This is a genomic window from Streptomyces altiplanensis, from assembly GCF_053591575.1.
The window spans coordinates 1-114368 of record NZ_JBSFUB010000014.1 but is presented as its reverse complement, the minus strand read 5'-3'; the positions used below and the strand labels follow the sequence as shown (position 1 = coordinate 114368).

Annotated in this window: 98 protein-coding genes; 54 read left to right on the top strand and 44 right to left on the bottom strand. The window is 71.2% G+C overall.

Features of this window, described 5'->3' with window-relative positions:
- Positions 1-171: 171 nt before the first annotated feature.
- Positions 172-1239: an Lrp/AsnC family transcriptional regulator gene (locus ACWD0Y_RS10075; protein WP_450259899.1), complete on the bottom strand. Its 1068-nt coding sequence runs from the start codon at positions 1237-1239 to the stop codon at positions 172-174.
- A 123-nt stretch (positions 1240-1362) separates the two neighbouring features.
- On the opposite strand from ACWD0Y_RS10075, the gene ACWD0Y_RS10070 reads away from it, so the two are divergent.
- The 5 genes from ACWD0Y_RS10070 to ACWD0Y_RS10050 are packed head-to-tail and all read left to right on the top strand — an operon-like array spanning position 1363 to position 7790.
- Positions 1363-2931 (top strand): ABC transporter substrate-binding protein, encoded by a 1569-nt coding sequence (locus ACWD0Y_RS10070; protein WP_450259898.1) that lies wholly within the window; start codon positions 1363-1365, stop codon positions 2929-2931.
- Positions 2931-3926, top strand: coding sequence for an ABC transporter permease (locus ACWD0Y_RS10065; RefSeq protein ID WP_450259897.1), 996 nt, complete (start codon positions 2931-2933; stop codon positions 3924-3926). Before ACWD0Y_RS10070 ends, ACWD0Y_RS10065 begins: the two co-directional genes overlap by 1 nt.
- Entirely contained in the window at positions 3926-5764 is a 1839-nt protein-coding gene (locus ACWD0Y_RS10060; RefSeq protein ID WP_450259896.1) for a dipeptide/oligopeptide/nickel ABC transporter permease/ATP-binding protein, read from the top strand. Before ACWD0Y_RS10065 ends, ACWD0Y_RS10060 begins: the two co-directional genes overlap by 1 nt.
- On the top strand, positions 5761-6552 hold the full coding sequence (locus ACWD0Y_RS10055) for an ATP-binding cassette domain-containing protein (protein WP_450259895.1): 792 nt from the start codon (positions 5761-5763) through the stop codon (positions 6550-6552). Before ACWD0Y_RS10060 ends, ACWD0Y_RS10055 begins: the two co-directional genes overlap by 4 nt.
- Positions 6549-7790: an amidohydrolase gene (locus ACWD0Y_RS10050; RefSeq protein WP_450259894.1), complete on the top strand. Its 1242-nt coding sequence runs from the start codon at positions 6549-6551 to the stop codon at positions 7788-7790. The genes ACWD0Y_RS10055 and ACWD0Y_RS10050 overlap by 4 nt, the downstream gene beginning before the upstream one ends.
- Before the next feature lie 281 nt (positions 7791-8071).
- On the opposite strand, the gene ACWD0Y_RS10045 is transcribed toward ACWD0Y_RS10050, so the two are convergent.
- The 6 genes from ACWD0Y_RS10045 to ACWD0Y_RS10020 all read right to left on the bottom strand — a co-directional run bounded on the left by ACWD0Y_RS10045 (position 8072) and on the right by ACWD0Y_RS10020 (position 14381).
- Positions 8072-8902 (bottom strand): pectate lyase, encoded by an 831-nt coding sequence (locus ACWD0Y_RS10045; RefSeq protein WP_450259893.1) that lies wholly within the window; start codon positions 8900-8902, stop codon positions 8072-8074.
- A 77-nt stretch (positions 8903-8979) separates the two neighbouring features.
- A complete protein-coding gene (locus ACWD0Y_RS10040; protein WP_450259892.1) occupies positions 8980-9840 on the bottom strand; it encodes a hypothetical protein in 861 nt (286 codons plus the stop codon).
- Positions 9837-10403, bottom strand: a complete 567-nt coding sequence (locus ACWD0Y_RS10035; RefSeq protein ID WP_450259891.1) for a SigE family RNA polymerase sigma factor — start codon at positions 10401-10403, stop codon at positions 9837-9839. The genes ACWD0Y_RS10040 and ACWD0Y_RS10035 overlap by 4 nt, the downstream gene beginning before the upstream one ends.
- A gap of 641 nt (positions 10404-11044) precedes the next feature.
- Positions 11045-13126 carry a pectinesterase family protein gene (locus ACWD0Y_RS10030; protein ID WP_450259890.1) on the bottom strand — a complete coding sequence of 694 codons (2082 nt, stop codon included), beginning with the start codon at positions 13124-13126 and terminating at the stop codon, positions 11045-11047.
- A gap of 256 nt (positions 13127-13382) precedes the next feature.
- Positions 13383-13526, bottom strand: a complete 144-nt coding sequence (locus tag ACWD0Y_RS10025; RefSeq protein ID WP_450259889.1) for a hypothetical protein — start codon at positions 13524-13526, stop codon at positions 13383-13385.
- 282 nt (positions 13527-13808) lie between these two features.
- The gene (locus ACWD0Y_RS10020) at positions 13809-14381 is read right to left on the bottom strand and encodes a rhodanese-like domain-containing protein (RefSeq protein WP_450259888.1); all 573 of its coding nucleotides are present in this window, start codon (positions 14379-14381) and stop codon (positions 13809-13811) included.
- Positions 14382-14449: 68 nt separating this feature from the next.
- Here ACWD0Y_RS10020 and ACWD0Y_RS10015 point away from each other — a divergent pair, with 68 nt between their 5' ends.
- Positions 14450-14728, top strand: a complete 279-nt coding sequence (locus tag ACWD0Y_RS10015; protein ID WP_093803246.1) for a metal-sensitive transcriptional regulator — start codon at positions 14450-14452, stop codon at positions 14726-14728.
- Between the two features lie 73 nt (positions 14729-14801).
- On the opposite strand, the gene ACWD0Y_RS10010 is transcribed toward ACWD0Y_RS10015, so the two are convergent.
- The 3 genes from ACWD0Y_RS10010 to ACWD0Y_RS10000 form a co-directional block, all read right to left on the bottom strand.
- The gene (locus ACWD0Y_RS10010) at positions 14802-15545 is read right to left on the bottom strand and encodes a sulfite exporter TauE/SafE family protein (RefSeq protein ID WP_450259887.1); all 744 of its coding nucleotides are present in this window, start codon (positions 15543-15545) and stop codon (positions 14802-14804) included.
- Positions 15542-15901, bottom strand: coding sequence for a rhodanese-like domain-containing protein (locus ACWD0Y_RS10005; RefSeq protein WP_450259886.1), 360 nt, complete (start codon positions 15899-15901; stop codon positions 15542-15544). The genes ACWD0Y_RS10010 and ACWD0Y_RS10005 overlap by 4 nt, the downstream gene beginning before the upstream one ends.
- A gap of 82 nt (positions 15902-15983) precedes the next feature.
- Positions 15984-17357, bottom strand: coding sequence for an MBL fold metallo-hydrolase (locus ACWD0Y_RS10000; protein WP_450259885.1), 1374 nt, complete (start codon positions 17355-17357; stop codon positions 15984-15986).
- A gap of 547 nt (positions 17358-17904) precedes the next feature.
- Here ACWD0Y_RS10000 and ACWD0Y_RS09995 point away from each other — a divergent pair.
- Entirely contained in the window at positions 17905-18132 is a 228-nt protein-coding gene (locus ACWD0Y_RS09995) for a DUF5133 domain-containing protein (protein WP_450259884.1), read from the top strand.
- 46 nt (positions 18133-18178) lie between these two features.
- Here ACWD0Y_RS09995 and ctaD read toward each other — a convergent pair whose 3' ends face one another.
- Positions 18179-19909 (bottom strand): aa3-type cytochrome oxidase subunit I, encoded by a 1731-nt coding sequence (gene ctaD, locus ACWD0Y_RS09990; RefSeq protein ID WP_450259883.1) that lies wholly within the window; start codon positions 19907-19909, stop codon positions 18179-18181.
- Between the two features lie 364 nt (positions 19910-20273).
- Between ctaD and ACWD0Y_RS09985 the strand changes: the two genes are divergently transcribed.
- From ACWD0Y_RS09985 to ACWD0Y_RS09910, 16 genes are all read left to right on the top strand, one after another.
- Entirely contained in the window at positions 20274-21476 is a 1203-nt protein-coding gene (locus ACWD0Y_RS09985) for a hypothetical protein (RefSeq protein WP_093798565.1), read from the top strand.
- A gap of 13 nt (positions 21477-21489) precedes the next feature.
- Positions 21490-22083, top strand: coding sequence for a hemerythrin domain-containing protein (locus ACWD0Y_RS09980; protein WP_450259882.1), 594 nt, complete (start codon positions 21490-21492; stop codon positions 22081-22083).
- A 204-nt stretch (positions 22084-22287) separates the two neighbouring features.
- A complete protein-coding gene (locus tag ACWD0Y_RS09975; protein WP_450259881.1) occupies positions 22288-23217 on the top strand; it encodes a Rieske 2Fe-2S domain-containing protein in 930 nt (309 codons plus the stop codon).
- 96 nt (positions 23218-23313) lie between these two features.
- The gene (locus ACWD0Y_RS09970; protein WP_450259880.1) at positions 23314-23610 is read left to right on the top strand and encodes a hypothetical protein; all 297 of its coding nucleotides are present in this window, start codon (positions 23314-23316) and stop codon (positions 23608-23610) included.
- Between the two features lie 135 nt (positions 23611-23745).
- Positions 23746-24189: an SPW repeat domain-containing protein gene (locus ACWD0Y_RS09965; protein WP_107081066.1), complete on the top strand. Its 444-nt coding sequence runs from the start codon at positions 23746-23748 to the stop codon at positions 24187-24189.
- Positions 24190-24357: 168 nt separating this feature from the next.
- Positions 24358-24747, top strand: a complete 390-nt coding sequence (locus ACWD0Y_RS09960) for a cell division protein SepF (protein WP_093798562.1) — start codon at positions 24358-24360, stop codon at positions 24745-24747.
- A 56-nt stretch (positions 24748-24803) separates the two neighbouring features.
- A complete protein-coding gene (locus tag ACWD0Y_RS09955) occupies positions 24804-25964 on the top strand; it encodes an AAA family ATPase (protein ID WP_450259879.1) in 1161 nt (386 codons plus the stop codon).
- Complete coding sequence (locus ACWD0Y_RS09950) at positions 25961-26311, top strand: nucleotide pyrophosphohydrolase (RefSeq protein WP_450259878.1); 351 nt, start codon at positions 25961-25963, stop codon at positions 26309-26311. The genes ACWD0Y_RS09955 and ACWD0Y_RS09950 overlap by 4 nt, the downstream gene beginning before the upstream one ends.
- Before the next feature lie 141 nt (positions 26312-26452).
- Positions 26453-26980, top strand: coding sequence for a DUF6099 family protein (locus ACWD0Y_RS09945; protein ID WP_450259877.1), 528 nt, complete (start codon positions 26453-26455; stop codon positions 26978-26980).
- A gap of 112 nt (positions 26981-27092) precedes the next feature.
- Complete coding sequence (locus ACWD0Y_RS09940; RefSeq protein ID WP_450259876.1) at positions 27093-28016, top strand: LLM class F420-dependent oxidoreductase; 924 nt, start codon at positions 27093-27095, stop codon at positions 28014-28016.
- Between the two features lie 32 nt (positions 28017-28048).
- Entirely contained in the window at positions 28049-28966 is a 918-nt protein-coding gene (gene mmuM / locus ACWD0Y_RS09935) for a homocysteine S-methyltransferase (RefSeq protein ID WP_450259875.1), read from the top strand.
- Between the two features lie 41 nt (positions 28967-29007).
- On the top strand, positions 29008-30477 hold the full coding sequence (locus ACWD0Y_RS09930; protein ID WP_450259874.1) for a 3' terminal RNA ribose 2'-O-methyltransferase Hen1: 1470 nt from the start codon (positions 29008-29010) through the stop codon (positions 30475-30477).
- The gene (locus ACWD0Y_RS09925) at positions 30474-33026 is read left to right on the top strand and encodes a polynucleotide kinase-phosphatase (RefSeq protein WP_450259873.1); all 2553 of its coding nucleotides are present in this window, start codon (positions 30474-30476) and stop codon (positions 33024-33026) included. Before ACWD0Y_RS09930 ends, ACWD0Y_RS09925 begins: the two co-directional genes overlap by 4 nt.
- Before the next feature lie 210 nt (positions 33027-33236).
- Positions 33237-34469 (top strand): arginine deiminase, encoded by a 1233-nt coding sequence (locus ACWD0Y_RS09920; RefSeq protein WP_450259872.1) that lies wholly within the window; start codon positions 33237-33239, stop codon positions 34467-34469.
- Positions 34470-34532: 63 nt separating this feature from the next.
- Positions 34533-35540: an ornithine carbamoyltransferase gene (gene argF, locus ACWD0Y_RS09915; RefSeq protein ID WP_450259871.1), complete on the top strand. Its 1008-nt coding sequence runs from the start codon at positions 34533-34535 to the stop codon at positions 35538-35540.
- A 120-nt stretch (positions 35541-35660) separates the two neighbouring features.
- Entirely contained in the window at positions 35661-37076 is a 1416-nt protein-coding gene (locus ACWD0Y_RS09910) for an amino acid permease (protein ID WP_450259870.1), read from the top strand.
- Here ACWD0Y_RS09910 and ACWD0Y_RS09905 read toward each other — a convergent pair.
- The gene (locus ACWD0Y_RS09905; protein ID WP_450259869.1) at positions 37042-37485 is read right to left on the bottom strand and encodes an ATP-binding protein; all 444 of its coding nucleotides are present in this window, start codon (positions 37483-37485) and stop codon (positions 37042-37044) included. The two genes, ACWD0Y_RS09910 and ACWD0Y_RS09905, sit on opposite strands and share 35 nt — an antisense overlap.
- A gap of 256 nt (positions 37486-37741) precedes the next feature.
- Here ACWD0Y_RS09905 and ACWD0Y_RS09900 point away from each other — a divergent pair, with 256 nt between their 5' ends.
- Both ACWD0Y_RS09900 and ACWD0Y_RS09895 read left to right on the top strand, forming a co-directional pair.
- Complete coding sequence (locus ACWD0Y_RS09900) at positions 37742-38569, top strand: enoyl-CoA hydratase family protein (RefSeq protein WP_450259868.1); 828 nt, start codon at positions 37742-37744, stop codon at positions 38567-38569.
- Between the two features lie 2 nt (positions 38570-38571).
- Positions 38572-40851, top strand: a complete 2280-nt coding sequence (locus tag ACWD0Y_RS09895) for a bifunctional salicylyl-CoA 5-hydroxylase/oxidoreductase (protein ID WP_450259911.1) — start codon at positions 38572-38574, stop codon at positions 40849-40851.
- A 91-nt stretch (positions 40852-40942) separates the two neighbouring features.
- Here ACWD0Y_RS09895 and ACWD0Y_RS09890 read toward each other — a convergent pair whose 3' ends face one another.
- The 4 genes from ACWD0Y_RS09890 to ACWD0Y_RS09875 form a co-directional block, all read right to left on the bottom strand.
- Positions 40943-41122, bottom strand: a complete 180-nt coding sequence (locus ACWD0Y_RS09890; RefSeq protein ID WP_450259867.1) for a hypothetical protein — start codon at positions 41120-41122, stop codon at positions 40943-40945.
- 84 nt (positions 41123-41206) lie between these two features.
- Complete coding sequence (locus tag ACWD0Y_RS09885) at positions 41207-42052, bottom strand: GNAT family N-acetyltransferase (protein WP_450259866.1); 846 nt, start codon at positions 42050-42052, stop codon at positions 41207-41209.
- A 60-nt stretch (positions 42053-42112) separates the two neighbouring features.
- A complete protein-coding gene (locus tag ACWD0Y_RS09880; RefSeq protein WP_450259865.1) occupies positions 42113-42958 on the bottom strand; it encodes a PaaX family transcriptional regulator in 846 nt (281 codons plus the stop codon).
- Positions 42959-42962: 4 nt separating this feature from the next.
- Positions 42963-44579 carry an AMP-binding protein gene (locus tag ACWD0Y_RS09875; protein ID WP_450259864.1) on the bottom strand — a complete coding sequence of 539 codons (1617 nt, stop codon included), beginning with the start codon at positions 44577-44579 and terminating at the stop codon, positions 42963-42965.
- An 86-nt stretch (positions 44580-44665) separates the two neighbouring features.
- On the opposite strand from ACWD0Y_RS09875, the gene ACWD0Y_RS09870 reads away from it, so the two are divergent.
- The 5 genes from ACWD0Y_RS09870 (at position 44666) to ACWD0Y_RS09850 (ending at position 49839) form a co-directional block, all read left to right on the top strand.
- On the top strand, positions 44666-45775 hold the full coding sequence (locus tag ACWD0Y_RS09870) for an acyl-CoA dehydrogenase family protein (protein ID WP_450259863.1): 1110 nt from the start codon (positions 44666-44668) through the stop codon (positions 45773-45775).
- Positions 45772-46215: a RidA family protein gene (locus tag ACWD0Y_RS09865; protein ID WP_450259862.1), complete on the top strand. Its 444-nt coding sequence runs from the start codon at positions 45772-45774 to the stop codon at positions 46213-46215. The genes ACWD0Y_RS09870 and ACWD0Y_RS09865 overlap by 4 nt, the downstream gene beginning before the upstream one ends.
- 158 nt (positions 46216-46373) lie before the next feature.
- Entirely contained in the window at positions 46374-46973 is a 600-nt protein-coding gene (locus tag ACWD0Y_RS09860) for a GNAT family N-acetyltransferase (RefSeq protein ID WP_450259861.1), read from the top strand.
- Between the two features lie 99 nt (positions 46974-47072).
- Positions 47073-48623, top strand: coding sequence for an MFS transporter (locus ACWD0Y_RS09855; protein WP_450259860.1), 1551 nt, complete (start codon positions 47073-47075; stop codon positions 48621-48623).
- 154 nt (positions 48624-48777) lie between these two features.
- On the top strand, positions 48778-49839 hold the full coding sequence (locus ACWD0Y_RS09850; protein ID WP_450259859.1) for a glucose 1-dehydrogenase: 1062 nt from the start codon (positions 48778-48780) through the stop codon (positions 49837-49839).
- A 76-nt stretch (positions 49840-49915) separates the two neighbouring features.
- On the opposite strand, the gene ACWD0Y_RS09845 is transcribed toward ACWD0Y_RS09850, so the two are convergent.
- Complete coding sequence (locus ACWD0Y_RS09845) at positions 49916-50245, bottom strand: hypothetical protein (protein ID WP_450259858.1); 330 nt, start codon at positions 50243-50245, stop codon at positions 49916-49918.
- 157 nt (positions 50246-50402) lie between these two features.
- On the opposite strand from ACWD0Y_RS09845, the gene ACWD0Y_RS09840 reads away from it, so the two are divergent.
- A complete protein-coding gene (locus ACWD0Y_RS09840; protein ID WP_450259857.1) occupies positions 50403-50912 on the top strand; it encodes a gluconokinase in 510 nt (169 codons plus the stop codon).
- Positions 50913-51144: 232 nt separating this feature from the next.
- Here ACWD0Y_RS09840 and ACWD0Y_RS09835 read toward each other — a convergent pair whose 3' ends face one another.
- Positions 51145-52368, bottom strand: coding sequence for a phospholipase D-like domain-containing protein (locus ACWD0Y_RS09835; protein ID WP_450259856.1), 1224 nt, complete (start codon positions 52366-52368; stop codon positions 51145-51147).
- Positions 52369-52590: 222 nt separating this feature from the next.
- Here ACWD0Y_RS09835 and ACWD0Y_RS09830 point away from each other — a divergent pair, with 222 nt between their 5' ends.
- Entirely contained in the window at positions 52591-52791 is a 201-nt protein-coding gene (locus ACWD0Y_RS09830; RefSeq protein WP_093798537.1) for a type II toxin-antitoxin system VapB family antitoxin, read from the top strand.
- 186 nt (positions 52792-52977) lie between these two features.
- Here ACWD0Y_RS09830 and ACWD0Y_RS09825 read toward each other — a convergent pair whose 3' ends face one another.
- Positions 52978-54507, bottom strand: a complete 1530-nt coding sequence (locus tag ACWD0Y_RS09825) for a helix-turn-helix domain-containing protein (RefSeq protein WP_450259855.1) — start codon at positions 54505-54507, stop codon at positions 52978-52980.
- Between the two features lie 247 nt (positions 54508-54754).
- Here ACWD0Y_RS09825 and ACWD0Y_RS09820 point away from each other — a divergent pair, with 247 nt between their 5' ends.
- On the top strand, positions 54755-55624 hold the full coding sequence (locus tag ACWD0Y_RS09820; RefSeq protein WP_450259854.1) for an LLM class flavin-dependent oxidoreductase: 870 nt from the start codon (positions 54755-54757) through the stop codon (positions 55622-55624).
- Between the two features lie 459 nt (positions 55625-56083).
- Positions 56084-56974, top strand: a complete 891-nt coding sequence (locus ACWD0Y_RS09815; RefSeq protein ID WP_450259910.1) for an aminoglycoside phosphotransferase family protein — start codon at positions 56084-56086, stop codon at positions 56972-56974.
- A 773-nt stretch (positions 56975-57747) separates the two neighbouring features.
- Here the strand turns inward: ACWD0Y_RS09815 and ACWD0Y_RS09810 are convergent.
- From ACWD0Y_RS09810 to ACWD0Y_RS09800, 3 genes are all read right to left on the bottom strand, one after another.
- Complete coding sequence (locus ACWD0Y_RS09810) at positions 57748-58785, bottom strand: TniB family NTP-binding protein (RefSeq protein WP_450259853.1); 1038 nt, start codon at positions 58783-58785, stop codon at positions 57748-57750.
- On the bottom strand, positions 58782-60299 hold the full coding sequence (locus ACWD0Y_RS09805; protein WP_450259909.1) for a Mu transposase C-terminal domain-containing protein: 1518 nt from the start codon (positions 60297-60299) through the stop codon (positions 58782-58784). The genes ACWD0Y_RS09810 and ACWD0Y_RS09805 overlap by 4 nt, the downstream gene beginning before the upstream one ends.
- Positions 60300-60661: 362 nt before the next feature.
- Positions 60662-61414: a TnsA-like heteromeric transposase endonuclease subunit gene (locus ACWD0Y_RS09800; protein ID WP_450259852.1), complete on the bottom strand. Its 753-nt coding sequence runs from the start codon at positions 61412-61414 to the stop codon at positions 60662-60664.
- A gap of 290 nt (positions 61415-61704) precedes the next feature.
- Here ACWD0Y_RS09800 and ACWD0Y_RS09795 point away from each other — a divergent pair, with 290 nt between their 5' ends.
- Entirely contained in the window at positions 61705-64536 is a 2832-nt protein-coding gene (locus tag ACWD0Y_RS09795; protein ID WP_450259851.1) for an aconitate hydratase, read from the top strand.
- Between the two features lie 70 nt (positions 64537-64606).
- On the opposite strand, the gene ACWD0Y_RS09790 is transcribed toward ACWD0Y_RS09795, so the two are convergent.
- From ACWD0Y_RS09790 to ACWD0Y_RS09780, 3 genes are all read right to left on the bottom strand, one after another.
- Positions 64607-64819, bottom strand: a complete 213-nt coding sequence (locus ACWD0Y_RS09790; protein WP_450259850.1) for a DUF397 domain-containing protein — start codon at positions 64817-64819, stop codon at positions 64607-64609.
- Positions 64803-65654, bottom strand: a complete 852-nt coding sequence (locus ACWD0Y_RS09785) for a helix-turn-helix domain-containing protein (protein WP_450259849.1) — start codon at positions 65652-65654, stop codon at positions 64803-64805. The genes ACWD0Y_RS09790 and ACWD0Y_RS09785 overlap by 17 nt, the downstream gene beginning before the upstream one ends.
- 127 nt (positions 65655-65781) lie before the next feature.
- On the bottom strand, positions 65782-69618 hold the full coding sequence (locus ACWD0Y_RS09780; RefSeq protein ID WP_450259848.1) for a GH92 family glycosyl hydrolase: 3837 nt from the start codon (positions 69616-69618) through the stop codon (positions 65782-65784).
- A 465-nt stretch (positions 69619-70083) separates the two neighbouring features.
- On the opposite strand from ACWD0Y_RS09780, the gene ngcE reads away from it, so the two are divergent.
- The 9 genes from ngcE (at position 70084) to ACWD0Y_RS09735 (ending at position 82167) form a co-directional block, all read left to right on the top strand.
- Entirely contained in the window at positions 70084-71529 is a 1446-nt protein-coding gene (ngcE, locus tag ACWD0Y_RS09775) for an N-acetylglucosamine/diacetylchitobiose ABC transporter substrate-binding protein (RefSeq protein WP_450259847.1), read from the top strand.
- 82 nt (positions 71530-71611) lie between these two features.
- A complete protein-coding gene (locus tag ACWD0Y_RS09770; protein ID WP_450259846.1) occupies positions 71612-72535 on the top strand; it encodes a carbohydrate ABC transporter permease in 924 nt (307 codons plus the stop codon).
- Complete coding sequence (locus tag ACWD0Y_RS09765; protein WP_450259845.1) at positions 72535-73461, top strand: carbohydrate ABC transporter permease; 927 nt, start codon at positions 72535-72537, stop codon at positions 73459-73461. The genes ACWD0Y_RS09770 and ACWD0Y_RS09765 overlap by 1 nt, the downstream gene beginning before the upstream one ends.
- Positions 73462-73624: 163 nt before the next feature.
- Positions 73625-74824: an ROK family transcriptional regulator gene (locus ACWD0Y_RS09760; RefSeq protein WP_450259844.1), complete on the top strand. Its 1200-nt coding sequence runs from the start codon at positions 73625-73627 to the stop codon at positions 74822-74824.
- A gap of 121 nt (positions 74825-74945) precedes the next feature.
- A complete protein-coding gene (locus tag ACWD0Y_RS09755; RefSeq protein ID WP_450259843.1) occupies positions 74946-76070 on the top strand; it encodes a sugar ABC transporter substrate-binding protein in 1125 nt (374 codons plus the stop codon).
- 178 nt (positions 76071-76248) lie between these two features.
- Positions 76249-77037, top strand: a complete 789-nt coding sequence (locus ACWD0Y_RS09750; protein ID WP_093798480.1) for an ATP-binding cassette domain-containing protein — start codon at positions 76249-76251, stop codon at positions 77035-77037.
- On the top strand, positions 77034-78335 hold the full coding sequence (locus ACWD0Y_RS09745) for a sugar ABC transporter permease (RefSeq protein WP_450259841.1): 1302 nt from the start codon (positions 77034-77036) through the stop codon (positions 78333-78335). The genes ACWD0Y_RS09750 and ACWD0Y_RS09745 overlap by 4 nt, the downstream gene beginning before the upstream one ends.
- A 168-nt stretch (positions 78336-78503) precedes the next feature.
- Complete coding sequence (gene dxs / locus ACWD0Y_RS09740) at positions 78504-80417, top strand: 1-deoxy-D-xylulose-5-phosphate synthase (protein WP_450259839.1); 1914 nt, start codon at positions 78504-78506, stop codon at positions 80415-80417.
- 271 nt (positions 80418-80688) lie between these two features.
- A complete protein-coding gene (locus tag ACWD0Y_RS09735; RefSeq protein WP_450259908.1) occupies positions 80689-82167 on the top strand; it encodes an amino acid permease in 1479 nt (492 codons plus the stop codon).
- A gap of 188 nt (positions 82168-82355) precedes the next feature.
- On the opposite strand, the gene ACWD0Y_RS09730 is transcribed toward ACWD0Y_RS09735, so the two are convergent.
- Positions 82356-82754 (bottom strand): NTP pyrophosphohydrolase, encoded by a 399-nt coding sequence (locus ACWD0Y_RS09730; protein ID WP_450259838.1) that lies wholly within the window; start codon positions 82752-82754, stop codon positions 82356-82358.
- A gap of 115 nt (positions 82755-82869) precedes the next feature.
- Between ACWD0Y_RS09730 and ACWD0Y_RS09725 the strand changes: the two genes are divergently transcribed.
- Positions 82870-83961 carry a hypothetical protein gene (locus tag ACWD0Y_RS09725; protein ID WP_450259836.1) on the top strand — a complete coding sequence of 364 codons (1092 nt, stop codon included), beginning with the start codon at positions 82870-82872 and terminating at the stop codon, positions 83959-83961.
- Between the two features lie 75 nt (positions 83962-84036).
- Here the strand turns inward: ACWD0Y_RS09725 and ACWD0Y_RS09720 are convergent, their stop codons facing one another.
- The 5 genes from ACWD0Y_RS09720 to ACWD0Y_RS09700 all read right to left on the bottom strand — a co-directional run bounded on the left by ACWD0Y_RS09720 (position 84037) and on the right by ACWD0Y_RS09700 (position 90607).
- Positions 84037-86169 carry a 3-hydroxyacyl-CoA dehydrogenase NAD-binding domain-containing protein gene (locus ACWD0Y_RS09720; protein WP_450259835.1) on the bottom strand — a complete coding sequence of 711 codons (2133 nt, stop codon included), beginning with the start codon at positions 86167-86169 and terminating at the stop codon, positions 84037-84039.
- Entirely contained in the window at positions 86166-87395 is a 1230-nt protein-coding gene (locus tag ACWD0Y_RS09715) for a thiolase family protein (protein WP_093798474.1), read from the bottom strand. The genes ACWD0Y_RS09720 and ACWD0Y_RS09715 overlap by 4 nt, the downstream gene beginning before the upstream one ends.
- Before the next feature lie 193 nt (positions 87396-87588).
- Positions 87589-88869: an HRDC domain-containing protein gene (locus ACWD0Y_RS09710; RefSeq protein WP_450259833.1), complete on the bottom strand. Its 1281-nt coding sequence runs from the start codon at positions 88867-88869 to the stop codon at positions 87589-87591.
- Between the two features lie 179 nt (positions 88870-89048).
- Positions 89049-89711 carry a LuxR C-terminal-related transcriptional regulator gene (locus ACWD0Y_RS09705; protein WP_450259832.1) on the bottom strand — a complete coding sequence of 221 codons (663 nt, stop codon included), beginning with the start codon at positions 89709-89711 and terminating at the stop codon, positions 89049-89051.
- 230 nt (positions 89712-89941) lie between these two features.
- Entirely contained in the window at positions 89942-90607 is a 666-nt protein-coding gene (locus ACWD0Y_RS09700) for a DUF3000 domain-containing protein (protein WP_450259831.1), read from the bottom strand.
- A 90-nt stretch (positions 90608-90697) separates the two neighbouring features.
- Between ACWD0Y_RS09700 and hemE the strand changes: the two genes are divergently transcribed.
- Positions 90698-91771 carry a uroporphyrinogen decarboxylase gene (hemE, locus tag ACWD0Y_RS09695; protein WP_450259830.1) on the top strand — a complete coding sequence of 358 codons (1074 nt, stop codon included), beginning with the start codon at positions 90698-90700 and terminating at the stop codon, positions 91769-91771.
- Between the two features lie 85 nt (positions 91772-91856).
- Here the strand turns inward: hemE and ACWD0Y_RS09690 are convergent, their stop codons facing one another.
- Together ACWD0Y_RS09690 and ACWD0Y_RS09685 are read right to left on the bottom strand one after the other, a co-directional pair.
- Positions 91857-93269, bottom strand: coding sequence for an FAD-dependent oxidoreductase (locus ACWD0Y_RS09690; RefSeq protein ID WP_450259829.1), 1413 nt, complete (start codon positions 93267-93269; stop codon positions 91857-91859).
- Positions 93270-93305: 36 nt separating this feature from the next.
- Positions 93306-94304, bottom strand: coding sequence for a DUF4349 domain-containing protein (locus ACWD0Y_RS09685; RefSeq protein WP_450259828.1), 999 nt, complete (start codon positions 94302-94304; stop codon positions 93306-93308).
- Positions 94305-94367: 63 nt separating this feature from the next.
- On the opposite strand from ACWD0Y_RS09685, the gene hemG reads away from it, so the two are divergent.
- Together hemG and hemQ are read left to right on the top strand one after the other, a co-directional pair.
- Positions 94368-95861, top strand: coding sequence for a protoporphyrinogen oxidase (gene hemG, locus ACWD0Y_RS09680; RefSeq protein ID WP_450259827.1), 1494 nt, complete (start codon positions 94368-94370; stop codon positions 95859-95861).
- 4 nt (positions 95862-95865) lie between these two features.
- Entirely contained in the window at positions 95866-96597 is a 732-nt protein-coding gene (hemQ, locus tag ACWD0Y_RS09675; protein WP_450259825.1) for a hydrogen peroxide-dependent heme synthase, read from the top strand.
- Positions 96598-96627: 30 nt separating this feature from the next.
- On the opposite strand, the gene ACWD0Y_RS09670 is transcribed toward hemQ, so the two are convergent.
- The 5 genes from ACWD0Y_RS09670 to ACWD0Y_RS09650 form a co-directional block, all read right to left on the bottom strand.
- On the bottom strand, positions 96628-98232 hold the full coding sequence (locus ACWD0Y_RS09670; RefSeq protein WP_450259824.1) for an alpha/beta hydrolase: 1605 nt from the start codon (positions 98230-98232) through the stop codon (positions 96628-96630).
- A 152-nt stretch (positions 98233-98384) separates the two neighbouring features.
- A complete protein-coding gene (locus ACWD0Y_RS09665; RefSeq protein ID WP_450259823.1) occupies positions 98385-99416 on the bottom strand; it encodes a TIGR04222 domain-containing membrane protein in 1032 nt (343 codons plus the stop codon).
- Positions 99417-99423: 7 nt separating this feature from the next.
- Positions 99424-100812: a DUF692 domain-containing protein gene (locus tag ACWD0Y_RS09660; RefSeq protein WP_450259822.1), complete on the bottom strand. Its 1389-nt coding sequence runs from the start codon at positions 100810-100812 to the stop codon at positions 99424-99426.
- Positions 100813-100902: 90 nt separating this feature from the next.
- Complete coding sequence (locus ACWD0Y_RS09655) at positions 100903-101688, bottom strand: DUF4142 domain-containing protein (RefSeq protein WP_450259821.1); 786 nt, start codon at positions 101686-101688, stop codon at positions 100903-100905.
- A gap of 135 nt (positions 101689-101823) precedes the next feature.
- Entirely contained in the window at positions 101824-102636 is an 813-nt protein-coding gene (locus tag ACWD0Y_RS09650; protein ID WP_450259820.1) for a peptidyl-tRNA hydrolase, read from the bottom strand.
- A 53-nt stretch (positions 102637-102689) separates the two neighbouring features.
- Here ACWD0Y_RS09650 and ACWD0Y_RS09645 point away from each other — a divergent pair, with 53 nt between their 5' ends.
- From ACWD0Y_RS09645 to ACWD0Y_RS09625, 5 genes are read left to right on the top strand one after another with little or no spacing between them, the layout of a single operon-like run.
- Entirely contained in the window at positions 102690-103367 is a 678-nt protein-coding gene (locus ACWD0Y_RS09645) for an AIM24 family protein (protein WP_450259819.1), read from the top strand.
- Positions 103368-103372: 5 nt separating this feature from the next.
- Positions 103373-104398, top strand: a complete 1026-nt coding sequence (locus tag ACWD0Y_RS09640) for an ATP-binding cassette domain-containing protein (protein ID WP_450259907.1) — start codon at positions 103373-103375, stop codon at positions 104396-104398.
- Positions 104395-105063 carry an ABC transporter gene (locus tag ACWD0Y_RS09635; protein ID WP_450259818.1) on the top strand — a complete coding sequence of 223 codons (669 nt, stop codon included), beginning with the start codon at positions 104395-104397 and terminating at the stop codon, positions 105061-105063. Before ACWD0Y_RS09640 ends, ACWD0Y_RS09635 begins: the two co-directional genes overlap by 4 nt.
- Positions 105064-105077: 14 nt before the next feature.
- A complete protein-coding gene (locus ACWD0Y_RS09630) occupies positions 105078-105215 on the top strand; it encodes a hypothetical protein (protein WP_176709970.1) in 138 nt (45 codons plus the stop codon).
- A 43-nt stretch (positions 105216-105258) separates the two neighbouring features.
- The gene (locus tag ACWD0Y_RS09625) at positions 105259-105810 is read left to right on the top strand and encodes a GNAT family N-acetyltransferase (protein WP_450259817.1); all 552 of its coding nucleotides are present in this window, start codon (positions 105259-105261) and stop codon (positions 105808-105810) included.
- On the opposite strand, the gene ACWD0Y_RS09620 is transcribed toward ACWD0Y_RS09625, so the two are convergent.
- The 6 genes from ACWD0Y_RS09620 to ACWD0Y_RS09595 are packed head-to-tail and all read right to left on the bottom strand — an operon-like array spanning position 105797 to position 112582.
- Positions 105797-106681: a polysaccharide deacetylase family protein gene (locus ACWD0Y_RS09620; RefSeq protein WP_450259816.1), complete on the bottom strand. Its 885-nt coding sequence runs from the start codon at positions 106679-106681 to the stop codon at positions 105797-105799. The genes ACWD0Y_RS09625 and ACWD0Y_RS09620 overlap by 14 nt on opposite strands.
- A gap of 39 nt (positions 106682-106720) precedes the next feature.
- A complete protein-coding gene (locus ACWD0Y_RS09615; protein WP_450259815.1) occupies positions 106721-108142 on the bottom strand; it encodes an MATE family efflux transporter in 1422 nt (473 codons plus the stop codon).
- A gap of 5 nt (positions 108143-108147) precedes the next feature.
- Positions 108148-109176, bottom strand: a complete 1029-nt coding sequence (locus ACWD0Y_RS09610) for a cysteine synthase family protein (protein ID WP_450259814.1) — start codon at positions 109174-109176, stop codon at positions 108148-108150.
- A 14-nt stretch (positions 109177-109190) separates the two neighbouring features.
- A complete protein-coding gene (locus ACWD0Y_RS09605; RefSeq protein WP_450259813.1) occupies positions 109191-110561 on the bottom strand; it encodes a Y4yA family PLP-dependent enzyme in 1371 nt (456 codons plus the stop codon).
- The gene (locus tag ACWD0Y_RS09600) at positions 110552-111556 is read right to left on the bottom strand and encodes an ornithine cyclodeaminase family protein (RefSeq protein ID WP_450259812.1); all 1005 of its coding nucleotides are present in this window, start codon (positions 111554-111556) and stop codon (positions 110552-110554) included. The genes ACWD0Y_RS09605 and ACWD0Y_RS09600 overlap by 10 nt, the downstream gene beginning before the upstream one ends.
- A gap of 30 nt (positions 111557-111586) precedes the next feature.
- Positions 111587-112582 carry a TauD/TfdA family dioxygenase gene (locus ACWD0Y_RS09595; RefSeq protein WP_450259811.1) on the bottom strand — a complete coding sequence of 332 codons (996 nt, stop codon included), beginning with the start codon at positions 112580-112582 and terminating at the stop codon, positions 111587-111589.
- Positions 112583-112802: 220 nt separating this feature from the next.
- Here ACWD0Y_RS09595 and ACWD0Y_RS09590 point away from each other — a divergent pair, with 220 nt between their 5' ends.
- Entirely contained in the window at positions 112803-114347 is a 1545-nt protein-coding gene (locus ACWD0Y_RS09590; protein WP_450259810.1) for an ABC transporter substrate-binding protein, read from the top strand.
- Positions 114348-114368: the final 21 nt, after the last annotated feature.

The following is a 114368-nucleotide window of genomic DNA, read 5'->3' as shown; positions in this document are numbered from 1 at the left end:
GTCCTTCCCGTGCGGAGGCTGAGGCCGGCCGGTTGGCAGTCCGGCGGTGGTGTCAGCCTCGGGGACCGTCCCCGTCGGACCTGCCGATTGCATGGATTCGCCAGGACCGGGGGCCGTGTGCCGGAAAGCGCAACGTGCTCAGGAAGGAGCGATTCGAGCGGGGGGAGTCTCTCAGGCGATCGGGTGCCATGGGTCGACCGGAACACAACCGGTGCTGCGGCCGTCGTCACCGAGCAGGCGACCCATGCGCTTGATCCAGCGCAGGTTCACGGCCCGGTTGAGCACGCGCACGGAGGTGATCCTGGCGGCGGCCTGGACCTCGTAACGAGCGAGGTCGTCCAAGGCGTGCAGCCACACGACACTCAGCAGGTTCGCCTCGGCGGACACCGACGCAGCCATACGAGTGCTCCGCAGGCGACTCAACTCATCGCCCGCAGCCATGAGTTGGGCGGGTGGCACGGACATCCAGAGCGTCGCCGAGCTGCGCCAGCCCGCATACAGGTGGGCGGCGTCGCAACGCAGCACCGCTCTGCCGCCGTGGAGGAGTGAGTGCAGCAGCCGTCGCACCGTTGACTCCGGGCGGCCCAGTTCGGCGGCGATCGAGGTGACGGAGCGGCGGCCGTCCTCGGCGAGGGCGAGCAGCAGGACGCGGTCCCCGGGTGTGAGTGTGGCCGCGGCGGCGGTAGGGACGCCGCCGTCCTCGGCCTCCGTCAGGTCGCGCCTCTGGTCACGGGAGAGGGAGTCCATGCGCCACTCGCTTCCGTCCCGGTGCACGTGCTGCACCAGGTGGGTGCGAGTCGCGGTCACCGCCTCGATACGGCCGAGGGCGAGAACGTACCCGCTCATCAACGACATGGTCGCCGCGGCCACTGTCAGGAGCAGGTCGCACGATCCCGCCACCAGTTCCACACTCATGGCCTGCGGGTGCCGGGCAAGCTGCTCGGCCAGAGCTCCCCGCGCCTGCGGCAGGCACGACACCTCGATCAGGGCGAGGGCGCCGTAAGTGACCTGGGAGGGAGCGGCGTAGCAGGTGACCCATGCCTCGCCGGAGTCCCGCAGCCGCGCCCAGCGCCGGGAGAGGGTTGCCGCGTCCACGCCGAGCGGGCGGGCCAGCTGCGCCCAGGGGGCGCGGGGCGCCATCTGCAAGGCGTTGACGAGTGCGAGATCGAGTTCATCGAGTGTTCCCCGGGACGGGGTGTCTTTCGCCTTCGGGCCGACGGGCCCTGCGGATTCATGCATGCGATCACCTTCCCGGTGCGGATTCTTGCAATTGCGGGGCCGGGCGGGAAGTGGCCTGTTCTGTATGCCGCAACACACCGCAGCACCGCCCCGCTCTCAGTCCTCAGCCCTGGAGAGTTCTCCATGCCCCGTTCGCGGTTCCTCTCCGGCGCCGTCATGGCCGCCGCCACGTCCCTCCTGGCCTCCGCCTGTACCACCGGCCCGGCCGGCGGCCCTTCCTCGGGCGGCGACAGGAGCGGGGGCACCGTCAAGATCGGTGTCACCTCCGACGTCACCTCGTTCGACCCGGCGAAGGGCGCGGGCGCGACCGACTATGTCATCACGTCGCTGCTGTACCAGCCGCTGATCGGCCAGGACGACGGAGGCACCTTCGTCCCCGGTCTCGCCGAAACCTGGACGTCCACGCCGAGGAAGACAGCTCTGATCCTGAAGAAGGGCCTGACCTGCTCCGACGGATCAGTGCTCACCGCCTCGCAGGTCGTCGCCTCCCTGAAGCGCTACCGGGCGACCTCGGCCAATGCCCTGCTCACCTTCGGCGCCGCGAACGCCGGAGAGAAGACCACGATCACCGGCGACGACGCGGCCGGCACCGTCACCATCACCACCGCCGCCCCGTGGGGCGAGGTCCTCGCCGGTCTGTCCGGCACCAGCGCCGGGATCATCTGCAGGAACGGCCTCGACGCGGGCGCCGCCGCGCTCGCCCGGGGCGCCGTCAAGGGCGCGGCCACCGGTCCGTACGAGATGGTGACGGCGCGGCGCGGGGCCTCGTACGAACTGCGCCTGCGCAAGGGCTTCGAGGCGTATCCGCGGTTCGCCTCGGTCCCCGCGGGGAAACCGGCCGACCGCCTGCGGATCCAGATCTCGAAGAACGAGTCGACCCTCGCCAACCAGCTGCAGACCGGCGCACTCGACCTGGCCCCCATCACCGGCACGGACGCCACGCGCTTTACGCGCAACGACACCTTCACGGTCAGGTCCGCACCGATCATCCGCAACTACATCGGATTCAACCAGCGCTCCGGGCGCCCGGGCGCCGACCCGAAGGTCCGCAAGGCGATCGCGCAGGCGGTCAGCGCGGACGCGTTCAACAACGTCTTCGGCGGCGCCGGACAAACCCTGACCTCGTACGTGGACGGGAAGGCGGCCTGCGTCTCCACCGACGGCTCCCTGCTGACCAGGACGGACAAGGCCGCGGCGCAGCAGGTCCTGAAGGGTGTCTCGATCAAGCTGGAGGGGTCCAACGCGGTTGCCGGCGGCGCGGGCAACTCCTACGTCGCCGAAGCCCTGCGCGCTGTCGGCGCCGAGGTGAAGCTGACCAACGCCGACAACGCCACCTGGGCCACCGACGTCACCGCCAACCAGGGCGACTGGGACGCCACCGTCTTCCCGCTGATCACCGGCGCCCTCGCGCGCGGCGGCACCTACTTCCTGGGTCCTGAACCGGCCAAGGGCGGTCTCAACTACGGCGCGGTGCAGAACGCGGCGTACGCGAAGAACTACGTCGCCGCCACCTCCACCACCGACCGCAACGCCAAGTGCGCCGCCTGGCAGAAGGCCCAGGAGGCGCTGCTCAAGGCCAACGACGTGATCCCGCTGGCCACGGTCGACGTGCGTTACATCGCCCGCAAGGGCGTTTCCTTCGCGACGCCGGGCGGGTCCCTGACCCTCTCCACCCTCCGGATCACCGGCTGATGGCGGCGACACCGGCCGACCGGACGACCACGGGGACCGGGCGCCCGGCGCCGCTCGGCCCCTGGGGCACCTACCTGGTCCGGCGCCTTGCCGGGCTCGCCGCCGTCGCGGTCACGCTCGTCGCCGGTACGTTCCTGATGGTGCAGCTCATACCCGGCGACCCGGCCCGCGTGGTCGCCGGTGCCGACGCGACACCCTCCGACGTGGAGAGGGTCCGCCACGAACTCGGCCTGGACCAGCCGCTGCTCACACAGTTCGGCACCTACACCGGCAAGCTGCTCCGCGGTGACATGGGCAATTCCTTCCAGACGCAGGAGCCCGTCGCCGACATCATCGGCGGCCGCCTGCCGTTCACCGCCGAGATCGCGCTGCTCTCCGTCCTCATCGTGCTGGCGCTCGCCGTGCCGATCGGACTCGCCGCCGCGGCACGCGGCAGCCGCCGCACCGACAGTGCGTTCACCTTCGTCACCGGCACCGTCGGCGCCACCCCCGAGTACATCATCGGCACCCTCCTCGTCCTCGGCTTCGCCATCAAGCTGGGCTGGTTCCCGGCGGCCGGCGCCGAGACCCTCGCGTCGATGGTGCTGCCGGTCGCCGCCCTGGTGCTGCCGGCCACCTGCGTCATGGCCCGCATCGTGCGCAGCGAGGCCGCACACGTCCTCGCCCAGGACTACATGCGTACCGCGCGGGGCCGCCGACTGCCTCCCCTGCGCCTGTACGCCCGGCACGCCCTGCCCAATCTGCTGACCGCCACGCTCACCCTCGGCGGACTGATCCTCGCCGGGCTGCTCGGCGGCACGGTCGTCGTCGAATCGGTCTTCGCCTGGCCCGGCATCGGCCAACGCGTCGTGGAGGCGCTCCTCGTCCGCGACTACCCCGTCATCCAGGGCTGCGTCCTGATCCTGGGGCTGCTCGCCGCCCTGCTCAACCTGCTCGTCGACGTCGTACTCGCCCTGCTCGACCCCCGCACCCTGGCCGGAAAGGGAGGCCACTGATGCGACGCATACGGTGGAACGCACCCCTGGTCGCAGCCCTCGCCGGCCTCGGACTGATCATCCTTCTCGGCATTGCTGCGCCCCTTCTCTGGCAGGAGGAGGCGACCGGACTGAGCGGCGCCGCCCGCGCGCAGACGAGTGCCGAACACTGGCTCGGCACCGACGCCCTCGGCCGCGACGTGCTGGCCCGGACACTGGTCGCCACCCGCCTCACCCTGATGATGACCCTTGCCGCGACCGCGATCGCCGCGCTCACCGGCATCCTGCTCGGCACCGGCGTCTGGGTGTCGGGCAGGCGCGTCCGCGAGCTGGGCCTGCGCCTGATCGACGTGATGATCTCCTACCCGGCGCTGATCCTGGCGCTGGTGATCGCCACGGCCCTCGGGACCGGGCCCACCGCCTCCGTCCTCGCGATCGGCCTGGGCGGTGCTCCCGCCTTCGCCCGGCTCACGGCGAACATGGCGGCCTCCGTGGCGCAGCGCGACTTCGTGGCGCAGGCGCGCCTGATGGGCGTACCGCCGTACCGCGTGCTCGTCCGGCACCTCCTGCCGAACATCTCAGGACCGCTGCTGGTGCTGCTGTCGGTGGCCTTCGCGAACGTGCTCGTCGCGCTGTCCGGTCTGTCCTTCCTGGGGGTCGGCGTGCAGGCACCGGACTACGACTGGGGCGCGCTGCTCAACTCCGGCCTGGAGTCCCTCTACACCAACCCCGCCGAGGCGATCGGCCCGGCGCTGGCCATCACCGTCACCGGAGTCCTCGCGGGCTTCGTCGGCGACGGCCTCGCCGCCGCGCTCGATCCCCGCGGAGGGCGGACCAAGGCCGCAGCGACACCCCTCGACACCGTAACCGTGTCCTCGCACCGGGCCCCCGACGACGCCCTGGTGACGGTGGACGGTCTGGCCGTCGTCCTGCCGGACGGCACCCGCCTCGTCGACGACGTCTCCCTCCACGTGATGCCCGGCGAAATCGTCGGCCTGGTGGGGGAGTCGGGCTCCGGCAAGTCGCTCACGGCGATGAGCGTGGCCCGGCTGCTGCCAGGGGGGATGTCCGCCCATGCCGCCGAACTGACTCTGGACGACCTCGACCTGGCCGCCCCCGAAGCCGACCCCAAGCGTCTGGCGACCGAGATCGGCATCGTCTTCCAGGACCCGTCGTCCTCCTTCAACCCCGCGCTGCGGATGAGCGGTCAGCTCACCGAAACACTCCGCGTGCACCAGGGCGTGCGCCGGGCGGAGGCGGACCGGCGGGCCGTCGAGGCCCTGGAGCAGGTACGGATCAAGGATCCCGCCCGGGTCATGAAGCAGTATCCGCACGAGCTGTCCGGCGGCATGCGGCAACGCGCGATGATCGCCGCCGCTCTCCTGCCCGGTCCGCGGCTGATCGTCGCCGACGAACCGACCACGGCCCTCGACGTGACCGTCCAGGCCGAAGTCCTCGATGTTCTGAAGGACATCAACCACCGGCGTGGCACGAGCGTGCTCTTCATCTCCCACGACATCGGCGTCGTCGGCACGGTATGCCACCGGGTCATGGTGATGTACGCGGGACGAGTCGTCGAGGAGCTGTCCGCGGCCGATCTGCGGGCGGGCCGCGCCCGGCATCCGTACACGCGGGCCCTGCTGGCCGCGAGCCCGCGGCTGCAGGACACCGGCACCGGGGAACGCGCACCGCTCGCCACGATCCCGGGCCGTCCGCCGGCGCCCGCCGCCCGGCCGCCCGGCTGCGCCTTTGCCGACAGGTGCCCCGTGGTGCTCGACACGGTCTGTGCGACCGAACGACCGGGTCTGATCGACGATGTGGCCTGCCATGCCGTACACCAGGAGGTACAGGCCGAATGACCCCGTCCCCTCACAAGCTGGTCGTCGAGGAACTGACCGTCGCCTTCGGCCACGGCAGGCGTGCGAGAACTGTGCTGCACGGCGTGTCCACCGGGGTCCGGGTCGGGCAGACGCTCGGCCTGGTCGGCGAGTCCGGCTCCGGAAAGTCGACGATCGCCAAGGCGATCGTCGGCATCCACCCGGCCCGGGCGGGCCGCATCCTCCTCGACGGAGTGGATCTCACCGGTCTCAAGCGGAGGGAGCTCGTTGCGGTGCGCCGTCGTGTGCAGCTCGTCTCCCAGGACCCGTACGCCTCGCTCAATCCGCGCATGACGGTCGGTGAGGCCATCGCCGAGGCCGTCGACCCCGTGCGGGCCGATGCCAGGAAGCACGCTGCGACGGTCGAGCGGTGGCTGGGGACCGTCGCGCTGGACGGCTCCGCGGCCGGCAGGTACCCGCACGAGTTCTCCGGCGGTCAGCGCCAGCGCATCGCAGTGGCCCGCGCTCTCGCCGTGGAACCCGAAGTGCTGATCGCCGACGAGATCACCTCGGCGCTGGACGCCTCCGTACAGGCCGAGGTACTCAACCTCCTCGAGGAGCTGCGGCGTTCCCTGTCCCTGACGATGATCTTCATCTCCCACGATCTGGCCGTCGTCCGCCATGTCAGCGACGAGGTCGCTGTTCTGTGCCAGGGCGAGCTGGTGGAGCAGGGACCGGTGCGAGACGTGTACCAAGCCCCGCAACATCCCTATACACGCCGTCTCCTGGCGAGCGTTCCGACATTCGAAGAGAAGGAGGAAGCGGCATGAAGGAACCGGCTGCCGTCGCCCGCCTCACACAAGAGATCACCGCCGGCTTGAAGCCCGCCGGCCTGGAGGACTTCTACCAGGACCTCCACCGTCATCCGGAGCTCGCCTTCCAGGAGCACCGCACCGCCGCGAAGCTCGCCTCGCGGCTGCGCGCGGCCGGCTACGTCGTGACAGAAGGTGTCGGCCGCACCGGGGTGGTCGGTGTTCTCGCCAATGGCGACGGCCCGACCGTGTGGCTGCGCGGAGACATGGACGCACTGCCGGTCCAGGAGGCCACCGGTCTGGAGTACGCCTCCACCGTCGACGGCGTGATGCATGCCTGCGGCCATGATCTGCACGTCACGTGGCTCGCCGGAGCCGCCGACACGCTGGCCGCGGCCCGCGGCGCATGGTCGGGCACGCTCGTCGTCGTCGGGCAGCCCGCCGAGGAGTCCGGTGGCGGGGCGGCGGCCATGGTCGCCGACGGGCTGCACACCCGCTTCCCCCTCCCCGACGTCGTGCTCGGCCAGCACGTCACGCCCGGCCTCGCCGGGTTCTACCCGCACACCCCGGGCCTCACCATGTCGGCCTCCGACGACATCGACGTCGTGGTTCACGGCGTCGGCGGTCACGGCTCTCGCCCCGAATCGACGACCGACCCGGTGGTGACGGCCGCCTACATCGTCACGCGCCTGCAGACCGTGGTGTCCCGCGAGGTCGCGGCGGCACACTCGGTGGTCCTGACGGTGGGACAGTTCCATGCCGGTACGAAGCACAACATCATCCCCGCCGAGGCCCGGCTCTCCCTGAACCTGCGCACTCAGGACGCGAAGGTGCGGGACCGCGTCCTCGGAGCCGTCCGCCGCATCGTCGCGGGCGAGTGCCGGACCGCCGGCTGCCCGACCCCGCCGGAGGTCACGGTCCGGCCCGGATACCCGAACACCGTCAACGACGTCGTCCTCGACGACGAGATCGCCACCGTGCACCGCGAACTGTTCGGATCAGCCACGGTGTTCGACTTCGGCCCGGCGATGGGCAGCGAGGACTTCTCTCTCCTCGCGCCCGACGGCGTGCCCTACGACTACTGGTACGTGACGTCGACCCCGCCCATGGTGTGGGAGGCGGCCCCCGGGACGGACCTGGCCGAGAAGTTCGGCAATGTACCGGGAAACCACAGCCCCGTGTTCGCCCCCGACCCGTCGGTGCTCGCCCCCGGTGTCTTGACTCTGGTGTCGGCGGCGCTGAGCCGACTGGCGTGAGCCGACCTGGCCACGCCGGCGTCTCGGTGTCAGGTACTGGGCGTACTGACGGGGCGGCCTTCCGCGCACAGGCGATGACCGGCCGCTTGCGCGTCATCCGCGTTCCAGGCGAGCGCTACGCGTCTGCACATGACGCACGCAACCCACCACGCAAGTGACCAAACTGGTGCTGTACGGCGCCCTGGCCTGCGAATGGTGACGGTCCGGGCGACGGCGCCGCCGCGCGGTGGCGACGGCGCCGACGTACGTCAGCCAGCAGTGGTACGGCTCAGGCGTACGGCTCAGTTGTACGTGATGTCCGACGCCGAGAAGCGGCACGCGGTGCCGTCGGGGCCGCTGCCCAGCTGGGTCGGCTCCTTGCCGGTGTTGTTGCCCTTGAAGCGCACGCAGGTCTTGATCTTCTTCTTCGCGTCACCGTGGACCCGGATCTTCGAGAGCGTCGCGGTGTCGCCGTAGTTCTGGTTGACGCCGACGATCGACTTGCCCGGCGCGGTCACGTCGATGTCGCTCAGCACGATCGTGCGCTTGTGCTGCGTCTTGCAGTTGCCGCACGAGCGGACGAGCTTGCCGAAGCCCTCGACCTGGAAGCCGGTCACGGTGAGCTTGCCGGCCCCGTTGAACTGGAGGACCTTGTCGTCGGCCTTCTTCGCCCCGCCGCCGATGACCTTGTACGTCGCGGAAGCCGACTTGCCCTTGAAGGTGGCGGCGTCCTCGCCGACGTCCAGCCACCACACGTTCTGCAGCGTGCAGCTGCCCTTGCAGTGGACGCCGTCGGCGGCGGGCGTGCCGATGACGACGTTCTTCAGGACGGCGCCGTCGGCCAGCTCGAAGAGGGGGGACTGGCCCTCGTCCTGGCCGCTGCCGCCCAGGGCGCCGGTGCCGTAGAACTTCTTCATCCCGCCGTCGTACTCACCGGAGACCGGGATGGTCTTCGGCACCGGCTTGCTGCCGGTGTCCGAGGGCCAGGACGCGGCGGCCCCGGCGGGGGACAGCATGGTCGTGGTGACGATCGCCGCACCGGTCAGCCCGAGGGCGGCGGCTCCGCTGATCACCGCCCGGCGCATGGTGACCCGGCGACGGTGGCGGACGCGCTGTTCAGCTCGTGCAGTCATGCCCATTCCTTGCGTGAGGGAAGATCTTGCGCCTTCCGGTCGCCGCGGGCGGGGAAAAGGTTGCCGCGTTCTTGGAATCAGTTGTCGTGCCGGGCGAAGCCGCCCGACACGGCGAGCTGTTCGCTCCGGGTCCGGGCGGTGGCCGCGTAGCGGTCCTCCCGGGCGTCCCGGCCGCCGCGGGCGTGGTTGTACTGCCCGGCGAACACCCACTGGCCGGCCGGGACCGTACGGCCCTGCCTGAGCACCCAGGTGTGGACGAGGTAGCCGTCCTTCTCGGCGATCGTCAGTGTGAAGTCGGCCTCGGGCAGCGACCGCCAGGCGCCGGTGGAGGCGACCTCGCCGGTCTGGGCGATCCGCAACTCGACGGTCAGCGCAGTCAGTTCCTCGCGCGTCTTGAGGGTGACGTTGCTCTGCGCCCAGAAGTCGTTGCTGTGCGGGTCCACGGAGCCGTCCGACCACAGCGGCCCGTCCTGCTCACCGGCGGCGGGCGTGCCGGCATCGGGCGTGCGCGACGGGGAGGCGCTCGGCTGGCGGGGCTCGCGGGAGGTGCTCGGCGTGGGGTCCGCGGGCGCCGGATCCACGGGCGTCGGGTCCACCGGCGAGGGCACCCGGCGCGTCGCGTCCGTCGACGGGGCGGGCGTGGAGGTGGGGGCGGGGGTCGGCGGGACCGCGACCGTCTGCTGCGGAGACTCGTCGTCCACCACGGAGGCCACGCCGTAGCCGCCGGCGGCGAGGATCCCCGAGACCGCCGCGGTGACGCCCACCGCGCGCACCCAGCCGAACCGGGGAGGACGGGCCGCACGGGAGCGGGGCAGGTCCTCCTGCGCCATGCCGCGTTCGAGCCGTGCCAGGATCCGCGCGCGGTCGGGCCGGTGCGCCCCGGCCGCCTCGTGCAGCCGGGCGCGCAGCTCGTCGTGCACGTCCCGCCGCATGGTCATCGGTCCCTTCCTCCGGCAGTCCCGGTACGCGCCATCGCCGCGTGCACCTTACGCGGAGCGTCCTGCGTGCCGAGCAGCCGCTGCAGCTCGGCCATCCCCTTCGACGTCTGGCTCTTCACCGTACCGACCGACACGCCCAGGGCCAGCGCGGTGTCCTTCTCGGACAGGTCGAACGCATGGCGCAGCACGACACACGCCCGCTTCCGGAACGGCAGCCTGCGCAGCGCCCCTTGTACGTCGACCACCCCGGCCACGTCCGGATTCTCGGCCTTCTCCTCCCGCTGCGCCCAGAACAGCGCGATACGCCGCCGCTCGCGCACCGCGCTGCGTATCCGCGTCCGGGCCAGATTGGCGACCACGCCCCGGGCGTACGCCACCGGGTGCTCGCTCGCCCGCACCCGGTCCCAGCGGTGCCACAGCGCGAGCAGCGCATCCGCGGCCAGGTCGTCGGCGGCATCCGCCTCGCCGGTCAACAGATGGGCGAACCGGGCCAGTTCGGCGTAGTGCCGCTCGAAGAAGGCATGGAACTCCACGGAGGCGGCGTCGTCGACGACTGTGCCCACGGGCGATGTCTCCTCGCAGTGACCTCGGGGCCCCGGAACCGGGCGCCTGTGCGTGTCATGTGTGCGACATATGAATGTCCGGACGAGATCCGGAAGAGTAGCAGTGAGCAACCGCTTGGTCTGCATCACCTGTTGCCCAACGGCGCTCCCGGCCCCGGTCGGCGCGCAGCGGTCCCGGCACGGACGGGCAGGGAGCGCCCCGCAGCCGTCACGGACGATCGGCTGAATCGATGTGCGGTCGGACCGGCACGGTGGCCATGGACGGCATCTTGGACACGCGTGCAAAGACAGAGGCCAGCTGCCTTCAGTGGCTGATCGCTGACCTGTTTCTCTGGCTGCCGGGGTGGCGGGACGTGAACCCACGGTCTCTTCGTCCCGAACGAGGTCCGGTTGCTGATCCGGCCTGCGGGGATGCTGTTCGGGCAGGTCAGAGGTTTGGTGTCGGTTGGTCTCGGCCCGAGTTGCGCCCGGCTCGGGGTGAAGGGAGAGGTGCGGCCCTTCCCACCCCCTTCGAGGGCGTGGCGCAGGCCGGGCGACGGCCGTTGTCCGTCATGGCCCACGGGCGGGGTGGGTCATGTCTTCCAGGAGCAGGCCGCTCAGGCGGCCCAGCGGGCGCCCCGGCTTACCCCCGGGGCCGGGGATCATACGCCGGTGGGCTCCCAGTCGCCGAACCAGTCCGCCGTCTCCTGGGCGGCGGCCTGGGCGTCCGTCAGGTGCGGGCGGTCACCGCCGGCGGCACCTGCGCCCGGGCCCTCGTTGCTGTACTCGGCGAAACGGTCGTTCTTCCAGGAGAAGCCGCCCATGTCCGTCCAGGGAGCGGCCTTGACGGCCGCGCCGAGGATGCTGTCGCGGATGGTGGTCTGCGGGTCGAGGCTCGCGTCACCGCCGGCGTGCCAGGGGCGGCCGAGGAAGAAGCTCCGGGCGGCCACGTCGCCGTCGATGGTGGTGCGGGTGATGAGGAAGCCCTTGCGGCCGGCGGGGGTGCTGGGCGCGGTGACGTACCCGGCCGAGGTGCCGTTCCAGCGCTTCTTCAGGGTGAGGACGGACTTGTCGATGACCGCGGTGGCGCGGCCGAAGACGAAGTCGGTGTTGCCGATGACGTAGGAGTTGGTCAGGTACACCCGGCCCGTGCGGTCCTTGCCCGCCGTGTCGAGGAGCAGGGTGTCCTGGTCGCCGCTGATGATGAGGGCGTCCAGGCGGATGCGGTCGGCGGCGGTGCGCAGCGCCACCGCCTGCTGGCCGTTCAGGTGCTGGTGCTTCGCCTCGTCGAAGTCGTTGGAGATGGTGAGGTTGCGGGCCCGGAAGTCGTCGGCCTCCACGGCGACGGTCGCGCTGCCGCCGGTGCCGTAGGTGCCCGAGCCGTCCGGCTTGGCCATCCCGGCGGCGTGGCCTTCGACGATGACGGTGTCCTTGCGGCTGCGGCCGGTGCCCTCGAACGTGATGTGCGGCTTGTTCGCCGGGACCTTCACCGTCTCGCGGTACGTGCCGGGCGCGATCCGGATCACGACGCGCGAGGTGTTGCCCGCCGGGACGGCGTCGACGGCCTTCTGCACGCTCTTGTACTGGCCGCTGCCGTCCTTGGCCACGGTCAGGGTGCTCTGCGCGGCGGCGGCGGCCGCCGCATCGGCGCTCACCGGTGTGCCGATCGAACTCTGCGGTCCGGCGCCGGACTTGAGGAGCGCGGGGACGTCGGCCGCCTTGTCGAGACGGTAGTCGTAGTACGCCTTCGGGTCGAACGCGGTGCCGCCGCTCTCGTTGCGGCCGCTGGTGCGGGTGAAGACGTTGCCGCGCTGGACCAGACCGGCCGTGCCGTCCTTGATGACGGGGTTGTTCACGCCCTGGAAGTAGCTGTTCTCCAGGACCATCTTCGTCCTGCCGCGCGCGTAGTTGCCGTAGGACGACGTGATGCCGGTGCCGGGGTCGTCCTGGAGGTAGTTGTTGTAGAGGTGGGCGTGCGCGACGTTGTCGGTCGACGGGTTGCGCTGCTCGGTCTCCCGGAACCAGTTGTGGTGGATCGTCAGGTCGGCGGTCGTGTTCTCGGTCCAGCCGATGCCGAACGTCTTGTTGTTGTCGCTCAGCCTGTTCCAGGACACCGTCACGTAGGTGGTGTCCTTGCGGCTGTCGATCAGACCGTCGGCCATGTGCCGCAGGTTGTTGTGGTCGATCCAGACGTGGTGCGCGCCGTCCATCTGGACGGCGTCCCAGTCGTGCTCCTTGTCGTTCCAGATCCCCTGGTACGCATCCCGGATCGTGAGGTTCCGGATGATCACGTTGTGCACGCCCTGGCCGAGGAAGAAGCCACCGCCCACGATCTGCCCCGAGGTGCCCGCGCCGACGATCGTCTTGTCGGAGGCGACCTTGATCTCCTTGCCCTTGGGGTTCATCGAGATCGTGGCGGCCACCACGATGACGTACGGCTCCCGGGCGGTCGCGTACTTCTCCAGATCGGCGAGGGTGCGCACGGTGACCGTCTTCCCGCCCCTGCCGCCGTACGTCCCCTTCTGCCCGAGCGCGTGGACCGACGCGAAACCGTCAGCGGTGTCGTCGGCCCAGTCCGGCGCGGCGGCCGCCGCGGCCTTCGGCTGCGCGTCCTCCCCGAACACCCCGAAAGCCGTGCCGTAGGCCATGGCCCCTGCGGCGGCCAGCGCCAGCGGGACCCCTGCCAGCAGGGCCGTCTTCCTTCTGCGGTGCCGCGCCTTGCCGTGACCGTGCCGCTCAGTCATGAGTGTTTTCCCCATCTGCAGGTATGTGGGCGCCCGTGAGGAACGGGCTGCTCAACAGTTGCCGCAGAGCCGGGAATGGTTGCCGTCCCGTCGAAATACCTGCGTCCAGCCACTGCCCCGGGCGCAGGTACACCGGTCAGCCCCCGGCTGCCCGGTGCGCACCTCCCGCCGGTTCGAGTGATGCCGGACCAGGCGAGAGCAAAGGAGCATGCCCGCCCTGGCGAGGTCCTCGGGTGCGTCGACCGCTGTTCCTCCGTCATTGCCGGACAGCACCCGTACGCCGTGAACCGTGTTCGAAGAAGCGCCACATCACGACGCCTTCGGTGCGCTCCAGCGGCCCCTGGAGGATGTGCCGGAGCATGCGGAGGGCCGTTCCGGTGACGCCCGCCCTGACGCTCATCTGCCGCTCCGGGTGGCCAAGGCACCGTTCTGGACAGCCGCAAAACTGTGCCTGACCACTCCCCGGGCCCCGCCCCGGCGGGGCAGGACCCGGCATCAAGGCCGGCCTGTGCCCGGACACCCTGCCCGGCGACGTCGAGCCCCACCGCCCGGCCCCGCACGACCGTGCGGACTCGCGCGGTCCACCTGTTCCGGAACGTTCCCCCACCCGTACGCCGGAGCGAATCCTGTGAAGCGCGGCCGGGCGGCTGCCGGAGCGTACCGGGGCGGGGCTCTCAGGCGGTCAGACTGTCAGGCGCAGCAGGGTCTCCTCGAAGGAGACAGCGTTCCTGGGGGGCCGGTTGTGGGGCAGCCTGGCCAGGGCGACGGCCATGCCGCAGGTGTTGGTCACTCCGGAGAAGACGAGTCCGGCGCCGATGGCCCCGGACAGCCAATGGGCGGGAGCCCAGGCGAGACCGGCCAGGAAGCCGGCGAGGACCAGGGTGCCGGCGGCGAGGCGGACCTGGCGGTCCATGGGCCAGGTGGCGCGTGTGCCCGCCGGGCGCTCGATGCCGTGGCCCGCGGCGGCCCAGCCGCTGGTGCCGCCGTTCAGTGTGGCGGCGTCGATGCCCTGGGCGGCCAGTTGCTCGCAGCCCTTGGCGGACCGGGCTCCGGAGGCGCAGACGAGGAGGAGCGGCGTGCGCCGGGCGGCCTGCCGGAGGGCGTCCGTAGCCTCTCCCAGGCGGTCCAGCGGGATGTTGTGAGCGCCGGGCAGGTGCCCGGCGGCGTACTCGCCGGGGGTGCGGACGTCGATCACGGTGAAGTCGCCGAGGCGGGCGACGGCCTGGGCGGGGGTCAGTGCGGTGGCGGTGGCCATGGAGCGGGTGCCTTTCTGGACGGTCCCCCCACGGTAAGATACGGGTGGGGGTATGTGAGGAGGATGGTGTGCAGCTCGACATGAGTGCCGAGGAGCTGAAGTCGGCGTTGAACCGGCTGCGGCGGGCGCAGGGTCAGCTCGCGGGAGTGATCAGGATGATCGAGGAGGGCCGGGACTGCGAGGACGTCGTCACGCAGTTGTCGGCGGTCTCCAAGGCGCTGGACCGGGCTGGGTTCTCGATCATCGCCACGGGTCTGCAGCAGTGCATGACCAGTGAGGACCCGCAGATGCAGGACTCCGCGCAGATGCGGGCCCGGCTGGAGAAGCTGTTCCTTTCGCTGGCTTGAGAGTCAGGCATCCCGTGGGGCCTGCCGCGGACGCCCGGACAGCGGGGCGTCCGCGGCAGGCCCCACGGCTGTTTCACAGCAGGGCTCCGGTCGCCATCACCGCGGCCACGGTCAGCAGCAGACCGCCGAAGGCCCGCTGCAGGACGGCGGGTCGGATCTTCATGGCCAGCCGCTTGCCGTCCCAGGCGCCCAGGACCGCCGTCGCGATGAACGGCATGATCAGGGCCCAGTCCAGGCTGACCTCGGTGGCCGCGCGGGCCGCGAGAGCGACCAGGGCGTTGGCGACGATGACCAGCAGGCTGGTGCCGACGGCCACGCTCATCGGCACCGCCAGCACGGACACCAGCGCGGGGACGGCGAGGAAGCCGCCACCGACCCCGAGGAAACCGGTCACCGCGCCCAGGGCGGCTCCTGCCCCTGCCGCGCGGGGCGCCGACACCGTTCCGTTCTCCTGTGGTGTCCGGCGGCGCAGCATGCGCAGTCCGGCCAGCACGGCGAGAAGGGCGAAGGCCAATGTCAGTACGGCGGCGGGGAGGTGCGCGGACAGCAGGCCCGCCGCCGCGGCGGGCGGCAGGCCGGCCGCGGCGAACAGCAGTCCGGCCCGCCAGTGCACCGCTCCCGCCCGGGCGTGGGCCATCAGCGCGGTGAACGAGGTGACGATCACGATGACGAGGCCGGCGGTGGTGGCCTCGGCCGGACTGAAGCCGAGCAGGTAGATCAGGGCGGGTACGGTCAGGATGCTGCCGCCCGCACCGAGCGAGCCCAGGGCGAGACCGACCAGCGCCCCGGCGAGCAGGGCGAGGACGAGCGCGGTCATATGACGGTGCCCGCAGCCCCGTGCACGTCCTGGACGGGCAGGGCCTCGGCGGCCCAGGCGCACATTCCGCCGGTGACGCCGACCGCCTCCACCCCGCGTTCGGCCGGCAGCCGCGCGGTGTGCTGCGAGCGGCGCCCGGAACGGCACGGCAGCACCGCGGTGCGCCCGCTCCCGCTGCCGGACGCCTCCGCACCGCCGGCCGGCCGCGCCGACGGCACCGGCAGCGCACCGGGCGCGTGGCCGGTTTCGAGTTCATCGATCTCCCGGACATCGAGCAGTACCGCCGTACCGTCCCCGAAGGCGCGGTACGCCTGCACAGGGGTGGCACGGGCGGGGCCGTGTGGTGACAAGGACATGGTGTTTCCTTACGAAGCCCCTGCTCGGCCGGTGGCCCGGTGGCCCGGTGGCCCGGTGGCCCGGTGGAGCAGGGTGGTGCGGTCAGTGCTGGGCGCGCGTGACAACCGGGAGGCCGGCGGCCGCGGCGGCCGGGTAACCGTCGTCGACGGCCACCACATCGCGTCCGGCGGCGTCCAGGACGGAAGCGGCGATCGCCGCACGCATCCCGCCGGCGCAGTGCACCCACACCGTCCCCGCGGGAACTTCGTGAAGGCGCTGGTGCACCTCGTGGACCGGAACGTGCACGCTGCCCTCGATCCAGCCGCCGGCCCGCTCACCGGCGCGGCGCACGTCCAGCACCACCACGTCCTCGCCCCGCTCGCGGGCGGCGGCCAGGTCGGCGAACGCCGCCCGCGGGAACGAGGCGAGCGGCGCCTCGGCGCTGGTCCAGTCGGTCGGAGAGCCGACGGCCGCGGCGGCCGGGCGGTCGATCCCCACCCGGGCCAGCTCGCGCTGCGCACGGGCGACCTCCTCGGCGCTCCGGGCCAGCAGCGTCACCGGCCTGCCCCACGGGATCAGCCACGCCAGATAGGTCGCAAGCTGTCCCTCGGCCTCGAAGTTGAACGAGCCCGCCACATGCCCCTCGGCGAACGCCACGCGGCTGCGCAGGTCCACCACCCACTCACCGGCCGCCAGGCGGCGGGCGATCTCCCCGGCGTCGGCCCGCTCCGGCACGGTCAGGTCCACCGGCGTGGGGCCCGCGGCGTTGGCCGGCCCCATGTGTGCGTAGTAGGCCGGGACGTCGTCCAGCCCGGCCAGCAACTCCTTGACGAACGTCTCCACGTCCTGGGCCAGCACCGGGTTGGACCCCTTCTCCATGCCGATCGTGCTGTGCTCACCGCCGGCCTGCGCGGAGGAGCAGAAACTGCCGAACCCGTGCGTGGGCATCACAGCGACCTCGTCGTCGAGCTCTGCCGCGAGGCGGTGCGCGGAAGCGTGCTGCGCCCGCGCCAGCCCCTCGGTCAGCCGTGGCTCCACAAGGTCCGGACGGCCCACGCTGCCGATCAGCAGCGATCCGCCGGTGAACGCGGCGACCGCGCGCCCTGCCTCCTCCAGCACGTAGGAGGTGTGGTGCGGCGTGTGCCCGGGGGTGGCCACGGCCCGCAGCAGCACACCCTCCTCGATCTCCTCGACATCACCGTCGGCCACCGCGACCCGCGCGTACGCCACCGACGCCCCGGCGGGCACCAGGTAGCGGGCACCGGTCAGCCGGGCCAGTTCCAGACCTCCGGTCACGTAGTCGTTGTGCACGTGCGTCTCCGCGACCGCCACGATCCGCACCTCCCGCCGGGCGGCAGCCGCGATCACCCGGTCGATGTCCCGCGGCGGATCCACCACCACGGCCGCTCGGGCACCCCCCGCCAGATAACTGCGGTTGCCCAGACCCTCGGTCTGAAGGACGTCGACAAAGAACACGGCACTCTCCCGTCACATATTTACCCCCCGGGGTATCGGTTCCCACCGTAACAGATATACCTGGGGGGGTATTCGTGGGCGAGTCTCGACGGGAGGCCGTGAGGCGGCGACGGGCAGGGGCCGGAACGTCGGGGTTCCAGCCGCGCATGCCGCCCCGGCTGCGAGGGCTGCGGCTGACCATCTGCTCGCCTCGGCCGACGACCACCCCGCGGGACCGGCGAACAGTTCCGATGGCGCACCACGTGGAGTGCGTGACGATCCCGGATTCGATCAAGAAGGACGCCTGACCTGCGGTTGGACGCTTTCCGGACGAGGACGCCGTCCTGGGCACCAGGAAGTCCGGCCGGAGGGCGCGTCCCTCTCGGCGGGCTTGCCGTGCGGCTGCGTCGGTGGCAGGGGCATGCGGTGCCGGGAGTTTCGCTCCGCACACCGTCCGCTGCCCGTGCGAAACCGGCACGGGCAGCGGACGATGAATGCGAGACGAGTCGCTGGGAAAGCGCTCGATCAACCGAATGGCGGCGTGTGGGGGAGCGTGAGGAGACCTGTCGTGCTGATGGCTCACCCTGCGGTTCTGCGTGATCTGGTCGAGCAGTACGAGGCGCTTGCGGCGTTGCACGCCGATGCCGGCAGCCCCGAGGTGCGCCAGTGGGTGGAGGACGTCACCTACACGCTGTGCGTCTCCACCGGCACGCGGGACGTGGGCGCCGCTCTTGCGGCCGCCCACGAGCAGCTGGGTGAGGAGCCTTCCGGTGAGGGCGTCCTCCTCTCCGCCTGACGCTCCCGGGACGACGCGGCTTCCCCAAACGTCATCTCTCCCGGCGTCACTTCCCGTTCTTGCGGTCGGACAGCGGGGAGGCCACGCCTTCGCCGGGTTCGGCCACGTCGCGGAGCCCCTCGTTCTCCACCCGGTCGATGGCGGCCACAGCGGGGTGGTGCAGATCGAAGGCGGGGGATTCGGAGCGGATCTTCGGCAGGGTGAGGAAGTTGTGGCGGGGCGGCGGGCAGGAGGTCGCCCATTCCAGGGAACGCCCGTACCCCCAGGGGTCGTCGACTTCGATCCGCTTTCCGTACTTCGCTGTCTTCCAGACGTTGTAGAGGAACGGCAGTGTCGACAGGCCCAGAAGGAAAGCGCCGATCGACGACAGGGTGTTGAGCCCGGTGAACCCGTCGGCGGCCAGGTAGTCGGCGTAACGGCGGGGCATGCCTTCCGCGCCCAGCCAGTGCTGCACGAGGAACGTCATGTGGAATCCGACGAAGAGCGTCCAGAAATGGATCTTCCCCAGGCGCTCGTCGAGCATGGTGCCGGTCATTTTCGGCCACCAGAAATGGAACCCGGCGAACATCGCGAAAACGATCGTGCCGAACAGCACGTAGTGGAAATGGGCGACGACGAAGTACGAGTCGGTGACGTGGAAGTCCATCGGCGGCGAGGCGAGGATGATGCCGGTCAGCCCGCCGAACAGGAACGTCACGAGGAAGCCGACAGCCCACAGCATGGGTGTCTCGAAGGAGATGGACCCTTTCCACATCGTGCCGATCCAGTTGAAGAACTTGACACCGGTCGGAACGGCGATGAGGAACGTCATGAAGGAGAAGAACGGCAGCAGGACCGCGCCGGTGGCGAACATGTGGTGCGCCCATACGGTCAGCGAAAGCCCGGTGATGGCGATGGTGGCGCCGACCAGCCCCACGTAACCGAAGATCGGTTTGCGTGAGAAGACCGGAAAGATTTCGGTCACCACGCCGAAGAACGGCAACGCCAGGACGTAGACCTCCGGATGCCCGAAGAACCAGAACAGATGCTGCCACAGCAGTGATCCGCCGTTCTCGGGGGCGAAGACGAGGGAGCCGAAGCGGCGGTCCGATTCCAGGACCAGCAGCGCGGCCGCGAGGACCGGGAAGGCGAGCAGGACCAGGACGGAGGTGAGCAGCACGTTCCACGTGAACAGCGGCATGCGGAACATCGTCATGCCCGGGGCGCGCATGCAGATGATCGTGGTGATGAAGTTGACCGCGCCGAGGATCGTGCCGAATCCGGAGAGCGCCAGCCCCATGATCCACATGTCGGAGCCGATGGAGGGCGAGCGTTCCGCGCGGCTGAGCGGGGTGTAGGCGGTCCAGCCGAAGTCGGCCGTGCCGTTCGTGGTCAGAAGGCCTGTGACCACGATGAGCCCGCCGAAGAGGAAGAGCCAGTACGACAGCATGTTCAGCCGCGGGAACGCCACGTCGGGCGAGCCGATCTGCAGCGGCATGATGGCGTTGGCGAATCCGGCGAAGGTCGGGGTGGCGAACAGCAGCAGCATCACCGTGCCGTGCATGGTGAATGCCTGGTTGTACTGCTCGTTCGAGAGCATCTGGATACCCGGCCGGGCCAGCTCCGCCCGCATCGCCAGGGCGAGCAGCCCGCCGAAGAGAAAGAACATGAACGATGTGATCAGATAAAGATGCCCGATCTTCTTGTGATCCGTGGTGGTCATCCAGTTCACCACCACGCGGCCCACGCCGCGGCCTGCTACGGGGACAGGGGCGACCGGCTCGGTCGATGTGGCCATACGAATCCTTATGGGCTCATGCGTGGGCAGGTCGCGCGGCGAAGTACCCCCTCGTCGCTATCCCAAACTTTATGCACTGCGCACCGCATTGGCGCGCTGCCGAACCAGGTTTCACAATAGACATCTAATAGCTCAATGCCCTTGAACGGTGCGAAAATTGCATCCGGAACGAACCCCCGCCGAGGGCAGGGATTCACGCGTCGTGACTGGCCCGGACGGGTGAGAGTGCGCCGGCTCCGGCGCGCGGTTCCGCAGCCGCGCCCCATGGCGCCCGGAGCATGGCCAGCGTTCTGTCGTACTCCGTGTGGACAAGGTTCTTCGGGGTACTCCGGCAGTTCGAAACCGGTCCGTCAAGGAGGCGCACATGACGTTCAATCCTTTGGAGCAACGCGGTATCCCGCTGGACCGTCAGCTCAGGAACTGGCGGGAACTGAATGTCGAGCCGATCGACCCCGATCACTGTGATCCGTACACCCGGTGCCGGATCATCACGATGAACGGGATCGAGGTGGAGGCGATCCTGTTCAGCCACCAGCTCGCTCGTCACACCGTCGATCCGGAGATCAAGAGGCAGCTGGCGAGGACCCGCTACATCGAGGCGCAGCAGCAGAAAGCCGTGAACTGGCTTCTGCCCGGAGTGTCTTCGGTGCTGGAGACGACGATCGCCTATGAGCAGGTCGCGGTCGACCTCACCGCGTGGATCGCGCGGATGGAGCCGGACCCGTACCTCAAGCAGGCCTATCAGTTCGGCGTGCTGGAGGACTTCGACCATCTGTACCGGTACGCGAACCTGTACGAGATGATCGAGCACCGCAAGGCGGAGTCGATCGTCGACGGCCTGACGGAGGTCATTCCGGGCCGCCCGACCAAGTACCACCACCGGAACCCGGTGGACAACGTCCGCGACCCGTACGACCGGACCCGGACCGACCCCCTGTCCAAGCTGCACGCGCTGACGGTCCTGTCGGCGGAGCAGCAGACGATGAACTTCTACATGAACACCGGCCCCACCTACATGGAGCCGATCGCCCGTCAGCTCTACCAGGAGATCGGGCTGATCGAGGAGGAGCACGTCACCCACTACGAGTCGCTCGTCGACCCGGGCGAGACGTGGTGGGAGCAGCTCGTCAACCACGAGTACAACGAGTGCTACCTCTACTACTCCTTCATGGAGCAGGAGAGCGACCCCAGGGTGAAGGCGATCTGGGAGCTGCACCTGAACATGGAGCTCGAGCACCTGCACATCGCCTGCGACCTCATGCGACGCCACGACGGCCGTGATCCCGCGGAGATCCTCGCGCCGCAGCTGCCCAACGTCCTGACCTTCGAGCCGAACAAGGCGTACCTGCGCGAGCTGCTCGGCACCCAGATGGACCTGACGACCCTGGGCGCCGGCTACGTCCGCGACGCGCACGAGCGCTTCGAGCAGATGCAGGAGCAGATCCACGGCGGCGAAGAGCCCCCGAGCGAGCAGGTGATCACCCAGCACGACGCCATGTTCGGCCGCGAGTACCGGCTGGAGACCGAGGGCGAGCACCCCGATCCCGCCATGCGAGAGAACAGCTGACGGAAGGTTCGGTATGACTGAGACGCACACTCCGCAGGCCGGTGACGACCACGCGGCCGACACCGATGTGGTGGCGCTGCTCATGCGCCAGCACGGAGACATCCGCAATCTCTTCGACGAAGTCGAGCAGTCGACGGGTGACGCACGCAAGGACGCCTTCCGCCGTCTGGTACGTCTCCTCGCCGTGCACGAGACCGCCGAGGAGGAAGTGGTCCATCCCTTCGCCCGCCGCAATCTCCCGGGCGGTGAGCAGGTCGTCGAGGACCGGCTGAGGGAAGAGCGGGAGGCCAAGGAGACCCTCGCGGCGCTCGACGACATGGACACCGACGACCCGAAGTTCCTGCCCCGGCTGATCGCCCTGCGGGCCGACGTCCAGGAGCACGCGCGCGCCGAGGAACGCTACGAGTTCACCCACATCCGGCGCAGCACCGACGCGGCCAGGCTCGCCTCCATGGCCAAGGGCGTCAAGGCCGCCGAAGCCATGGCCCCCACCCGGCCCCACCCCGGAGTGGAGTCCGGCGCGGCCAACATGGCGCTCGGTCCGGTGGCCGCGCTGATGGACCGCACCAAGGACGCCGTCCGCAAGGCCATGGGCAGCGACGGCTGAATCGCTCCTCGCCGGTCCACCGCCCTCAGGCGGCTCGACGCCGGCGCGGGTTCCTTCCCCTTCCGGGGCCCCGGGATCCGCCACCCGGCGCGAGCTGTCTGAGGGCGTTCCCCCGCCCGTCGCCCCAGGTGTCCCGTGGATCCCCGTAACCCACTCGCCCGCTCGGCCCGTTTCCAGCGGCTTCGCGTGGGTTACATGGGTTCCATGGATACGTCGAGGAAAGGTCCCGGCCGGATTCTGTCCGCCGTGGACCGTCTGGAGCGCCGGCCCGAGGCCGACGGACTGATCGACGCTGTGCGGCGGGCTGTGCGTGCGGTGCCGCTCGGGCGCGGCCGGGACGCCCTGCACGGGCGCTGGCTGGGGCACCCGGTGCATCCTCTGATGGTGCAGGTGCCCATCGGCACCTGGATGTCCGCAGCGGTCCTGGATCTGTTGCCCGGGCAGCGCCGGGCCGCCCGCGCCCTGGTGGGGGTGGGCCTGATGACCGCGCTGCCCGCGGCGGTGGCCGGCTGGACCGACTGGGCGGAACTGCGACGTCCGCAGATGCGCGTGGGCCTGGTCCACGCCGTGGCCAACATCAGCGCGGCCACGCTCTACGCCGGCTCCTTCGTCGCGCGTTCCCGCGGCCGTCACGGCCGCGGGAAAGCCCTGGGGTTCGCCGGGCTGACCCTCATCGGTGTCGGCGGCGCGCTGGGCGGTCACCTGGCCTACCGCCAGGCCTCCGGCGCCAACCACGCCGAACAGGTCCCTCACCTGGTGAAACCCGGCTGGCACGGCCTGGGCGAGGTGGCCGGCCTCCCGGTGGGCCGACCGGTACGGCGCCACATGGACGAGGTGCCGGTCATGGTCGTCCGCGAGGCGGACGGGGCCGTACACGTCCTGGCCGACCAGTGCAGCCACATGGCCGGGCCCCTGTCGGAGGGGGAGATCATCGACGGATGCGTCCGGTGCCCCTGGCACGGCAGTACCTTCCGGCTGTCCGACGGCTGGAACGTGGGCGGCCCGGCGACCGCCCCCCAGCCCGCGTTCGACACGCGCGTCGTGGACGGCCGCGTGGAAGCACGGCTCCGGAACCTGGAGGAAGCGGGCCCGGGGAACGGCCACCGCACGGATCGCGGCATCACAGCGAGCTGACCGGGGACGCGGAGCCGGCGGCGGTACGCCGCACAGGACACGTACCGCCGCCGCCGTCAGTCGCGGATACGGGCCGCCGGTGTGAAGCTGGAGGATATGGACTGGGCTTCATGGACAACGCTCGGGGTGTTGTCGGGCCGCGGTGGGGTGCTCACCGACGAGGCGGGTGTCCTGGCGGGTGACCTCACCGTGCACACCACGTGGGCGGGCGGGGAAGCGCGTATCGCTGTCCAGTACAGCGGAGCGTCCGACTGGTTCACCATGTCGGGCAGCCCCACCCCCTGCCCTTCGGAGGCCGACAGCCGGAACCTGCACGACGCCGTAGTGGCTGCGGTGCGGGCGGGGTCCGCCGCCACCGTCCCCCGCCCGCCGTACCGGACCCCGTCGCGATGACGGCGCCGTCCACGGCGCGGTGTCCGCCACGGCGGCATGGACGAGGAGAGAACGAGACCACAGGCCCCGCCCCGGTGCCGCCCCGCCGGCCGGGGCGGCACGGACGGCCGGCCCGGCCGATATGAGGAGTGGACCATGAATGTCGGGAACCCTTCGTCGCCTTCACGCGCGTCCGTGCCGTCCGGCACCAAGAGCTCCCTCCGGCGGGACCAGCGTGAACAGCTCCTCGGGCTGCTGATGGTGCTGGCCAGCATCGCCCTGTTCGTCGCCCCCTGGGTCGTGGGCTATCCCGACTCGGCCAAGGACATCCACCGCAGCGAGCTGGCTGTGGGGCTGATCGTGTTCTTCGTCGCCCTGATGCGGTTCAAGTGGCACTTCGGAATGTGGTCCGATCTGGTCGTCCTGGTGGCGGGGGCCTGGCTCATCGCGTCGCCTTGGCTGCTGAGCCTGCAGAACACCGTGGTCTTCGACGGCGCACAGGTCTTCGACGTGGCTGCCGGTATCGTCCTGGTGGTGCTGGCCGTCGCGTCGATGCTGCTCCTGCGCGCGTCCAGGAAGGCCGGGGACCGGCAGGAGTGAACCGTCCCGGCCCGCCCGCTCCGGCCACCGCCCGCGCGCTGTCCTCCGTACGGGAGACCGTCATGCCGGTGTGAGTCCCGTCATCCGCGCCGTGTCGTTGTTGGGCCGAACGGGTGAGTCGCGGGAAGATGGCCGGATGCAGACACAGCACGTGAGCGGAGTGGTCCGGTGAGCAGGTACGACGTCACCGATGAACAGTGGGCCGGGCTCGCTCAGGTCGTGCCGCTGCGCAGCAGGAACGAGTGGCCCTCCAGGGTCGATCACCGCACGATGCCGCAGGAGCAGGAGGCCGCCGAGCACCGGCGGATGATCGTGCTGCGCGTGCAGGTGTTCTCCGACGCCCGTGAGGTCGCGGAGTACCTGATCGCGCAGGTACCGGTGCTCCTGGACCTGACCGCGGCGGACGCCGATGTGGCCAAGCGCATTCTCGATTTCAGCAGCGGTGTGGTCTTCGGGCTCGGCAGCGGCATGCACCGGGTCGACCGGAACGTCTTCCTGCTGTCGCCGGCCGGCATGGAGGTCGAGGGGGCCGAGGTGGCCGCAGTCCCTCAAACGTAGGAACGTCCGTCAGAGGTAACGGTTCGTCAGGTAAGGGACTGCGTACCGTCGCGGTCATGACTGTGCTCTCTCCGGGGCAGCGCCCCGGACCTCCGGCCGACGACCGTGGCGTCCCCACGGTCACCGAACTGCGGCTCTCGGCCTTCAGGTCGCACCGCGGCGCGACCTTCCCGCTCGGCCCGGTGACCCTGTTCGCGGGCGCCAGCGGCAGCGGCAAGTCGAGCGTCCTGGAGGTGTACGACGCGCTGGCCCGCCTCGGCGGGGGCGCCGCGCTGGGCGAGGTGTTCCGGGACCCGGCGGGATGCGTGCCGGAGCGGACGGGGCCCGACGCCCAGGGGCGGCGGGGTTTCAGGATCGGCTGCACCGTGGAGGGGCCCGCGGGCCCCGTACGCCTCGATCTCGCCGTACAGGCCGAACCCGAACTGCGCGTCGTCGGCGAGCGGCTGACCTGCGACGGGCAGACGCTGCTGACCACCGCGCTGCGCGATCCGGGGCGCAGCACGGTGCAGGCGGCCTGGTACACGGCGGGCACGGCGCCGGTGACCCGGGCGCCGCTGCCCGGCGACCGGCTGGGTACGGCGCTGCTGCCGCTGCGGGTGGCCGGCAAGACGGCGGGGCAACTGCGGGTGCTGGCCGCCGCGGAGCAGGTGGTCCTCGCGCTGCGGTCGGTGTTCGCGTGCGACCCGCAGCCCGCGCGCATGCGGGAGCCGGTGGCACTGGGCGACGCCCGGCTGCGGCGTGGCTGCGACAACCTCGCGGAGGTGCTGTGGCGCACGCACCGCCAGTGCGCGAAGCGTCACGCGCGGCTGGCCGCGACGGTGCGGGCGGGGTGCCCGGGGCCGGTGGAGGCGCTGGCCGTGGAGGAGCTCGCGGACGGGAAGGTACGGGCGCTGGTGGACCGGGGCGGTCCGTGGGCCACGCCCGTGGGGCGGCTCGGGGACGGTGAGCTGAGGTACCTGGCGCTCGCACTCGTGCTGCTGACCGGGCCGGGGGTGCTGGCCGTGGACACCGTCGCCGAGGTGCCCGCGGCGATGCAGGCGCTGACGGTTCTCGCGGACGGCTTCGACCGTTCGATGGACGGGCGGCAGATGAGGGAACTGGTGGCGCTGGCGGCCTCGGTCTGCGCCGGGGGGCACATCAGGCTGGTGGGGGCGGTCACGGACGCCTCGTACGCGCGCGAAGTGGACGGAGTGACGGTGGTAGACCTGGGGCCGTGACTGAACTCGATGTAGCGGGACTGCAGCGGCGGCTGGCCGAATTCGCGGCGGCTCGGGGGTGGGGGCCGTACCACACGCCGAAGAACCTGGCGGTGGCGCTGAGCGTGGAGGCGTCCGAACTGCTGGAGATCTTCCAGTGGCTGACGCCCGAGGAGTCGGCGCGGGTGATGGAGGATCCGCGGTCCGCGCACCGGGTGACGGACGAGGTCGCCGATGTCCTCGCGTACCTGCTGCAGTTCAGTGAGGTGCTCGGGATCGATGTGCTGGCGGCGCTGGCGGCGAAGATCGACCGGAATGAACTGCGCTTTCCGGTGCCGGAAACCATGGATCGTCACTCTCCGGAGTGATACACCTATCCAAAATCGCATTTGTGTCCACAGATTTCGCCACAGCTCTGGCTTTCCGGGCCCCACACCTTCACTCTGGGTAGTGGACAGGGAAGTGGTACGCGAAAGATGCGGGCCATGGCAGGGACGGGGGGCGGACGCATGGACGCTGTGAGGCTCATCGGGCAGAGCCGGTACGCACTCGCGCAGAGCCGGTCGGCACCGGAGATCCTGGCGGAGGCCTGGCAGGCCCAGGCGCTGACGCAGGCGATCGGCGGCCGGCTGGCGCTGACCGGTCCGGCGGAGCTGAGGGGCGAGGCGCGGGGGCTGAGCGAGACGGGCGGGCGGGGCTGCGGAGTCCTCGACCTCCCCGCGCTGTACGCGGGAGGGGCGGACGACGCCGTCAGACTGGCCCCGGACGCGCGGCCGCGGGCCGCGCAGCTCTCCGAAGTGGGTGACGCGCGGACGGCGTTGGTCCGGCTCGGCGGGCTGCTCGGGGAGGTGGGGATCGCGCTCGTCGGGGTCGCGTGTGCCACCGACGAGGAGGCGCTCTACTGGCAGTGCATCGAGGCCATCGACGCCGCCGACGAGTCGAGCGACCGGGTGCGCGGGATATTGCGCCGGCTCGCGGTACGGGAGGAGGACAGGCTCCGCAGCGCGGCCCGCGGCTCGGCGGCGGAGCCGTTCTGACGGGCCCGGTCGCTCGGCTCGTCGGGGGGAGCTCGCCCGGTGGTGCAGGTGCAGGTGCGGGCCGGGTGCGGCAGGTGGGGTTGGCGGCAGTCCGACGGTGCAGGATGGAGGTATGGATCTTCGAATCTTCACCGAGCCCCAGCAAGGGGCGAGCTACGACACCCTGCTCACCGTCGCCAAGGCCACCGAGGACCTCGGCTTCGACGCCTTCTACCGCTCCGACCACTACTTGCGCATGGGGCCGGGCGACGGCCTCCCCGGGCCGACCGACGCCTGGATCACGCTGGCCGGGCTCGCCCGCGAGACCAAGCGGATCCGGCTCGGCACGCTGATGACCGCGGGTACGTTCCGGCTGCCGGGCGTGCTGGCCATCCAGGTCGCGCAGGTCGACCAGATGTCGGGCGGCCGGGTCGAACTCGGTCTGGGAGCAGGCTGGTTCGAGGAGGAGCACCGGGCGTACGGCATCCCGTTCCCGAAGGAGAAGTTCGGCCGACTGGAGGAGCAGCTGGCCATCGTCACCGGGCTGTGGGCGACGGAGGCCGGCAAGACGTTCAGCTACGACGGGACGTACTACCAGCTGACGGACTCGCCCGCGCTGCCCAAGCCCGCGCAGGCGAAGGTGCCGGTGCTGGTCGGCGGGCACGGCGCGGTCCGTACGCCGCGGCTGGCCGCGCAGTACGCCGACGAGTTCAACATCCCGTTCGCCTCGCTGGAGGACAGCGAGCGGCAGTTCGGACGCGTCAGGGCGGCCGCCGAGAAGGCCGGGCGCAGGGCGGACGACCTGGTGTACTCCAACGCGCTGGTGGCGTGCGTCGGCAAGAACGACGCGGAGGTGGCCCGCCGGGCGGCGGCCATCGGGCGGGACGTGGACGAGCTCAAGGCGAACGGGCTGGCGGGCTCGCCCGCCGAGGTGGTCGACAAGATCGGGCAGTACGCCGCGATCGGAACGTCCCGGGTCTACCTCCAGATGCTGGACCTGGACGACCTCGAACACCTGGAGCTGATCTCCTCGCAGGTGCTGTCCCAGCTGAACTGATCCGTACGGCCGACCGATCCAGGAGTCCCACCGTGAAACCCGTCCGTCCGCTTGCCGCCGCGCTCGGGGCCGCCGGCCGGCGGGCCGTCGTCCTCGACGGCGGCCTGTCCAACCAGCTGGAGGCACAGGGCTGCGACCTGTCCGACGCGCTGTGGTCGGCGCGGCTGCTCGCCGACGGGCCGCAGCAGATCACGGCGGCGCACGCGGCGTATGTGCGGGCGGGCGCACAGGTGCTGATCACCGCCAGCTACCAGGCGACGTTCGAGGGCTTCGCCCGGCGGGGCGTCGGCCCGGCCGGGGCCGCGGAGCTGCTGGCGCGCAGCGTCGAACTGGCGCGGGCGGCGGGGGAGGCCGCGGACCGGGAGGTCTGGGTGGCGGCCTCGGTCGGCCCGTACGGGGCGATGCTCGCCGACGGCAGTGAGTACCGGGGGCGGTACGGGCTCTCGGTGCGGGAGCTGGAGCGCTTCCACCGGCCACGGGTCGAAGCACTCGTCGCGGCGGCCCCCGATGTGCTGGCGCTGGAGACGGTGCCCGACACCGACGAGGCCGAGGCGCTGCTGCGGGCCGTCGAGGGGTCCGGGACGCCGGTCTGGCTGTCGTACAGCATCGCGGGCGGGCAGACCCGGGCCGGCCAGCCGCTGGACGCGGCCTTCTCCCTCGCGGCGGGCAACGACCAGGTGATCGCCGTGGGCGTCAACTGCTGCGAGCCGCGCGACGCGGACGCGGCCGTGGAGCTCGCGGCCTCGGTGACCGGAAAGCCGGTCGTCGTCTACCCGAACAGCGGCGAGCAGTGGGACGCGCGGGACAGGCGCTGGCGCGGCGGGGGCACCTACGACCCGGCGCGGGTGCGCGAGTGGCGGGCGTCCGGGGCCCGGCTGGTCGGCGGCTGCTGCCGGGTCGGTCCCGCGGAGATCGCCGAGCTGGCCGGGGCGGTCGGGCCGGACGCTTAAACCCGTGGTCGGGGCGGGTCCGGCCGACGATACTCGGATGTGTGTTCCTGACGATCAGCACAACCGGCAACCAGGAGCGTCCCGCGACCGACCTCGGTTTTCTGCTGCACAAGCACCCCGACAAGGCGCAGACGTTCTCCACTTCCCACGGCACGGCGCACGTCCTCTATCCCGAGGCGTCCGCCGAGCGGTGCACGGCCGCGCTCCTGCTGGAGGTGGATCCGGTGGCGCTGGTGCGGCGCGGCAGGGGCAAGGGGCGCGGCGGCTCGCCCGACTCCGCGCTCGCGCAGTACGTCAACGACCGGCCGTACGCGGCGTCGTCGCTGCTGGCCGTCGCGCTGAGCACGGTCTTCAAGACCGCCCTGCACGGCGTGTGCAACGCCCGGCCCGAGCGTGCGGCGGCCCCGCTGCCGCTGCGCATCGAGGTGCCCGCGCTGCCCGCGCGGGGCGGCGCCGAGCTGGTGACGAAGCTGTTCGCCCCGCTGGGCTGGACGACGGTGCGGGCCGAGCCGGTGGCGCTGGACGAGCAGTTCCCGCAGTGGGGCGACTCGCGGTACGTACAGCTCGTGCTGGAAGGCGAGCTGCGGCTCGCCGACGCCCTGCGCCAGCTGTACGTCCTGCTGCCGGTGCTGGACGACGCGAAGCACTACTGGGTCGCGCCCGACGAGGTGGACAAGCTGCTGCGGGCGGGTGAGGGCTGGCTGGCCGAGCACCCCGAACAGAAGCTGATCACCAGCCGGTACCTGTCGCGCCGGTGGGGGCTGACCCGGCAGGCCATGGAGCGTCTCGAACTCGTGCGTCTCGCCGAGGCCGACGACCTGGAGGTCGAGGAGATCGACAACGCCGTCGACGAGACGACCGACACGGAGGACAGGCCGGTGCCGCTCGCCGTGCAGCGGCGCGACGCGATCCTCCGGGCGCTGGGCGCGGCCGGGGCGAGCCGGGTGCTCGACCTCGGCTGCGGACAGGGCCAGTTGGTGCAGGCGCTGCTCAAGGACGTGAAGTTCACCGAGATCGTGGGGGCGGACGTGTCGATGCGCGCGCTGACCGTCGCCTCGCGGCGGCTGAAGCTGGACCGCATGGGCGAGCGGCAGGCCGGGCGCGTGAAGCTGATGCAGAGCTCCCTCACGTACACCGACAAGCGGCTCAAGGGGTACGACGCCGCCGTGCTCAGCGAGGTCGTCGAGCACCTCGACCTGGAGCGGCTGCCGGCCCTGGAGTACGCCGTGTTCGGCTCGGCGCGTCCGCGGACCGTGCTCGTGACCACGCCGAACGTCGAGTACAACGTGCGCTGGGAGTCCCTGCCCGCCGGACACGCGCGCCACGGCGACCACCGCTTCGAGTGGACGCGTGAGGAGTTCCGCGCCTGGGCGGAGCAGGTGGCCCAGCGGCACGGATACGGGGTCGAGTTCGTCCCCGTCGGGGCCGAGGACCCCGAGGTCGGACCGCCCACCCAGATGGCCGTGTTCACCATGACCGGACCGGACAAGAAGGAGGCGGAAGCCGCATGAGCACCACCACCCGCACGCTGCCCGTCACCGACCTGTCCCTCGTGGTCCTGGTCGGCGCCACCGGATCCGGCAAGTCCACGTTCGCGCACCGGCACTTCAGGCCCACCGAGGTCATCTCCTCCGACTTCTGCCGCGGCCTGGTCGCCGACGACGAGAACGACCAGAGCGCGAGCCGTGACGCGTTCGACGTCCTGCACTACATCGCGGGCAAGCGTCTGGAGGCCGGCCGGCTGACCGTCGTCGACGCGACCAACGTGCAGCCGGAGAGCCGCAAGCAGCTCGTCCAGCTGGCCAGGAAGTACGACGTACTGCCGATCGCGATCGTCCTCGACCTGCCGGAGGAGGTGTGCGCCGGGCGCAACGCCGTACGCCCCGACCGGGCCGGCATGCCCCGCCACGTCATCCAGCGGCACCGGCGCGAGCTGCGCCGTTCGCTGCGGAGCCTGGAGCGCGAGGGCTTCCGCAAGGTGCACGTCCTGCGCAGCGTGGAGGAGGTCGACGCCGCCGAAGTCGTGCTGGAGCGCCGCTACAACGACCTCACCCACCTCACCGGACCCTTCGACATCATCGGCGACATCCACGGCTGCCGCTCCGAGCTGGAGACCCTGCTGAGCAAGCTCGGTTACGTCGACGGGTCGCACCCCGAAGGGCGTACGGCCGTCTTCGTCGGCGACCTCGTCGACCGCGGTCCCGACAGCCCGGGCGTGCTGCGCCGGGTGATGGGCATGGTCGCCTCCGGCGACGCGCTGTGCGTGCCCGGGAACCACGAGAACAAGCTCGGCCGTTACCTCAAGGGCAGGAACGTCCAGCACACGCACGGACTCGCCGAGACCATCGAGCAGCTGGAGAAGGAGGACGAGGGCTTCAAGGAGCAGGTGCGGGAGTTCATCGACGGGCTCGTCAGCCACTACGTCCTCGACGGCGGCAACCTCGTCGTGTGCCACGCCGGGCTGCCCGAGAAGTACCACGGCCGTACCTCCGGCCGGGTCCGCTCGCACGCGCTGTACGGCGACACGACCGGCGAGACCGACGAGTTCGGCCTGCCCGTGCGCTACCCGTGGGCCGAGGACTACCGCGGCCGCGCCGCCGTCGTCTACGGCCACACACCCGTGCCCGACACCTCCTGGATCAACAACACCATCTGCCTGGACACCGGCGCGGTCTTCGGCGGGAAGATGACGGCGCTGCGCTGGCCCGAGCGCGAGCTCGTCGACGTACCGGCCGAGCGGGTCTGGTACGAGCCGGCCAAGCCGCTCACCACCGAGACGCCCGGCGGAGCCGCATCGAACGGGGCAGAGGGCGGCCGTCCGCTGGACCTCGCCGACGTGCACGGCCGCCGGGTCGTCGAGACGCGGCACATGGGCCGGGTCGCCGTACGCGAGGAGAACGCGGCCGCCGCGCTCGAAGTCATGAGCCGCTTCGCCGTCGACCCGCGTCTGCTCGCCTACCTGCCGCCGACGATGTCCCCGACCGGCACGTCGGCGGTGGACGGCTACCTGGAGCACCCCGCCGAGGCCTTCGCCGGCTACAGGGCGGACGGTGTCGCGCGGGTCGTGTGCGAGGAGAAGCACATGGGCTCCCGGGCGGTGGTGCTGGTCTGCCGGGACGCGGGCACGGCGCGCGAGCGGTTCGGCGTGGACGGCCCGACCGGCGTCGTCCACACCCGTACCGGCCGCCCCTTCTTCGACGGGCAGACCATCACCGAGCTGATCCTCCACCGGCTGCGCACCGCCGTCACCGAGGCCGGTCTCTGGGACGAGCTCCGGACCGACTGGCTGCTGCTCGACGCCGAGCTGATGCCCTGGTCGCTCAAGGCGTCAGGACTGCTGCGCCACCAGTACGCCGCCGTGGGCGCCGCGTCGCGCGCCGTCTTCCCCGGCGTCCTGGCGGCGCTCGAAGGGGCGGCCGCCCGCGGGGTCGACGTCAGCGGCCTGCTGGCGACGCAGCGCGAACGGGCCGCCGACGCGGCCGCGTTCACCGACGCGTACCGGCGCTACTGCTGGCCCACCGAAGGGCTGGAGGGCGTGCGGCTCGCACCGTTCCAGCTGCTCGCCGTCCAGGGCCGTTCGCTCGCGGGCGTACCGCACGACCAGCAGCTGGCCTGGCTGGACCGGCTGGTCGAGCACGACCCGACCGCACTGCTCCAGACCACCCGCAGGCTGATCGTCGACACCGGCGACCCGGAGTCCGTCCGGTCGGGCACCGACTGGTGGCTGGAGATGACCAGCCGGGGCGGCGAGGGCATGGTCGTCAAGCCGGTCGAGGCACTCGCACGGGACGGGAAGAACAGGCTCGTGCAGCCGGGCATCAAGGTGCGCGGCCGCGAGTACCTGCGGATCATCTACGGTCCCGAGTACACCCGCCCGGAACAGCTCGCCAAGCTGCGCAACCGGTTCCTGGGCCACAAGCGCTCGCTCGCTCTGCGCGAGTACGCACTGGGCCTGGAGGCGCTGGACCGGCTGGCCGAGGGGGAGCCGCTGTGGCGGATCCACGAGGCCGTGTTCGCGGTCCTGGCACTGGAGTCGGAGCCGGTCGACCCGCGGCTGTGACCTGAAGTGCGCCCCCCGCGCGATGCGGATCCCTGTCGCGCAGGGGGCGGCCGCCCCTGGCCACACGGGCATGTCCCCGCGAGGCACCCGGTGTTCCCTCATCCGGCGGCCGCGCGGCGTCACCGCGACGGCGCTCCGGACGACCGCACTTCCCCGGCCGCACTTCCCCGTAGGGCCGCGCGCCCGGCCGCGCTCGGCCAGGATGGGGGGATGGGATTCCATGTCGATTCCGAGGCCGGGCGGCTGCGCCGCGTCATTCTCCACCGACCGGATCTGGAGCTGAAGCGTCTCACCCCCAGCAACAAGGACGCGCTGCTCTTCGACGACGTGCTGTGGGTGCGCCGCGCGCGCCAGGAGCACGACGGATTCGCCGACGTCCTGCGCGACCGGGGCGTCGTGGTGCACCTTTTCGGTGATCTGCTGCGCGAGTCGCTGGAGATCCCGGCGGCCAGGAACCTCGTCCTGGACCGGGTCTTCGACGAGAAGGAGTACGGTCCGCTCGCCACCGGCCACCTGCGCGAGGCGTTCGACGACCTGCCCGTGACCGATCTGGTCGAGGCGCTCGTCGGCGGCATGACGAAGCGGGAGTTCCTGGCGCGCCACCCCGAGCCGACCTCGGTCCGCTTCCACGTCATGGACCTGGACGACTTCCTGATCCAGCCGCTGCCGAACCATCTCTTCACCCGGGACACCTCCGCCTGGATATACGACGGCGTGTCCATCAACGCCATGCGCTGGCCGGCCCGGCAGCGCGAGACCGTCCACTTCGAGGCGATCTACAAGCACCACCCGCTCTTCAGGGGTCCGGAGGCGGGGGACTTCCACCACTGGTCGGAGGGGCAGCACGACTACCCCTCCACCATCGAGGGCGGCGACGTCCTGGTCCTCGGCAACGGCGCCGTCCTGATCGGAATGAGCGAGCGCACCACCCCGCAGGCCGTGGAGATGCTCGCCCGCGGGCTCTTCGAGGCGGGCTCCGCCACCACCATCGTGGCGCTCGACATGCCCAAGAGCCGGGCGTTCATGCATCTCGACACGGTGATGACGATGGTCGACGGCGACACCTTCACCCAGTACGCCGGGCTCGGCATGCTCCGCTCGTACACCATCGAACCGGGGGACGGCGAGCGCGAGCTGAAGGTCACCGACCATCCGCCCGAGCACATGCACCGCGCCATAGCGGCCGCCCTCGGCCTGGACTCCGTCCGGGTGCTGACCGCCACCCAGGACGTCCACGCGGCGGAGCGCGAGCAGTGGGACGACGGCTGCAACGTGCTGGCGGTCGAGCCGGGCGTGGTCGTGGCGTACGAGCGCAACGTCACCACCAACACCCATCTGCGCAAGCAGGGCATCGAGGTCATCGAGATCAAGGGGAACGAGCTGGGCAGGGGGCGGGGCGGTCCCCGGTGCATGAGCTGCCCGGTCGAACGCGACGCTGTATAGTGATGCGCTCATTCGTATACACTTCCAATCCCCGTATGGGCGACCGACTCAGGAGCAGCCACCATGGCGACAGACCTCGCAGGCCGCCACCTCCTCAAGGAGCTGGACTTCACCGCGGAGGAGTTCCGCGGCCTGATCGACCTCGCCGCCGAGCTCAAGGCGGCCAAGAAGGCGGGCACCGAGGTGCCGCGGCTGCGCGGCAGGAACATCGCGCTGATCTTCGAGAAGACCTCCACCCGCACCCGCTGCGCGTTCGAGGTGGCCGCCGCCGACCAGGGCGCGTCGACGACGTACCTCGACCCCTCCGGCTCCCAGATCGGGCACAAGGAGTCGGTCAGGGACACGGCGCGCGTGCTGGGCCGGATGTTCGACGGCATCGAGTACCGCGGGGACAGCCAGGCCGCCGTCGAGGAGCTGGCCGCGTACGCCGGCGTCCCCGTCTTCAACGGGCTCACCGACGACTGGCACCCCACCCAGATGCTCGCCGACGTACTCACCATGACCGAGCACTGCGCCAAGCCCCTGGAGCGGATCGCCTTCGCCTACCTGGGGGACGCCCGCTTCAACATGGGCAACTCCTACCTGGCCACCGGCGCCCTGCTCGGCATGGACGTGCGCATCGTCGCGCCCCGGGCCTACTGGCCGGCCGACGACATCGTCGCGCAGGCCCGCAAGGCCGCCGAGCTGAGCGGCGCCCGCGTCACCCTCACCGAGGACGTCGCCGAGGGGGTTCTGGGCGCCGACTTCGTCGCCACCGACGTCTGGGTGTCGATGGGGGAGCCCAAGGAGGTCTGGGGCGAGCGGATCGAGGCCCTCTCCCCGTACGCGGTGACCATGGACGTACTGCGCGCCACCGGCAACCCGGACGTGAAGTTCCTGCACTGCCTGCCGGCCTTCCACAACCTGGGCACCAAGGTCGGCCGCGAGATCCACGAGCAGTACGGCCTGACCGAGCTGGAGGTCACCGACGAGGTCTTCGAGTCGGCGCACTCGGTCGTCTTCGACGAGGCCGAGAACCGTATGCACACGATCAAGGCCGTGCTCGTGGCTACCATGTCCGGTCAGAAATAGCTATACAACCGTTTGGGTGAACATGCGCGGTGGCGGCTAGTATGTCGCCGATTGGTGGGGTCCGAGCTCGCACGCTCGGACCCCATTTCGTTGTGAGCGCAAGAGAAGAGAACCACCCCCATGCAGCGCATCAAGTCCCCCGACCAGCTCGTCGCCGAATCGGGCGCGGACCTTGAGGGTCACGGTCTCAAGCGCACCATGGGGCTCTTCCAGCTCGTGTGCTTCGGCGTCGGCGCCATCGTCGGCACCGGCATCTTCGTCGGCCTCTCCGACAGCGTCGCCGAAGCGGGCCCCGCCGTCGTCGTGTCCTTCGTCCTCGCCGCGATCACCTGCGTCTTCACCGCCTTCTCGTTCGCCGAGCTCGGCGGCGCGATCCCGGTCTCCGGCAGCTCGTACTCCTTCGCCTACGCCGCCCTCGGCGAGCGCGTCGCCTTCCTCACCGGCTGGTGCCTGCTGCTCGAATACGGCGTGTCCGTCTCCGCCGTCGCCGTCGGCTGGGGCCAGTACCTCAACGAGCTCCTCAACAGCCTCGTCGGATGGCAACTGCCCGCCGCGCTCTCCAGCCCGCCCGGCGACGGCGGCGTCGTGAACATCCCCGCCGTCGTCGTGATACTGCTCGCCGCGCTGCTGCTGGTGCGCGGGGTCCGGGAGAGCGCCCGCGCCACCGCCGTCATGGCCGTCGTGAAGATCGCCGTACTGATCCTCTTCTGCGCCATCGCGTTCACGGCCTTCTCCTCGGACAACCTCTCGCCGTTCGCCCCGCACGGCCTGGCGGGCATCACCTCGGGAGCCTCGCTCGCCTTCTTCTCGTACATCGGCTTCGACGCGATCACCACGGCCGGCGAAGAGGTCAAGGACCCGCGCAGGAACGTCCCGCTGGCGATCATGATCTGCCTCGGCATCGTCACGCTGCTGTACTGCCTGGTCGCGATCGCCGCCATCGGCGCGATGTCCGCCGCCGACGTCGCGTCGCAGCCCGCCGCGCTCTCGCTCATCGTCAACCGGGTCACGGACTCGACGCTCGGCGGCGGCGTCATCGCCTTCGGCGCGGTCGTCGCCATCGCGTCCGTCGTCCTCGCCGTGATGTACGGGCAGACCCGCGTCCTGATGTCGATGTCCCGTGACGGCCTCGTCCCGCGCGTCTTCGAGCACGTCTCGCCGAAGACCTCGACGCCCGTCGCCAACACCTGGATCGTCGCCGCGGTCTTCGCGGTACCGGCCGCCGTCGTGCCGCTCGACGTCGTGATCAACCTGACGACCATCGGCACCCTGGCGGTCATGGCCGTGGTGAACGTCGCCGTCGTCGCGCTGCGCCGCCGCAACCCGGACCTGCGGCGCTCCTTCCGGGTCCCCCTCTACCCGGTGAGCCCGGTGCTGGGCGTGGCCTTCTGCCTCTACCTGATGTACGGGACGGGCTGGACGACCTGGGTCCAGTTCGCGGTGTTCCTGGTGGCCGGCGCGCTGGTGTACGCCCTCTACGGCCGCCGCCACTCCCGTCTCGTCAGTACGCGGGAGCAGGCAGCGCGGGAAGCGTGAACCAGACGGCCTTGCCGTACTCGGTGCGGCGGTGCCCGCAGGCCGAGCTGAGCATGCGGATGAGCAGCAGCCCGCGGCCGTGCTCCTGCCAGGGGTCGGGCGGCCGTATGTCCGCCGCCGATTCCAGATGGCCCGGCGGCCCCGGGTCGCGGTCGTGCACCTCGACCTGGCAGCCGGCCGGCGACAGCTCCACCACCAGCTCTATGGGCTGCTCCCCACCGGTGTGCTCCACGGCGTTGGCGACGAGTTCGGCGGTGAGCAGTTCTGCCGTGTCGGTGGTGTCCGCGGAGGCTTCTGGCGCCGAGGTGTCCGAGAGGGCGGTACGGATCAGGGCGCGCGCGATCGGCACTGCGGCAGTGGTGTGCGGCAGTGTGACGCGCCAGGTGGCGGGTCGTGCGGTTTCCAGCACGGCGTAATGCCCCTTCCGGGGTGCAAGCAGTCGTTCGTTAAACCATACGGACTTCGAGGACGTGGTGCGTAGTGCTGCCCGGCCACCGGGCGCGGGACCTCCGCCCCGGCCGGCCGGGACGTCGGTCCCGCAAGGGGTATCGCGTTCTCGTGACGACGGTCACGGACAAGTGATACCTTCGGGTGGCAGGCACAGGCAGCACAGGCGCGAGCGCACGGCACAGACAGCAGGCCGCCGGCCGAAGGAGCCCCGCCCCATGAGCCCCTTTCCCAGCTCAGCTCCCCGCACGAAACAGTGGCACCATCTGCGGCTGACCGTCGAGGACGGCGTCGCCACCGTCACTCTCGCCCGGCCGGAGAAACTCAACGCGCTCACCTTCGGCGCGTACGCCGATCTGCGCGACCTCCTCGCCGAGCTGTCCCGCGAGCGCGCCGTGCGCGCCCTGGTCCTCGGCGGCGAGGGCCGCGGCTTCTGCTCGGGCGGCGACGTCGACGAGATCATCGGTGCCACGCTCTCCATGGACACGGCGCAGCTCCTCGACTTCAACCGGATGACCGGACAGGTCGTACGGGCGCTGCGCGAATGCCCCTTCCCGGTGATCGCCGCCGTGCACGGGGTGGCGGCGGGCGCCGGCGCCGTCCTCGCCCTCGCCGCGGACTTCCGGATCGCCGACCCCTCCGCCCGGTTCGCCTTCCTCTTCACCCGGGTCGGCCTCTCGGGCGGCGACATGGGGGCGGCGTACCTGCTGCCGCGGGTCGTCGGGCTCGGGCACGCCACCAGGCTGCTGATGCTCGGCGAGCCGGTGCGCGCCCCCGAGGCGGAGCGGATCGGCCTGATCAGCGAGATGACGGGCGAGGGGCAGGCGGACACCCGCGCCGCCGAGCTGGCCCGGCGCCTCGCCGACGGCCCGGCCCTGGCGTACGCGCAGACCAAGGCGCTGCTCACCGCCGAGCTGGACATGCCGCTCGCCGCCGCCGTCGAAATGGACGCCGCCACCCAGGCACTGCTGATGAACGGCGACGACTACGCCGAGTTCCACGCGGCCTTCACCGAGAAGCGCCCCCCGAAGTGGCGGGGGCGCTGACGATGCGCCGGCCGCTGCGCGTGGCCGTGGTGGGCGGCGGCCCCGGCGGGCTCTACGCCGCCGCCCTCCTCAAGCGGCTCGGCCCCGCGCGCGAGATCACGGTCTGGGAGCGCGGCGCCCCCGACGACACCTTCGGCTTCGGCGTCGTCCTCTCCGACGAGACGCTGGGCGGCATCCAGCACGCCGATCCCGTGGTCCACCGCGCGCTCCAGGACGAGTTCGTACGGTGGGACGGCATCGACATCGTCCACCGCGGCCGGACCCTGACCTCCGGCGGCCACGGTTTCGCCGCCCTCGGCCGCCGCCGGCTCCTGGAGATCCTGCACGAGCGCTGCCGTTCGCTCGGCGTCGGCCTGCGCGTCCGCGAGGAGGCGCCGCCCGCCGCCGAGCTCTCCGCGGCGTACGACCTGGTGGTCGCCGCGGACGGTGTGCACAGCCTCACCCGTGCGGCGTACGCCGATGTCTTCGCGCCCCGCGTCACCACCCACCGCTGCCGCTACATCTGGCTCGCCGCCGACTTCGCCTTCGACGCCTTCCGCTTCGAGACCGCCGAGACCGGACACGGCGTCATGCAGCTCCACGGTTACCCCTACACGAAGAACACGTCGACCGTCATCGTCGAGATGCGCGAGGAGGTCTGGCGGGCCGCCGGTCTCGACCGCTGCGGCGAGGCCGAATCCACGGAGCGCTGCGCCGCGTTCTTCGCCGGCGCGCTCGGCGGCCGCCCCCTGCGCTCCAACTCCTCCTCCTGGACCGCCTTCCGCACCGTCGTCAACGACCGCTGGAGCCACGGCAACACGGTCCTGCTCGGCGACGCCGCCCACACCGCCCACTTCTCCATCGGCTCGGGCACCAAGCTCGCCGTCGAGGACGCCCTGGCACTGGCCGCGTGCGTCGAGGAGCAGCCCGACCTGCCGTCCGCCCTGGCGGCGTACGAGAGCGAGCGCCGCCCCGTCGTCGCCTCCACGCAGCGCGCGGCCGCCGCCAGCCTGCGCTGGTTCGAGGAACTCGGCACGTATCTCGACCAGCCGCCGCGGCAGTTCGCCTTCGGCCTGCTCACCCGCAGCCGCCGCGTCACCCACGACAACCTGCGGCTGCGCGACCCCGCCTTCACGGAGACCGTCGAGGACGACTTCGGCTGCCCGCCCGGCACACCCCCGATGTTCACCCCCTTCCGGCTGCGCGGTCTGACCCTGCGCAACCGGGTCGTCGTATCGCCCATGGACATGTACGCGGCCCTCGACGGCGTCCCCGGCGACTTCCACCTCGTCCACCTGGGCGCCCGGGCCCTGGGGGGAGCGGGCCTGGTCATGACCGAGATGGTGTGCGTGAGCCCGCAGGGCCGCATCACCCCGGGCTGTACCGGCCTCTACACCCCCGGCCAGGCCGCCGCCTGGCGCCGGATCACCGACTTCGTGCACCGGCAGTCACCGGGCACGGCCGTCGGCGTCCAGCTCGGCCACTCGGGGCGCAAGGGCTCGACGCGGCTGATGTGGGAGGGCATCGACCAGCCGCTGGAGGACGGCAACTGGCCCGTGTCCGCCGCCTCCCCGCTGCCGTACCGCGCGGGCGTCAGCCAGGTCCCGCGCGAACTCGACGCGGACGGACTCGCCGTCATACGCGAACAGTTCGTGTCGGCGGCGCTGCGTGCGGCCGAAGCCGGCTTCGACCTGCTCGAACTCCACTGCGCCCACGGCTACTTGCTCTCCGGCTTCCTTTCCCCTCTCACCAACCGGCGGACCGACGCGTACGGCGGTTCCCTCGCCGGCCGCCTCCGCTTCCCCCTGGAGGTCTTCGACGCCGTACGGGCCGTCTGGCCGGACGACCGGCCGATGACGGTCCGCATCTCCGCCACCGACTGGGCGGACGGCGGCACCACGGACGAGGACGCGGTGGAGATCGCCCGTGCCTTCGCCGCGCACGGCGCCGACGCGATCGACGTCTCGACCGGGCAGGTCGTGCCCGACGAAGCCCCCGAGTACGGCCGCTCGTACCAGACGCCGTACGCCGACCGTATCCGCAACACCCTGGGCGTGCCGGTCGTCGCGGTCGGCGCGATCTCGTCCTGGGACGACGTCAACTCACTGCTGCTGGCGGGCCGTGCGGACCTGTGCGCGCTGGCGCGCCCGCACCTCTACGACCCGCACTGGACGCTCCACGCGGCGGCCGAGCAGGGCTACACGGGTCCGGGCGCGCCGTGGCCCCTGCCGTACCGGGCGGGCAGCCGGACCCCGCCGGCCGGGCGCACGGACGCGCCGAAGCCGAGGCTGAACGGGATCTGAACCGGATGGGCCGGAAACCCGCCGCGGGAGGACCCCGGATCTCTGCCCGCTGCGGATGACGGCGTCAGCCGTGCGGCGGGGAGGCGGCGGGTCACGCGGTGGGCAGACGGGCGCAGTGGCGGCAGGCGCGGGCCGAAGCCGCCACCGCGGCGTGCGAGGCGGCCGCGAGCGCGCCGGCGAACGCGAGCAGCGGCCAGTTCGTGGTCAGGGCGGCGGCGGTGGCGAGCGCGAGCGGCTCCACGGCGGCCCGCCTGACCATGCTCACCGGCATCTTCAACGTCCTTCGGGCGGTCGCCGTCGTCCTGATGATCGTCCGCCCCGATCGCCGCGGTACCGGTGGCGGTGTGCCCGCGCCCTACCCCGCCACCACGATCTCCACCCGGTCCGCCACCGCGCGGTAGCCGATGCGCCGGTACACCCCGTTGCTCGTCGGATTCGCGAGGTCCGTGAAGAGCAGCACCTCACCCGCCCCCGCGTCCCGCGCCGCCCCGCTCACCGCGGCCGTGACCGCCGCCGCGTACCCGCGCCCGCGCCGCTGCGGCGGCGTGTAGACCGGCGCGACACGCACCGCGCCCGCGGCGGGGCGGGAGACGCCCGCCATCGACACCGGGACGCCGTCGTGCTCCCACAGGGTCAGGCCGCCGTAGGCGATGCGGTCGTCGACCGCCCGCTCGGCCCCCGGACCGGTACGGCCGGCGCCGATGTCCTCCTGGAAGGCATCGGCCCACTCCACCAGGAGTTCCCGGTCGGCCGTGGTCGCCACCCGCGCGCGGCCCGGCGGCGCGGGGTCCGGCGGGGTCAGCTCCCCGAGCCGGTACAGCCGCTGCTCCACCACGGTGGTGACCTGCGCGCCGGTACGACGCCATTCGGCCGCCAGCGCCTCGGCCGTGCCCCGCTCCGCGCTGACCGCCGGGCCGCCGAACGTCACGCACGCCCCGGCCAGCGGCGCCACCGCCTCCGTCGGCACGGTCCCCACCAGCATCGCGTGCGGCGGCGTCCACAGCAGCGCACCGTCCACCCGGCCGTCCGCGCCGCGCCACCAGCCGTACCGGGGGGTGCCTTCGCCGTACGCGTCGCTGCCGCGCCGCCTCAGTGTCCCGGCGACTGTGAGCAGCAGCGTGTTCTCCACGGGCCGGGCGGCGACGGCGGCGCCCGCGGCGGCCAGGTACTCGTCGAGGTCTTCACCGAAGGTCCAGGTCATGCCCCATGCTGCCGGGCGGCGCCGGGGTTCGTCACCCGCTTTTCGTCATCCGCTTTCCGGTCAGGCGCCGCCGCCGCGCACGAACTCCGCCCCCGCGTCGCGCAGCCGCGCGTGCAGCCCCGCGAAGACCTCCGCCGAGCGCACCCCCGGCCAGTCCGCCGGCAGCAGCTCGGCCGGAAGACCGGGGTCGGCGTACGGAAGGCGGCGCCAGGAGTCGAGGGCCAGGAGGTAGTCCCGGTAGGCCTCCCGCGGATCCGGCGCCGCGTCGCCCCGCGTCGCCCACGACCGCAGCACCGGCTCGTGCAGATCCAGGAACTGCTCGTGCTGCTTGGCGATCGCCGCCAGGTCCCACCAGCGCGCCACCGCCTCCTCCGTCGCGGTGAAGCCGAGGTGCTCCCCGCGGAACAGATCGACGTACGGGGCGAGCTGGAGGCGCTCCAGCGTGTGCCGGGTCTCCTCGTACAGCCCCGCCGGCGCGATCCACACACCCGGCGCCGCCGCCCCGAAGCCCAGGCGGGCGAGGCGGGAGCGCAGCACGTGCCGCTTGGCGCGCTCGGCCTCGGGGACCGAGAAGACGGCGAGCACCCAGCCGTCGGACAGCCGTGGCGCGGGGCGGTCGTAGATGCGGCGGTCGCCGTCGACGAGGAGCTGACGGGCGTCGCCGGACAGCGCGTAACCGGCGGCGCCCTCCGGCGTACGGGCGGCCACGAGCAGCCCGCGGCGCTTGAGCCGGGAGACCGACGAGCGCACCGACGGCGCGTCGACCCCGACGGCGGCCAGCAGCCGGATCAGCTCGGCCACCGGCAGGGGGTCCCCCGGCACGGACTCCGCGCCCGCGCCGGGAGTGCGTCCGTACGCGCCGTAGAGGGAGACGATCAGGGAACGGGGGGTGTGCTGCTCGGCCACGTGATCACTCTACGGCCGCCCGCAGCCGGAAGCGCTGGAGCTTGCCGGTCGGCGTCCGGGGGAGGGCGTCCAGGAAGACGATGTCGCGCGGGCACTTGTACGGCGCCAGCTCGGCCTTGACGAAGTCGCGCAGCCGCGCCGCCGTCGCCTCCCCGCGCGCCGCCTTGTCGCGCAGCACGGCGTACGCCACCACCACCTGGCCGCGCAGCTCGTCGGCCCGTCCCACCACCGCCGCCTCCACCACATCGGGATGGCGCAGCAGCGCGTCCTCGACCTCCGGTCCCGCGATGTTGTACCCGGCCGAGATGATCATGTCGTCGGCGCGGGCGACGTAGCGGAAGTAGCCGTCGCCGTCGCGCACGTAGGTGTCGCCGGTGAGGTTCCAGCCGTCCCGCGCGTACTGCGTCTGCCGGTCGTCCGCGAGGTAGCGGCAGCCCACGGGCCCGCGCACCGCCAGCAGCCCGGGTTCGCCGTCGGGCACGGGACGGCCCGACCCGTCGACCACCCGCGCCTCCCAGCCCGGCACGGGCACGCCCGTCGTGCCCGGCCTGACCGCCTCGTCCGCCGCCGAGATGAAGATGTGCAGCAGCTCGGTCGCGCCGATGCCGTTGATGATGCGCAGCCCGGTGCGCTCGTACCAGGCCTGCCAGGTGGCGGCGGGCAGGTTCTCGCCGGCCGAGACGCAGCGGCGCAGGGCGCGCAGGTCGTACGCGCCCACGTCGTCCAGCATCGCCCGGTACGCCGTCGGCGCGGTGAACAGCACCGACACCCGGTGCTCGGCGAGGGCGGGCAGCAGCTGCCTGGGTCCCGCCTGTTCGAGCAGCAGCGCCGAGGCGCCCGCCCGCATCGGGAAGATCACCAGACCGCCGAGCCCGAACGTGAAGCCGAGCGGCGGACTGCCCGTGAAGACGTCTTCGGGCACAGGCTGCAGCACATGGCGCGAGAAGGTGTCGGCGACGGCCAGCACATCACGGTGGAAGTGCATGCAGCCCTTGGGCCGCCCGGTGGTCCCCGAGGTGAAGGCGATCAGCGCGACGTCGTCGGCCGACGTCCGGACGGCGTCGTACCGGGGCGGCTTGCCCTCCGCCGCCCGCAGGAGGTCGTCGGGCGCGTCGCCGCCGTACGCCATGACGCGCATCCCGGGCACCTCGGCCTTCACGAGGTCGTCGACGGCCCGTACGTCGCACAGGGCGTGGCTGACCCGCGCGATCTCGCACATGGTCGCCAGCTCGGCCGCCCGCTGCTGCGCCAGCACCGTCACCGCCACCGCGCCCGCCTTCATCACCGCGAGCCAGCAGGCCGCCAGCCACGGTGTGGTGGGTCCGCGCAGCAGGACACGGTTGCCGGGCACGACGCCCAGGTCGGTGGTGAGGACGTGCGCGATCCGGTCGACGCGGCCGAGCAGTTCGCCGTACGTCCAGACCTCGCCCGCGCCGGTGCGGAAGGCGGGCCGGTCCGGGCCGAAGCGCTCGACCGTACGGTCCAGGAGCTCCGCCCCGCAGTTGAGGCGGTCGGGATAGCGCAGCTCAGGACGGTCGAGGAGCAGCCGCGGCCACTGATGGGCCGGCGGCAGCCGGTCGCGGGGAAAGGTGTCGACGTGCGCTGAGGTCTTCAGCTCCATGACGGGATCGCCCCCTTGTCGCCTCCTGAGCGTATCGTTTGGGTGACGACAGTCAACGGTCCGCGATAAAAGTGGGGTGCGAGGACATGCCGGGATTCGCGCTGGAACCTCAGCAGCAGGAGTGGTGCGAGCGACTGCGCGCGCTGGCCGCCGACCATCTGCGTCCTCTCGCGGAGAAAGGCGAACCGGGCAGGGTGAACCGCCCGTTGGTCGCCGCCCTCGGGGAACACGGCCTGCTGCGGCGCCTGTTCGGCTCCGGCGCGCTCGACCTCTGTCTGATGCGTGAATCCCTCGCCCGTGCCTGCACCGAGGCCGAGACCGCCCTCGCCCTGCAAGGGCTCGGCGCGAGCCCGGTGGCCAGGTCCGGCACGGACGAACAACGGGCGCGCTGGCTGCCCGAGGTGACAGCGGGGCGGGCGGTCGCCGCCTTCGCGCTCAGTGAGCCGGGCGCGGGATCGGACGCCGCGGCGCTCTCGCTCACGACCGTACCGGAGGGGGACGGATGGCGCCTGTCCGGTGAGAAGTGCTGGATCTCCAACGCGCCGGAGGCCGACTTCTACACCGTGTTCGCCCTGACCACCGAGGGCGCGGGCGCCCGCGGCGTCACCGCCTTCCTGGTCCCCGCCGACCGGCCCGGACTGACCGGCACCCCGCTGGACATGCTCTCGCCGCACCCCATCGGCGCCCTGGCCTTCGACGGTGTCCCCGTCACCCGCGCCGACGTGATCGGCGAGGTGGACCACGGCTTCCGCGTCGCCATGGACACCCTCAACCTCTTCCGCCCCAGCGTCGGCGCCTTCGCCGTCGGCATGGCCCAGGCCGCCCTCGACGCCGCTCTCGCGCACACCGCGAGCCGTACCGCCTTCGGCGGCCCCCTCAAGGACCTCCAGTCGGTCGCCCACCGGGTCGCCGAGATGGCGACCCGCACGGAGGCCGCGCGCCTGCTCGTGTACGCCGCCGCCTCGGCCTACGACGCGGGCGCACCCGGCGTCCCGCGACGCGCCGCCATGGCCAAGCTGTTCGCCACCGAGACCGCCCAGTACGTCGTCGACGCGGCCGTCCAGCTGCACGGCGCCCGCGCCCTCCAGCGCGGCCACCTCCTCGAACACCTCTACCGCGAGGTCCGCGCCCCCCGTATCTACGAAGGCGCGACCGAGGTCCAGCGCACGATCATCGCGAAGGAGCTGTACCGATGACCCCGCCCTCCCCGCGCTCCTCAGCCCCCTCGGGCCCCCCGCACCACCTGCGCCGCGTCAACCCGGCCGAACTCTCCCCGCCCACCGGCTTCTCGCACGCCGTCACCACCACCGGCTCCCGGCTGGTCTTCCTGGCGGGCCAGACGGCCCTCGGCACGGACGGCAAGCCCGTCGGCGGCCCGCTCCCCGCCCAGTTCGAGAAGGCCCTCGGCAACCTCCTCACCGCCCTGCGCGCCGCCGGGGGCACCCCCGCCGACCTGGCCCGCGTCACCGTCTACGCCACCGATGTCGCCGACTACCGCGCCCACGCCCGCGAACTGGGCCGCATCTGGAGCCGGCTGGCCGGCCGTGACTACCCCGCCATGGCGGTGATCGGCGCGGTCCGCCTCTGGGACGAGCAGTGCCTGGTCGAACTGGACGGGGTGGCGGTACTGCCCTGACGGCGACAGCTCCTCGTACGGCTTCAGCTCCTCGGCCTCCTCGTCCGCCGCCGGAACAGGGCGGACCCCGCCCCGCCCGGGATGGGAGGCTGTGCGCACAAGTGGCCGCGCCCATCCTCCGCGCGCGGCCGCGTCCATGGACGGAAACGAGGACACCCATGAGCAGTGCCTGGTTCGAACGCCCCACCCTGACGGGCCGTTACGTACGTCTTGAGCCGCTGACCGCCGGCCACGCCGAGGGACTCTTCGAGGCGCTCAAGGACCCCGCCGTCTGGACCTGGCTGTCCAAGAAGCAGCCCGCCGACGCCGCGGGGATGCGGAGGATCGTCGAAGGGCTGCTGGACAAGCAGGAGCAGGGCGACAGCGTCGCGCTCGCGCAGATCGACGTCGCGACCGGCGAAGTGGCGGGCTCCACCTCGTACTACGAGATAGAGCCCGCCCACCGCGGCATCGCGATCGGCTCGACCTGGCTCGGCAGCCGCTTCCAGCGCACCGGCATCAACACCGAGGCCAAACTGCTCCTGCTGGGCCGGGCCTTCGACGACCTCGGCGCGCGGCGCGTCACCTGGCACACCGACCACCGCAACGAGCGCTCGCAGCGGGCCATCGAGCGCCTCGGCGCGCGGCGCGAGGGCGTACTGCGCGGCCATCGGACGAGGCCCGACGGAACCGTGCGCGACACCGTCGTCTACTCGATGCTGTGCGACGAGTGGCCGGCCTCGCGCGAGGCGCTGACCGGCCGCCTCGCGCGTCCCTGACGGCAGGGGGCTGATCGACTGGTGACCCGCAGGCTCCGGGCTTACGGTCGAACGGTGGGCAAAGCCGGCCCACCGCCCCCTCTCGTGAGGGCCACACTCATGACGACCTCACAGCCGAAACCGCCGTCGGCACAAGCGGCGTCCACTCCGGGCCAGGGCGACAAGAACGGCCTCGCCCTGCTGGTCATCGCCTCGTGCCAGTTGATGGTGGTGCTCGACATCACCATCGTGAACATCGCTCTGCCGCACATCCAGAGCGATCTCGAATTCTCCACCACGAGCCTTTCGTGGGTGGTCAACGCCTACACGCTGACCTTCGGCGGGCTGCTGCTCCTCGGCGGCCGCGCCGGTGACATCCTCGGACGCCGAAAGGTCTTCGTCTTCGGCGTCCTGCTGTTCGTACTCGCCTCCCTGCTCGGCGGTCTCGCCCAGAACTCCGGTCAACTCCTCGCCGCCCGCGCCCTCCAGGGCGTCGGCGGTGCCATCGCCTCGCCGACGTCACTGGCGCTGATCGCCACCACCTTCACCGAAGGCCCGGCCCGCAACCGGGCGTTCGGTGTCTTCGCCGCGGTCTCCGCGGGCGGTGGCGCGATCGGCCTGCTGGCCGGCGGCATGCTCGTCGAATGGCTCGACTGGCGCTGGGTGCTGTTCGTCAACGTGCCGATCGGGCTGCTCATCGCCCTCGCCACGCCCCGTGTCATCAGGGAGTCCCCGCCCAACCCCGGCCACTTCGACGTCATCGGGGCGCTGACCTCCACCCTCGGCATGGTGTGTCTGGTCTACGGCTTCATCCGGGCCGCCCAGGAGGGCTGGAGCGACGGCCTCACGCTGGCCTCGTTCGCCGTCGCGGTGGCGCTCCTCGCGATTTTCGTCCTGGTGGAGCGGCGCTCGAAGCAGCCGATCACGCCGCTGCGGATGTTCGCCGACCGCAACCGGGCGGGCACGTACGGCATCATGCTCACCCTCGCCGCCGCGATGTTCAGCATGTTCTTCTTCCTCACGCTGTTCGTCCAGAACGTGCTGGACTTCGGCCCGCTCCAGGCCGGTGTGGCCTTCCTGCCGGTCAGCGTGGTCATCGCGGTGGGCGCGGGCCTGGCCTCCCAGCTCCTGCCCAGGTACGGCCCGAAGCCCTTCATGGTGACCGGCTCGATCCTGGCCGCGGCGGGGCTGGCCTGGCTGACCCTGACGGACGTCCACTCGACGTACCTGGGCAGCGTCCTCGGACCGATGCTCGTCTTCAGCCTCGGCATGGGCATGAACTTCGTCTCGCTGACGCTGATGGCGGTCTCCGGTGTGCCCGCGCACGAGTCGGGCGCGGCCTCGGGCCTGCTCAACGTCACACAGCAGGTGGGCGGCTCCCTGGGCCTGTCCATCCTCGTCACGGTGTTCGGTACGGCCAGTGGCAACGAGGCCGAACGCCAGATACCGCGGTTCCTCGCCCGGGCGGACCCCGCCGAACGCGCGGAATTCGAGCGGACCGGGCAGCTCCCGCCGCCGTGGGGCGACGAGGTGCTCACCTCGGGGGTCTCCGCCGCCTTCGTCGTCGCCGCGGTGTTCACCGTGGTGGCCGCGGTCATCGCGCTGTTCGCCGTCCAGGTGCGCCCGTCCGACCTGGAGCGCCTCCAGGGCGGCCACGAGACCGGTTCCTGACCCGGCCCGTGGCGTCGGCCTCCGGGGCGGGGGCCGGCGCCCTACGACGGTGGCCCTCTTCTCCGGTCTCCGGCGCGTCCGGAGTTTTCGACGGCTGCCGCGGGATACCCGTTTCCGGTGGTCCTCTGCTCCTGCCGACGGAAAAGGGAAGCCGATGCGCGCACTGACCGTCCGCCCGCACGCGAAGGATTCGCTGGAAGTCCGCGACCTGCCCGCGCCGGTGCCCCAGGAGGGGCAGCTGCTGGTGGACGGTCTCGCGGTGGGGGTCTGCGGGACGGACAAGGAGATCACCGAGGGCGGTTACGGCTGGGCGCCCCCCGGCCGTGACTGGCTGGTGCTGGGGCACGAGTCGCTCGGACGGGTCCGCCAGGCGCCGCCGGGCAGCGGGTTCTCGGCCGGCGACCTGGTCGTCGGGGTGGTCCGCCGGCCCGATCCGGAGCCGTGCGGCGCCTGCGCGCGCGGTGAGTTCGACATGTGCCGCAACGGCCGGTACACCGAGCGGGGCATCAAGCAGATCGACGGCTACGGCTCGCAGATGTGGTGCGTGGAGGCGGAGTACGCGGTCAAGCTCGACGCGCGCCTCGAACGGGTGGGGACGCTGCTGGAGCCGACGACCGTGGTGGCCAAGGCGTGGGAGCAGGTGGAGCGGGTCGGCGGCAGGTCCTGGTTCGAGCCGCAGCGCGTGCTGGTGACGGGGGCCGGCCCGATCGGGGCACTGGCCGCTCTGCTGGGCGTGCGGCGCGGCCTGGACGTACACGTGCTGGACCGCGTCACCGGAGGGCCCAAGCCGGCGCTGGTGGAAGCCCTGGGCGCGACGTACCACGCGGAGAGCGCCGGGAAGGTGATCTCCGCCCTCCGCCCGGACGTCATCATCGAGGCCACCGGAGCGGCCGAGGTGGTGTTCGAATCGATGTCCGGCACCGCGCCCTACGGCATCGTCTGCCTGACCGGCGTGTCGCCCACCGGCCGCAGCCTGAGCGTGGAGGGCGGCACCATCAACCGGGAGATCGTGCTGGAGAACGACGTGGTGGTGGGCTCGGTCAACGCCAACCTGCGCCACTACCGGCAGGCCGCGGACGCGCTGGCCGGGGCGGACCTTCCGTGGCTGGAGAGGCTCATCACCCGCAGGGTTCCGCTGGACCGTGCGGACGAGGCCTTCACGGCACGGCCCGACGACATCAAGGTCGTCGTGGCCCTCGACCCGGGGGCCGAATGACCCGGAGCGCGGGCGCGGGGGCCCGGGCGAGCGCCGCTGCACGGCCACGACCCGCCCCGGCCCACCCGCCGCGCGGTCAGCGGCGCGTCCTCTGGCGGCGACGGTGCTCCCGCAGCATGGCGCTGTCCGCGAGCGCCAGCAGGGCCAGGACGGCGAAGAGTATCGCGACGGCGCCCAGCGCCCACGGATTCGGAGCACTGCCCCCGTGCGAGCGCGAGGCCCACACCCCGAACAGCACGGCGAGAACCAGGAACAGCGGCGTGTGGATCTTCGCGAGCAGGTGCCTCAGCCTGTACGCACGGCGTGCGGCCACCGTCTCCCCGGCGCTGTGCCGTTCCTGGGGCGGGGGAGGGCCCGCGCCGTCCTCGTGGCGCAGCTCGCCCGGCTCGGGACTGTGGTCGCGCATCGACGCCTCCAGCGGCGAAGGACCCCTGTTCTCAGGGTAGTCCCGTCCCGCGCGGACCCATGCTCCGATCCCGCCGGGCCCGGCGGGTGCGGTGGGTGCGGTCACCGGGTGCGGCAACGCTCCGGAAGAGCCGTCGGAGCTGTACTAGCCTGAACCGATGTCTCACAACGCTGCTCCCCTGATCGTCGTCATGGGTGTCTCGGGGTCGGGAAAGACGACGGTCGGCCGGGCGATCGCCCAGCGTCTCGCCGTGCCCTGTGCCGAAGCCGACGACTTCCACTCGCCGCGGAACGTGGCCAAGATGCGGGCCGGCACCCCCTTGGACGACGAGGACCGCCGCCCGTGGCTCGACGCGATCGCCGCATGGCTCGCCGAGCACGCCGGACGGGGAGGCGTGGTCACCTGCTCAGCCCTCAGGCGGCGTTATCGCGACCGGCTCGCCGCCGTGTCGCCCGAAGTCTTCTTCCTGCACCTCGACGGTTCGGCGGAGCTCATCGCCGGCCGGCTCGCGGAGCGCAAGGGCCACTTCATGCCGGCGAGCCTCCTGCAGTCCCAGATCGACGCCCTGGAGCCGCTGGGGGCCGACGAGTCCGGCGCGGCCGTTCCCATCGACGGCACGCCCGAGCAGACGACCGCTCTGGCGCTCGCCGCGGTCGAGGACCGGTGACCCGGGCGCCGGCCGCGGGGACCCCGGCATGGGCGGCCGGGCAGGACCAGGAGCAGAGCCGGGGGCAGAAGGGCCGACGGCGCCGGCCTCGCCACCCGTACCCGCGTACGCGGACCAGGCCCGGCGGCGGCCCCCAGTCCGTACGAACACGAGGGGGGCACCGGTGAGCGCGACGCTGCGCCCGGAGACCGCGCTCAGGGCCGTTCCGTACGAGCGGGAAGAGTGAGCGAGGTCACAGGTACCGGCGGATCGGGATGACGGCCGCTTCCCGCGCGCGCTGAGCCAGTGAACGCTTCTTCCACCGGGCCGCGCTGATGCGCTCGCTCACAGCGAGGTCCTCGTCGAAGTGGCGGTCCAGGGTGGCGGTGAACTCCTCGTCCAGGACGGCGAGCATGACCTCTTCGTCGTGGTCGAGAGAGCGCCGGTTGAAGTTGGTGGACCCGATCAGGGAGAGCACGTGATCGACGGTGATGGCCTTGGTGTGCATCATCGTCGGCTGGTACTGGAAGATCTTCACGCCGCAGGCGGTGAGGTCCTCGTAGTAGTGCTGGCCGGCCAGCTGGCAGACGCGCTTGTCGGTGTACGGGCCCGGCAGCAGGATCTCCACCTCGACCCCGCGCCGCGCGGTGGCGCAGAGCAGCTCGATGAAGTACGCGTCGGGGGAGAAGTAGGCGGTGGTCAGACGGAACCGTTCCTCGGCGGACTCCAGCCCGACCCGGATCAGGGTCTGCATGTCCTGCCAGCCGAAACTGGCCGATCCGCGTACCACCTGAACGACCGCGTCGCCCTGTGGGCGGTGCTCGACGAACCGGTCGCGGTCGTCGAAGAGGTTGTCGTGACATTCGGCCCAGTTCTGGGCGAAGGCCGCGGCGATGCCGTCCACCGCCGGGCCCCGGACCTGCACGTGGGTGTCGCGCCACTCGTTCTCGTTGCGGGCGTCGCCGCACCATTCCTGGGCGATGCCCACACCGCCGGTGAAGGCCGTGTGCTCGTCGACGACGAGGACCTTGCGGTGGCAGCGGTGGTTCTGCTTGAACGGTGAGAGGTAAAGAGGTCTGCGGAACCACGCGACCTGGACCCCGGCCCGCTCCATCTCCTCCAGCTGGTCCTTCTCGATCAGCCGGCTGCCGAAGCCGTCCAGCAGCAGCCGCACCCGTATCCCCTCACGGGCGCGCTCGGCCAGTGCCTGGGCGAATTCGCGGGCTATGTCGCCCTTCCAGTACACGAACGTCATCATGTCCACGGTGTGCTCCGCGGAGCGGATCCCGGCCAGCATCGCCGCGAAGATCTCGTCCCCGTTACGGAGCGGGACCAGCCTGTTGCCCTCGGTCGCGGCGATGCCGATCAGTCGCTCCAGACGTCGCCGTATCCGCGCGGCGCGGTCCTCGAAGGAGGGGGTGGCCTGCGGGAGGGCGGTGCCGGGAGTCGTTTCCGGCGGGTCCTGTGTGCTGGTCATGGTGTCACCTGGCCGGCGCAGACGAGGGGCGGGAACTGCGGGCCCGGTCCGGCGCGGGTCCGCGCAGCGTGGTGACTGTACCGGGTGGTCCGCGTCCCTCACGACCCGCTCGGCCATGGCCCGGCGCCGTGGGGGCCGGCGGCTTCTCGACGGCGCGGGTACGTGCCGGTCCTGAGCGGCTAGAGTTCCGGCCCGACGGAAGATCCGGCAAAGGGGGGCGCTGTGGCCAAGGTCAACATCAGTCTCGACGCGGAACTGGTGGTGGAAGTGATGGTTCTGGCCGGCGTCGGCTCGCCCCAGGACGCCGTCGAGGCGGTCGTACGCGACTACATCGCCCGCGGCCACCGCACGGAGGCACGGGTCGAGTTCAAAGAGCGGGCCGTGCGCGAGGCCGAGGCCAAGCCGCAGGAACCGCAGGGCTGACCGGCGTACGATCCCCGGACCGCCCGCGGTGCACGACCCCCGGGCCGCGGCCGCGCCCCGGGGCCGCGGCACACCCGGAACGGCCGGAGCCCGTGAGGGCCGGCCCCCACGGGCACACCGCGACGGCCTCTCCGCACGGCAGTCCTGCCCGCCCGGAGAGGCCGAGGGCGCCCCCTCGCTCCCGCGTCAGATGTCGCGGAAGATCTCGATCTGCGCGCCGATCGAGTTCAGGCGCTCGGCGAGGTCCTCGTACCCGCGGTTGATGACGTACACATTGCGCAGCACGGACGTGCCTTCGGCCGCCATCATCGCCAGCAGGACGACCACGGCGGGCCGCAGCGCCGGCGGGCACATCATCTCGGCGGCGCGCCACCGGGTCGGGCCCTCGACCAGGACGCGGTGCGGGTCCAGGAGCTGGAGACGGCCGCCGAGGCGGTTGAGGTCCGTCAGGTAGATCGCGCGGTTGTCGTACACCCAGTCGTGGATCAGGGTCTGGCCCTGGGCGACCGCCGCGATCGCCGCGAAGAACGGCACGTTGTCGATGTTCAGCCCGGGGAACGGCATCGGGTGGATCTTGTCGATCGGCGCCTCCAGCTTGGAGGGCCGTACGGTCAGGTCCACCAGCCGCGTACGCCCGTTGTCGGCCTCGTACTCGCCCGTCCGGTCGTGGTCGAGGCCCATCTCCTCCAGCACCGCGAGCTCGATCTCCAGGAACTCGATCGGGACCCGGCGGATCGTCAGTTCGGAACCCGTCACCACGGCGGCCGCGAGCAGGCTCATCGCCTCGACCGGGTCCTCGGAGGGCGAGTAGTCGACGTCCACGTCGATGTTCGGTACGCCGTGCACGGTCAGCGTGGTCGTGCCGATCCCGTCGACCCGTACGTCCAGCGCCTCCAGGAAGAAGCACAGGTCCTGGACCATGTAGTTGGACGAGGCGTTGCGGATGACGCTCACGCCGTCGTGGCGGGCCGCCGCGAGCAGCGCGTTCTCGGTCACCGTGTCGCCGCGTTCGGTCAGCACGATCGGGCGGTCGGGCCCGGCCGAAGGCTCCACCACCGCGTGGTAGATGCCCTCGGTCGCGGTGATGTCCAGGCCGAAGCGGCGCAGCGCGATCATGTGCGGCTCGATGGTGCGGGTGCCGAGGTCGCAGCCGCCCGCGTACGGGAGTTTGAAGTGGTCCATGCGGTGCAGCAGTGGGCCGAGGAACATGATGATGCTCCGCGTCCGGCGCGCCGCCTCGGCGTCCATGGAGCCCATGTCCAGCTCGGCGGGCGGGACGATCTCCAGGTCCTTCCCGTCGTTGACCCAACGGGCGCGCACACCGATCGAGTTGAGCACCTCCAGCAGGCGGTACACCTCCTCGATGCGCGCGACGCGCCTCAGCACGGTGCGGCCCTTGTTGAGCAGCGAGGCGCAAAGCAGCGCCACGCACGCGTTCTTGCTCGTCTTCACGTCGATCGAACCGGAAAGACGTCGTCCACCGACGACACGTAGATGCATCGGTCCCGCGTACCCCAACGAGACGATTTCACTGTCGAGAGCCTCACCGATGCGCGCGATCATCTCAAGGCTGATGTTCTGGTTGCCGCGCTCGATGCGGTTCACGGCGCTCTGGCTGGTGCCCAGCGCCTCGGCGAGCTGACTCTGTGTCCAGCCCCGGTGCTGACGGGCGTCACGGATGAGCTTGCCGATGCGTACGAGGTAGTCGTCTGCCATAGCGGCAGGTTATCTCAGATATGAGATGCCGCATTCGGAGGGGTGGGTGTGGGCGCGGGGGCCGGAGAGGCGGGGGCAGGGGAAGTGCTGCGGTTGAAGCGGAAGAGGCCGGCGGGGTCCAGACGGGCCTTCAGCTCTCGAGGCGCCGGCCGGCGTACGGCGCCAGGCCGAGCGGTTCCCGAAAGTTCACCGTGGGGCCGCTGTTTTTTTGATTGCCGTGACCGCCGCGGCGGAGCAGTATGCGGGGATGCGCTTTTCGGTCAACATTCCGAACTTCGGGGACTTCGCCGATGCCAGGACGGTCGCGGCGGTGGCCGCGGCGGCCGAACAGGCGGGCTGGGACGGGCTGTTCGTCTGGGATCACGTGGTGCATGACAAGAGCCTGCGCCGGGGCCGGGCCTTCGGGGACCCCTGGATGCTGCTGACCGCTGCGGCGTTGGCGACCTCCCGGATCAGGCTGGGCACGCTGGTCACCCCGGTCGCCCGGCGGCGCCCGGAGCAGCTCGCCCGCCAGGTGGCCACCCTGGACGCCCTCAGCGGCGGAAGGGTGATCTTCGGTACGGGCCTGGGCGGGCCGATCGAGGACGAGTTCGGCAGCTTCGGCGAGCCGACCGACCCCGTCGTGCTCGCCGAGCGCCTGGACGAGGGCCTGGACCTGTTGCGGCGCTACTGGTCGGGGGAGCCGGTGAACCATCACGGGCGGCACTACCGGGTCCGGGACGTGACCCTGCTGCCCGCCTCGGTGCAACGGCCCCGCCCGCCGGTCTGGGTCGCCGGATTCTGGCCGAACCGCCCGCCGATGCGCCGAGCCGCCCGCTGGGACGGCGCGGTCCCGCTGTTCGACTCCGCCAGGCACGGACATGCTCCGCCGGCCGACCAGGTCCGTGACCTCGTCTCCTATGTCCGCCGGCACCGCGACGAACGGCACACCGGCCCCTTCGAGATCGTCCTCGGCGGCGTCAGCCCCGCCGACGCGGCCAAGGCGCACGACCTGATCGGCCCGCTGATCGACGCCGGCGCCACCTGGTGGGACGAACGGCAGCTCCAGAGCAGCGACGAGATCGACCGGCTCGCGCCGGTGCTGCGCCGCGTCGAACAGGGTCCACCGGCCTTCTAGGGCAGGGCCCACCGGCCTTCTGGCGGCCCGGTCTGCTCTCCGCCTCCCGGCAGGGGCGGGGGGACAGCCGCATCCTCATTCGCTCACCGACGGCAGCACGGACCGCCGGGCGCCCCCGCTCCGGCCGCGACACGCAGCCCGCACGCGCGTCCGCGCGCCTGTCCTTTGACAGCGAAGTTAGTCGGTTGCGATGCCCTGACCTTGAGCGACTAGGTTCGATGGCAAACGATCGCTCTCGGTCGGTGCCTCTCGTGTCCCGCCTCAGGTGATCTGGTCCGAAGCCGAAGCCGAAGCCGCAGCTGTGATCTGGGGCGACCGGAACGGTTGAGACACCTGGGTGGCCGAAAAAATCTCAGTTGATCTGGAACCTGGCGTCTGAATACTGGCTGTCGTCTCAGTTGATCTGGACTGCTTCCGTCGTTTCGAACTGGACTAGTGGAAGGGCCTGCGAGATTGACCATGCACGATGACCAAGTGGACGTGACCACCGACATCGTTGCGACCTTGATCCAAGAACAGTTCCCTCAGTGGAGCGGCAAGGCGATCCGACTCCTGTCGTCGACCGGGACGGTCCACGCCATCTTCCGCATCGGGGACGACCTCTCCGCGCGTTTCCCGCTGCGTCTGACCGATGCCGCGGAGGCGCTGGCGGTTCTGGAACGGGAAGCCCAGGCGAGCGCGGAGCTGGCGCAGGTGTCTCGGTTTCCCGTTCCGGAACCCGTCGCCCTGGGAAAGCCTGGAGCGGGTTATCCCATGCCGTGGTCGGTCCAGACGTGGCTGCCGGGAACGGTCGCCTTCGATGCCGACCCGAGTGGGTCGGACGCTTTCGCCGAGGACCTTGCGGCCTTCATCGCGGCCTTGCGGGAAGCCGAGACGCGGGGTCGGCTTTTCAGCGGCGACAATCGCGGCGGCGTTCTCGCTCACCACGACGCCTGGATGGAGAAGTGCTTCGAGGCGAGCCAGGGGCTGCTCGACGTGCCCCGGCTGCGCCGACTGTGGAGACACTACCGAGAGTTGCCGCGCACGAGTGCCGACGTGATGAGCCACGGCGACCTGATTCCCGGCAATGTACTCGTCGCGGGAGACCGGCTCGGCGGCGTCCTCGACACCGGCGGATTCGGCCCGGCCGACCCCGCGCTGGATCTGGTCAGCGCCTGGCACCTGTTGCAGCCGGGCCCACGGGAAGTGCTCCGGCGGACACTGGCCTGCGACGATCTGGAGTGGGAGCGCGGCAAGGCATGGGCCTTCGAACAGGCGATGGGGCTCGTCTGGTACTACGTCGAAAGCAATCCGATGATGAGCAGAACGGGGCGCCGGACACTCGACCGCATTCTGGAGGCGACGAAGTGATGTCGCCCCGGTCGTAGGCCGTGGCAGGGACGATCGCTTGTCGCCCCCACCGACACAGCACCAACATGAACAGATCGGCCGAGGCGGGACATCTCGGCTCGATTCAGGAAATTACTGAAAGCGACCCTGTGGAGAGCGGGGGCTTCCTTTTGCGGCATTGTGCCGTGGAGGGCAGTACTGGCGAACGTAGTGGCGGAGCATCCTGTAGGACACGGAGGCTTCGTGGTCGTCCATGAGCCTCAGCCATATCTCTTTCGGCCCGAGGCCCTCATCTGCCATGGCCTGGATGTCCTTGATGAGGTCGTTGTCGAAGCCTCCATAGCTCCGGTCGACTCCTCGGGGAGGAGGTTGCATGGTGTCCAGGGCGAGGCGGACGAGACGTCGAGGGACTTGGTGCCGTAGGGCCAGGTCCTGAATGGTGTGACCTCTGCGGGCGTCGATGTAGATGAGCAGGGGGAGATGAGGCTGGCCGGGGAACAGCTCTGTTCGAGATGTGCGTGGGTTGGGTTTCATGCGGCCGCGCGGGGAGCTGGCGTCAGCGAGTGCCCGGTCCAGGGACTCCTCGGAGCGTCCGGAGACAGCGGCCAGACGGGCGAGTTGGGGCTTGCCGAACCAGAAGGGCGGTCCGTTGAGGAAACAGTGCAGGTAGCTCGGCTTGAGATGGTTCGCGCGGGCGAGGCGGCGGACGTAGGAGTCGGTGATCTCGCCGGCGCAGGGGCGTAGTCGAACCGGCAGTGGAGCCAGCCGGTGGGGCAGCTCAGGCGCTGGGCGAGTCACTTCAGCTGGTTCTTCTTCGGGGTTTCCGCAGTGTGGTCCGGGGGGACTGCGTCAAGGCCGTTCTTCGTCACGCGTTCTGTGCCGTTGAGGATCGCGTCGATCGCGGCGCCTCGGATCGCGTGGGACAGCGCGCCGATCATGCCGTCAGTTCGTTTGTGGAGGTAGCGGTCCAGCTTGACCAGGCTGCCCGGTGGATGGTCGTGCAGGAGAAGAGTCTGCTCCAGGGTCGCGACCAGGCCCTTCCACTCGTCACCGTAGGGGAACGGGCGGGTGGGGACGAGGGTGAAGCGGCTCGCGATCTGGGCGCCCCGGGCGCCTGCCAGCAGTTCGCTGGTTTCGAGGTTGATGCCCGCGTAGACGAACGTCGCGGGGAGGCGTTCGGAGAAGTACTTCAGGGTGTCGGAGACCTCGGCACCGGCCCGTGTGACCTGCGAGACGTTGTGGATTTCGTCGACCAGAACCAGGCCGGTGCGGGTGTCCGTGCAGACGCCGACCACCGCTTCGATGATGTCGGTCATGTTTGATCTGGCCCGGACTGGCAGACCCAGAAAGCGTGCGAACTCGGCCGCGATCATGCGTGCGGTCGCCGCGGGCGGGACGGTGATGTAGAGCACTGGGATGCGGTCGGCGACGTTCGGGTGGCGGGCCCGGTCGAGGAGTTCGTGGGCGAGCCCGAGCTGGGTGAGGGCGCTGGTCTTGCCCGTGCCGGGCAGCCCCGAGACCATCAGGCCGCGACGAGCGCTGATCGCGTGCCGGTTGAGCAGGACCAGCCGTCGGCCGCAGACCACCGTCTTCTCGACGAACGAGGTGGCGACCACGAGCATCCGGGCGTGATGATCGAGCCGGTCCTCGTCATAGAGCGCCCGCTCGACCGGAGACAGTTTGCCCAGCTCAGCGAGGGGCAGCAGGACCGGGGGCTGGGGCGGGCCCGCAGTGAACTTCCGCCATCCCTCCAGGGTCGTCAGTTGCCGGTTGGTCTCGGCATCGGCCTCCCGCAGAGAAGTCGGCCGAACTGCGGGTTCGGAGATGGTCACGGACGCCTCCAGGGGTTGGCGAGCGGATCAAACAGGCCCAGCGGGATGACCTTCGCCGACTCGATGTCCGCCTGATCGTCCTGAACTGCGTCGGCGGTGGGCGGATCGGGGACCGGCCGGTCGGAGGCAGTGGCCCGTGTCTGCGCGGCGACGCGCCGGGACCGCTTCGTCGCATGGTCCTTCCGGTGTGCTGGTCCGTCGTGTGTCCGCCGCAGCAGGGCAGCGGCGGCAGCGGCGATCTGTTCCTCGGTCCCGCCCGGGACCTGTTCGCGGGCGTGGTCCCAGGCCATCTCGCCGAACGGGACACCGACGCGGTGCAGATGCTTCCAGAACACCGTGATCCACCGGGCCGGCTCGCTGCGGCGGTCGCGTACCCAGACACGGGAGACGTCGTAGGGGTCGTAGTGGATCTCCCACAACCCCTTCTTCTCCACCACCCCGGAGTGCTGGCAGCGCAACGGGGTCAGCTCGCCGTCGTCGTAGGTGCGGTGGTTGATCCGGATGCCGTAGGAGTTGATCGCCTGCCAGCGTTCGGGCAGCAACTCGACGTAGTCCTCGCCGCTGAACGGGGCCGGAACGTAGCCGCACGACTCCAGCAGCATCGCGTACTTCTCGTTCGGCGTGAACGCACGCTTCGGCGAGTCCGGATCCCGCAGCGCGTCGTGCGGGCGGTTCTGCCAGATGACGATCCACTCGTCGAGCAGGCCCTGGAGTTCGGGCAGGGACCACAGCGGTCCGTTCTCCAGGCCCCGGCCCCGGCGGTCCACCGACCGACCGGTGTAACCCGCGACGAACTGCGCGAACAGCGTTGCCACCGAACCCAGCGTTTTCTCGATCGCGCCTTTCTCGAAGGGAGACGCCTTGTGCGTCGGCTGGAGGCTGATGCCCAAGTAGCGGCAGGACGCGCGGAAGTTGTTCGAGATGAAGACCTTGCCGTGGTCGCAGACGATCGTGTCCGGCACGATCACGGGCCTTCCAGCCGCGTGCTCCAGCCGCTCGTCCAAGGCCGTCAGCCGCCGGTGCGGCAGCACCGATCTCGACATCCGAAGAGCTTCCGGCCAGCCAGGACGCATCATCTCAGGGGTGATGCTCCGGGCCAGGAGGGCGGAGGCGTCGGCCGCCTTCGTCGTCGGCCGCAGGACCGCGGCGGCCAGTGACCTGGTCGCCAGGTCGATCATGGCGGTCAGCTCGACCTTGCCGGCAATGCCGTCGTCCAGTCGGACCAGGACGTCCAGCGGCGTGGAGTCGATCTGCATCCACTCGCCCGGCGCGCAGGCCGGCACCTCCCCGAACGGTCTGGCCGGACGCGCGTTCACCGAACGGCGTGTGGTCGCCGAGCCCGTCGCGTGAGTGCCGGCGGCCAGCTTGTCGAACAGCCGGTAGAGCGTGCGCTGTGAGGGAACCTCGATGTCCTGCGCGTCCTCACGGGAGGCCAGGATCTGCGTCGCCCGCCAGACCACGAAGCCGATCGTCTTCGACGACGCCTCGGCCGTCTCGCCGATCGCCTGCTGCATCGCCTCGACCACAGCCGGAGCCACCCGGCCGAAGGACGGCATCTGCTTGGCCGCCCGGCCGTCGGCCAGACCGACCAGCCCGTCCCGCTGATAGCGCTGGCGCCGCTGCTTGACGCCGCTGGCCGTCATCGGGTGCCCGGCCGCCGTCAGCTCGGCAGCCTTGGCCCGCTCCCGCTGAGCCAGCGAGTTGTGTTCCGGGGCGAACTCCGGGCGCGGCACCGTCCCCGCAGGAGCGTCCGGCGGCAAGCCCTCCAGCACCTCCAGAATGTGCCTTTCCCACCAGCGGGCCTGTTTCGCAGCGGTCTGCGGGAACTCCGCGATCCTGGCCGACGGAGGCACTCGCCGTTCTTCCCCGGCCTCCGTCACCGCACGCTCCCGTCCACCAGGCGCACGATGGTCGACGGCCCCAGCAGCGTGAACGCCAGCCCGTCGGCGACCAACTCGCGCAGCCAGAGGAGATGGAACAGGACGGGGAGAGTCTCAAGCCGATCACCGGCCGCATCCGCGCCCGCCAACAACGAGGCCGGTTCCGCGAAGACCTCCCGGAGCCGGTCCACGACCGGCCCACGCCGGCACCGGGGATGCCGGTAGCGCGACAGCCACCGCACGTTCGCCAGCAGCGCTTCCTCCGGAACCCCGACCCGCGCGAAGCCCCACCCGGCCTGACGGCAGGCCAGGCGCGTCACTTCGAACGCTTCCGCGTCTCTTGGCTCGATCCGCTCATCGGCACGGACGTCGACGACCACCGCCGAGCCATCCGTGCGACGCACGAAGTAGTCCGGCGCGTGCCGGCGCTCACGCTCGCCGTCATGCCAGTGCAGCCAGAACGGCTGCGAGGCGATCCCCACCACCTCGGGATCGAAATCCATCAGCAACAGCCGGTCCCGCTCCAGCCACGACTCGAAACCGACGTGCCGCCCGGTCGTCGCCGCCCAGTACCAGCCCGGGAAGTGACGCTCACCACGCGACCAGCTAAACGGCCGTACCGCAGCCACATCCTCGAACCGAGCCGTCACACAGTCCAGCAGCGGACGCCGCCGACGCTCGCGTACAGCGTCCACGTACGACAGCTCGACGTACGGCTCCGCAAGATCCACCCCGACCGGTACGGCCACCCAGCACCCCCAGTACGTCCCCTCGTGCGACTAGGTTCGCTGGCAAGGAAGCCGAAACGACTGGGTTCGCTGTCAAACGCCTCGATTGGATGACAGCGGACAGCGCCCTCCGGACATGACCGGACCACGGCCATGTACTAGAGTTATCTCGACATCGAGATATCTGCCGAAGGCGTACCGCAGCCGCCGACCGGTAAGGGTGACCTAACTAAGTCTTACCTTAGCGGATGGCCAGGGGGTCGTGGCGGCAGGATGCGGTAGAAACGCGCACATTGAAGAAGGAGACTGTCGTGTCGGCGAACAGCTTCGACGCCCGCAGCACGCTGCGCGTGGGCGACGAGTCGTACGAGATCTTCAAGCTGGACAAGGTCGAGGGCTCCGCGCGCCTCCCTTACAGCCTGAAGGTGCTGCTGGAGAACCTGCTCCGCACCGAGGACGGCGCGAACATCACCGCCGACCACATCCGGGCGATCGGCGGCTGGGACTCGCAGGCCCAGCCCAGCCAGGAGATCCAGTTCACGCCCGCCCGCGTGATCATGCAGGACTTCACCGGCGTGCCCTGTGTCGTCGACCTCGCCACCATGCGCGAGGCCGTCAAGGAGCTCGGCGGCGACCCGGCGAAGATCAACCCGCTGGCCCCGGCCGAGCTGGTCATCGACCACTCCGTCATCGCCGACAAGTTCGGCACCGCCGGCGCCTTCCAGCAGAACGTCGAGCTGGAGTACGGCCGCAACAAGGAGCGCTACCAGTTCCTGCGCTGGGGCCAGACCGCCTTCGACGAGTTCAAGGTCGTCCCCCCGGGCACCGGCATCGTCCACCAGGTCAACATCGAGCACCTGGCCCGCACGGTCATGGTCCGGGGTGGCCAGGCGTACCCCGACACCCTCGTCGGCACCGACTCGCACACCACCATGGTCAACGGCCTCGGCGTGCTGGGCTGGGGCGTCGGCGGCATCGAGGCCGAGGCCGCGATGCTCGGCCAGCCGGTCTCCATGCTCATCCCGCGCGTCGTCGGCTTCAAGTTGACCGGCGAGCTGCCGGCCGGCACCACCGCCACCGACCTCGTGCTGACCATCACCGAGATGCTGCGCAAGCACGGCGTCGTCGGCAAGTTCGTCGAGTTCTACGGCGAGGGCGTCGCCGCCACCTCGCTGGCGAACCGCGCCACCATCGGCAACATGTCGCCGGAGTTCGGCTCCACCGCCGCGATCTTCCCGATCGACGACGAGACGCTGAAGTACCTGCGCCTGACCGGCCGCGACGCCCAGCAGGTCGCGCTCGTCGAGGCGTACGCCAAGGAGCAGGGCCTCTGGCTCGACCCGGCCGCCGAGCCCGACTTCTCCGAGAAGCTGGAGCTCGACCTCTCGACGGTCGTCCCCTCGATCGCCGGCCCGAAGCGTCCGCAGGACCGTATCGTCCTCGCCAACGCCGCCGAGCAGTTCAAGATCGACGTACTCAACTACGTCGAGGCGGGCGTGACCGGCGGCGACGACCGCAAGGCGGGCGTGCCGCAGCAGGAGAAGCCGCACGGTGTCGCGTCCCCGGTCGACGAGGCGAGCTCCGAGTCGTTCCCGGCCAGCGACGCCCCGGCGTACGGCCACGACGACAACGGCGCCGGCGCTCCGCAGCACGACGACGCCACGGGCGACGCCGTCCCGTCCAACCCGGTCACCGTGACCGCCCCCGACGGTTCGACGTACGAGATCGACCACGGCGCCGTCACGGTCGCCGCGATCACCTCCTGCACCAACACCTCGAACCCGTACGTCATGGTCGCCGCCGCGCTGGTGGCCAAGAAGGCGGTCGAGAAGGGCCTGACCCGCAAGCCGTGGGTCAAGACCACGCTCGCCCCGGGCTCGAAGGTCGTCACCGACTACTTCGACAAGGCGGGCCTGACCCCCTACCTCGACAAGGTCGGCTTCAACCTCGTCGGCTACGGCTGCACCACCTGCATCGGCAACTCGGGCCCGCTGCCCGAGGAGGTCTCCAAGGCCGTCAACGACAACGACCTCGCGGTCACGTCGGTCCTCTCGGGCAACCGCAACTTCGAGGGCCGCATCAACCCCGACGTCAAGATGAACTACCTGGCCTCCCCGCCGCTGGTCGTCGCGTACGCCCTCGCGGGCTCCATGCGGGTGGACATCACCAAGGACGCGCTCGGCACCGACACCGAGGGCAAGCCGGTCTACCTCCAGGACATCTGGCCCACCGAGGCCGAGGTCAACGACGTCGTGGCGAACGCCATCGGCGAGGACATGTTCAACAAGTCCTACCAGGACGTCTTCGCGGGTGACGCCCAGTGGCAGGCGCTGGAGATCCCGACCGGCAACACCTTCGAGTGGGACAGCGAGTCGACGTACGTCCGCAAGCCCCCGTACTTCGAGGGCATGACGATGGAGACGACCCCGGTCGAGGACATCGCCGGTGCGCGCGTGCTCGCCAAGCTGGGCGACTCGGTCACCACCGACCACATCTCCCCGGCCGGCGCCATCAAGGCCGACACCCCGGCCGGCAAGTACCTCACGGAGCACGGCGTCGAGCGCCGCGACTTCAACAGCTACGGCTCGCGCCGCGGCAACCACGAGGTCATGATCCGCGGCACGTTCGCCAACATCCGCCTGCGCAACCAGATCGCGCCGGGTACGGAAGGCGGCTTCACCCGCGACTTCACCCAGGACGGCGGTCCGGTGTCGTACATCTACGACGCCTCGCAGAACTACCAGGCCGCCGGCGTCCCGCTGGTCATCCTGGCGGGCAAGGAGTACGGCTCGGGCTCGTCCCGCGACTGGGCGGCCAAGGGCACCGCGCTGCTCGGCGTCAAGGCCGTCATCGCCGAGTCGTACGAGCGCATCCACCGCTCGAACCTGATCGGCATGGGCGTCCTTCCGCTCCAGTACCCGGAGGGCGCCTCGGCGGCCTCGCTGGGTCTGACCGGCGAGGAGACCTTCGAGATCACCGGCGTCACCGGCCTCAACGACGGCGGCATCCCGGAGACCCTGCACGTCAAGGCGGGCGACGTGGAGTTCGACGCGAAGCTGCGCATCGACACCCCGGGCGAGGCGGACTACTACCGCAACGGCGGCATCCTCCAGTACGTGCTGCGGTCCCTGATCCGCAGCTAGTCGCCATCGCATGACGCAGAAGGGCCGCATCCCGGCGACGGGGTGCGGCCCTTCTGCGATCTCCGTGCGGTCAGAGCGCGCCGTTCCTGACGGCGGTGACGAAGGGCGCCCAGCCCGCGGCCCGGAACACGAGCGCGGGGCCCCCGGGTGCGGTCTTGCTGTCGCGGACGGGTATGACGCCGCCGGGGCAGCCGTCGGCAACCTCGACGCAGTTGCCCCCGTCGCCATTGCTGTACGAGGACTTGCGCCACGCGGCTGTGCTCAGGTCAGGTGTGGTGTTCATGTGTGGTGTAGTCCTTCGCCGCCGACTCGATCAGGGCCAGGGACGCCTCCGGCGACAGCGCGGCGGCCCTGGCCAGATCGTAGGCCGATCGAAACTGGGCGACCAGGGCCGGTTCCTCGACGAGTTGGCCGGTATAGGCGCCTTCGGTGTACACGACGGGCGGCTCGTCGGTGAAGTCCATCAGGCACACGCTGCTCTCCAGGAAGGGATGCGGCCCGGCGCTGAAGGGCATGACCTGGAGCACGACATGGGGCCGCGCGTGCGCCGCCTTGAGGAGATGCGTGAGCTGACCGTGCATGACGGCGGGACCGCCGACCGGCACGCGGAGCATGGCCTCGTGGGTGATCACCCAGAACACCGGCGCCGCGGGCGAGTCGAGCAGCTCCGCCCGTTCCATCCTGGTGCTGACATGCCCCTCGATCACGGACTGCGCGGCGAACGGGTGGGCGCCACGGGTCAGTGCCCGCGCGTAGCCCTCCGTCTGCAACAGCCCCGGAACCAGCATCGACCCGTACTCGCTGATCGCCGTCGCCCGCTGCTGCAAGTCCGCCGCGTCGGCGAAGTACTTCGCGACCTTGGACTCGCGTGCGAGGAGGCACAGGCGCTGAAGGTGCTCACCACTGCCCAGCACGCCGTCGAGCATCTTCGACAGATCGAGCTGAGGCCGCCGCGTCGCGCCCTCCAACTGGCCGATGTACGCGCCGGAGCAGAAGACCAGCTCCCCGAGCTGATCCTGGGAGTGGCCACCGGCTTCGCGCAGGCGGCGCAGTTCCGAGCCGTAGAACGACCTCGGGTCGGTGTACGGATCAAGGTCCTTGGGCTGAGGCTTGGGCAACGCTCCTTCCGCGCACACCGAGCGTAGCCGTCCGCAGTGACACTGCGCACACGAACGATTACAGCGCTCGGCGGGCGTGTGGCAGGGGGAGGACCGGCCGCCGGACCGGTCCTCCCCCCGCCCCGGGTCACCCCAGGAGTTCCACCTCGGCGAGGGTCGCCGGTCCGTCCGGTACCAGCCGGTACTTCTCGTACCCGTGCGGGCGGGCGACGGTGAAGACGCGGGTCTGGTGGTCCCAGGCGAAGGACTCTCCCGTACGCCTGTCGAGGTCCCTCCACTTCTCACCGTCCCGCGAGCCCTGGAGCACCCAGCCCCGAGGGGCCTTGGCACGGTCCGAGGAGGTGAGGGTGTACTGGAGGGCGCGGGTGTCCGGCTTCACCGGCAGGTCGAGGCTCTCGAACTGCGCGTCCGTGGCCGACGAGTTGTCGGACAGCGGACCGGAGCCCGTGATCGCGTCCCCGCGCGGCGCCGGCACCTTGTCGTCCTGGGTGATGGAGACGGGCGCGGCGTTCCTGCCCGTACCCCACGAGGACGGCTCGGGGCCCATGTCGAACTCCAGCGTGCCGCCGCGCGCGAGCACGCTGTGGGGGAGCGCGGTGGACTTCCAGGGCTTGCCGTTGACCTTCAGGCCCTGGACGTAGATGTTCTTCGCGCTGTTCTTCGGGGCCCTGACCACCAGGTCGCGGCCGTTCTCCAGGTGGACGGTCGCCTTGGTGAAGAGCGGCGAGCCGATCGTGTACTCGCCGCTGCCCATGACCAGCGGGTAGAAGCCGAGCGCGGAGAAGAGGTACCAGGCCGACTGCTCGCCGTTGTCCTCGTCGCCGTGGTACCCCTGGCCGATCTCGCTGCCCGTGTAGAGGCGGGAGAGGACCTCGCGGACCTTCTCCTGCGTCTTCCACGGCTGCGAGGCGGCGTTGTACATGTACGTCGCGTGGTGGGCCACCTGGTTGCTGTGCCCGTACATGCCCATCCGCACGTCGCGCGCCTCCGTCATCTCGTGGATGACGCCGCCGTACGAACCCGCGAACTCGGGGGCGGCCGTCTCCGGCGTGGAGAAGTACCGGTCGAGCTTGTCACCGAGACCGGACCGGCCGCCGTAGAGGTTGGCGAGGCCGCGGGAGTCCTGGGGCGCGGTGAAGGCGTAGCCCCAGCCGTTGGTCTCGGTGTAGTCGTACCCCCACACGCGCGGGTCGTACTGCTCGGACGGGACCCGCCAGTCGCCCTTCGGATCGCGGCCCTGGAAGAAGCCGGCCTTGCCGTCGAAGAGCTTGACGTAGTTGCGGGCGCGGTTCAGGAAGTACTCCGACTCCTCCTTGTAGCGCGCCTTCTTCGTCTTCGCGTAGAGCTTCTCGCCCATCTTCGCGAGGCCGTAGTCGTTGAGGTAGCCCTCCAGGGACCAGGAGAGGCCCTCGTGCGTCTCGGTGGAGGCGTACCCCAGGAAGGGGGACGTCTTCATGCCCTTGCGGCCCACACCGGAGAAGGGCGGCACGACGGTGGCGTTCTTGAGTGCCGCCTCGTACGCCGCCTCGGCGTCGAAGTCCACGCCCTTGACGTACGCGTCGGCGAACGCCACGTCGGAGCTGGTGCCGGTCATCAGGTCGGCGTATCCGGGCGAGGACCAGCGGGAGATCCAGCCGCCGTCCTTGTACTGCTGGACGAAGCCGTCGACGAGCTTGCCGGCCTTCTCGGGGGTGAGGAAGGAGTACGCCGGCCAGGTCGTCCGGTAGGTGTCCCAGAAGCCGTTGTTGACGTACACCTCGCCGTCGACGATCTTCGCGCCGGTGTGGGTCGGGGTGTCCGGGCCGGTCTGCTTCGAGAAGGGGCTGGCGTACTGCTGCCTGGGGCGGGCCCTGGTTCCGGTGTTCTCGAAGCCGGAGTTCGGATACAGGTACAGCCGGTAGAGGCTGGAGTAGAGGGTCGTCAGCTGGTCGCGGCTCGCGCCCTCGACCTCGACGCGGCCGAGGAGGTCGTCCCAGGCGGCCCGCGCCCGGTTCTTCACCCGCTCGAAGGAGGCGTCCGCCGGGATCTCGTCGGCGAGGTTCTTCTTCGCCTGGTCCACACTGATGAGTGAAGTCGCCAGGCGCAGCGTCACCCGGCGGTCCTCACCGGGATTGAAACGCAGGTAACCCGTGACGTCGTCGCCCCCGCCACCGCCGAGCTTGCCGCTCGCGGTGACCGGTGTGTCGAAGACGCCGTACACGAACATCCTGGTGGCGCCGGTCGACAGGCCGCTCTTGACGTCGGAGAAGCCGGTGAAGGAGCGGGTGGCGGGGTCGAGGCTGAGGCCGCCGTCGTTCGACACGTTGTCGAATATGACGCTCGCGTCCTCGCCCGGATAGGTGAACCGCATCATCGCCGCGTGGTCGGTCGGGGCCATCTCGGCCTTGAGGCCGTTCTCGAAGGTGACCGCGTACTCGTGCGGTTTCGCCGTCTCCTTCTCGTGCCGGAAGGGCAGGGCGCGCGCCCTGCGGCCGGCGTCCGGGGTGCCCGCCGCCACGGACGGCATGAGCTGGAACGTCTGCCGGTCGCCCATCCAGGGGCTCGGCTCGTGGCTCGCGCTGAACGCCTGGAGGGTCGGCAGGTTGTCGGCGTTGTTGCCCCGGGCGTAGTCGTAGAGCCAACTGGTGGAGGCGGCGTTGGTCACCGGCGTCCAGAAGTTGAAGCCGTGCGGGACGGCGGTGGCGGGGATGTTGTTGCCCCGCGAGAACGCGCCGCTGGAATGGGTGCCGCGCGTGGTGGAGACGTAGTCCGCGAAGTGCGCGAGGCGCTTGTCGGGGGCCTTGGGGGCGAGGGTGATGTCGTCGACCCAGCCGCTGAACTTCGCCGGGCCCTTCGGGGAGTCGTACGCCACCAGCACCCGGTCGACGGTCTTGCCGGCCGCGACCGCGCCGATCCGTGAGGCCTTGTGGTTCCACTGGTTGACGTACAGCGTCTTGGAGGCGCCCTGGCCCTGCGGGGACATCACCGCACCGTGCTGGTCGACGGCGCGCAGCTCACTCAGATAGGTGCCGTCCGTGAAGGCCAGGTCGACCGACACATGGGTGGCGGGGTAGTCGAGGTCGGTCTCCGGGAGGGAGGGGAAGACCCGGTACGACAGCTCGGTGTCCCGCGTGACGCGCGTGTCGACGTCGAAGACCTTGTTGTACGAGTAGGCCCGGCCCTGCGGCTTGTGCGTGCCGGCGTACCGCAGCGCCCGCTTTCCCGTGAAACCCGCGCCCGCCTTGGCCGTGGGGGAGCCCGAGGGGCCGCGGTCGACCTGGCTGCGCATGTCGTCCGGGGCGGGCGCGGAGGTGTCACCGTTCGAGAACTGAACGTCCGCGAGCTGGAGGGCGTCCGAGGCGCCGTTGTTGCGGGTGATTTCGAGACGGTAGTGCGCGTACGCCGTGCCGTTCTCGAAAGCGTAGGTCTTCGTCTCGAAGCGCTTCGCGAAGGTCTGCCCCTCGCGGGTGTCCAGGACCTTCCACTCCTCGCCGTCGGCGGATCCCTTGAGCGTCCAGTCCTTCGGGTCGCGCTCCGCGTGATCGTTGGCCGAAGTAAGGGCGTATGTCACGAGCTTGGCCGGTTCGTCCAGGTCGAACTCGATCCAGGCGGTGGGCTCGAAGGCCAGCCACTTGGTGGCGGACTGGACGTCGACGAGGTTCTCCTTGACCTCTCCGCCGCCGGTGTTCTCACCGCTGGCGCGCAGCTCGACGACGCGGTCGGTCACATTGCCCGGAATCCCGGCACCGTATCCGCCGTCGACCCCCGAGGAGCGCTTCTCGCCACCGGGTCCGGTCTCTACGGTGTTGCGCCAGTCCGGCTCGGGCTCGCCGGCCTCGAAGGAGGAGCTGAACCTGCGCTCCTGCTCCTGCGGTTGGGCGGGCTGGGCGACGGCCGCGGAAGGGGCCGTGACGACCAGCAGCAGGGCGGTCGCCGCGACGGCGGCCGCCGTATGGCGTGGTGCGTACCGAGGTATGTGCTGCATCCCGGACTTTTCCTCCCCTTGGACAACGTTGTCATGGGCAGTGCATGAGACCCAGTAGGGAGCCAAGCCACCGACGGTGTCAAGGGTGTTGCAAGTGAAAGGGGAGGTGAAGGAGGTGCGCCGTGCCTGTGCGATCGCGCGGGCGACTGCGTGCGCGCCCCACGTATCCGTGAGGTCTCAACTAGGGAAAGACTGCCGTCCAAACTTGCTTTCGATCTTGCCCAGTTGATGTGAAGTGGACTATACCTGTCGGCGTCTGCAACGCCGTTTCGCGGCCGCGGGCCAGGGGGACGGGGACCGGTGGGGGAAGCTGCTGCGGCGGTTGCCGAACGCTATGTCCGTACCTTCTGCAACTCAGCACGACCCAGCGTCATTTGACTGCGGTGGCGGGGCCCTTCGCCTAGGCGAGATAAGTACGGGCGACCGGTACACCGCCTGAGTCCTGGAGAAGGCGAGGACTTGAGCATGGGATCCACCTCCGCCCACAACAATGAGGGCCTTGGCCGTCGCGATCTGATCAAGCGGTCGGCCGCACTCGGTCTGATCACCGTTCCGACGGTGAGCTTCCTGTCCGCCTGCGCGAGCGGCGACAGCGGCGGCGACGAGAAGGTCGAAAAGGGCAAGAAGACCGAGAAGAACCCGCTGGGTGTCAATGAGAGCGCGCCGCTCGAAATCGTCATTTTCGACGGTGGATTCGGAACGAAGTACGCCGAGGACGCCAAGGCCGTCTATGAGAAGACCTACCCGAAGGCGGAGGTCAAGTTCTCCTCGACGCAGAAGATCAGGTCGCAGCTCCAGCCGAGGTTCAACGGCGGAACGCCCCCGGACCTGATCGACAACTCGGGCGCCGAACAGATGGACATGGGTGTCCTCGTCGGCAAGAAGCAGCTCACCGACCTCACGCCGCTGCTGGACGCCGCCTCCGTCGACGACCCGAGCAAGACGGTCCGCGAGACGCTGCGGCCCGGCATCGTCGAGATGGGCCAGTTCGACGGCGACCCGGTCTGGATCATGTACTACGCGTACACGGTCTACGGCGTCTGGTACTCCGAGACGGCGCTGGAGAAGCTCGACGCGACGTACCCGGAGAACTGGGACGACATGCTCGCCCTCTGCGCCAAGGCGAAGAAGAAGGGCGTCGCGGGCTGGACGTACGCGGGCAAGCACCCGTACTACCTGCCGTTCTCGCTCTACCCGTTCATCGCGAAGATCGGCGGCCGCGAGGTTCTCGACAAGATCGACAACCTGGAGCCGAACGCCTGGTCCGACCCGGCCGTGAAGGCCGCGTTCGAGGCGTACTACGAGCTCTTCAAGAAGGGCTACATCCTCAAGGGCACCCCGGGCATCGACCACATCCAGTCGCAGACCGCCTGGACCCAGGGCAAGGCGCTCTTCATCCCGAACGGTTCGTGGGTGGAGAACGAGGCGGCCAAGACGATGCCGGCCGACTTCAAGCTCGCCGTGGGCGCGCCCTCCGGCCTCGACAGCTCGGACAAGCTGCCGTTCGGCACCATCTGGGCCTCCGGCGGTGAGCCGTTCATCGTCCCGAAGTCGGCGAAGAACCCCGACGGCGGCATGGAGCAGCTGCGCATCATGCTCAGCGAGGCGTCGTCGAAGAACTTCACGCAGAGCGTGAAGTCCCTGACCGCGCTCAACGGCGGCACCGAGGGCATCGAGCTGACCCCGGGGCTGAAGTCCGCCAGCGCCGCCCTGGAGAAGGCCGGCGAGAACGTGGTCAACCCGCGCCTGCAGGACTGGTACGTGAAGCTCCAGAAGGAGCAGATCGGTGTCGCCGGCCTGGGCGAGATGATGGCCGGCCGAGCGACCCCGGCCGAGACCATCAAGAAGATCCAGGGCTTCGCCGACGCGGCGGCCAAGGACCAGTCCATCAAGCACTACAAGCACCAGTGAGCAACCCGGGGGCCCGGGGGCGGGCCCCCGGGAGATCGCGGAACCAGCGGCGGCACACGCCGGAAGATCGGGGTCGGTAACCATGCAACACGGCAAGTACCGGTTCATCGTGGGGTTTTTGGCGGCCCCGTTGGCGTTGTACGCAATCTTCGTCATCTGGCCGTTCATCCAGTCCATCTACTACTCGTTCACGGACTGGACCGGCCTGAGCCCGGACTTCAAGATGGTCGGCTTCGACAACTACAGCCGGATGCTGGAAGACCAGATCTTCTGGGATTCACTGGGGCACAGCCTGCTCTTCGCACTGCTGCTGCCGCTGGTGACGCTCGGCCTCGCGCTCTTCTTCGCCTTCATGCTCAATGTCGGCGGACGGCGCCGGAAGGGCGCCGCGATCGCGGGAGTCCGGGGTTCGGGCTTCTACAAGATCGCGTACTTCTTCCCGCAGGTGCTCTCGATCGCCATCGTCGCCGTCCTCTTCGCCTTCGCGTACAACCCGAACGAGGGCGCGATCAACGGGCTGCTGAGGGCCGTCGGCCTCGACAGCGTGCAGCCGCAGTGGCTGGGCGACCCGGACACCGCGCTCTGGGCGGTCATGGCGGTGCTCGTCTGGTCCACCGTGGGGTTCTTCGTGGTGCTCTTCTCGGCGGGCATGGCGTCCATCCCCAAGGACTTCTACGAGGCGGCGCTGCTGGACGGCGCGAGCCGGATCACCACCTTCTTCAAAATCACCATTCCGCTGCTCTGGGACACCGTGCAGTCGGGCTGGGTCTACATGGGAATCCTCGCCCTGGGCGCGGAGTCCTTCGCGGTCGTCCAGATCATGACCGTGGGCCCCGGCGGCCCCGACTACTCGACGACCGTCCTGGTGCTGTACGTCTACCAGACGGCGTTCCGGGACGGCCAGGCAGGCTATGCGACAACGATCGGTGTGGCCCTGCTCGTCATCACCCTGGCTCTTGCGGCCCTGGTCATGCGAGTGGGCCGGCGTGAGCGGCTGGAGTTCTGATGAAGACCACTGACACCCCGCCCGCAGGCGTCACCGAAGGCAGCCCTCCCTCCCCGGAGAAGGCGGGCGCCCCGGCCCCGGCGAAGCCGAAGAAGGACGTCACCGGCAGCGCGCTCAACGTCTTCTCGCACGGCGTCCTCGTCCTCTGGGCCTTCATGGTCGTCATGCCGCTGCTCTGGGCCGTGATGACGTCCTTCAAGGACGACGCGTCGATCTTCGAGTCGCCGTTCTCGCTGCCGGACAGGCTGCACTTCGAGAACTGGTCGCGGGCCTGGTCCGAAGCGCACATGAGCGACTACTTCTTCAACACCATCATCGTGGTCGGCGGCTCGCTCGCCGGCACGCTGCTGCTGGGCTCCATGGCGGCGTACGTCCTCGCGCGCTTCGACTTCCCCGGGAACCGCTTCGTCTACTTCCTCTTCGTCGGAGGAATGAGCTTCCCGATCATGCTGGCCCTGGTGCCGCTGTTCTACGTACTGAAGAACATGGGGATGCTGGAGACGCTCCCGGGCCTGATCCTCGTCTACATCGCGTACTCGCTGCCCTTCACCGTCTTCTTCCTCACCTCCTTCTTCCGTACGCTGCCGACCTCGGTGGCGGAAGCGGCGATGATCGACGGCGCCTCGCACACCAGGATCTTCTTCCAGGTGATGCTGCCGATGGCCAAGCCCGGCCTCATCAGCGTCGGCATCTTCAACTTCCTGGGGCAGTGGAACCAGTACATGCTGCCGACGGTGCTCAACAACAACCCGGACAACCGGGTGCTCTCCCAGGGGCTGGTCGAGCTCGCGACCAGCCAGGGCTACAAGGGCGACTGGTCGGGGCTCTTCGCCGGCCTGGTGATGGCGATGCTGCCGGTTCTGGCGGCGTACATCGTCTTCCAGCGCCAGGTCGTCTCGGGCCTGACCGCGGGCGCCCTGAAATAGCGCCGCGGGGCCCCGCCCCCGTCCGCGTACGAACCGCCCGCCGGCCCCCCGCCGACGGGCGGTTCGGCGTTCCCTCACGGCTCCTGCCACGCTCAAGGTCTTGACGGGGGGCAACCCGAAAGGCTCATCTTAGAGTTCACATGTTGGAGAAAGAGGAGAGTCAATGGAGACTCCGGGGTCGCAGACGTCACTGCACCGGGCCAACCTGGAGCGGGTCGTACGTGCCGTGCGCATGGCAGGTTCGCTCACCCAGGCAGAGATCGCCAGGAGCACAGGGCTCTCCGCAGCCACGGTGTCCAATATCGTCCGCGAGCTGAAGGACGGCGGGACCGTCGAGGTCACCCCGACCTCCGCGGGCGGCCGCCGGGCGCGCAGCGTCTCGCTCAGCGGCGACGCCGGCATCGTCATCGGCGTCGATTTCGGCCATACGCACCTGCGCGTCGCCGTCGGCAACCTCGCCCACCAGGTGCTCGCCGAGGAGGCCGAGCCGCTGGACGTCGACGGTTCGGCCGCCGAGGGCTTCGACCGGGCGGAACAGCTGGTCAAGCGGCTGATCGCGGCGAGCGGCCTCAGCCAGGACAAGGTGATCGGCGTCGGCCTGGGCGTGCCGGGTCCGATCGACGTGGAGTCCGGCACGCTCGGCTCGACGTCCATCCTGCCGGGCTGGAAGGGCATCAACCCGAGCATGGAGCTGGCCGGACGCCTCGGCGTGCCCGTGTACGTCGACAACGACGCCAACCTCGGCGCGCTCGGCGAGCTGGTCTGGGGGAGCGGGCGCGGGGTCAAGGACCTGGCGTACATCAAGGTCGCGAGCGGTGTCGGCGCCGGTCTGGTGATCAGTGGCCAGATCTACCGGGGGCCCGGCGGCACGGCCGGCGAGATCGGGCACATCACGCTCGACGAGTCGGGCCCGGTCTGCCGGTGCGGCAACCGCGGCTGCCTGGAGACCTTCACGGCCGCCCGGTACGTCCTGCCGCTGCTGCAGTCCAGCCACGGCGACGATCTGACCATGGAGCGCGTGGTCCGGCTCGCGCGCGAGGGCGATCCGGGCTGCCGCCGGGTGATCGGGGACGTCGGCCGCCACATCGGCAGCGGGGTGGCCAATCTCTGCAACCTGCTCAATCCCAGCCGGGTGGTACTGGGCGGAGACCTCGCGGAAGCCGGTGAGCTGGTGCTCGGGCCGATCCGCGACTCGGTCTCGCGGTACGCGATCCCGAGTGCGGCCAGGCAGCTCTCGGTGCTTCCGGGGGCGCTCGGCGGACGGTCGGAAGTCCTGGGCGCGCTCGCGCTCGTACTCAATGAAATGGGTGATTCGACCCTTCTGGACAGTGCCCTGCCGGCGAGTGCACCTGCCTTCACTTAGATAACGAATGGCACCGTTGTCATCTCGTTAAGGATTTACTCCTTGACGCTGCCATCCGGGCGGAGTTGACTTCCAGCCACCTCGGCCGCAACGACGCGGCCTCGTCAGGGAGGTTTCTGAAGTGAACACGCGTATGCGTCGTGCCGCCGTGGCCGTGGCCGCCACCGCGATGGCTGTTTCCCTCGCCGCCTGTGGCAGCGCCAAGGAGTCCGGGAACGCGGCAGGAGGAGCCAAGGAGTCGGAGGGCGGGAAGAAGACCGACGCCCTCAAGATAGGCCTGCTGCTTCCGGAGAATCAGACCGCTCGTTACGAGAAGTTCGACAAGCCGCTGATCGAGAAGAAGATCAGCGAGCTGACCGGCGGCAAGGGCGAGGTCGTCTACGCCAACGCCAAGCAGGACGCCACCGTCCAGACGCAGCAGATCGACACGATGATCACCAACAAGGTCGACGTGCTGATCCTGGACGCGGTGGACGCCAAGGCGGTCGCCAACGGCGTGAAGAAGGCCAAGGACGAGGGCATCCCGGTCGTCGCCTTCGACCGCCTCGCCGAGGGCCCGATCGACGCGTACACCTCCTTCGACAACGAAGAGGTCGGCCACGTCCAGGGCAAGGCCCTGCTCGAAGCGCTGGGCGACAAGGCCGAGGACGCCCAGATCGTCATGATGAACGGCGCCATCACCGACCCGAACGCCAAGCTCTTCAAGAAGGGCGCGCTGGCCGAGCTCGAGGGCAAGGTCAAGATCGGGAAGTCGTACGACACCAAGGAGTGGAAGCCGGAGAACGCCAACGCCAACATGGAGGGCGCGCTCTCCGCGCTCGGCAAGGACAAGATCGACGGCGTCTACTCCGCCAACGACGGCATGGCGGGCGGCATCATCACCGCCCTCAAGGGCGCCGGCCTCTCCAAGCTCCCGCCGGTCACCGGCCAGGACGCCGAACTCGCCGGTGTGCAGCGCATCGTCGCCGGTGAGCAGTTCATGAGCGTCTACAAGCCGTACGCCCCCGAGGCGGCCGCCGCCGCCGAGATGGCCGTCGCACTGGCCAAGGGCGAGAAGCTCGACTCCATCGCCAAGGACACCGCGGACAACGCCAGCGTCAAGGGCATCCCGAGCGTGCTCGTGCCGGTCGTCTCGCTGACCCAGGACAACATCAAGGACACCGTCATCGCCGACGGCATCTACACGGTCGCCGAGATCTGCACCCCCAAGTACAAGGCCGCCTGCGACAAGCTCGGGCTGAAGTAAGTCCCCCGTTCCTCACGGGATTCCTCCGCGGCTGAAGCCTGTCCGGTGCCCCGCCCTCCACAGCCCCGCAGCTCGGGCCGGGCGCCGGACAGAACACCCCGCACCCCCACTTTCTTGCTCGACCTCCGCGCCGCCTTCCCCCCGGCGCGGCATCCCCGCCGGTCAGGCGGCGAAGGAGATGGTTCACGTGTCCGCTACGCCCGTGCTGGCGTTGCGAGGGGTCTCCAAGCGGTTCGGTGCCGTCCAGGCGCTCACCGACGTAGAGCTTGAGGTCCACGCCGGTGAAGTGGTCGCCCTGGTGGGCGACAACGGCGCCGGAAAGTCCACGCTGGTCAAGACGATCGCCGGCGTGCACCCCATCGATGACGGTGTCATCGAGTGGGAAGGAAGCGCCGTACAGATCAGCAAGCCCCACGACGCCCAGAGCCTCGGCATCGCGACCGTCTACCAGGACCTCGCGCTGTGCGACAACATCGACGTCGTGGGCAACCTCTACCTCGGCCGGGAGCTCCGCAGGCGCGGCGTCCTCGACGAGGTCGAGATGGAGCGCCGCGCCCGCGAGCTCCTCACCACGCTGTCCATCCGCATCCCGAGCGTGCGCATCCCGATCGCCTCGCTCTCCGGCGGTCAGCGTCAGACCGTGGCCATCGCCCGCTCCATGCTCGGCGAGCCCAAGCTCGTGATCCTCGACGAGCCGACCGCGGCTCTCGGTGTCGAGCAGACCGCGCAGGTCCTCGACCTCGTCGAGCGGCTGCGCGACCGCGGCCACGCGGTCATCCTCATCAGCCACAACATGGCGGACGTCAAGGCCGTCGCGGACAAGGTGGCGGTCCTGAGGCTGGGCCGCAACAACGGCGTCTTCGACGTCGCGTCCACCTCGCAGGAAGAGATCATTTCCGCCATCACCGGTGCCACGGACAACGCCGTGACCCGCCGTGCGGCGCGCAACGCGGAGGTCCAGAAGTGAGCACCGACAAGACCTCCACGTCCCTCGGCAAGGCCGGCAAGGCCGCCGACGACGCGCCGGCCCCCGCCCCCGCCGCCGTCACGGCCGTCGACCCGCGGCTGCTCGTACGCGAGCAGGGCTTCGCCGGCTACCTCTCCGAGTTCAAGCGCAAGATGCGCGCCGGCGACCTGGGCTCCATACCCGTCGTCATCGGCCTGATCGTCATCTGGGCGATCTTCCAGGGCCTGAACTCGAACTTCCTGTCCGCGGGCAACCTCAGCAACATCGCCGTCTCCATGGTCGCCACCGGCATGATGGCCGTCGGCATCATCTTCGTGCTGCTGCTCGGCGAGATCGACCTGTCGGTCGGCTCGGTCAGCGGTGTCTCGGGCGCCATCGTCGCCGTACTCAGCGTCACCAACGGCATCAACGAATGGCTCGCGATCGTCGCAGCGATCGTCGGAGGCGCCCTCATCGGCGTGATCCACGGCTTCTTCTTCGCCCGGATCGGCGCCCCCGCCTTCGCCGTCACCCTGTCCGGCCTGCTGTTCTGGCAGGGCTTCATGCTCCAGCTGCTCGGCAGCAACGGCACGATCAACCTGGACTCCGACGGCCTGGTCGGCCAGCTCACGACGTACTACTTCTCGGACGTCGCCGCCGCCTACGGTCTCGCCGTGGTCGCCGTCGCCGCCTTCTTCCTCTCCTCCTTCACCGACAGCCGCCGCCGCGAGGCCGCGGGCGTCCCGTCCCGGCCGCTCAGCGAGATCGTCCTGCGCACGGCGCTGCTCGCCGTCCTGGCCTTCGCCGCCGCGGCCACCTTCAACCAGTACAAGGGCCTGCCGCTCGCGGTGCTGCTCTTCCTCCTGGTCCTGGTGGCGTCCGACTTCGTACTCCGCCGCACCGCGTACGGCCGCAAGGTCTTCGCGCTGGGCGGCAGCGTCGAGGCGTCCCGGCGTGCCGGCATCAACGTCACGGCGGTCCGGATCTCGGTCTTCGCCATCGCCGGTACGTTCGCGGCCGTCGGCGGCCTGTTCTGGGCCTCCAAGATCGCCGCGGCCAACCAGAGCGCCGGCGCCGGCGACCTGCTGATGAACGTCATCGCGGCGGCCGTCATCGGCGGCACCAGCCTCTTCGGCGGCCGCGGCCGCACCTGGAACGCGCTCCTCGGCGTCATGGTGATCACCTCGATCCAGTACGGCCTGGCCCTCGAAGGCATCGCCACCCCGATCCAGTACATGATCACCGGTGGTGTCCTGCTGGCGACCGTCGTGATCGACTCCGTCACCCGCAAGACCCAGAAGACCGCGGGCCGCGCCTGACCGCTCCGCCCCGCGCGTGCCCGGCACCGGACCCCGGTGCCGGGCACGCGTGCGCCCGGCCCCGGCCGACGCGTGAGGCGGAACCCGCCGCCCGATGACTACAGTCGCGGGCGGAACATTAGACTCGACAGACCGGCAAGCAGACAGTTCAACTGCAAGGAGGCACGGGTGGCGCTGCTGACCCGCATCACGGGACCGCGCGATCTGGACCGGCTCACCCCGGAGCAGCTGGACCGGCTGGCCGCCGAGATCCGGACATTTCTCGTCGACGAGGTCTCGAAGACCGGTGGACACCTGGGGCCCAACCTCGGTGTGGTCGAGCTGACGATCGCTCTCCACCGTGTCTTCGAGTCGCCGAAGGACAAGATCCTCTTCGACACCGGACACCAGAGTTACGTCCACAAGCTGCTCACCGGCCGCCAGGACTTCTCGAAGCTGAAGATGAAGGGCGGCCTGTCCGGCTACCCCTCGCGCGCCGAGTCCGAGCACGACGTGATCGAGAACTCGCACGCCTCGACCGTCCTGGGCTGGGCCGACGGCCTCGCCAAGGCCAACGAGGTCCTGAAGAAGGACGACCACGTCGTCGCCGTCATCGGCGACGGCGCGCTCACCGGCGGCATGGCCTGGGAGGCGCTGAACAACATCGCCGTCGCCAAGGACCGCCCGCTCGTGATCGTCGTCAACGACAACGAACGTTCGTACGCCCCGACCATCGGCGGCCTCGCGAACCACCTCGCCACCCTGCGCACCACCGACGGCTACGAGCGTTTCCTCGCCCGCGGCAAGGACATCCTGGAGCGCACGCCGGTCGTCGGCCGCCCGCTCTACGAGACCCTGCACGGCGCGAAGAAGGGCCTCAAGGACTTCATCGCCCCGCAGGGCATGTTCGAGGACCTCGGCCTGAAGTACGTCGGTCCGATCGACGGCCACGACATCGAGGCCCTGGAGTCCGCGCTCCAGCGCGCCAAGCGCTTCGGCGGCCCCGTCATCGTGCACTGCCTCACCGAGAAGGGCCGCGGCTACCAGCCGGCCCTCGCCGACGAGGCGGACCGCTTCCACGCCGTCGGCAAGATCCACCCCGACACGGGCCTGCCGATCGCCTCCTCGGGCGTCGACTGGACGTCGGTGTTCGGCGAGGAGATGGTCAAGCTCGGCAAGGAGCGCGAGGACATCGTCGCGATCACCGCCGCGATGCTCCAGCCGGTCGGCCTCGACAAGTTCGCGAAGGCGTTCCCGGACCGGGTGTACGACGTCGGGATCGCCGAGCAGCACGGCGCGGTCTCCGCGGCGGGCCTGGCCACCGGCGGCCTGCACCCCGTCTTCGCCGTGTACGCGACCTTCCTCAACCGGGCCTTCGACCAGGTCCTGATGGACGTCGCCCTGCACGACTGCGGCGTCACCTTCGTCCTGGACCGCGCGGGCGTCACCGGCACCGACGGCGCCTCGCACAACGGCATGTGGGACATGTCGATCCTCCAGTGCGTCCCGAACCTGCGGATCGCCGCCCCGCGCGACGCCGACCAGGTCCGTGCCCAGCTGCGCGAGGCCGTCCTGGTCGACGACGCGCCCACCGTCGTCCGCTTCTCCAAGGGCGCGGTCGGCCCCGCGGTCAAGGCCGTGGGCAAGGCCGGCTCCATGGACATCCTGCGCAGGCCCGCCGAAGGCGCCGCGGACGTCCTCCTGGTCTCCGTCGGCGCGCTCGCGCCGATGTGCCTGGAGATCGCCGACCTCCTCGACCGGCAGGGCATCACCACGACCGTCGTCGACCCGCGCTGGGTCAAGCCGGTCGACGAGGCGCTCGCGCCGCTCGCCGAGCAGCACCGCGTCGTCGTCACCGTCGAGGACAACAGCCGCGCCGGCGGTGTCGGCTCCGCGATCGCCCAGGCGCTGCGGGACGCGGGCGTCGACGTACCGCTGCGCGACTTCGGCATCCCGCCGCGCTTCCTCGACCACGCCTCCCGCAAGGAGGTCATGGCCGAGATCGGTCTGACGGCCCCGGACATCGCCCGTCAGGTGACGGGTCTGGTGGCCAGGCTGGACGGCCGTCTGGAGGACGAGCCGGCCGAGGCCGCGCGCGACTGACGCATCCCGTACGGACAGGAGACCCGCCCCGGGCAGAAGCCCCGGGCGGGTCTTCCGCGTTCCGGTCGGCCAAAAGGGTCAACTCGCAGGGCCGGTAGGCATACCGGTCCGTGCCTCCCATCGGGTGAAACAGGGCGGCGGTCCTCGTGGGGAGTGACCGGTTCACTCACGATCATGACTGAAACTCGCTCACTTCAAGGTTGGGCGACAGCCGACAGTCGGAGGTACGCCGGTGAGTACGCAGCACGACCCAGGGCCGGTCAAAGGCGGCATGTTCCGCACCAAGACGGTCGAACAGTCGATCCGCGACACGGAGGAGCCGGAGCACGAGCTCAAGAAGTCCCTCTCCGCACTGGACCTGACGGTCTTCGGCGTCGGGGTCATCATCGGCACCGGCATCTTCGTCCTCACGGGCAAGGTGGCCAAGGAGACGGCGGGCCCCGCGACCGCCCTCGCCTTCGTCGCCGCGGGCATCGTCTGCGCTCTCGCCGCCCTCTGTTACGCCGAGTTCGCCTCCACCGTCCCGGTGGCCGGTTCCGCGTACACCTTCTCGTACGCCTCACTCGGTGAGCTGGTCGCCTGGACCATCGGCTGGGACCTGGTCCTCGAATTCGCCCTGGGCACGGCGGTGGTGGCGGTCGGCTGGTCGGGCTACGTCCGCTCGCTGATGGACAACGTCGGGTGGAGCATGCCCGAAGTGCTCTCCGGCCCCGAGGCGGCGGACGGGTTCGGCTTCGACCTGCTGGCGTTCGTCCTGGTCCTGCTGCTCACGGCCATCCTGGTGGTCGGCGTGAAGCTCTCCGCACGGGTCACCGCGCTGGTGGTCGCCATCAAGGTGACCGTGGTGCTGATCGTGATCGTCGCGGGCTCGTTCTTCGTCAAGGCCGACAACTACTCGCCCTTCATCCCCGACGCCGTGCAGCAGCCCGTCGGATCGGGCATGGACGCCCCCCTGGTCCAGCTGATCTTCGGTTACGCGCCCACCAACTTCGGCGTCATGGGCATCTTCACCGCCGCCTCCGTCGTCTTCTTCGCCTTCATCGGCTTCGACGTCGTGGCCACCGCCGCCGAGGAGACCAAGCTCCCGCAGCGGGACATGCCGCGCGGCATCCTCGGCTCGCTCCTCATCTGCACCGTGCTGTACGTCGCCGTGTCGCTCGTGGTCACCGGCATGCAGCACTACAGCGAACTGTCGGTGAGTGCCCCGCTCGCCGACGCCTTCAAGGCCACCGGGCACCCCTTCTACGCCGGTGTCATCAGCTTCGGCGCCGCGGTCGGCCTCACCACGGTCTGCATGATCCTGCTCCTCGGCCAGACCCGGGTGTTCTTCGCGATGAGCCGCGACGGGCTGCTCCCGCGCTTCTTCTCCGTCACGCACCCGAAGTTCCGCACCCCGTACCGTCCGACCATCCTGCTCGGTGTGCTCATCGCGGTCATCGCGGGGTTCACCAGTCTCGAAGAGCTCGCGACACTGGTGAACATCGGCACGCTCTTCGCGTTCGTCGTCGTCGCCCTCGGCGTGATCGTCCTGCGCCGGACCCGGCCGGACCTGCACCGCGCCTTCCGTACACCGCTGGTGCCGCTCGTCCCGATCCTCTCGGTGGCCGCCTCGCTCTGGCTGATGCTCAATCTGCCGGCCGAGACCTGGCTGCGGTTCGGCATCTGGATGGCGCTGGGCTACGTGCTGTACTTCGCGTACGGCCGCAGCCACAGCCGCCTCGGCCGCCTCGGCGACGACGCCAGGTACTAGGCACGGGGCCGCTTCGTCCGGCGGACACGGTTCCGCGGCAGGCGCATCCCGGCCCCGTACGCCCCGCTCCGGTGGGGGCTGCGGGGCCGGACGCCTCGGCGCGCATGCTCACGCGGCCGCCGGCCCCCCCGCACGTCTCCCCACCGGCGCGAACCGCCTCCCCGCGCAGGGATTTTCGCCCCCGCCCCCTACGGCCCGTCCGCGCCGCCCGGCCGGGGCCGCACGGTGCGCGGCCCCGCGCACCGTGCGCCGTACGTCTCCACGCGCCGCCTGAGCTCCCGGTCGGCGGTGACGACGAGGACGGCCGCCCCCCTGCCCGTCTCCTCCGCGACCACCTCGACGATCCGGTCGTCGCCGCTGCCGGGCGCCGCCTCGACCCGTACGCCGGGCACGGAGGTGACCTCGTGGGCGGCGCCCTCGACCACGAGGACGACGGAGAGCGGGCCCGGATGGCCCGGGAGGCCCTCGTCGGCGTATGCCCGGAGGCGGTCGCGCAGGCGCTCGGCGGCCCCGTGACGGTCGCGCCACCAGCCGTCGGGGACGGATCCGACAACATTGGCAGCGTCCACGACGACCAGGGTTCTCATACCGTTCTCTTAGCACGAGCATGCTGTACGAACCAGCGTCACCAGGCAAAACGCTATGCTTGTTCGATATCACGGAGAACCGAAAAGCCGATGCACAGAAGGTTGGCGTGACGCCATGAGGCCGCGGAGCGCGCGTAAGGCCGAGCCGATTTCCTCCTCCCCGTCCGGTCCTCCCCCGCTCGCGACCGGGCCGGGGACGAGCGGGTGGCTTCTGCGCGGCAGGGACGGCCGGCTCACCGCCTACGCCCCCACCGACGGCGGGCTGCTGCGCTGGACGGAGACGGCTCCGGGCGGACCGGAGTGGACGGGCCCGCACTTCTTCCCGGCGCCCGGCACCGAGGACATCACCCTCGCCCAGGGCCCCGACGGCTACGTGCACTTCGTCGGCCGGCGCGAGAAGGCCGGGGCGGTGGACATCGTGCACGCGATCCAGTACCAGACCGGCCGTCCGCTGACCGCCTGGCACTCCCTCGGCAACCCGTACAAGGAGGCCGAACGCGGCCTCAGGATCGGCGTCCCGGCCGCCGCGGTCAACACGGCGGGCTCGGTCCACGTCTTCGTACGCAACGCCGGGCGCGGCCTCCAGATGCGCCGTCAGGCAGCGAACGGGAAGTGGGAGGGCTGGAAGGACCTGCGCGGCAGCAAGGCCCATGACGGGCCGGTGGCGGTGGCCACGGCGTCCGGCACGGTGGAGGTCCTCGTCCCGGCGGAGGCCGGGGCGCTGCGCTGGACGCAGGAGAAGCCCGGGGGCGGGCTGACCCGGGCCGAGAACGTCCCGCTGTCCCCGGTGGTCCGTACGGTCACCGGCCTGGAGACCGCCGACGACCGCGTCACGTACTACTGGAACGCCCCCGACTCCAAGGGCGTCACCGCCCACCGCCCCGGCGAGGACCCCATCGACCTGTCCGGCAGCCCCGCGGACAGCCCGCCCGCCGCCCTGCGCGCCGAGATCGGCGGCCACGACTGCACGGTCCTGGCCCACCGCGGCAGCGACGGCCGGCCCGTGCTCGCGGCATGCCTGACGCAGGCCGAGGGCGACGGGGTGTGGTGGACCGCGACGGGCGGGGAATGCGTGGGGGCGCCGGCGCTGGCGGTCGACGGCGCGGGCCGCGTCGTCCTCGCGGCGATCGGCCGGGACGGGGCGCTGCACGTGGCCCGCCAGAAGCCGGAGGAGGGCCTGGCCCTGGCGGCCTGGACCCGCGTCTGACCCCGGCCTTTCCTCAACGCCTGTGCCCGGCACACCTCTTGGTGGGCCGGGCACAGGCGCGTACGGCGGACGCGGTTACGCCGGGACGCTCGCCACGCCCTGGGGCAGGAACTTCTTGCCGTTCACGCGCTCCGCGTAGCCCTCGCGGTCCAGGTACGGCGTGATGCCGCCCAGGTGGAAGGGCCAGCCGGCGCCCGTGATCAGGCAGAGGTCGATGTCCTGCGCCTCGGCGACGACACCCTCCTGGAGCATCAGGCCGATCTCCTGCGCCACGGCCTCCATGACGCGGGTGCGGACCTGCTCCTCCGTCAGGGCGGTGTCGCCCTGCTTGAGGAGGGCGGCGACCTCGGGGTCCAGCTCGGGCTTGCCCGAATCGTAGACGTAGAAGCCGCGCTTGCCGGCCTTGACCACGGCGGCCAGGTTCGGCGACACCGTGAAGCGCTCCGGGAAGGCGCGGTTCAGGGTCTCCGAGACGTGCAGACCGATGGCCGGGCCGACCAGCTCCAGCAGCACCAGCGGGGACATCGGCAGACCGAGCGGCTCGACGGCCTTCTCGGCGACCTCGACCGGGGTGCCCTCGTCGATGGTGTTCTGGATCTCGCCCATGAAGCGGGTGAGGATGCGGTTCACCACGAACGCCGGGGCGTCCTTGCAGAGCACCGCGGTCTTCTTCAGCTTGCGCGCGACACCGAAGGCCGTGGCCAGCGAGGCGTCGTCGGTCTGCTCGCCGCGCACGATCTCCAGGAGCGGGAGGATCGCGACCGGGTTGAAGAAGTGGAAGCCGACGACCCGCTCGGGGTGCTTGAGCTTCGACGCCATCTCGGAGACCGACAGCGAGGAGGTGTTGGTGGCGAGGATCGCGTGCGCCGGGGCGACCGCCTCGACCTCCGCGAACACCTTCTGCTTGACGCCCATCTCCTCGAAGACGGCCTCGATGATGAAGTCGGCGTCGGAGAAGCCCTCGGCCTTGTCCAGCACACCCGAGACCAGGCCCTTGAGACGGTTGGCCTTGTCCTGGTTGATGCGGCCCTTGCCGAGCAGCTTGTCGATCTCGGCGTGGACGTAGCCCACACCCTTGTCGACACGCTCCTGGTCGATGTCGGTCAGGACGACCGGCACCTCCAGGCGGCGCAGGAAGAGCAGCGCCAGCTGAGAGGCCATCAGACCGGCGCCCACGACGCCGACCTTGGTGACCGGGCGGGCCAGCGACTTGTCCGGCGCGCCGGCCGGGCGCTTCGCGCGCTTCTGGACCAGGTTGAAGGCGTAGATGCCGCTGCGCAGCTCGTCGCCCATGATCAGGTCGGCCAGCGCGGCGTCCTCGGCGTCGAAGCCGGCGCTCAGGTCGCCGTCCTTCGCCGCCGCGATGATCTCCAGCGCGCGGTACGCCGCGGGGGCGGCCCCGTGCACCTTGGAGTCCGCGACCGCCTTGCCGCGCGCGACGGCCTGGTCCCAGGCCTCGCCGCGGTCGATGTCCGGGCGTACGACCTGGAGCTCGCCGCGCAGCACGGACGCCGTCCAGATGAGCGACTGCTCCAGGAAGTCGGCGCCCTCGAAGATCGCGTCGGCGATCCCGAGCTCGAAAACCTGCTTGCCCTTGAGCTGCTTGTTCTGGTTGAGCGAGTTCTCGATGATGACCGAAACCGCGCGGTCGGCGCCGATCAGGTTCGGCAGCAGCGCGCAGCCGCCCCAGCCCGGGACCAGGCCGAGGAAGACCTCGGGCAGGGAGAAGGCGGGGAGCGCGGAGGAGACCGTGCGGTACGAGCAGTGCAGGCCGACCTCGACGCCGCCGCCCATCGCCGCGCCGTTGTAGTACGCGAAGGTCGGGACGGCGAGCCCGGACAGGCGGCGGAAGACCTCGTGACCGCCCTTGCCGATCGCCAGCGCGTCCTCGCGGCGCTTCAGCAGTTCGACGCCCTTGAGGTCGGCGCCGACGGCGAAGATGAACGGCTTGCCGGTGAGGCCGACGCCGACGACGGAGCCCTCGGCGGCCTCCTTCTCGACCTGGTCGATGGCGGTGTTCAGGTTCGCCAGGGACTGCGGCCCGAAGGTGGTCGGCTTGGTGTGGTCCAGGCCGTTGTCCAGCGTGATGAGCGCGAAGCGCCCGGCGCCGGACGGGAGGTCGATGTGGCGGACGTGCGCCTGCGTGACGACCTCGCCCGGGAACAGCTCGGCCGCGCCCTTCAGAAGCTCAGTGGTGGTGGTGCTCACTTGTTGCCTCCGGCGGCCTTGTCGAAGTGCGGGTTCTCCCAGATGACCGTTCCGCCCATGCCGAAACCGACGCACATGGTGGTGAGGCCGTACTGGACGTGCGGCTGCTCCTCGAACTGCCGCGCCAGCTGCGTCATCAGGCGCACGCCCGAGGAGGCCAGCGGGTGGCCGAACGCGATCGCGCCGCCGTACTGGTTGACGCGCGGGTCGTCGTCCGCGATGCCGTAGTGGTCGAGGAAGGCCAGCACCTGCACGGCGAAGGCCTCGTTGACCTCGAACAGCCCGATGTCGGAGATCGACAGACCGGCCTTGGCCAGCGCCTTCTCCGTCGACGGGACCGGGCCGATGCCCATGACCTCGGGCTCGACACCCGCGAAGGCGTACGACACGAGACGCATCTTGACCGGCAGGCCCAGCTCGCGCGCCACGTCCTCGGCGGCGATCAGCGAGGCGGTCGCGCCGTCGTTGAGACCGGCCGCGTTGCCCGGAGTGACCCGGCCGTGCGCGCGGAACGGCGTCTTCAGACCGGCCAGGTTCTCCAGCGTCGTGCCCGGGCGCATCGGCTCGTCGGCGGTGGCCAGGCCCCAGCCCGTCTCACCGGCCTCCGGGTTGGTGCGGCGTACCGAGACCGGCACCAGGTCGGCCTGGATCTTGCCGTCGGCGTACGCCTTGGCGGCCTTCTCCTGCGAGCGGACCGCGTACTCGTCCGCGCGCTGCTTGGTGAGGTGCGGGAACCGGTCGTGCAGGTTCTCCGCGGTCATGCCCATGAACAGGGCGGACTCGTCGACGAGCTTCTCGCTGACGAAGCGCGGGTTCGGGTCGACGCCCTCGCCCATGGGGTGGCGGCCCATGTGCTCGACGCCACCGGCGACGGCGATGTCGTACGCACCGAAGGCCACGCCGCCCGCGATCGCGGTCACGGCGGTCATCGCGCCGGCGCACATGCGGTCGACCGAGTAGCCGGGCACGGTCTCGGGCAGGCCCGCGAGGATGCCGGCGGTGCGGCCCAGCGTCAGACCCTGGTCGCCGATCTGCGTGGTCGCGGCGAGCGCGACCTCGTCGATGCGGGCGGGGTCGAGATCCGGGTTGCGGCGCAGCAGCTCCCGGATGCACTTGACGACGAGGTCGTCGGCGCGGGTCTCGTGGTAGATGCCCTTCGGGCCCGCCTTGCCGAACGGGGTGCGGACGCCGTCGACGAAGACGACATCCCTGACGGTACGAGGCACGATTGGCTCTCCTCCAGGGTGCGGGGTGGCACTGCTGCACACACGGCACGCCGCGTGGGCGTGACGCATACCGCCATGCTACTTGCGGGTAACCAAGCTGCCCACCCCCCACGGCGGGAGCGGTGAAGGTCACACGGAGAAGCCCCCGGCCGCGGACGGCCGGGGGCTTGCGCTCGGAGCGGTGCCGTCCCGGTCAGGCGGCCGCCGTCGCGGCCAGCGCCTTGGTCAGCAGCGGAGCCACCAGCTCGATCTGCCACGGACGCGCGCCGTACGACGCCAGCGAAGCGGCCACCGCGTCCGGCGTCGCGTCCTTCGGCGGCTCCCAGCAGACCCGTCGCACCGTGTCCGGGGTGATCACGTTCTCCTGAGGCATCCTCAGCTCCTCGGCGAGCGCCGAGACCGCCGCCCGCGCGGCCGACAGCCGGGCCGCCGCCGTGGGGTCCTTGTCCGCCCAGGAACGCGGCGGGGGCGGGCCCGTCACCGCCGCTCCCGGCTGCGGGAGCTCCGCGTCGGGCAGTGCCTTGGCGCGGTCGACGACCCCCTGCCACTGCTCCAGCTGCCGGCGTCCCATGCGGTGACCGAAGCCGGGCAGTGCGGACAGCGCCTGTACGTTCGCCGGCACGGCGAGGGCCGCCTCGACGATCGCGGTGTCGCTGAGCACCTTGCCGGGCGACACGTCACGCCGCTGGGCGATCCGGTCCCGGGCGTTCCACAGCTCCCGCACGATCGCCATCTGCCGCCGGCGGCGCACCTTGTGCATCCCCGACGTACGGCGCCACGGGTCCTTGCGGGGCGGTGCGGGCGGGGCCGACGCGATGGCGTCGAACTCCTGACGGGCCCACTCCAGCTTCCCCTGCCGGTCGAGCTCCTCCTCCAGCGCGTCCCGCAGGTCGACGAGCAGCTCCACGTCGAGCGCGGCGTAGCGCAGCCAGGGCTCGGGCAGCGGGCGGGTGGACCAGTCGACCGCGGAGTGGCCCTTCTCCAGGGCGTATCCGAGGACGGACTCGACCATCGCGCCCAGACCCACGCGCGGGAACCCCGCGAGCCGGCCCGCCAGCTCCGTGTCGAAGAGCCGGGTGGGCACCATGCCTATTTCGCGCAGGCACGGAAGGTCCTGCGTGGCGGCGTGGAGGATCCACTCGCTGCCGGCGAGGGCTTCCCCCAGGGCGGAGAGGTCGGGACAGCCGACCGGGTCGATGAGCGCGCTGCCCGCGCCTTCGCGGCGCAGCTGCACGAGGTAGGCCCGCTGCCCGTACCGGTATCCGGACGCCCGCTCGGCGTCGACGGCCACGGGGCCGGTGCCGCGGGCGAAAGCCGCGACGACTTCGTCGAGTGCCTCTTGGGTGGCAACCACCGGCGGAATGCCTTCACGAGGTTCCAACAAGGGAATCGGCGCCGTCTCGACGTCGTCCGGGGGGGCGCCCCCGGGGTTTCGCAGGTCTGGCTCTGCTGCGGTCTCTTGGGCGTCGGTCACGCGTAAAGGGTATCTGTACGAGCGAACGCCTGACCTGCACTCGTCCTCGAAAGTACGGGTGACCTGCGAAAACCAGTACCGGCGCGAGGACCCCCGGATGTGCCCATCCCGGGCGCCGCAATGAGGGGCGCCCGCCGGCGGAACGTTCCGTCGGCGGGCGCGTGGGGGGTATGGACCGGTCAGTGGATGATGCCGGTGCGCAGCGCCACCGCGACCATCCCGGCACGGTCGCCCGTGCCGAGCTTGCGTGCGATACGGGCGAGGTGGCTCTTGACCGTCAGGGCGGAGAGCCCCATCGAGACACCGATCGCCTTGTTCGACTGGCCTTCCGCGACCAGTCTGAGCACCTCGACCTCGCGGCCGGAGAGCTCTCGGTAGCCGCCCGGGTGGCTCGGGGCACCCGGGGGGCGGCGCTGCATGCGTGCGGCCACGGCGCCGATGGGGGCGGCGCCGGGGCGGGTGGGGTGCCCGATGTTGTTGCGCGTACCGGTGACGACATAGCCCTTGACGCCGCCCGCCAGGGCGTTGCGTACGGCGCCGATGTCGTCGGCGGCGGAGAGGGCGAGCCCGTTGGGCCAGCCCGCGGCGCGGGTTTCGGACAGCAGGGTCAGCCCGGAACCGTCGGGCAGATGGACGTCGGCAACGCAGATGTCGCGCGGGCTGCCGACGCGGGGACGTGCCTCCGCGATGGACGACGCCTCGATGACGTCACGTACTCCAAGGGCCCACAGATGGCGGGTGACGGTGGAGCGGACGCGCGGGTCGGCCACGACGACCATGGCCGTCGGCTTGTTAGGGCGGTAGGCGACCAGGCTTGCGGGCTGCTCGAGGAGAACGGACACCAGGCCTCCTGGGGGAGTGGCGGAACTCGCCGGCTCGGGGAAGTAGCCGGGGGAACCGTGCTGAAGGGTCATTGACCTCTTCGGCAGCAGTGCCGCTCTCCTTTAGGGAAAGATCACGATTTGGTGAGTAACAATTCGGGCAATTCGGATGCGTGATCGGTCGGGTGGAGAATCGCTCGTACGGCGCACGCAAAAGGGCGCGCCGTGCCGGCGCGCCCTCGCATCGCCTGCTAGGACACCTGCGGGCCCCGCCGCTGCGGCAGCGACACCACACCGGCGTCCACGGAACCCGGCCCCTGGGCGGCCGCCGGAGGCAGCCCCGCGATCTGCGCCAGCAGGTCGCACCAGGCCGCCAGGTGCGCCGCCGTGTCGGGCACCCCGCCGCGCCCCTCGCGCGGCGTCCACGACGCCCTGATCTCGATCTGCGTCGCGGGCCTGCGCTCGGCCAGCCCGCCGAAGTAGTACGAGCCGGCCCGCGTCACGGTGCCGCTCGCCTCCGCGTACGACAGCCCGCGTGCCTCCAGGGCGCCCGTCAGCCAGGACCAGCTCACCTCGGGAAGCAGCGGATCGGACGCCATCTCCGGCTCCAGCTCCGCCCGTACGAGCGTCACCAGCCGGAACGTCCCGTGCCAGGCGTCGTGGCCCGCGGGGTCGTGCAGGAGCACGAGCCGGCCGTCCGCCAGGTCCTCGTCGTCGTGGACGACCGCCGCCTCCAGCGCGTACGCGTACGGCGCGAGCCGCTGGGGCGGGCGGGTCGGTTCCACCTCCAGCCCGGGACGCAGGCGCGCCGAGCGCAGGGCGTCGACCGCCTGACGGAACGCGAGCGGAACGGAGTCGTCCCCCGCGCCGCCCCTGCCGTCAGCTTCATCCGAAAGTCGTCCCTGAGCCGGAGCCATGCGGGGAAGAGTAGGCGGAACGCGGGCCTCGCGCAGGGAAGGACACCCGCCCCGCGACAACCGCTTCGGCCCGCGTGCGAAGATTTGGACGTGAGTGCCAACGACCGCCGCCCCCTGGACGGCCCGCAGAGCCAGACGTACGACTCGACCTTCCTGAAGGCGTGCAGGCGCGAGCCGGTGCCGCACACGCCGGTCTGGTTCATGCGGCAGGCGGGGCGCTCGCTGCCGGAGTACCTGAAGGTGCGCGAGGGCATTCCGATGCTGGAGTCGTGCATGCGGCCCGAGCTGGTCACCGAGATCACGCTGCAGCCGGTACGCCGCCACAACGTCGACGCGGCCATTTTCTTCAGCGACATCGTGGTGCCGCTCAAGGCCATCGGCATCGACCTCGACATCAAGCCCGGCGTCGGCCCCGTCATCGCCGAGCCGGTCCGCACCCGCGCCGATCTCGCCCGGCTGCGCGACCTGACGCCCGAGGACGTCACGTACGTCACCGAGGCGATCGGGATGCTCACGCGTGAACTCGGCCCCACCCCGCTCATCGGGTTCGCGGGCGCGCCCTTCACCCTCGCGAGCTACCTCGTGGAGGGCGGCCCCTCGCGCAACCACGAGCACACCAAGGCCCTGATGTACGGCGACCCGCAGCTGTGGGCCGACCTCCTCGACCGGCTCGCGGAGATCACCGGGGCCTTCCTCAAGGTGCAGATCGAGGCGGGCGCGTCCGCCGTCCAGCTCTTCGACTCCTGGGTCGGGGCGCTCGCTCCCGCCGACTACACGCGCTCCGTGATGCCCGCGTCCGCGAAGGTCTTCGACGCGGTGGCGTCGTACGGGGTGCCGCGCATCCACTTCGGTGTGGGCACGGGCGAGCTGCTCGGGCTGATGGGCGAGGCCGGCGCGGATGTCGTCGGCGTCGACTGGCGGGTCCCGATGGACGAGGCCGCGCGCCGCGTCGGCCCCGGCAAGGCGCTCCAGGGCAACCTCGACCCCGCGGTCCTCTTCTCGACGCCGGACGCGGTCATGGCGAAGACGGACGAGGTGCTGGCCGCGGCGGCGGGCCTGGAGGGCCACATCTTCAACCTCGGTCACGGCGTCCTGCCGGCGACGGATCCCGACGCGCTGACCCGCCTGACGGAGTACGTCCACACGCGCACGGCGGCGCGCTAGGGGCGGATGCCCGCGGCGGGACTGTTCCCCTGCCGGGGGGCGGGGGCCGGGCCTCCGCCCCCCCGGACGCTTTCCGGGCGCGTCCTCAAGCGCCGGACGGGCCGGACGGTGCCCCCTGGGCAGCTCCGGCCCGCACCGCCGCGACCGCCTTGCGGGCCGCCACCAGCACCGGGTCCCACACCGGGGAGAACGGCGGGGCGTAACCCAGGTCCAGGGCCGTCATCTGCTCCACCGTCATGCCGGCGGTGAGCGCGACCGCCGCGATGTCGACGCGTTTGCCCGCCCCCTCGCGGCCGACGATCTGGACGCCGAGCAGCCGCCCCGTCCGGCGCTCCGCGGTCATCTTCACCGTCATCGGCGACGCGCCGGGGTAGTACCCGGCGCGGCTCGTGGACTCGATCGTCGCCGTCACGAACCGAAGCCCCTCCGCGCGCGCGTCCTTCTCGCGCAGGCCGGTGCGCGCGATCTCCAGGTCGCAGACCTTGCTGACCGCCGTACCGACCACACCGGGGAACGTCGCGTAGTCGCCGCCCACGTTCGAGCCGATCACCTGGCCGTGCTTGTTCGCGTGCGTGCCGAGCGCGATGTGGCGGCGGCGGCCCGAGACGAGGTCGAGCACCTCGATGCAGTCGCCGCCCGCCCAGATGTTGTCGTGGCCCCTCACGCGCAGGGAGAGGTCGGTGACCAGGCCGCCGTACGCCCCGACCGGCAGCCCCGCCCCGCGTGCCAGCGTGGTCTCCGGTTCGACGCCGAGGCCGAGGACGACGACGTCCGCGGGGTAGGTGTCCCCGTCCGTGGCGACCGCCCTGACGCGGCCGTCGTCGCCGGTGAGGATCTTGGTGACCTCGGCGCCGGAGACGGTCGTGATGCCCATGCCGTTCATCGCCTCGTGCACGAGGCGCCCCATGTCCGGGTCGAGGGTGGACATCGGCTGCTCGCTCCGGTTCAGGACGGTCACCTCGTACCCGCGGCCGACCAGCGCCTCCGCCATCTCGACGCCGATGTAGCCCGCCCCGACGACCACCGCGCGCCGCCCCCCGGTCCGCTCCAGGGAGTCGATCAGGGCCTGGCCGTCGTCGAGGGTCTGCACACCGTGCACGCCCAGGGCGTCGATGCCGGGCAGCGGCGGGCGGACGGGCCGGGCGCCGGTCGCGACGACCAGTCTGTCGAAGCCGGTCCAGGACTCGGCGCCCGATTCGAGGTCGCGCGAGCGGACCCGGCCGCCCGCCACGTCGATCTCGGTGACCTCGGTGCGGATCCGCAGGTCGATGTCGCGCGCGCGGTGCTCCTCGGGGGTACGGGCGATCAGCTCGTCCCGCTCCGTGACGGCCCCGCCGACCCAGTACGGGATGCCGCAGGCCGAGTACGACGTGAAGTGACCGCGCTCAAAGGCGACGATCTCCAGCTCGTCCGGGCCCTTGAGCCTGCGGGCCTGCGACGCGGCGGACATGCCCGCCGCGTCGCCGCCGATGACCACCAGTCGCTCCGCCGCTGCCATGGCGTGTCCTCTCAGTCCGTACGTCCGAAGGACACGCTACGTGCGGGGCTGTTCCTGCGGCTCCTCCCGCTTCTTTTCCTGCGGTTCCCCGGCGGGCGCGGGCACAGGTGCGGGCACAGGCGCGGCCGTCCGCCGCTGCGGCAGACTGCCCCGCAGCAGCCGCCACAGGACGTACAGCAGGGCGAGCGCCGCGGCGAACGGGGCCACCGCGCCGAGCGCCATCGCGACCCACTTCAGGGTAGTGACGAAGGCGTCCCAGCCGCCCCCGAGCGCGTCCGTGAAGCCGGGGCCGTCGTCCTCCTCCACGGCCTCCTCCGCCTCGGGCTCGGAGAGTTCGAGGGTGATGGTCGCCATGCTCGTACGGTCCTTGAGCGACGCCTGCTGGGCGAGGAGGGCCTCCAGCTCGGTCTGGCGGGTGTTCAGCTCGCCCTCCAGCATGACCACGTCGCTGAGCTCGGTGGCCCGGTCCATCATGTCCCGTACGCGCGCGACGCTGGTGCGCTGCGACGTGATGCGGCTGTCGACGTCCACCACCTGCTCGGTGACGTCCTTGGCCTCGGCCTTGCGGTTCAGCAGCTTGCCGGTGCCGGAGAGTTCCTTCAGCACGGCGTCGTACTCCTCCTGCGGGACGCGCAGGACGATGCGGGAGTAGACGTGGCCGTCGTCGATCCGCTCGGTGGTCTCGTTGCCGACGATGCCCCCGGCGTTCTCGGCCGCCGTACGGGCCGTGGCGAGCGCCTTCGTGGCGTCGGCGACCTCGACCGAGAGCGTCGCGGTACGGATGACATGGGTCTTGGCGAGCGGCGGCTTCTTCGCCCCGCTCTCGTCGGCGGGCGCCTTCGCCCCCGAGTCGGCCGCGGCGCCGTCGCCGGGCGCCCGCTCCGCCCGCCCCCCGGCCGGAGCGTCGGCCGCGCTTTTGCTGCCGGCCTCGTCGCTGCCGGAGGCGCTGCATCCGCCGAGCGCCAGCGAAGCGGTGAGCAGAGCGGCCGCGAGGACCTTGGAAGAACGGTGCCCGGACGTACGTGCTGCACGCATGTCGGTTCCCCCCGAACGTCGTGGTGGATGTTGCCGGTTCGACGTGCGGGACGGGGGAGAGGGTTGCCGTTTTCCGGTCCCGAAGCGGTCACGGTCAGGACTCGTTCCGGGTTTGAGAGAGTGGACCCCATGAACGTGGAACCTCGTACGGGCCGTGTCGTCGTCATCGGCGGCGGCATCTCCGGGCTCGCCGCCGCGCACCGGCTGGCCGGCGCCGGTGCGCGCGTGACCCTGCTGGAGGCGACGGACCGGCTCGGCGGCAAGCTCCTGGCGGGCGAGATCGCGGGCGCGCCCGTCGACCTGGGCGCCGAGTCGATGCTCGCCCGGCGCCCCGAGGCGGTCGCCCTGGCCCGTGCGGTGGGGCTCGGCGACCGGCTCCAGCCGCCCGCCACCGCCACCGCGTCGCTGTGGAACCGGGGCACGCTCACCCCCATGCCCAAGGGCCACGTGATGGGCGTGCCGAGCGACCCGGCGGTGCTCGGCGGCGTCCTCTCCGAGGACGCCCTCGCCCGGATGCGCCGCGACCGTGAACTGCCGCGCACCGACGTCGGCGACGACGTCGCGATCGGCGCGTACGTCGCGGCCCGTCTCGGCCGGGAGGTCGTCGACCGGCTGGTGGAGCCGCTGCTCGGCGGCGTGTACGCCGGTGATGTGTACCGGACGTCGATGCGCGCCGCCGTGCCGCAGCTCTTCGAGGCGGCGCGGGCGTACGACTCGCTCCTCGACGGCGTACGGGAGATCCAGCGGCGGGCGGGCGGGAAGCAGCAGAGCGGGCCCGTCTTCATGGGGATCGCGGGAGGCATCGGCACGCTGCCCGGCGCCGTCGCCGACGCCGTGCGCGCCCGGGGCGGCGAGATCCTCCTGCGCACGCCCGTGCTCGGGCTGACGCGTGACGCCGGCGGCTGGCAGGTGCGTACCGACGAGCGGGTGATCGCGGCCGACGCCGTCGTCCTCGCGGCCCCCGCCTGGTCCGCCGCCGCGCTGCTCGCCGCCGAGTCACCGGCCGCGGCCGCCGAACTGTCCGCCGTCGAGTACGCGTCGATGGCCCTGGTGACCATGGCGTTCCGGCGCCGGGACGTGGAGGCGATGCCCGAAGGGTCCGGCTTCCTGGTGCCGCCCGTGGACGGGCGGACCATCAAGGCCGCCACCTTCTCGACCCGCAAGTGGGGCTGGACGGACGCCTCCGCCCCCGACCTGTTCCTCCTGCGCACCTCCATCGGCCGTTACGGCGAGGAGGAGCACCTGCACCGCGAGGACGGCGAACTCGTCGACGTGTCCCTGGCGGACCTCGGCGCGGCGACCGGCCTCGCGGCCCGGCCCGTGGCCACCGGGGTGACCCGGTGGATCGGCGGCCTGCCGCAGTACCCCGTCGGCCACCTCGACCGGGTCGCGCGGGTGCGGGGCCAGGTCGCGAAGCTGCCGGGACTGCGGGTCTGCGGGGCGGCGTACGACGGTGTCGGCATCCCCGCGTGCATCGCGAGCGGCACGCGCGCGGCCGACGAGATCATGCTCACCCCGGACCCGGCGCGGGGCACGGATCACGGCACGGGAGAATAGGGACATGACTGATGCTCCGGAGACTGTGACATCCCCCCGAGGGCCGAACGCCGGCAAGAAGGCCAAGGACCTCAACGACGTCATCCGCTACACCCTGTGGTCCGTCTTCAAGCTGCGCGACGTGCTGCCCGAGGACCGCGCCGGCTTCGCCGACGAGGTCCAGGAGCTGTTCGACCAGCTCGCGGCCAAGGACGTCACCGTGCGCGGCACGTACGACGTGTCGGGGCTGCGCGCCGACGCGGACGTCATGATCTGGTGGCACGCGGAGACCGCGGACCAGCTCCAGGAGGCGTACAACCTCTTCCGTCGCACCAGGCTGGGCCGTGCGCTGGAGCCGGTCTGGTCGAACATGGCGCTGCACCGCCCCGCCGAGTTCAACAAGTCGCACATCCCGGCCTTCCTGGCCGACGAGACGCCGCGCGACTACGTCAGCGTCTACCCCTTCGTGCGCTCGTACGACTGGTACCTGCTGCCCGACGAGGACCGTCGCCGCATGCTCGCCGACCACGGCAAGATGGCGCGCGGCTACCCGGACGTGCGCGCCAACACGGTCGCGTCGTTCTCGCTCGGCGACTACGAGTGGCTGCTGGCCTTCGAGGCCGACGAGCTCTACCGCATCGTCGACCTGATGCGTCACCTGCGCGCTTCCGAGGCCCGCATGTACGTGCGCGAAGAGGTGCCTTTCTACACTGGTCGGCGCAAGTCGGTCGCAGACCTGGTGGCGGGCCTCGCCTGAGCGGCGGCCCGCCACCCCCGACCCGGAAGATCAGACAGCGGGCACCGGCTCCTTCGCCACCGCCCGTTCGTCCAGCGACACCGGGTTCGGCTCCCGGTGCGGCGCGCACTGCGCGCGCCGCACCGGTGTCCGTCCGGTCAGGAGATACGTCTCCAGGTGACCGTTGACGCACGCGTTCTCGCCGCCGCCGATGCCGTGCGTGCCGGCGTCCCGCTCCGTGACCAGCACCGATCCGGCCAGCCGCCGCTGAAGCTCCAGCGCACCCGGGTACGGCGTCGCCGCGTCCCGCTCGGCGGCCAGGATCAGCGTCGGGGGCAGCTCACCCGGCCCCGTACCGACGTCCAGGGGCTGCTGCCGGGGCGCGCTCCAGTAGGCGCACGGCAGGTTCACCCACACGTTGTCCCACGTCTCGAAGGGCGCGCGCAGCGCGAGCAGGCTGTTGTCGTGGTTCCACACCGACCAGTCGGTCGGCCAGGGCGCGTCGTTGCACTCGACGGCGGTGTAGACGGCGTTGCCGTTCTCCTCGTCCCGCATCGCCTCGGGCCGGGGTGACGCCTGCTCGGTCAGCGGCTTCGGATTGCCCTTCAGGTACTCCGAGAGCGCCGTGGCGCGCATCGCCCAGTAGTCGTCGTAGTAACCGGCGCTCAGCATCGCCGCCTGGAGCTCGCCGGGGCCCACGGTGCCGCCCGCCGGTTCGCGCGAGAGCCGGGCGCGCGCCTTCTCGTAGCTGAGACGGACCTTGTCGGGCGTGGCGCCCAGACGGTACGTCCGGTCGTGCTTGGCGACCCAGGTGCGGAAGTCCTTCCAGCGCCCCTCGAAGGCGAGCGACTGGTCGAGGTTGTTGCGGTACCAGATCTGGTGGGGGTCGGGGTTGACGGGCGAGTCGAAGACCATGCGGCGTACGTGGGAGGGGAAGAGCGTCGCGTACAGCGCGCCGAAGTAGGTGCCGTACGAGGCGCCCATGAAGGTCAGCTTCTTCTCGCCCAGCGCCGCCCGCAGCACGTCCAGGTCGCGGGCGTTGTTGAGCGAGGTGTAGTGGCGCAGCGCGCCGCCCGCGCTGCGGGCGCAGCCGTCGGCGTACGCCTTGGCCCGGGCGATCTGCTGCTGCTTGTACGCGTGGGAGGGGTGCGTCGGGGACTGGCTGGGCGCCCCGGCGAAGACCTTGGGGTCCTGGCACGAGAGCGGGGCCGAGCGGCCGACGCCGCGCGGGGCGTAGCCGACGAGGTCGTACGCCGCGCCGGCCCGCTTCCACTCGGGCATCGCGCCCGCCATCGGGAAGTACATGCTGGAGGCGCCGGGGCCGCCGGGGTTGTAGACGAGCGCCCCCTGGCGTGCGGCGGGCTTTCCGGTCGCGCGGGCGCGGCTGACGGTCAGTGAGATCTGGCGGCCGCCGGGGTCGGCGTAGTCGAGGGGGACCTTGAAGGTGCCGCACTCGACCGGTGCGGGCAGGGCCTCCGCCTTGGGGCACGTACGGAAGGCGATGCCGGCGGCGGCCGCGCGCTGGGCGGCGAGCGCGGTGCCGCGGGCTTCGGGGGAGGCGGGGGGTTCGGCGCTGCCCGCCGGGGCGGCGACGAGGGAGGTCAGGGCCAGGGAGCCGAGGGATGCCAGGGTCCCGTACATCGCCAGTGCTCTCATCGCGTTCCCTTCGTGCAGTTACATGACAAAAGGGATACTTCGTGGGGCAGTTGGCGAAGTAAAGCACCGGTGGACGATGTCGGGGTCAAAGACCCCGGCGAGCCGTGAGGACGGCGCGCCCCCTCGCCGGCCGGCGAGGGGGCGTCGGCCCGTCAGGATCCGCCTCCGCCTCCGCAACTGGATCCGCCTCCGCCTCCGCCGCCGCAGCTGGACCCACCGCTGCTGCCGCAGCTGGATCCGCCGCCGCTGCCGCAGCTCGACCCGCCGGAGCCTCCCGACCCCGAGTCGTGCCCGGAGCCCGAACCGCCCGAGCTGGAGCCGCAGCTCGAAGCGCCGGAGCTGGAACCGGCGCACCAGACCACGGCCACCGTCGCGTACGCGGTGCTGTTGTCGCCGTTGGCCGGCGACGGCCTGCGGGAAGAGGCACGGGGAATGCCGGGGGTCAGCCGCGCCGCCGTCCGCAACTGCTCCCACAGCACGCGGTCGGGCAGCGCCCGCAGGCCGTTCAGGGCGACCAGGTGACCCACGTCGTACCGGTCCGCGTGCGCGGCCCGGTACGCCCTGACCGCCGCGCGGCCCGCAGGGGTGACCCTGGCCCCCGCCCGGGACGCGTTGACCGCGCCGCACACGATCCCCAGGACCAGGGCGGGCAGCACCAGGAGGACGAACGGGGCGAAGGATTCCTCCAGGACCGACACCACCATCGTCACCACCAGGGCGACGGGCACCCCGAGGGCGCAGGCCACCAGCAGGACGATGCTGCCGGAGCGCCATTTGCGGGCCGCCCACGGCTCCACCATCAGGCCGCGGAACGCGAGGCTGTCACCGATCTCCTGGACCGTCGCGCTGCGCATCACCGCGTGCCGCAGGGTGTGCAGCGCGCCGTTGGGCGCGGCGGCGAGCTCCGCGAACACGGTCCGCTCCACCGGGTCACGGGCGAGGGTGCTCCGCGCCGAGGCGATGCCGGGGCCGCCGATCGCGAGGCGGCCGTCGGAGTGCATCGTGGCGAGCGCGGTGTCCACGGTCCTGGCGGGGCCGCCGTTCAGGAACGCGACCTCCATGAGGTCGTGGACGTGGGCGGGGCCGCCGGGGGACCGGCGCAGGGCCTGGACACCGAGGGTCAGGGTGAGGGAGGCCGCGATCACGGCGAGCGTGATCAGCAGGGCCGGGAGGGCCAGGGTCATCGGCGTGTCACTTCCTGAGGAGTGCGGCACGCGCCGCACGGGCGAGTCGGGTCGTACGGCGGGGCGGGCGCGGGGCCGCGCGGTCCTGCCACCAGTGGGTCAGGAGCCTGCGGGCGGCGTCGTCCACGGGCCGGCCGGTGGCCAGCAGGTGCTCGGCGAAGTCCAGCGCGTCGCGGCGGTGGCCGGACGTCATGGGGCGGGAGGCGGCGTACGCGAGGAACGCGGCACGGTAGCCGCTCCCGAGGATCTCCGGCAGCTCCGGGGCGACCTTGGCCACGACGTCGGCCCGCTTGCCGGCGAGCGCGCGGCTCTGCACCCGCAGGCGTGCGGCGTCGAACCCCGCGGGGGCGGGAGTCCCGGCGACGAGCGCGGAGAGCAGCGCGGTCTGCGCGAGCGCGACGCGCGTGCGGGCGGGGGCGCACTCGGGGCCGCCGCCGTCCCGGGCACCGCCTTCGTCCGGAGCGTCGCCGTCCGGACCGGCGTCGGCGGCGCGTGCGGGGCGGAGCGGTGCCGGGGCTCCGGCGCGGCCTCCGCCCGGCAGGCCGGGGGTCCGGCGCCCGGGGGCGAGGCGGCGCGGGGCCGCCAGGGCCGTGCGGATCCTGGTCAGCTCCCCGGCCAGTTCCTCCAGGGGCGGGAAGTTGTCGTCGCGTTCCAGGAGCACACCCGGAGGGTCGGTGCGCGAGCGGAGGTCGGACAGGATGTCGAGGACCGGCCGGGACACCGGGTGGGCGTGCGTGTCGTGCCAGACGCCGTCCCTCTCGACGCCGCCCGCCACGTGGACGTACGCGATCGCCTCCACCGGGAGCTCGTCCAGCGCGTCCGAAGGGTCCTCGCCCCGGTTCACGTGGTTGGTGTGGAGGTTGGCCACGTCGATCAGGAGGCGGACGCCGGTGCGGGACACGAGCTCCGCCAGGAACTGACCCTCCGTCATGTCCTCGTCCGGCCAGTTGACCAGCGCCGCGATGTTCTCCAGCGCCAGCGGCACCGGCAGGGAGTCCTGCGCGATGCGGACGTTCTCGCACAACACGTCGAGGGCGTCCCAGGTGCGGGGCACCGGCAGCAGGTGCCCCGCCTCCAGACGCGGGCTCGCCGTGAGGGGGCCGCCCGCCCGTACGAACGCGATGTGCTCGGTGACCAGCGGGGCCCCCAGGGCCTCGGCCGTCGCCGCCAGGTCCGCCAGCCGGCCCTCGTCCGGACGGTCGGCGCCCCCCAGGCCCAGCGAGACGCCGTGCGGGATCACCCGCGTGCCGCGTGCGCGCAGCCGGAGGAGGGAGTCGGGGAGGTGGCCGGGGCAGATGTTCTCCGCGACCGCCTCGACCCAGTCGATCCCGGGCAGCCGCTCCACCGCGTCGGCTGTCTCCGGCCGCCAGCCGATCCCCGTACCGAGACGTTCCATGGTTCCCCCTCCACCGCTTCGTGCAGGGGTAATGGCCCCGGCGAGCGGCGGCGAATCCGCGGGAGGGGACGTTCAGAGGTTGATTTGAGGTTACGGCGACGGAGCGGGGCGGTCCGTGTTGACCGCCGGGCTGCCGATCTCGCCCTCCGGCTGCGCGGAGGGCCGCGAGGTGAAGGTCTGGTCACCGGTCGGCTCCGCCGGCGGGGGCGACGGGACCGTGACCGAGCCGTCGGGCGGCGGGGGACCCGAGGGGCTGGCGGTGGTGGTGCCCGCGGCCTCGTTCGCCAAGGCGTCGAAGTCGACCAGGCCGGTGGCCTCCAGCATGGTGATGTGGTCGAGAACGGTCTGGTTGGAGTCGCTCGCCAGCTGCCGGATGAGGCTGTTGCGGGTGGTGTGCCGGACCTGGGCTATCAGGGAGAAGACCTTGCCGTGCGCGTTGCGCAGGAGGTTGGCGAACTTCCGCTCGTACTCCTGCCCGCTCGCCGCCGACAGCTCCCTGAGCCAGCCCTGCTGCTGTTCGGTGGGCTGGTTGGGCAGTGGTACGCCGAGCTGGGCGGCCACCGTGCGGGCCCGCTTGTCGAGGTCGGTGTGGCCGACGACCAGGTGGTCGCCGGCCTCCTTTATCGCCTCGCTCGGGGCGCGCTCGATCGCCTGCTGCCCGGCGGGCAGCTCCCACAGGCCCGCCAGCCGCACCTTCACCAGCAGGTCCCGGTCGGTGGCGGAGAGCGGGCCCCACTGGGTCGCGACCGTGGAGGCGTTCAGATTGGCCTGACCGGTGCCCGAACGGTCCGCGTAGGACCAGACGGGGAAGGCGAGTGCGCCGATGGTGGCGACAAGTGCCGCGATGACGAGCGCGGTTCCGTTGATGCGTCGCAACAAGATGTCTCCCGGGCCGATACGTGACACCGACGAACCAACCGTCTGCCGGACGGCCGGACAACCTGCTTGCAGGTATCCGTGGGTACGTGTGACGCGTCCGACGCGTTCAACGGCGTACGGGAGAAACCCGGTTCAGGGGCGCGGCGCCCCGCGCAGCGCCGGATGGTCCGCGACCACCGTGCAGGAGCCGGGCGCGATCTCCGTGAACCCCGCGTCCCGCACGACCGGCAGCCCGCTCGCGGTGAGCTCCCGCCACCGCCCGGCCTCGGACGTACGCACCGCGAGCGGGAAACCGGCGGCCTGCCACGCCTTTCGCTCCACCTCCGACAGCTCCCACCAGGCGAGCTGGGCTCCGTGGCCGGCCTGCGCCATCGCCTTGCCCGCCGACATGTCCAGATCCGGGCTCAGCCACAGCACCGCGCCGCCGGCGGCGGCCGGGGCCGGGGGCTCCGGATCGTCCAGGTCCGTCCCCGAGACCTGGAGCTTCGCCAGCTCCTTGGGCCAGCCGTCCAGCGGCACGGGCGGGAAGACCCGCACCTCCGCCGGGCTCCCTGCGGCCTCTGCGTTTCCTGGGTTCCCTGGTTTCCCTGGGTTCCCCGTGACCGTGATGCCGGGCAGCGCGGACGCCTTGCGCCACTCCGCGCCGCGCGCCCGCCGCACCACCTTGCGGATCCGGGCGTCCTGCCAGAGCCGCACGGCCCCGGCCCATTCGCCCTCGCCCAGCGACCGCTCGTCGGAGAGCATCATCAGCACCGCGCGGGCCGCGGTCTCCAGGGCGTCCGTACGGGCCGGCGGATCGGCCTTCTCGATGTGCACGACGAGGGGCAGCACGAACTGGGGGGCCTCGTCGCGCGCCGTCCGCTCGTGCCGGAAGGGACTGCCGGGGGTCTCGGGGATGCCGTTGTCGCTCACCCGGCCCAGTCTGCCAGCCGGGCCGGAGGACATCTCCTCCCCGGGCAGCTTGGCGGAACCAACGGCTCCGGGCGAGGATGCTCCGCATGAAGAGCGATCTTTTTGCCACAGAGAACATGGCGCAGCAGGCCACTGTCCCCGGAATGACCCTCCAGAACGCCAAGTCGGTGAAGTACGCGGTCAACGGAGAGATGCACGCCCGGCAGGGTTCGATGATCGCCTTCCGCGGCAACCTCCAGTTCGAGCGCAGGGGCCAGGGCATCGGCGGCATGCTCAAGCGCGCGGTGACCGGCGAGGGCCTGGCGCTGATGGCGGTGCGCGGCCAGGGCGAGGCGTGGTTCGCGCACGAGGCGCAGAACTGCTTCATCGTCGACATCGAGCAGGGCGACGCGCTCACCGTCAACGGCCGCAACGTGCTGTGCTTCGACGCGACCCTCTCGTACGAGATCAAGACGGTGAAGGGCGCCGGCATGACCGGTGGTGGCCTCTTCAACAGCCTCTTCACCGGATACGGCAAGCTCGCCGTGATCTGCGAGGGCAGCCCCATCGTGATCCCCGTGACCCAGCAGCAGCCGGTGTACGTCGACACCGACGCGGTGGTGGGCTGGAGCGCCCAGCTCAGCACGTCGCTGCACCGCTCGCAGTCGGTCGGCTCCATGATCCGGGGCGGCTCGGGCGAGGCGGTCCAGCTGATGCTCCAGGGCGACGGCTTCGTCATCGTCCGGCCGAGCGAGCTCAAGGCCGAGAAGCCGGCGTCCGGCTGACGGTGCTGAGACTCGTCGGGGTGGGCCGCCGGTACGGCGTCGGCGGCCCCTGGATCCTGCGCGGCGTGGACCTCGACCTCGGTCCCGGACCCGGCCTCGGTCTTGGCTCCGGCCTGCCCGGACCGGCGCGGCGAGGGGGCGCCCTGGTGCGGGTCGAGGGCGCCAACGGCAGTGGGAAGTCGACGCTGCTGCGGCTGCTCGCGGGTATCGACGCGCCCACGGCCGGGCGGGTGGAGGGGCGGCCGCGCACGGCGTACGTCCCCGAACGCTTCCCGGCGGCGCTGCCGTTCACCGCCACCGGGTACCTCGTCCACCTCGGGCGGATCCACGGGCTGGAGCGGTCGGTGGCGCGGGACCGGGCCGGCGAGTGGCTGGAGCGGTTCGGGGCGGCGGGGTACGCTCGTACGCCGCTGTCCGAGCTGTCCAAGGGCACCAGCCAGAAGGTCGCCGTGGCCCAGGCGCTCGTCGCGGAACCGGAGTTGCTCGTCCTGGACGAGGCGTGGACCGGGCTGGACGCGGGGGCCCGGGGCGAGCTGGACCGGGTGGTGGCCGAGCGGGTGGCGGCCGGCGCGACGGTGGTCTTCGTCGACCACGACGCGGGGCGCCTGGCGGGAGCGGTGGACGCGGTGCTCCGGGTCGGGGGCGGGGGAGTGGTGCGGGCGGTCGCCGCCGGCTCCGGTGCGGCCGCGTCCGGGCCCCGGACGCGGATCGACGCGGTGGGCCCGGAGGGAGCGCCGCTGCCGGCCGGGCTGCCCGGAGCCCCGGAAGTGGTGCGCGGCCCGGACGGCGGCGTACGCCTGACGGTGCCGGCGGTGCACTCGGACGCGGTGCTGCGAGCGCTCCTGGGCGCCCGTCCGCCGTGGCACGTGCGAGGGGTGCTTTCCGCCGCCCCGGACCTTGGGGACGGCGGGCACGGTGACAGTGCCGCGCTGCCGGACGCGGCGGACGCGGCGGACGCGGCAGACGTGGCAGATGTGGCGGACGCGGACGGCGGAGGCTCTGCGCCGGTGAGGAGGCGGGCCGGGCGGTGAGTGCGCTTGTCCGGTATCAGGTGGCGCTGCTCCTGCGGTCGCAGCGGTGGCTGCCGCCCGTTCTGCTGTACGGGGTGTTCCTCGTCGTCGGGGTGCGGCCCGGGCAGCCGGTGCTCGACTCGCTCGGCTACGCCGCCGCCGGCCTGCTGCCCGTGGCCGCCTGGCTCGTCCGGATCTGCACGGCCAACGAGCCGCCCGCCGCCCGCGACTGCGCCGCCGCGGCGACCTCGCCCGCGCGGGTTCACCTCGCGTGCCTGCTCGCCGCGCTGGGCGGCGCCGTCGTCCTCGGCGGGGCGGCGACCGCTGTGGTGGCGCTGATCAGCAAGGCGGCCAGTGGCGACGGGCGGGTGGCCGTTCTGCCGGGGCCGGCCGCGCTGGCGGGGCTGCTCGCCGTGCTGGTGTGCGCGCTCGTCGGGGCGGCGGTCGGCGCGCTGTGCACCTGGCCGCTGCTGCGCAGGCCCGGCTGGTCGGTGCCGGCCACCGCGCTCGGCGCGCTGCTGGCCCTGGTGGGCGCGGGATCGCCTGCGCGGTCCGCCGTCGCCGGTCTCGTCACGGGGTCGCGAACCGGAGCGGTGCACATCCCGGTGGTGCCGCTCGCCCTCGCCGCGCTGATCGCGGGCGGTGCGGCCGCGGTGGTCTGCGCGCTCAGTTCGCGGCGCGGCTGAGTAGGCTCGTACGCATGGACGAGAAGACCCCGCCGTACGCCGAATGTGTGCTGTGCCGGAAGCCGACCGAGTACCCGGAGTCGGTCAAGGGCGTCGTGTACTGCCCCGTCTGTGCATGGCAGGAGGCGCAGCGCACGGCCTGCTCGGGGTGAAATCCGGTGGACAGCCCGTCGGGGCCCCGGGATCATCCGCACGGTGACAGACCAAGACGAGCAGCAGCAGATCCGCTTCGTGCGGCTGGACGGGGCGGTCATGACCGCCCTGCTGGACGGTGACCTGGCCGGCGCGAGTGCCGGGGCCGGGGTCGCCCTGACCGACTTCTTCCTGACCGGCAGCGCGTTGTGGCTGTGGCGCTACCGCCTCGGGCAGATGGCCGGCGACCCCGCGCGGGCGCACTGGTGCGAGCGGCTCGCGGTGTGCGGGCCCGGCGGCGCCGTCGTCGGGCACGGCGGGTTCCACGGACCGCCCGACGACCGGGGCATGGTCGAGATCGGCTATGCCGTCGACCCGGCCTTCCGCCGCCGGGGATACGCCAGGGCCACCCTCACCGAACTGCTGCGCCGGGCCGCCGCCGAGCCGGGTGCGACCACGGTCCGGGCGTCGATCCGGCCCGACAACGTGGCGTCCCTGGCCACCATCGCCGGCTTCGGCTTCACGGAGGCCGGCGAACTGTGGGACGAGGAGGACGGCATGGAGACGCTGTACGAAGTACCGGCCCGTTCCCTCGGCTCTCTCAGCGCTTCATGAGCTCGGACACCTTCACGAAGCGGTAGCCGCGCTCGCGCAGCTCCGGCACGATCCGCAGGACCGCCTGCTCGGTCACCGGCGCCGCGCTGCGCGTGCAGTGCATCACCACCACCGAGCCGGGCCGCACACCCGCCAGGACCTGCTCGGTCACCGCTTCCCCGTCGCGCGCGAACGCGTCGCCGCTCACCACGTCCCACTGGACCGCCGTCACCTTCGCCGGGGCCAGTGCGCGCAGGGCCCCGTCGTCGTAACAGCCGCCGGGGAAACGGAAGTACGGGACGACGTTCCGCGCTCCCGCCTTGCGGAACGCGGCGAAGGCGCGCTCCACGTCGGTGCGCATCCGCTGCCCGGAGACCGTCGGCAGGCCGTAGCAGGGGGACGTGAAGGCGTGGTGGCTGTACGAGTGGTTGGCGATCTCGAAGAGCGGGTCCCGCCCGATGGAGCGTGCCTGGTCCGGGTACTCCTCGGCCCAGCGCCCCGTCATGAAGACCGTCGCCGGCACCTTCAGCCTGCGCAGCGAGGCGATCAGGGCGGGGTTGTCGAAGTGCTCGCCGCCCGCGGCCCGCGGACCCTGGTCCGCCGTCATGTCGGCGTCGAAGGTCAGCGCGACGGTTTTGGTACGGGTGTCGAGGGCGCGTTCGAAGACGGGGGTGAGACCGCCGGGGCCCGCCGCGAGGGTGGGCGGCGCGGCCCGCTCCGGTGACGGGTCGGGGGCGGGCCGCCCGGAGGCGGAGGCGGAGGCAGAGGCAGAGGCAGAGGCCGATGGCTGGGTGGCGAGCGAGCCCCGTGACTCGCCGGTGCCGCTGCCGCACCCGACGAGAGCCGCGCCGAGCACGACCGCTGCTGCCGATCTTCGTACAGAAATGATCACTGACGGAAAATATACGATTATCTGTCAGGTTTCCGGTTGCTACGCGGGCGCTACTGCCGAACGGGTGCCGGTCCGGGCGGCGAGGGAGCTGGAGTACCGGCGCAGGAGCAGCGCGGCGGTGGTGGCCAGACCGGTGAGCAGGCCGAGCCAGATGCCCAGCGTGTCGAGCCCCAGGGGGTGGGCGAGGAGCCACGCCGCGGGGAGGCCGACCGCCCAGTAGCCGATCAGGGTGATGCGGAAACCGCTCTTCGTGTCGTCGAGGCCGCGCAGCAGCCCGACCCCGATGTTCTGCGCGCAGTCGAAGAACTGGAGGAAGGCCGTGACGACGAGCAGCTGCGTGGCGATGGCCAGCGCCTGGTCCGAGCCGGAGTCCAGGAAGGGACGCAGGACGAGCCGGGGCACGGTGAGATAGACGGCGCCCACGACCGCCATGACGGCCGCCGCGCAGGCGAGCGCGGTGTTCTTGATGCGGCGCGCGTCGTCGCTGCGGCCGAGGGCGAGCTCGCGGCTGACGTGGATGGACGCGGCGTGCGAGAGCCCGACGGCCACCTGGAAGACGATGTAGACGAGCTGGTTGACGGCCGTGTGCGCGGCGAGGGCGGCGGGCCCGAAGGCCCCGGCCATCAGCGCGGTGACGGAGAAGAAACCGGCCTCCGAGCCGTACGTCGCCGCGATCGGCACCCCGAGGCCGAGGAGCCGCCTGACGGTGGCCGGATCGGCCTTGGCCGCGTTCAGTGTCAACAGGGGCGCCAGCTCGCCGTCCCGCTTCGCCGAGACGTACAGGGCGACGAAGGACAGGAGGTGGACGGTGGACGTGGCGACGCCGATGCCGGTGAGGCCGAGCTGCGGAAGGCCCCAAGTGCCGTGGATCAGGACCCAGTTCAGGCCCGCGTTGACGGCGATCGACGCGATGGTGATCTGGAGCAGCGCCTGCGGCCGGCGCATGCCGACCGTGAACTGGCGGACGGCCTGGAACCACAGACACGGCAGCAGGCCGGGCGCCAGGGCGAGCAGCATGGTCCGGGTCAGCTCGACGACGGCGGCGTCCTGGCCGAGCCGCACGAGCACCTGGCCGATGAGGATCATGAGTACGGCGCCGGCGGCACCGGCCAGTGTCGCCACGGCCAGGCTCGCGCGCACGACGGCGCGCACGTCCTCGCGCCGCTCCTCCGTCCGGCCGTCCGGTACGCCCCGGGACGCCGCGTCCGCGGTGGCCTGCTCGGCGCGGGCCGCCGCCGCGGCGATCTGGTTGCCGACGGAGGTGACCAGACCCACGCCCATGGTGCGCAGCTGGTTGAAGATGACGAGGGCCAGGCCGCCCGCCGCCAGTTCCCGGGTGCCGAGCATGCCCATCATCACGGTGTCGGTGGTGGTGAGCGCGACCTGCGCGAGCTGGGTGAGGACGAGCGGGACGGCGAGGGCGGCGAGGGCGCGGCTGTCGCGCAGGAGAGTGGCCGGCATCGGGGTCATCGGTTCCCGCGGAGTTTGGTGAGGAGCTCTTCGATCTCCCGCTCGGCGGCGGGGTCGAGCAGACCCCGCTCCCGCATCCAGTCGTCGTCGTAGACGCTGTCCATGTACTTCTCCCCGCCGTCGTTGACCAGCGCGACCATAGTGGTACGGGGCGGGAGAGCGGGCAGCCGGGTCAGGGCTTCGTGTACGACGCCCCCCGCCGACCCGCCGATCAGCAGGCCCGTACGCGCGACGGCGCGGCAGGCCGCGAACGCTTCGACGTCCCCGACCTTCACGCCCTCGTCGATCAGGGAGAAGTCGACCAGGGCGCCTATCTCGGCCCCCTCGGGGGTTCCCGTGCCCGACTGGTAGTAGTCGTGGGCGGGGCCGCCGAACGCGATCGACCCCTTCGGTTCGACGCCGACGGTCGAGAAGCGGGGGACGAGCCGGCGCAGTTCGCGGGCGGTGCCGCACAGGGCCCCGCCGGTGCCGACCGCGCCGATGAGGACGTCGAGCCGGCCGTCGAGGGCCTCGTGGAGTTCATGGGCGACGGGGCGGTAGCCGACGCCGTTGCTCGGGTTGTTGTGCTGCTCGGTGAAGACGGTGTTGTCCCGGTCCCGGGCCAGCTCTTCGGCGAGTTCCTCGCGGGCGGCCGTCGCCAGCTCCCCGGCGCCGTCCTCGTCGACGTACACGAGTTCGGCCCCCAGCGCCTTCATCGCGCGCAGTTTGTCGGCGCAGGCGTGGCTGTCGACGACGGCGGTGAAGGTGTAGCCGCGTTCGGCGGCCACGACGGCGAGCCCGAGGCCGGTGTTGCCCGAGGTGGACTCGACGATCCGGCCGCCGGGGCGCAGTTCACCGCGCTCCTCGGCGTCGGTGATCATCTGGCGCGCCATCCGGATCTTCGCCGTACCCGTGGGGTTGAACATCTCCAGTTTCAGCAGCAGACGGCTGCCGGTCTCGGTGGTGGCCAGTTCCAGCAGGGGAGTGCGGCCGATGAGGTCGGACACGCGGGAGACCACGGCGGGGCGCTGGAGTGCTCCGGGCATTTCGCATGCTCCTGTCAGGTGAAGTGACGGTCCAGCCGCCAGCGCGGGCGCGGGCGTCCGGTGTGGTCGACGACGACCTTCGGCGGGATGGCCAGGTCGTGGAAGGGCGACTCGTTGGAGTCCATCTGATAGCCGGCGGTGTTGGGGTAGACCAGCAGGTCGCCGATGCCGGGCCGGCGGCGGAAGGGGATCTTCCGCCAGCTGACCATGTCCGACTCCAGGCAGGTCGCGGCCCCGACGCAGGCGGGCCACGTACCGGAAGGAGCGTCCGTACCGCGCGAGATCAGATGCGGATCGGGCAGGTACTCGCTGTTGAACCACTGCTCCGACAGGCTCAGGCTGCTCCCGTCGACGGTCAGCAGCCGGTAGCCGCCCCGCTCCTTGACGCCCTGGACCCGGAACACGGTCGCACCCGCCCGGTCCAGCAGGGCGCGTCCGGGCTCCATCAGCAGCTCGACCCCGGCCTCCCTGAGCAGTCCGGCGAGGCTCCCCGCGTGCCCCTCGGGGCGGGCCGCCAGGAGGGCGCGCAGCGCGTCGGCTCCGGCGGCCGGTGCGTAATAGGGGTAGAAGTCACCGCTGCTGAACGACTTGCCCGCGTGGTAGTGCCGACTGCTCTGCCCGCTGAGGAAGGTGTGCCAGCTGTCCGCGTCGGTGTAACTCACCGGCAGGCCGCCGCCGATGCTGACGCGGCCGGCCTCCAGGCCCTGGACGCGGGCCTTGAGGCACAGGCCGACGAGGTGCGCCGCGAGATCGGCGCGCGGCTGGATCGCGTATCCCGACAAGTGGAAGCTGTAGCCCTCCATGCGTACGGCGTCACCCGCCCGCAGGCACACCTCCGTCGCGGTGGCCAGTTCGGCGTCGTTCATGCCGAAGCGGCTCTGCCGCTGGTCCGGCGGCAGGCAGCGCAGCAGCAGCCTGGCGGGGCGCCGCGTGCCGCTCAGCGCCGTGGCGACGAGCGCGTCGAGTTCGTCGAGCGCGTCGACGGCGACCAGGGCGCCGTGCTGCGTCGCGAGCCGCAGCAGGCAGGCATCCTTCGCCGGTCCCGTGACGACGATGTCCTCGCCGCGTACGCCGTGTCCGAGGGCCTCCCGCAGCTCGCCCGCCGACGCGACGTCCACGCCCGCGCCGTTGAGGGAGCAGCGCTCGACCCACAGGGCGGCCTTGTTGGCCTTCTTCGCGTAGTACACGGACCCGTCCACGCCCGCTTCGTCCAGAGCCGCCCGCAGCTCCCGGAGATTGGCGTCGAAGGCCTCGGGCAGCAGGAAGTGGAACGGGCCCCCGAGGGCGTACGAGAGTTCCTCCAGCAGCCCGCTGCCGAGGACCGCGGCGGTGGCCGGGTCGGGCAGGGCGGGCAGCGTGGGCCAGCCGGCGGTGCTCACTGCCACAGCGCCACCTCGGTGCCCAGCCCCTGGGCGAGGGCGAGCTGGGCGAAGCGGTGGCCGAGGGCGATGTCGGTGACGACGAGACCGCTGTTGTACGCGAAGATCCGCTCGTCGGGAGAGCGGCGGCCGACCGCCGCCCCCGCGATCACGGGCGGGAACTCGGCGTCGACGGCCGGGAGTTTGCCGTCGGCGTCGGCCATGTCCGTGCCGGTGACGTTCATCTGGGCCTCGCTCGTCGCGACGACCCGGTCGGCCCCGTGCAGGGCCGAGGGCGCGAGGCCGTGGCCGACGAGCACGGACAGCGCGCCGGGTTTCAGCCACTCGGCCTCGACGGCGGCGGGCGTGTGGGGCCCGGCGGTGGCGACCACGACGTCGGCTTCGCCGGCGGCGGACCGCAGGTCGGCGACGACCTCCACGTCACGGTCCGGGAAGTGGGCCCGCACCTGCTCGCGTACGGCGGCGATGCCGTCGGGGTGGGTGCCGGACAGCATCAGGCGGTCCAGGTCCGGCAGCGTGGTGAGCAGGAAGGGAAGCGCGAGGCGGCCCTGGGTGCCCGTACCGATGACGAGCGCGCTGCGGGCGCCGGGGACGGCGAGTTCGCGCGCCAGCAGCGCGGAGACGGCGGGGGTGCGCAGCGAGCCGATGCGGGAGCAGTCCATCATCGCCAGCGGAAGGCCGGTGACGTCGTCGTACAGGGTGAGCGCCGTGTAGTAGTGCTGCGCGGCGCGGTCCTTGTCGAGGCCGTGCTTGTACGAGGTCTTGATCGCGACGACGTCGCGGGAGCCGTCCCGGCCGAGCATCGCGTACGACACCGAGTGTCCGTCGCGCGGTGCGACGGTCAGCTTGCGCGGGTTGTCGGACTCCCCGGCGTGCAGGGTGCGGTAGGCGCCCTCCACCGTGTCGACCACGTCGGCCAGGGATATGTCGATCCCGGCCAGGTCGCTGGTGGAGAGGATCCGCAGGTGCTTGTCGTCGGGGGCGGTCGGCGTGCCGGTCATGGTGGGTCCCTCCGGTCCGTGGGCGGGTGTTCAGGCGGCGTGCGCTTCGAGGGCGGTCTGTCCGTAGCCGTGCTCGCGGGCTTCCGCCGGGGGGCGGGTGCGCCGCCCGGGGACGCGGACGGAGGCGCGCTTGAGCCACCGGTCGGTGCCGTCGTACCGCGGCACGAACGGCACCCGGCCGTGCACCACCAGGTCGTTGTCGACGACGAGGACCTCACCCGGCGCGAGGCTGACCGCGACCGAGACGCGGGCCAGTTCCGCCGCCAGCCGGCTGTACGCGGCCCGGTACTCCTCGTCGGCGTTCTCCAGCGGCGTGTACGCCGGGTCGAAGCGCAGCGTCAGCCCTTCGTCGCACGCGTACAGGGCCGGTACGGGAGGGGGCGCCCCATCGGCGTGACCCCGGGCGTCGGCGTAGGCGTCGTCGGGGAGGATCGGCAGCGCCGGGCGCGTCAGGACGGCGATGTCCTCGTCCGTCAGGCGGGCTCTGCGGATGCTCGCGGCGGTGGTGGCGATGTTGTCGTGGTTGCGCATGCAGCCGAGCATCAGCAGGTGGGCGCGGCCGGGGTGGAAGGCGTCCTCGGTGTGCGGGCTGAGGAGCACGGTGCTGCTGGCGCCGGTCTGTTCGGTCTCGTGGCCGGTGGACGGCACGATGTTGTGGATGAAGTGGCCGTCCTGCTGGCCCTCCCAGGCGAGGGGAGTGCCCATCACGGTGGCGAGCAGCAGCAGGCCGATGTCGTGCACGGCGCCGCTCCGGCGGGCGCCCGCCCAGTCGGCGGGTGTCGGGCCGAGAGCCTCGTCGTCGACTTCGAGACCGCGCAGGACGAACAGGCCGTCGGCGGTGTCGACGGGGCGGCAGTGATGGCGCAAGGTGCCACTGAACTCTCCGGCGCGCCGGGCGACCTGCTCCAGCAGGGGCCGGGAGACAGCGGACGTGCCGGATTCGGCGAGGATTTCCTCCGCGGCCCGGCGGAGTTCGTCCGCCGTGCGGGTGTCGAGCTGGCGGACAGGTGCGGCTGCCGTGCTCATGGCAAGGTCGTCCGTTCCGTGGGTGGCAGGGACGGGCCGAACGTAGCAGCGAACTTAGGTTAGGCAAACCTTAGTTTTAAGTCATGTTCGCTTGAAGTCGTCCCCAAGTCGGGCCGCCGGGAACGTGGTTGAGGAAGGGGGTGGGGTTGCGGTCGCGGCAACATTAGGGTAGGCAAACCTAAGCATGATTGGGCGAAGCGGAACGGGGACGTACGTGGAAATGAACAGGCGTCAAGTGCTGTGGGCCGGCGGAGCGACAGTCACGACGGCACTCCTCGCCGCCTGCTCGGGGAACGGCGGCACCGCGGCCGGTCCCGTCGGCGCGGACGCCAAGCCCAGGAAGGGCGGCACTCTCAGAATCGGCGCCCTCGGCCGGGCCGGCGCCATCACGCGCGATCCGCACGGAACCCAGGCCAACGAGAGCGACTACCTCGTCATCGCGCTCGTCCACGACACGCTCACCGCCCCCGGCGCCAAGAGCAACACCGCCCCGCGCCTGGCCACCGGCTGGAAGGCGTCGGACGACCTGAAGACCTGGCGCCTCACCCTCGCCGAGGGCGCCACGTTCCACGACGGCACCCCGGTCACCGCCGAGGACGTCGTCTGGTCGCTGCGCCGGCTGCGCGGCACCCCCTCCGGCGCCTCCCGGCTGCCCGGCATCAAGGCCGCGGACATCAAGGCCGAGGGCGACCGCACCGTCGTCCTGGTCTCGGACTACGCCAACGCCGAACTGCCCCTGCTCCTGCGCCTGACCACCTTCGTCCTCCCGAAGGGCACGAAGGACAAGGACATCGGGAAGGCCCCGGGCACCGGCCCGTTCAAACTGGAGTGGTTCCGCTCCGGCAACGCCCGGCTCGTGCGCAACGACGACTGGTACGGCGGCGAAGTCCTCCTCGACGCCGTCGAGGTCAAGATCTTCGAGTCCCCGCAGGCCATGTCCAACGCCCTGCTCGCCGGACAGATCGACGTCGCCTCCAACGTCGGCGCGGTCGCCGCCCGCACGGCCGAGAAGCGCAAGGACATTCAGGTCGTCCGCCGCCCCGACGACATGGCGATGCCCGTCGTCATGCGCACGGGGTCCGGCCCCTTCGCCGACCCCAGGGTGCGCGAGGCGCTGAAGCTGGCCGTGGACCGCGAAGCGATGGTCGAGCAGGTGCTGTCCGGTTACGGCAAGGTCGGCAACGACATCCTCGGCACCGGCGACCCCGCCTACGCCAAGGACATCCCGCAGCGCGAGCGCGACCTGGCGAGGGCCAGGAAGCTGCTGAAGGAGGCCGGCTTCGACACCTCCAGGACGTACAGGCTGCTGACCACCGAGGACATCTCCGGCCTCGCCGAGTCCGCGACGCTCTTCGCCACCCAGGTCCGCGAGGCCGGTGTACGGATCGAGGTGGTCAAGCAGGAGTCCGCCACCTTCTGGGACAAGACATGGCTCAAGGGCGACCTCTACACCACGTACTGGGGCACCAACGACTCCGTCGTCTTCCTCGCCAGCAAGACCATGATCTCCGACTCGGCACAGAACGAAGCCGCCTGGGACAACGCCGAGTTCGACGCGGCGTACCGGAAGGTCACCGCCACCGAGGACGCCGCCGAGCGCGCCGAGGCGCTGCGCGAGCTCCAGCAGATCGAGCACGACGACTCCGGCTACCTGCTGTGGGGCGTGGCCGACGGCATCGACCTCGCGGCGGCCCCGGTGCGCGGCCTGCCGACCCTGCCCGGTTACGGACGCGTCCAGCTGGAGAGGGCATGGCTGGCCCGCTGAGCGGTACGGCGACGCGGCGGC

Excerpts from the sequence above, each read along its gene's own strand:
- ACWD0Y_RS09875 (WP_450259864.1), bottom strand. The coding sequence starts at position 44,579 with ATGGAGCTGAAGACCTCAGCGCACGTCGACACCTTTCCCCGCGACCGG.
- ACWD0Y_RS09820 (WP_450259854.1), top strand. The coding sequence starts at position 54,755 with ATGCGCTTTTCGGTCAACATTCCGAACTTCGGGGACTTCGCCGATGCC.
- ACWD0Y_RS09845 (WP_450259858.1), bottom strand. The coding sequence starts at position 50,245 with ATGCGCGACCACAGTCCCGAGCCGGGCGAGCTGCGCCACGAGGACGGC.
- ACWD0Y_RS09765 (WP_450259845.1), top strand. The coding sequence starts at position 72,535 with ATGAAGACCACTGACACCCCGCCCGCAGGCGTCACCGAAGGCAGCCCT.
- ACWD0Y_RS09980 (WP_450259882.1), top strand. The coding sequence starts at position 21,490 with ATGACTGAGACGCACACTCCGCAGGCCGGTGACGACCACGCGGCCGAC.
- ACWD0Y_RS09690 (WP_450259829.1), bottom strand. The coding sequence starts at position 93,269 with ATGGCAGCGGCGGAGCGACTGGTGGTCATCGGCGGCGACGCGGCGGGC.
- ACWD0Y_RS10010 (WP_450259887.1), bottom strand. The coding sequence starts at position 15,545 with ATGACCGCGCTCGTCCTCGCCCTGCTCGCCGGGGCGCTGGTCGGTCTC.
- ACWD0Y_RS09590 (WP_450259810.1), top strand. The coding sequence starts at position 112,803 with ATGAACAGGCGTCAAGTGCTGTGGGCCGGCGGAGCGACAGTCACGACG.
- ACWD0Y_RS10065 (WP_450259897.1), top strand. The coding sequence starts at position 2,931 with ATGGCGGCGACACCGGCCGACCGGACGACCACGGGGACCGGGCGCCCG.
- ACWD0Y_RS10045 (WP_450259893.1), bottom strand. The coding sequence starts at position 8,902 with ATGACTGCACGAGCTGAACAGCGCGTCCGCCACCGTCGCCGGGTCACC.
- ACWD0Y_RS09750 (WP_093798480.1), top strand. The coding sequence starts at position 76,249 with ATGGTTCACGTGTCCGCTACGCCCGTGCTGGCGTTGCGAGGGGTCTCC.
- ACWD0Y_RS09940 (WP_450259876.1), top strand. The coding sequence starts at position 27,093 with ATGGATCTTCGAATCTTCACCGAGCCCCAGCAAGGGGCGAGCTACGAC.
- ACWD0Y_RS09730 (WP_450259838.1), bottom strand. The coding sequence starts at position 82,754 with ATGAGAACCCTGGTCGTCGTGGACGCTGCCAATGTTGTCGGATCCGTC.
- ACWD0Y_RS09890 (WP_450259867.1), bottom strand. The coding sequence starts at position 41,122 with ATGCCGGTGAGCATGGTCAGGCGGGCCGCCGTGGAGCCGCTCGCGCTC.
- ACWD0Y_RS09910 (WP_450259870.1), top strand. The coding sequence starts at position 35,661 with ATGCAGCGCATCAAGTCCCCCGACCAGCTCGTCGCCGAATCGGGCGCG.
- ACWD0Y_RS10075 (WP_450259899.1), bottom strand. The coding sequence starts at position 1,239 with ATGCATGAATCCGCAGGGCCCGTCGGCCCGAAGGCGAAAGACACCCCG.
- ACWD0Y_RS09645 (WP_450259819.1), top strand. The coding sequence starts at position 102,690 with ATGAAGAGCGATCTTTTTGCCACAGAGAACATGGCGCAGCAGGCCACT.
- ACWD0Y_RS09615 (WP_450259815.1), bottom strand. The coding sequence starts at position 108,142 with ATGCCGGCCACTCTCCTGCGCGACAGCCGCGCCCTCGCCGCCCTCGCC.
- ACWD0Y_RS09975 (WP_450259881.1), top strand. The coding sequence starts at position 22,288 with ATGGATACGTCGAGGAAAGGTCCCGGCCGGATTCTGTCCGCCGTGGAC.
- ACWD0Y_RS09600 (WP_450259812.1), bottom strand. The coding sequence starts at position 111,556 with ATGACCGGCACGCCGACCGCCCCCGACGACAAGCACCTGCGGATCCTC.
- ACWD0Y_RS10040 (WP_450259892.1), bottom strand. The coding sequence starts at position 9,840 with ATGACCATGCGGCGGGACGTGCACGACGAGCTGCGCGCCCGGCTGCAC.
- ACWD0Y_RS09885 (WP_450259866.1), bottom strand. The coding sequence starts at position 42,052 with ATGACCTGGACCTTCGGTGAAGACCTCGACGAGTACCTGGCCGCCGCG.
- ACWD0Y_RS09630 (WP_176709970.1), top strand. The coding sequence starts at position 105,078 with ATGGACGAGAAGACCCCGCCGTACGCCGAATGTGTGCTGTGCCGGAAG.
- ACWD0Y_RS10005 (WP_450259886.1), bottom strand. The coding sequence starts at position 15,901 with ATGTCCTTGTCACCACACGGCCCCGCCCGTGCCACCCCTGTGCAGGCG.
- ACWD0Y_RS09970 (WP_450259880.1), top strand. The coding sequence starts at position 23,314 with ATGGACTGGGCTTCATGGACAACGCTCGGGGTGTTGTCGGGCCGCGGT.
- argF (WP_450259871.1), top strand. The coding sequence starts at position 34,533 with ATGGCGACAGACCTCGCAGGCCGCCACCTCCTCAAGGAGCTGGACTTC.
- ACWD0Y_RS09955 (WP_450259879.1), top strand. The coding sequence starts at position 24,804 with ATGACTGTGCTCTCTCCGGGGCAGCGCCCCGGACCTCCGGCCGACGAC.
- ACWD0Y_RS09805 (WP_450259909.1), bottom strand. The coding sequence starts at position 60,299 with ATGCAGCAGGCGATCGGCGAGACGGCCGAGGCGTCGTCGAAGACGATC.
- ACWD0Y_RS09700 (WP_450259831.1), bottom strand. The coding sequence starts at position 90,607 with ATGGCTCCGGCTCAGGGACGACTTTCGGATGAAGCTGACGGCAGGGGC.
- ACWD0Y_RS09770 (WP_450259846.1), top strand. The coding sequence starts at position 71,612 with ATGCAACACGGCAAGTACCGGTTCATCGTGGGGTTTTTGGCGGCCCCG.
- ACWD0Y_RS09835 (WP_450259856.1), bottom strand. The coding sequence starts at position 52,368 with ATGACCAGCACACAGGACCCGCCGGAAACGACTCCCGGCACCGCCCTC.
- ACWD0Y_RS10030 (WP_450259890.1), bottom strand. The coding sequence starts at position 13,126 with ATGACTGAGCGGCACGGTCACGGCAAGGCGCGGCACCGCAGAAGGAAG.
- ACWD0Y_RS10055 (WP_450259895.1), top strand. The coding sequence starts at position 5,761 with ATGACCCCGTCCCCTCACAAGCTGGTCGTCGAGGAACTGACCGTCGCC.
- ACWD0Y_RS09870 (WP_450259863.1), top strand. The coding sequence starts at position 44,666 with ATGCCGGGATTCGCGCTGGAACCTCAGCAGCAGGAGTGGTGCGAGCGA.
- ACWD0Y_RS09610 (WP_450259814.1), bottom strand. The coding sequence starts at position 109,176 with ATGCCCGGAGCACTCCAGCGCCCCGCCGTGGTCTCCCGCGTGTCCGAC.
- ACWD0Y_RS09815 (WP_450259910.1), top strand. The coding sequence starts at position 56,084 with ATGCACGATGACCAAGTGGACGTGACCACCGACATCGTTGCGACCTTG.
- ACWD0Y_RS09860 (WP_450259861.1), top strand. The coding sequence starts at position 46,374 with ATGAGCAGTGCCTGGTTCGAACGCCCCACCCTGACGGGCCGTTACGTA.
- ACWD0Y_RS09825 (WP_450259855.1), bottom strand. The coding sequence starts at position 54,507 with ATGGCAGACGACTACCTCGTACGCATCGGCAAGCTCATCCGTGACGCC.
- ACWD0Y_RS09685 (WP_450259828.1), bottom strand. The coding sequence starts at position 94,304 with ATGCGTGCAGCACGTACGTCCGGGCACCGTTCTTCCAAGGTCCTCGCG.
- ACWD0Y_RS09895 (WP_450259911.1), top strand. The coding sequence starts at position 38,572 with ATGCGCCGGCCGCTGCGCGTGGCCGTGGTGGGCGGCGGCCCCGGCGGG.
- ACWD0Y_RS09985 (WP_093798565.1), top strand. The coding sequence starts at position 20,274 with ATGACGTTCAATCCTTTGGAGCAACGCGGTATCCCGCTGGACCGTCAG.
- ngcE (WP_450259847.1), top strand. The coding sequence starts at position 70,084 with ATGGGATCCACCTCCGCCCACAACAATGAGGGCCTTGGCCGTCGCGAT.
- ACWD0Y_RS09780 (WP_450259848.1), bottom strand. The coding sequence starts at position 69,618 with ATGCAGCACATACCTCGGTACGCACCACGCCATACGGCGGCCGCCGTC.
- ACWD0Y_RS09865 (WP_450259862.1), top strand. The coding sequence starts at position 45,772 with ATGACCCCGCCCTCCCCGCGCTCCTCAGCCCCCTCGGGCCCCCCGCAC.
- ACWD0Y_RS09920 (WP_450259872.1), top strand. The coding sequence starts at position 33,237 with ATGGGATTCCATGTCGATTCCGAGGCCGGGCGGCTGCGCCGCGTCATT.
- ACWD0Y_RS09965 (WP_107081066.1), top strand. The coding sequence starts at position 23,746 with ATGAATGTCGGGAACCCTTCGTCGCCTTCACGCGCGTCCGTGCCGTCC.
- ACWD0Y_RS10025 (WP_450259889.1), bottom strand. The coding sequence starts at position 13,526 with ATGAGCGTCAGGGCGGGCGTCACCGGAACGGCCCTCCGCATGCTCCGG.
- hemQ (WP_450259825.1), top strand. The coding sequence starts at position 95,866 with ATGACTGATGCTCCGGAGACTGTGACATCCCCCCGAGGGCCGAACGCC.
- ACWD0Y_RS09595 (WP_450259811.1), bottom strand. The coding sequence starts at position 112,582 with ATGAGCACGGCAGCCGCACCTGTCCGCCAGCTCGACACCCGCACGGCG.
- ACWD0Y_RS09670 (WP_450259824.1), bottom strand. The coding sequence starts at position 98,232 with ATGAGAGCACTGGCGATGTACGGGACCCTGGCATCCCTCGGCTCCCTG.
- ACWD0Y_RS09790 (WP_450259850.1), bottom strand. The coding sequence starts at position 64,819 with ATGAACACCACACCTGACCTGAGCACAGCCGCGTGGCGCAAGTCCTCG.
- ctaD (WP_450259883.1), bottom strand. The coding sequence starts at position 19,909 with ATGGCCACATCGACCGAGCCGGTCGCCCCTGTCCCCGTAGCAGGCCGC.
- ACWD0Y_RS09650 (WP_450259820.1), bottom strand. The coding sequence starts at position 102,636 with ATGTCCTCCGGCCCGGCTGGCAGACTGGGCCGGGTGAGCGACAACGGC.
- ACWD0Y_RS09855 (WP_450259860.1), top strand. The coding sequence starts at position 47,073 with ATGACGACCTCACAGCCGAAACCGCCGTCGGCACAAGCGGCGTCCACT.
- ACWD0Y_RS09945 (WP_450259877.1), top strand. The coding sequence starts at position 26,453 with ATGGACGCTGTGAGGCTCATCGGGCAGAGCCGGTACGCACTCGCGCAG.
- ACWD0Y_RS09660 (WP_450259822.1), bottom strand. The coding sequence starts at position 100,812 with ATGGAACGTCTCGGTACGGGGATCGGCTGGCGGCCGGAGACAGCCGAC.
- ACWD0Y_RS10050 (WP_450259894.1), top strand. The coding sequence starts at position 6,549 with ATGAAGGAACCGGCTGCCGTCGCCCGCCTCACACAAGAGATCACCGCC.
- ACWD0Y_RS09735 (WP_450259908.1), top strand. The coding sequence starts at position 80,689 with ATGTTCCGCACCAAGACGGTCGAACAGTCGATCCGCGACACGGAGGAG.
- ACWD0Y_RS09900 (WP_450259868.1), top strand. The coding sequence starts at position 37,742 with ATGAGCCCCTTTCCCAGCTCAGCTCCCCGCACGAAACAGTGGCACCAT.
- ACWD0Y_RS10020 (WP_450259888.1), bottom strand. The coding sequence starts at position 14,381 with ATGGCCACCGCCACCGCACTGACCCCCGCCCAGGCCGTCGCCCGCCTC.
- ACWD0Y_RS09850 (WP_450259859.1), top strand. The coding sequence starts at position 48,778 with ATGCGCGCACTGACCGTCCGCCCGCACGCGAAGGATTCGCTGGAAGTC.
- ACWD0Y_RS09760 (WP_450259844.1), top strand. The coding sequence starts at position 73,625 with ATGGAGACTCCGGGGTCGCAGACGTCACTGCACCGGGCCAACCTGGAG.
- ACWD0Y_RS10060 (WP_450259896.1), top strand. The coding sequence starts at position 3,926 with ATGCGACGCATACGGTGGAACGCACCCCTGGTCGCAGCCCTCGCCGGC.
- ACWD0Y_RS10070 (WP_450259898.1), top strand. The coding sequence starts at position 1,363 with ATGCCCCGTTCGCGGTTCCTCTCCGGCGCCGTCATGGCCGCCGCCACG.
- ACWD0Y_RS09725 (WP_450259836.1), top strand. The coding sequence starts at position 82,870 with ATGAGGCCGCGGAGCGCGCGTAAGGCCGAGCCGATTTCCTCCTCCCCG.
- ACWD0Y_RS09665 (WP_450259823.1), bottom strand. The coding sequence starts at position 99,416 with ATGACCCTGGCCCTCCCGGCCCTGCTGATCACGCTCGCCGTGATCGCG.
- ACWD0Y_RS09925 (WP_450259873.1), top strand. The coding sequence starts at position 30,474 with ATGAGCACCACCACCCGCACGCTGCCCGTCACCGACCTGTCCCTCGTG.
- ACWD0Y_RS09840 (WP_450259857.1), top strand. The coding sequence starts at position 50,403 with ATGTCTCACAACGCTGCTCCCCTGATCGTCGTCATGGGTGTCTCGGGG.